The 115,092-nt window shown below is 60.6% G+C and carries 110 protein-coding genes (2 of these 110 running past the window's edge); 23 read left to right on the top strand and 87 right to left on the bottom strand.

What is annotated here, in order from left to right; genetic code table 11:
- From rfbD to mtnA, 13 genes are all read right to left on the bottom strand, one after another.
- On the bottom strand, positions 1-627 hold the 5' portion of the coding sequence (gene rfbD / locus VLA07_RS08360) for a dTDP-4-dehydrorhamnose reductase (RefSeq protein WP_247268180.1). It extends 267 nt beyond the left edge of the window; 627 of the gene's 894 nt are visible here — the first part of the coding sequence; the start codon lies at positions 625-627; the stop codon falls past the left edge of the window.
- Complete coding sequence (gene rfbB / locus VLA07_RS08355) at positions 627-1,700, bottom strand: dTDP-glucose 4,6-dehydratase (RefSeq protein WP_247268179.1); 1,074 nt, start codon at positions 1,698-1,700, stop codon at positions 627-629. Before rfbB ends, rfbD begins: the two co-directional genes overlap by 1 nt.
- 224 nt (positions 1,701-1,924) lie before the next feature.
- The gene (locus VLA07_RS08350; RefSeq protein ID WP_247268178.1) at positions 1,925-2,164 is read right to left on the bottom strand and encodes a LapA family protein; all 240 of its coding nucleotides are present in this window, start codon (positions 2,162-2,164) and stop codon (positions 1,925-1,927) included.
- 27 nt (positions 2,165-2,191) lie between these two features.
- Complete coding sequence (ihfB, locus tag VLA07_RS08345) at positions 2,192-2,488, bottom strand: integration host factor subunit beta (RefSeq protein WP_003189779.1); 297 nt, start codon at positions 2,486-2,488, stop codon at positions 2,192-2,194.
- Positions 2,489-2,640: 152 nt separating this feature from the next.
- Positions 2,641-2,919, bottom strand: coding sequence for a hypothetical protein (locus tag VLA07_RS08340; protein WP_027612423.1), 279 nt, complete (start codon positions 2,917-2,919; stop codon positions 2,641-2,643).
- 204 nt (positions 2,920-3,123) lie between these two features.
- Positions 3,124-4,809, bottom strand: coding sequence for a 30S ribosomal protein S1 (rpsA, locus tag VLA07_RS08335; protein ID WP_027612422.1), 1,686 nt, complete (start codon positions 4,807-4,809; stop codon positions 3,124-3,126).
- Positions 4,810-4,928: 119 nt separating this feature from the next.
- Complete coding sequence (gene cmk / locus VLA07_RS08330; protein WP_015093983.1) at positions 4,929-5,618, bottom strand: (d)CMP kinase; 690 nt, start codon at positions 5,616-5,618, stop codon at positions 4,929-4,931.
- Positions 5,615-7,822: a bifunctional prephenate dehydrogenase/3-phosphoshikimate 1-carboxyvinyltransferase gene (locus VLA07_RS08325; RefSeq protein WP_333989008.1), complete on the bottom strand. Its 2,208-nt coding sequence runs from the start codon at positions 7,820-7,822 to the stop codon at positions 5,615-5,617. Before VLA07_RS08325 ends, cmk begins: the two co-directional genes overlap by 4 nt.
- 28 nt (positions 7,823-7,850) lie before the next feature.
- Positions 7,851-8,963 (bottom strand): histidinol-phosphate transaminase, encoded by a 1,113-nt coding sequence (hisC, locus tag VLA07_RS08320; protein WP_333989007.1) that lies wholly within the window; start codon positions 8,961-8,963, stop codon positions 7,851-7,853.
- Between the two features lie 13 nt (positions 8,964-8,976).
- Positions 8,977-10,071, bottom strand: coding sequence for a prephenate dehydratase (gene pheA, locus VLA07_RS08315; RefSeq protein ID WP_003226907.1), 1,095 nt, complete (start codon positions 10,069-10,071; stop codon positions 8,977-8,979).
- On the bottom strand, positions 10,071-11,156 hold the full coding sequence (serC, locus tag VLA07_RS08310; RefSeq protein WP_333989006.1) for a 3-phosphoserine/phosphohydroxythreonine transaminase: 1,086 nt from the start codon (positions 11,154-11,156) through the stop codon (positions 10,071-10,073). The genes pheA and serC overlap by 1 nt, the downstream gene beginning before the upstream one ends.
- 232 nt (positions 11,157-11,388) lie before the next feature.
- On the bottom strand, positions 11,389-14,043 hold the full coding sequence (gene gyrA / locus VLA07_RS08305) for a DNA gyrase subunit A (RefSeq protein WP_247268174.1): 2,655 nt from the start codon (positions 14,041-14,043) through the stop codon (positions 11,389-11,391).
- Positions 14,044-14,470: 427 nt separating this feature from the next.
- Complete coding sequence (mtnA, locus tag VLA07_RS08300) at positions 14,471-15,547, bottom strand: S-methyl-5-thioribose-1-phosphate isomerase (protein WP_096794920.1); 1,077 nt, start codon at positions 15,545-15,547, stop codon at positions 14,471-14,473.
- Positions 15,548-15,655: 108 nt separating this feature from the next.
- On the opposite strand from mtnA, the gene VLA07_RS08295 reads away from it, so the two are divergent.
- The 5 genes from VLA07_RS08295 (at position 15,656) to VLA07_RS08275 (ending at position 20,634) form a co-directional block, all read left to right on the top strand.
- Entirely contained in the window at positions 15,656-16,990 is a 1,335-nt protein-coding gene (locus tag VLA07_RS08295) for a TRZ/ATZ family hydrolase (RefSeq protein WP_115989179.1), read from the top strand.
- Between the two features lie 58 nt (positions 16,991-17,048).
- Entirely contained in the window at positions 17,049-17,747 is a 699-nt protein-coding gene (gene ubiG / locus VLA07_RS08290; protein WP_027612415.1) for a bifunctional 2-polyprenyl-6-hydroxyphenol methylase/3-demethylubiquinol 3-O-methyltransferase UbiG, read from the top strand.
- A gap of 4 nt (positions 17,748-17,751) precedes the next feature.
- Positions 17,752-18,423, top strand: coding sequence for an N-acetylmuramic acid 6-phosphate phosphatase MupP (mupP, locus tag VLA07_RS08285; protein WP_003226921.1), 672 nt, complete (start codon positions 17,752-17,754; stop codon positions 18,421-18,423).
- Between the two features lie 181 nt (positions 18,424-18,604).
- Positions 18,605-19,345 (top strand): YciK family oxidoreductase, encoded by a 741-nt coding sequence (locus VLA07_RS08280; RefSeq protein WP_027612414.1) that lies wholly within the window; start codon positions 18,605-18,607, stop codon positions 19,343-19,345.
- Positions 19,346-19,707: 362 nt separating this feature from the next.
- On the top strand, positions 19,708-20,634 hold the full coding sequence (locus VLA07_RS08275; protein WP_333989005.1) for a GGDEF domain-containing protein: 927 nt from the start codon (positions 19,708-19,710) through the stop codon (positions 20,632-20,634).
- Between the two features lie 137 nt (positions 20,635-20,771).
- On the opposite strand, the gene VLA07_RS08270 is transcribed toward VLA07_RS08275, so the two are convergent.
- Both VLA07_RS08270 and VLA07_RS08265 read right to left on the bottom strand, forming a co-directional pair.
- Positions 20,772-21,533 (bottom strand): TenA family transcriptional regulator, encoded by a 762-nt coding sequence (locus VLA07_RS08270; RefSeq protein WP_442969537.1) that lies wholly within the window; start codon positions 21,531-21,533, stop codon positions 20,772-20,774.
- A 79-nt stretch (positions 21,534-21,612) separates the two neighbouring features.
- Complete coding sequence (locus VLA07_RS08265) at positions 21,613-24,072, bottom strand: EAL domain-containing protein (protein WP_333989003.1); 2,460 nt, start codon at positions 24,070-24,072, stop codon at positions 21,613-21,615.
- 172 nt (positions 24,073-24,244) lie between these two features.
- Between VLA07_RS08265 and VLA07_RS08260 the strand changes: the two genes are divergently transcribed.
- The gene (locus VLA07_RS08260) at positions 24,245-28,858 is read left to right on the top strand and encodes a deaminase domain-containing protein (protein WP_333989002.1); all 4,614 of its coding nucleotides are present in this window, start codon (positions 24,245-24,247) and stop codon (positions 28,856-28,858) included.
- On the opposite strand, the gene VLA07_RS08255 is transcribed toward VLA07_RS08260, so the two are convergent.
- From VLA07_RS08255 to VLA07_RS08235, 5 genes are all read right to left on the bottom strand, one after another.
- Positions 28,859-30,676 (bottom strand): ABC transporter ATP-binding protein, encoded by a 1,818-nt coding sequence (locus tag VLA07_RS08255; RefSeq protein ID WP_333989001.1) that lies wholly within the window; start codon positions 30,674-30,676, stop codon positions 28,859-28,861. It lies immediately after the preceding gene.
- Positions 30,669-31,271 (bottom strand): DsbA family protein, encoded by a 603-nt coding sequence (locus VLA07_RS08250; protein ID WP_247268254.1) that lies wholly within the window; start codon positions 31,269-31,271, stop codon positions 30,669-30,671. The genes VLA07_RS08255 and VLA07_RS08250 overlap by 8 nt, the downstream gene beginning before the upstream one ends.
- 35 nt (positions 31,272-31,306) lie before the next feature.
- Complete coding sequence (trhO, locus tag VLA07_RS08245; protein WP_247268169.1) at positions 31,307-32,248, bottom strand: oxygen-dependent tRNA uridine(34) hydroxylase TrhO; 942 nt, start codon at positions 32,246-32,248, stop codon at positions 31,307-31,309.
- Positions 32,249-32,487: 239 nt separating this feature from the next.
- Entirely contained in the window at positions 32,488-32,787 is a 300-nt protein-coding gene (locus VLA07_RS08240) for a BolA family protein (protein WP_003226935.1), read from the bottom strand.
- A gap of 12 nt (positions 32,788-32,799) precedes the next feature.
- A complete protein-coding gene (locus tag VLA07_RS08235) occupies positions 32,800-33,318 on the bottom strand; it encodes a DUF2059 domain-containing protein (protein WP_003226938.1) in 519 nt (172 codons plus the stop codon).
- A 193-nt stretch (positions 33,319-33,511) separates the two neighbouring features.
- Between VLA07_RS08235 and VLA07_RS08230 the strand changes: the two genes are divergently transcribed.
- A complete protein-coding gene (locus VLA07_RS08230) occupies positions 33,512-34,906 on the top strand; it encodes a class II fumarate hydratase (RefSeq protein ID WP_027612406.1) in 1,395 nt (464 codons plus the stop codon).
- A 113-nt stretch (positions 34,907-35,019) separates the two neighbouring features.
- On the opposite strand, the gene VLA07_RS08225 is transcribed toward VLA07_RS08230, so the two are convergent.
- Positions 35,020-35,979, bottom strand: coding sequence for a DMT family transporter (locus VLA07_RS08225; protein WP_096794912.1), 960 nt, complete (start codon positions 35,977-35,979; stop codon positions 35,020-35,022).
- 209 nt (positions 35,980-36,188) lie between these two features.
- On the opposite strand from VLA07_RS08225, the gene VLA07_RS08220 reads away from it, so the two are divergent.
- A complete protein-coding gene (locus VLA07_RS08220; protein ID WP_183785959.1) occupies positions 36,189-36,383 on the top strand; it encodes a DUF6316 family protein in 195 nt (64 codons plus the stop codon).
- Between the two features lie 110 nt (positions 36,384-36,493).
- On the opposite strand, the gene VLA07_RS08215 is transcribed toward VLA07_RS08220, so the two are convergent.
- A complete protein-coding gene (locus VLA07_RS08215; RefSeq protein ID WP_333989000.1) occupies positions 36,494-37,678 on the bottom strand; it encodes a thiolase family protein in 1,185 nt (394 codons plus the stop codon).
- A 103-nt stretch (positions 37,679-37,781) separates the two neighbouring features.
- A complete protein-coding gene (gene pap, locus VLA07_RS08210) occupies positions 37,782-39,296 on the bottom strand; it encodes a polyphosphate:AMP phosphotransferase (RefSeq protein WP_247268167.1) in 1,515 nt (504 codons plus the stop codon).
- A 342-nt stretch (positions 39,297-39,638) separates the two neighbouring features.
- On the opposite strand from pap, the gene mnmC reads away from it, so the two are divergent.
- The 5 genes from mnmC (at position 39,639) to VLA07_RS08185 (ending at position 47,045) form a co-directional block, all read left to right on the top strand.
- Complete coding sequence (gene mnmC / locus VLA07_RS08205) at positions 39,639-41,618, top strand: bifunctional tRNA (5-methylaminomethyl-2-thiouridine)(34)-methyltransferase MnmD/FAD-dependent 5-carboxymethylaminomethyl-2-thiouridine(34) oxidoreductase MnmC (RefSeq protein ID WP_333988999.1); 1,980 nt, start codon at positions 39,639-39,641, stop codon at positions 41,616-41,618.
- A gap of 149 nt (positions 41,619-41,767) precedes the next feature.
- Positions 41,768-43,540 carry an N-acetylglutaminylglutamine amidotransferase gene (locus VLA07_RS08200; RefSeq protein ID WP_333988998.1) on the top strand — a complete coding sequence of 591 codons (1,773 nt, stop codon included), beginning with the start codon at positions 41,768-41,770 and terminating at the stop codon, positions 43,538-43,540.
- 3 nt (positions 43,541-43,543) lie between these two features.
- Positions 43,544-45,292: an N-acetylglutaminylglutamine synthetase gene (ngg, locus tag VLA07_RS08195; RefSeq protein WP_135296320.1), complete on the top strand. Its 1,749-nt coding sequence runs from the start codon at positions 43,544-43,546 to the stop codon at positions 45,290-45,292.
- 164 nt (positions 45,293-45,456) lie between these two features.
- Complete coding sequence (locus VLA07_RS08190; protein ID WP_027612398.1) at positions 45,457-46,647, top strand: osmoprotectant NAGGN system M42 family peptidase; 1,191 nt, start codon at positions 45,457-45,459, stop codon at positions 46,645-46,647.
- 170 nt (positions 46,648-46,817) lie between these two features.
- The gene (locus tag VLA07_RS08185; protein ID WP_003192759.1) at positions 46,818-47,045 is read left to right on the top strand and encodes a YheU family protein; all 228 of its coding nucleotides are present in this window, start codon (positions 46,818-46,820) and stop codon (positions 47,043-47,045) included.
- Here the strand turns inward: VLA07_RS08185 and csrA are convergent.
- The 3 genes from csrA to VLA07_RS08170 form a co-directional block, all read right to left on the bottom strand.
- Positions 47,042-47,227, bottom strand: coding sequence for a carbon storage regulator CsrA (gene csrA, locus VLA07_RS08180; protein ID WP_027612397.1), 186 nt, complete (start codon positions 47,225-47,227; stop codon positions 47,042-47,044). The genes VLA07_RS08185 and csrA overlap by 4 nt on opposite strands.
- A 146-nt stretch (positions 47,228-47,373) precedes the next feature.
- Positions 47,374-47,706, bottom strand: a complete 333-nt coding sequence (locus tag VLA07_RS08175) for a YnfA family protein (RefSeq protein ID WP_003226957.1) — start codon at positions 47,704-47,706, stop codon at positions 47,374-47,376.
- A gap of 63 nt (positions 47,707-47,769) precedes the next feature.
- Positions 47,770-48,585 carry an SDR family oxidoreductase gene (locus VLA07_RS08170; RefSeq protein WP_027612396.1) on the bottom strand — a complete coding sequence of 272 codons (816 nt, stop codon included), beginning with the start codon at positions 48,583-48,585 and terminating at the stop codon, positions 47,770-47,772.
- A gap of 323 nt (positions 48,586-48,908) precedes the next feature.
- Here VLA07_RS08170 and VLA07_RS08165 point away from each other — a divergent pair, with 323 nt between their 5' ends.
- Complete coding sequence (locus tag VLA07_RS08165; protein ID WP_169432680.1) at positions 48,909-49,067, top strand: DUF3309 family protein; 159 nt, start codon at positions 48,909-48,911, stop codon at positions 49,065-49,067.
- Between the two features lie 55 nt (positions 49,068-49,122).
- On the opposite strand, the gene VLA07_RS08160 is transcribed toward VLA07_RS08165, so the two are convergent.
- The 10 genes from VLA07_RS08160 to VLA07_RS08115 all read right to left on the bottom strand — a co-directional run bounded on the left by VLA07_RS08160 (position 49,123) and on the right by VLA07_RS08115 (position 58,566).
- Positions 49,123-51,216, bottom strand: a complete 2,094-nt coding sequence (locus VLA07_RS08160; RefSeq protein ID WP_027612395.1) for an LTA synthase family protein — start codon at positions 51,214-51,216, stop codon at positions 49,123-49,125.
- Positions 51,217-51,529: 313 nt separating this feature from the next.
- On the bottom strand, positions 51,530-52,135 hold the full coding sequence (locus VLA07_RS08155; RefSeq protein ID WP_330206533.1) for an START domain-containing protein: 606 nt from the start codon (positions 52,133-52,135) through the stop codon (positions 51,530-51,532).
- 41 nt (positions 52,136-52,176) lie between these two features.
- Positions 52,177-52,431 (bottom strand): YkgJ family cysteine cluster protein, encoded by a 255-nt coding sequence (locus VLA07_RS08150; protein ID WP_027612393.1) that lies wholly within the window; start codon positions 52,429-52,431, stop codon positions 52,177-52,179.
- Positions 52,432-52,596: 165 nt separating this feature from the next.
- Positions 52,597-53,088: a hypothetical protein gene (locus tag VLA07_RS08145; protein ID WP_027612392.1), complete on the bottom strand. Its 492-nt coding sequence runs from the start codon at positions 53,086-53,088 to the stop codon at positions 52,597-52,599.
- A 78-nt stretch (positions 53,089-53,166) separates the two neighbouring features.
- A complete protein-coding gene (locus VLA07_RS08140; protein ID WP_003226969.1) occupies positions 53,167-54,606 on the bottom strand; it encodes an aminotransferase-like domain-containing protein in 1,440 nt (479 codons plus the stop codon).
- Between the two features lie 201 nt (positions 54,607-54,807).
- The gene (locus VLA07_RS08135; protein ID WP_333988997.1) at positions 54,808-55,620 is read right to left on the bottom strand and encodes an OmpA family protein; all 813 of its coding nucleotides are present in this window, start codon (positions 55,618-55,620) and stop codon (positions 54,808-54,810) included.
- Positions 55,617-55,973: a DUF4398 domain-containing protein gene (locus VLA07_RS08130; RefSeq protein ID WP_027612390.1), complete on the bottom strand. Its 357-nt coding sequence runs from the start codon at positions 55,971-55,973 to the stop codon at positions 55,617-55,619. The genes VLA07_RS08135 and VLA07_RS08130 overlap by 4 nt, the downstream gene beginning before the upstream one ends.
- A 9-nt stretch (positions 55,974-55,982) precedes the next feature.
- Complete coding sequence (locus tag VLA07_RS08125; protein ID WP_103369249.1) at positions 55,983-56,804, bottom strand: substrate-binding periplasmic protein; 822 nt, start codon at positions 56,802-56,804, stop codon at positions 55,983-55,985.
- A gap of 80 nt (positions 56,805-56,884) precedes the next feature.
- The gene (locus VLA07_RS08120; RefSeq protein WP_007961977.1) at positions 56,885-57,814 is read right to left on the bottom strand and encodes an electron transfer flavoprotein subunit alpha/FixB family protein; all 930 of its coding nucleotides are present in this window, start codon (positions 57,812-57,814) and stop codon (positions 56,885-56,887) included.
- A 2-nt stretch (positions 57,815-57,816) separates the two neighbouring features.
- The gene (locus tag VLA07_RS08115) at positions 57,817-58,566 is read right to left on the bottom strand and encodes an electron transfer flavoprotein subunit beta/FixA family protein (RefSeq protein ID WP_003226982.1); all 750 of its coding nucleotides are present in this window, start codon (positions 58,564-58,566) and stop codon (positions 57,817-57,819) included.
- A 525-nt stretch (positions 58,567-59,091) separates the two neighbouring features.
- Between VLA07_RS08115 and VLA07_RS08110 the strand changes: the two genes are divergently transcribed.
- A complete protein-coding gene (locus VLA07_RS08110) occupies positions 59,092-60,756 on the top strand; it encodes an electron transfer flavoprotein-ubiquinone oxidoreductase (RefSeq protein WP_047598758.1) in 1,665 nt (554 codons plus the stop codon).
- A gap of 185 nt (positions 60,757-60,941) precedes the next feature.
- Here VLA07_RS08110 and VLA07_RS08105 read toward each other — a convergent pair whose 3' ends face one another.
- The gene (locus tag VLA07_RS08105; protein ID WP_007961974.1) at positions 60,942-61,832 is read right to left on the bottom strand and encodes an AraC family transcriptional regulator; all 891 of its coding nucleotides are present in this window, start codon (positions 61,830-61,832) and stop codon (positions 60,942-60,944) included.
- 190 nt (positions 61,833-62,022) lie between these two features.
- Between VLA07_RS08105 and VLA07_RS08100 the strand changes: the two genes are divergently transcribed.
- Positions 62,023-63,075, top strand: coding sequence for an NAD(P)-dependent alcohol dehydrogenase (locus VLA07_RS08100; RefSeq protein ID WP_333988996.1), 1,053 nt, complete (start codon positions 62,023-62,025; stop codon positions 63,073-63,075).
- Here the strand turns inward: VLA07_RS08100 and VLA07_RS08095 are convergent.
- The 5 genes from VLA07_RS08095 to VLA07_RS08075 all read right to left on the bottom strand — a co-directional run bounded on the left by VLA07_RS08095 (position 63,072) and on the right by VLA07_RS08075 (position 68,248).
- Positions 63,072-63,875 carry an IclR family transcriptional regulator gene (locus VLA07_RS08095; protein ID WP_096794901.1) on the bottom strand — a complete coding sequence of 268 codons (804 nt, stop codon included), beginning with the start codon at positions 63,873-63,875 and terminating at the stop codon, positions 63,072-63,074. The two genes, VLA07_RS08100 and VLA07_RS08095, sit on opposite strands and share 4 nt — an antisense overlap.
- 60 nt (positions 63,876-63,935) lie before the next feature.
- Positions 63,936-65,240 carry an MFS transporter gene (locus VLA07_RS08090; protein WP_097088423.1) on the bottom strand — a complete coding sequence of 435 codons (1,305 nt, stop codon included), beginning with the start codon at positions 65,238-65,240 and terminating at the stop codon, positions 63,936-63,938.
- Positions 65,241-65,421: 181 nt separating this feature from the next.
- Positions 65,422-66,570 carry a galactonate dehydratase gene (dgoD, locus tag VLA07_RS08085; RefSeq protein WP_007961968.1) on the bottom strand — a complete coding sequence of 383 codons (1,149 nt, stop codon included), beginning with the start codon at positions 66,568-66,570 and terminating at the stop codon, positions 65,422-65,424.
- Positions 66,571-66,618: 48 nt separating this feature from the next.
- On the bottom strand, positions 66,619-67,239 hold the full coding sequence (locus VLA07_RS08080; protein ID WP_333988995.1) for a 2-dehydro-3-deoxy-6-phosphogalactonate aldolase: 621 nt from the start codon (positions 67,237-67,239) through the stop codon (positions 66,619-66,621).
- Between the two features lie 19 nt (positions 67,240-67,258).
- Positions 67,259-68,248 (bottom strand): 2-dehydro-3-deoxygalactonokinase, encoded by a 990-nt coding sequence (locus VLA07_RS08075; RefSeq protein WP_333988994.1) that lies wholly within the window; start codon positions 68,246-68,248, stop codon positions 67,259-67,261.
- Between the two features lie 190 nt (positions 68,249-68,438).
- On the opposite strand from VLA07_RS08075, the gene VLA07_RS08070 reads away from it, so the two are divergent.
- On the top strand, positions 68,439-68,885 hold the full coding sequence (locus VLA07_RS08070; RefSeq protein WP_333988993.1) for a hypothetical protein: 447 nt from the start codon (positions 68,439-68,441) through the stop codon (positions 68,883-68,885).
- Positions 68,886-68,928: 43 nt separating this feature from the next.
- Here VLA07_RS08070 and VLA07_RS08065 read toward each other — a convergent pair whose 3' ends face one another.
- The 3 genes from VLA07_RS08065 to VLA07_RS08055 all read right to left on the bottom strand — a co-directional run bounded on the left by VLA07_RS08065 (position 68,929) and on the right by VLA07_RS08055 (position 70,847).
- The gene (locus VLA07_RS08065) at positions 68,929-69,423 is read right to left on the bottom strand and encodes a hypothetical protein (protein ID WP_333988992.1); all 495 of its coding nucleotides are present in this window, start codon (positions 69,421-69,423) and stop codon (positions 68,929-68,931) included.
- On the bottom strand, positions 69,416-69,706 hold the full coding sequence (locus tag VLA07_RS08060) for a hypothetical protein (protein ID WP_027612380.1): 291 nt from the start codon (positions 69,704-69,706) through the stop codon (positions 69,416-69,418). The genes VLA07_RS08065 and VLA07_RS08060 overlap by 8 nt, the downstream gene beginning before the upstream one ends.
- A gap of 661 nt (positions 69,707-70,367) precedes the next feature.
- Positions 70,368-70,847 (bottom strand): GNAT family N-acetyltransferase, encoded by a 480-nt coding sequence (locus VLA07_RS08055; protein WP_007961964.1) that lies wholly within the window; start codon positions 70,845-70,847, stop codon positions 70,368-70,370.
- A 215-nt stretch (positions 70,848-71,062) separates the two neighbouring features.
- On the opposite strand from VLA07_RS08055, the gene VLA07_RS08050 reads away from it, so the two are divergent.
- The 4 genes from VLA07_RS08050 (at position 71,063) to VLA07_RS08035 (ending at position 72,904) form a co-directional block, all read left to right on the top strand.
- Complete coding sequence (locus VLA07_RS08050; protein ID WP_115989165.1) at positions 71,063-71,716, top strand: HD domain-containing protein; 654 nt, start codon at positions 71,063-71,065, stop codon at positions 71,714-71,716.
- Between the two features lie 97 nt (positions 71,717-71,813).
- Positions 71,814-72,158, top strand: a complete 345-nt coding sequence (locus VLA07_RS08045; protein ID WP_333988991.1) for a hypothetical protein — start codon at positions 71,814-71,816, stop codon at positions 72,156-72,158.
- 44 nt (positions 72,159-72,202) lie between these two features.
- The gene (locus VLA07_RS08040; protein WP_096794892.1) at positions 72,203-72,460 is read left to right on the top strand and encodes a hypothetical protein; all 258 of its coding nucleotides are present in this window, start codon (positions 72,203-72,205) and stop codon (positions 72,458-72,460) included.
- A gap of 63 nt (positions 72,461-72,523) precedes the next feature.
- A complete protein-coding gene (locus tag VLA07_RS08035) occupies positions 72,524-72,904 on the top strand; it encodes a Rho termination factor N-terminal domain-containing protein (protein ID WP_027612376.1) in 381 nt (126 codons plus the stop codon).
- A 116-nt stretch (positions 72,905-73,020) separates the two neighbouring features.
- Here the strand turns inward: VLA07_RS08035 and VLA07_RS08030 are convergent, their stop codons facing one another.
- The 27 genes from VLA07_RS08030 to VLA07_RS07900 form a co-directional block, all read right to left on the bottom strand.
- Positions 73,021-73,950 (bottom strand): PfkB family carbohydrate kinase, encoded by a 930-nt coding sequence (locus VLA07_RS08030; protein WP_333988990.1) that lies wholly within the window; start codon positions 73,948-73,950, stop codon positions 73,021-73,023.
- Entirely contained in the window at positions 73,943-75,409 is a 1,467-nt protein-coding gene (locus VLA07_RS08025) for a purine-cytosine permease family protein (RefSeq protein WP_333988989.1), read from the bottom strand. Before VLA07_RS08025 ends, VLA07_RS08030 begins: the two co-directional genes overlap by 8 nt.
- 215 nt (positions 75,410-75,624) lie before the next feature.
- Entirely contained in the window at positions 75,625-76,623 is a 999-nt protein-coding gene (locus VLA07_RS08020) for an ADP-ribosylglycohydrolase family protein (RefSeq protein ID WP_333988988.1), read from the bottom strand.
- The gene (locus tag VLA07_RS08015; protein ID WP_027612372.1) at positions 76,620-77,333 is read right to left on the bottom strand and encodes a GntR family transcriptional regulator; all 714 of its coding nucleotides are present in this window, start codon (positions 77,331-77,333) and stop codon (positions 76,620-76,622) included. The genes VLA07_RS08020 and VLA07_RS08015 overlap by 4 nt, the downstream gene beginning before the upstream one ends.
- Before the next feature lie 186 nt (positions 77,334-77,519).
- Positions 77,520-78,488, bottom strand: a complete 969-nt coding sequence (gene araH / locus VLA07_RS08010; RefSeq protein ID WP_027612371.1) for an L-arabinose ABC transporter permease AraH — start codon at positions 78,486-78,488, stop codon at positions 77,520-77,522.
- 12 nt (positions 78,489-78,500) lie between these two features.
- Positions 78,501-80,045: an L-arabinose ABC transporter ATP-binding protein AraG gene (araG, locus tag VLA07_RS08005; protein WP_333988987.1), complete on the bottom strand. Its 1,545-nt coding sequence runs from the start codon at positions 80,043-80,045 to the stop codon at positions 78,501-78,503.
- Between the two features lie 33 nt (positions 80,046-80,078).
- Complete coding sequence (locus tag VLA07_RS08000; RefSeq protein ID WP_027612369.1) at positions 80,079-81,083, bottom strand: substrate-binding domain-containing protein; 1,005 nt, start codon at positions 81,081-81,083, stop codon at positions 80,079-80,081.
- Positions 81,084-81,361: 278 nt separating this feature from the next.
- Positions 81,362-82,180: an SDR family oxidoreductase gene (locus tag VLA07_RS07995; RefSeq protein ID WP_027612368.1), complete on the bottom strand. Its 819-nt coding sequence runs from the start codon at positions 82,178-82,180 to the stop codon at positions 81,362-81,364.
- A 270-nt stretch (positions 82,181-82,450) separates the two neighbouring features.
- Positions 82,451-83,326 (bottom strand): SMP-30/gluconolactonase/LRE family protein, encoded by an 876-nt coding sequence (locus tag VLA07_RS07990; RefSeq protein ID WP_115989157.1) that lies wholly within the window; start codon positions 83,324-83,326, stop codon positions 82,451-82,453.
- 132 nt (positions 83,327-83,458) lie between these two features.
- A complete protein-coding gene (locus VLA07_RS07985; RefSeq protein ID WP_047598787.1) occupies positions 83,459-84,175 on the bottom strand; it encodes a FadR/GntR family transcriptional regulator in 717 nt (238 codons plus the stop codon).
- A gap of 193 nt (positions 84,176-84,368) precedes the next feature.
- Complete coding sequence (locus VLA07_RS07980; RefSeq protein ID WP_333988986.1) at positions 84,369-84,929, bottom strand: DUF1285 domain-containing protein; 561 nt, start codon at positions 84,927-84,929, stop codon at positions 84,369-84,371.
- A gap of 15 nt (positions 84,930-84,944) precedes the next feature.
- The gene (locus VLA07_RS07975) at positions 84,945-85,550 is read right to left on the bottom strand and encodes a DUF4823 domain-containing protein (RefSeq protein WP_007967613.1); all 606 of its coding nucleotides are present in this window, start codon (positions 85,548-85,550) and stop codon (positions 84,945-84,947) included.
- A gap of 169 nt (positions 85,551-85,719) precedes the next feature.
- Positions 85,720-86,688, bottom strand: coding sequence for a GTP 3',8-cyclase MoaA (locus VLA07_RS07970; protein WP_333988985.1), 969 nt, complete (start codon positions 86,686-86,688; stop codon positions 85,720-85,722).
- A gap of 137 nt (positions 86,689-86,825) precedes the next feature.
- The gene (locus VLA07_RS07965) at positions 86,826-87,464 is read right to left on the bottom strand and encodes a TetR/AcrR family transcriptional regulator (RefSeq protein WP_007950805.1); all 639 of its coding nucleotides are present in this window, start codon (positions 87,462-87,464) and stop codon (positions 86,826-86,828) included.
- Between the two features lie 352 nt (positions 87,465-87,816).
- Positions 87,817-88,608, bottom strand: a complete 792-nt coding sequence (locus VLA07_RS07960) for a TatD family hydrolase (protein ID WP_333988984.1) — start codon at positions 88,606-88,608, stop codon at positions 87,817-87,819.
- A 15-nt stretch (positions 88,609-88,623) separates the two neighbouring features.
- Positions 88,624-88,980 carry a PilZ domain-containing protein gene (locus VLA07_RS07955; protein ID WP_027612362.1) on the bottom strand — a complete coding sequence of 119 codons (357 nt, stop codon included), beginning with the start codon at positions 88,978-88,980 and terminating at the stop codon, positions 88,624-88,626.
- A 42-nt stretch (positions 88,981-89,022) separates the two neighbouring features.
- Positions 89,023-90,006, bottom strand: a complete 984-nt coding sequence (locus VLA07_RS07950) for a DNA polymerase III subunit delta' (RefSeq protein WP_333988983.1) — start codon at positions 90,004-90,006, stop codon at positions 89,023-89,025.
- A complete protein-coding gene (gene tmk / locus VLA07_RS07945) occupies positions 89,999-90,631 on the bottom strand; it encodes a dTMP kinase (RefSeq protein WP_285373294.1) in 633 nt (210 codons plus the stop codon). Before tmk ends, VLA07_RS07950 begins: the two co-directional genes overlap by 8 nt.
- 19 nt (positions 90,632-90,650) lie before the next feature.
- Complete coding sequence (mltG, locus tag VLA07_RS07940; protein WP_333988982.1) at positions 90,651-91,847, bottom strand: endolytic transglycosylase MltG; 1,197 nt, start codon at positions 91,845-91,847, stop codon at positions 90,651-90,653.
- Between the two features lie 3 nt (positions 91,848-91,850).
- Positions 91,851-92,666, bottom strand: coding sequence for an aminodeoxychorismate lyase (gene pabC / locus VLA07_RS07935; RefSeq protein ID WP_150368296.1), 816 nt, complete (start codon positions 92,664-92,666; stop codon positions 91,851-91,853).
- Positions 92,666-93,910 carry a beta-ketoacyl-ACP synthase II gene (gene fabF, locus VLA07_RS07930; RefSeq protein ID WP_027612357.1) on the bottom strand — a complete coding sequence of 415 codons (1,245 nt, stop codon included), beginning with the start codon at positions 93,908-93,910 and terminating at the stop codon, positions 92,666-92,668. The genes pabC and fabF overlap by 1 nt, the downstream gene beginning before the upstream one ends.
- 108 nt (positions 93,911-94,018) lie before the next feature.
- Positions 94,019-94,255: an acyl carrier protein gene (acpP, locus tag VLA07_RS07925; RefSeq protein ID WP_003175607.1), complete on the bottom strand. Its 237-nt coding sequence runs from the start codon at positions 94,253-94,255 to the stop codon at positions 94,019-94,021.
- Between the two features lie 196 nt (positions 94,256-94,451).
- Positions 94,452-95,192 carry a 3-oxoacyl-ACP reductase FabG gene (gene fabG / locus VLA07_RS07920; protein ID WP_027612356.1) on the bottom strand — a complete coding sequence of 247 codons (741 nt, stop codon included), beginning with the start codon at positions 95,190-95,192 and terminating at the stop codon, positions 94,452-94,454.
- Positions 95,193-95,208: 16 nt separating this feature from the next.
- Positions 95,209-96,147 (bottom strand): ACP S-malonyltransferase, encoded by a 939-nt coding sequence (gene fabD / locus VLA07_RS07915; protein ID WP_333988981.1) that lies wholly within the window; start codon positions 96,145-96,147, stop codon positions 95,209-95,211.
- 122 nt (positions 96,148-96,269) lie between these two features.
- The gene (plsX, locus tag VLA07_RS07910) at positions 96,270-97,280 is read right to left on the bottom strand and encodes a phosphate acyltransferase PlsX (protein WP_080963300.1); all 1,011 of its coding nucleotides are present in this window, start codon (positions 97,278-97,280) and stop codon (positions 96,270-96,272) included.
- 4 nt (positions 97,281-97,284) lie between these two features.
- A complete protein-coding gene (gene rpmF / locus VLA07_RS07905) occupies positions 97,285-97,467 on the bottom strand; it encodes a 50S ribosomal protein L32 (protein ID WP_003179396.1) in 183 nt (60 codons plus the stop codon).
- Positions 97,468-97,480: 13 nt separating this feature from the next.
- Positions 97,481-98,008 (bottom strand): YceD family protein, encoded by a 528-nt coding sequence (locus tag VLA07_RS07900; RefSeq protein ID WP_003204262.1) that lies wholly within the window; start codon positions 98,006-98,008, stop codon positions 97,481-97,483.
- Positions 98,009-98,113: 105 nt separating this feature from the next.
- Here VLA07_RS07900 and VLA07_RS07895 point away from each other — a divergent pair, with 105 nt between their 5' ends.
- Positions 98,114-98,692, top strand: coding sequence for a Maf family protein (locus VLA07_RS07895; protein WP_115989155.1), 579 nt, complete (start codon positions 98,114-98,116; stop codon positions 98,690-98,692).
- Positions 98,693-98,744: 52 nt separating this feature from the next.
- On the opposite strand, the gene sppA is transcribed toward VLA07_RS07895, so the two are convergent.
- The 3 genes from sppA to rluC are packed head-to-tail and all read right to left on the bottom strand — an operon-like array spanning position 98,745 to position 101,370.
- Positions 98,745-99,734: a signal peptide peptidase SppA gene (gene sppA, locus VLA07_RS07890; protein ID WP_027612352.1), complete on the bottom strand. Its 990-nt coding sequence runs from the start codon at positions 99,732-99,734 to the stop codon at positions 98,745-98,747.
- A 24-nt stretch (positions 99,735-99,758) separates the two neighbouring features.
- Complete coding sequence (locus VLA07_RS07885) at positions 99,759-100,421, bottom strand: HAD-IA family hydrolase (RefSeq protein WP_333988980.1); 663 nt, start codon at positions 100,419-100,421, stop codon at positions 99,759-99,761.
- Positions 100,408-101,370, bottom strand: a complete 963-nt coding sequence (gene rluC / locus VLA07_RS07880) for a 23S rRNA pseudouridine(955/2504/2580) synthase RluC (protein WP_007950779.1) — start codon at positions 101,368-101,370, stop codon at positions 100,408-100,410. The genes VLA07_RS07885 and rluC overlap by 14 nt, the downstream gene beginning before the upstream one ends.
- Before the next feature lie 699 nt (positions 101,371-102,069).
- Between rluC and rne the strand changes: the two genes are divergently transcribed.
- Positions 102,070-105,297 (top strand): ribonuclease E, encoded by a 3,228-nt coding sequence (rne, locus tag VLA07_RS07875; protein ID WP_333988979.1) that lies wholly within the window; start codon positions 102,070-102,072, stop codon positions 105,295-105,297.
- Between the two features lie 189 nt (positions 105,298-105,486).
- Here rne and VLA07_RS07870 read toward each other — a convergent pair whose 3' ends face one another.
- The 12 genes from VLA07_RS07870 to VLA07_RS07815 all read right to left on the bottom strand — a co-directional run.
- Entirely contained in the window at positions 105,487-106,083 is a 597-nt protein-coding gene (locus tag VLA07_RS07870; RefSeq protein ID WP_333988978.1) for a nucleotidyltransferase family protein, read from the bottom strand.
- On the bottom strand, positions 106,080-107,060 hold the full coding sequence (locus tag VLA07_RS07865) for an XdhC family protein (protein WP_333988977.1): 981 nt from the start codon (positions 107,058-107,060) through the stop codon (positions 106,080-106,082). The genes VLA07_RS07870 and VLA07_RS07865 overlap by 4 nt, the downstream gene beginning before the upstream one ends.
- Entirely contained in the window at positions 107,060-109,381 is a 2,322-nt protein-coding gene (locus VLA07_RS07860) for a xanthine dehydrogenase family protein molybdopterin-binding subunit (protein ID WP_333988976.1), read from the bottom strand. The genes VLA07_RS07865 and VLA07_RS07860 overlap by 1 nt, the downstream gene beginning before the upstream one ends.
- Entirely contained in the window at positions 109,378-109,848 is a 471-nt protein-coding gene (locus VLA07_RS07855) for a (2Fe-2S)-binding protein (protein ID WP_150368302.1), read from the bottom strand. The genes VLA07_RS07860 and VLA07_RS07855 overlap by 4 nt, the downstream gene beginning before the upstream one ends.
- Positions 109,849-110,243: 395 nt before the next feature.
- On the bottom strand, positions 110,244-111,263 hold the full coding sequence (gene murB / locus VLA07_RS07850) for a UDP-N-acetylmuramate dehydrogenase (RefSeq protein WP_333988975.1): 1,020 nt from the start codon (positions 111,261-111,263) through the stop codon (positions 110,244-110,246).
- Positions 111,260-111,724, bottom strand: a complete 465-nt coding sequence (locus VLA07_RS07845) for a low molecular weight protein-tyrosine-phosphatase (RefSeq protein WP_007967581.1) — start codon at positions 111,722-111,724, stop codon at positions 111,260-111,262. The genes murB and VLA07_RS07845 overlap by 4 nt, the downstream gene beginning before the upstream one ends.
- Complete coding sequence (kdsB, locus tag VLA07_RS07840; RefSeq protein WP_333988974.1) at positions 111,724-112,488, bottom strand: 3-deoxy-manno-octulosonate cytidylyltransferase; 765 nt, start codon at positions 112,486-112,488, stop codon at positions 111,724-111,726. The genes VLA07_RS07845 and kdsB overlap by 1 nt, the downstream gene beginning before the upstream one ends.
- Entirely contained in the window at positions 112,485-112,670 is a 186-nt protein-coding gene (locus VLA07_RS07835; protein WP_003174668.1) for a Trm112 family protein, read from the bottom strand. Before VLA07_RS07835 ends, kdsB begins: the two co-directional genes overlap by 4 nt.
- A 21-nt stretch (positions 112,671-112,691) precedes the next feature.
- On the bottom strand, positions 112,692-113,702 hold the full coding sequence (lpxK, locus tag VLA07_RS07830) for a tetraacyldisaccharide 4'-kinase (RefSeq protein WP_103369229.1): 1,011 nt from the start codon (positions 113,700-113,702) through the stop codon (positions 112,692-112,694).
- Positions 113,702-114,130, bottom strand: a complete 429-nt coding sequence (locus VLA07_RS07825; RefSeq protein ID WP_103369230.1) for an ExbD/TolR family protein — start codon at positions 114,128-114,130, stop codon at positions 113,702-113,704. The genes lpxK and VLA07_RS07825 overlap by 1 nt, the downstream gene beginning before the upstream one ends.
- Entirely contained in the window at positions 114,127-114,762 is a 636-nt protein-coding gene (locus tag VLA07_RS07820; RefSeq protein WP_003227083.1) for a MotA/TolQ/ExbB proton channel family protein, read from the bottom strand. The genes VLA07_RS07825 and VLA07_RS07820 overlap by 4 nt, the downstream gene beginning before the upstream one ends.
- A gap of 111 nt (positions 114,763-114,873) precedes the next feature.
- A protein-coding gene (locus VLA07_RS07815) for a DNA internalization-related competence protein ComEC/Rec2 (protein WP_333988973.1) crosses the window boundary here: on the bottom strand, positions 114,874-115,092 show its 3' portion. The gene runs 1,995 nt beyond the window's last position; 219 of the gene's 2,214 nt are visible here — the last part of the coding sequence; the start codon falls outside the window, past its right edge; its stop codon occupies positions 114,874-114,876.

Below are 115,092 nucleotides of genomic sequence, written 5' to 3'. Positions count from 1 at the left end.
CTCTGGAGCCAGCAAGACACGCCGAATAGCCAGCGCCGTGACATCGGCAATCAGGTCCGCTCCCGTGGGTGAACCGATCTGGTCCGCGATCACGTTCAGCGTGTCGCGCTCCCTGGCCAGCCTCATCATGGTCTTGGCGAAGTTGCTGCCACGGGCTCCATAACACCAACTGGTACGGAAGATCAGGTGCTTGCAACCCGAGTCGATAATCACCTGCTCACCGACAGCCTTGCTGACGCCATAGCGATTCAGCGGGGCAACCGCATCAGTCTCTACCCAGGGTGTCGATCCCTGCCCATTGAATACGTAGTCGGTCGAATAATGAATCAACCATGCATCCAGCGCCGCAGCTTCTTCGGCCATGACCTGGCAGGCCTGCGCGTTCACGCAATGCGCCAGTTCGATCTCGACTTCTGCCTTGTCCACAGCTGTGTATGCCGCCGCATTGACGATAATGTCCGGACGCACGCGACGAAGGGTGGCTCGCAGGCCAACAAGATCGGACAAATCGCCGCACAGCCCGTCTTCGCCATGACGATCCAGCGAGATCAGCTCTCCTAGTGGAGAAAGGGAGCGCTGCAGCTCCCATCCCACCTGACCGTTTTTCCCCAGCAAGAGAATTTTCATCACTGGCCTGAACGATCCGCGTAGTTCTGATCAATCCATTGCTGATAACTACCGTTTTTTACATGGGCGACCCAGTCGGCATTGTTCAAATACCACTCCACCGTCTTGCGAATGCCGGTTTCGAATGTTTCTTGCGGCGTCCAGCCAAGCTCACGCTGGATCTTGCTGGCATCGATCGCGTAGCGCTGGTCATGGCCAGGCCGATCCTGAACATAGGTGATCAGACTGGCATGAGGGCAATGGGCGGACTCAGGACGCAGCTCGTCAAGCAATGCACACAGCGTGTGCACCACTTCGATGTTTTGCTTTTCGTTATGACCACCGATGTTATAGGTCTCGCCAACCACACCTTCGGTTACAACTTTATAAAGTGCACGGGCATGATCTTCGACATAGAGCCAGTCACGGACCTGATCACCCTTGCCGTACACCGGCAACGGCTTGCCCTCCAGTGCATTGAGAATGATCAGCGGAATCAGCTTTTCGGGAAAATGGCACGGGCCGTAATTATTCGAGCAATTGGTCACCAGTGTCGGCAGCCCATAGGTTCTGGCCCAGGCGCGTACAAGATGATCGGAGCTGGCCTTGCTCGCCGAATAGGGAGAGCTCGGCTGATAAGGCGTTTCTTCGGTGAAAAGGTCTTCCGGCCCTTCAAGGTCGCCGTAAACTTCGTCCGTCGAGATGTGATGGAAGCGAAAAGCTGATTTGCGATCACCTTCCAGGCCCGTCCAGTAGTGCCGGGCAGCTTCAAGAAGAGTGTATGTACCAATGATATTGGTCTGAATAAATTCGGAGGGACCGGAGATCGAGCGGTCAACATGCGACTCTGCCGCCAGATGCATGATCGCATCCGGCTGATGCGCTTGCAGGACACGTTCAATCTCTGCGCGATCACAGATATCTACGTGCTCGAAAACATAACGCGGGTCGTGACTGACTTGCGCCAGCGATTCAAGGTTACCGGCATACGTCAACTTGTCGACGTTCACTACAGAGTCGGATGTATTGGAAATGATGTGACGGATAACTGCCGAGCCAATAAACCCGGCACCGCCGGTTACTAGAATTTTCACGCGAAACCATACCCTTGAGGTGCTGACAGGGCTGCCAACCGAGCACTGTCTGATCCATGAATGCAAAAGCCCAAGTCGCAAGGCTTCTTTAAAAGCGAATTTTCAGCGACAAGCAAATATGCCGCTGTCGAACAAACGCGGCATTTTACAGCTTAATGAACGTTTTACTAATGGATATGGACAGGCCGCGGTGCAAATTCATCACACCCCCACCCCACAGCATTTCACCCCGATAGCTTGCGGGAGGCACTGGAAGAACGCCCCAAAAACCAGCCCAGTACCGGCCCGATCAGCATCCCGACGAGCAAAGCAATTACCATGATCAGAGACACTGGAAGTTGCGGACCAGCCCAGCCAAGAAACATCAGCGAGATGGATTGCTGATTTTCCAGTACAAACGCCAGAATCACCAACACCAGCAGCAGAATAAAAACACCAAGAAGTATGCGCTTGAGGTTACGCATGAGTAACTCCTTGAAAAGTAGCGACTGTCAAACTCCCTCCTCCTCTTCCTCATTCACCCGGTCACGCAACTCCTTGCCCGGCTTGAAATGCGGAACGAATTTGCCGTCGAGACTAACCGACTGACCGGTCTTTGGATTGCGACCTACGCGCGGCGCACGATAGTGCAGGGAGAAGCTGCCAAACCCACGGATCTCGATGCGATCACCGGTGGCCAGGCACTGGGACATTTGTTCAAGCATGGTCTTGATGGCCAGCTCCACATCCTTGGATGAGAGTAGCCCTTGATGGGTGACAATTCGTTCGATCAACTCCGACTTCGTCATATTTTTCCCTTCTTTTTCAAGCAGCTAGATCAGCGCTTGAAAGGTTTTAGCACGCCCGGAAGATTTTGAACAGCCCAGGGATTGACATATCTTCCTTGGCGCCGAAACGCCTGTTTTCAGTGCACAAAAGCACAAGCCGAAGCAGTACACACTCAACGGCACATGACCAGCATGGTTCGAGTGACGTAGCCTGCGGGATTGAAGCCAAACGGATATTCATCTTCATCCTTGGCCTGATCAGATCGGGTGATTACCCTGTAACCCGCGCCCTTGCACTCCTTCGCTGCGCGCTTTTGGCATTTCTCCCACCCCGAACCCAGACCAGAGCAGTCGATCTCGATACCGCTGACGCCACGCACTGCATGCGTCTTGGCACTTGTGGTGCAGCCCGCCAATACCAACACCGCGATCAAGACAATAAATCTGTTCATCCACTTCCTTATGCCAGGCAACGCCCGACTACTGCACGACTAATACCCAGCTTAGTCGCGAATAGGCGATTGATCCGATTAAAGAAACAGACAACCCGTTGAAGGGATTGGTTTCACCAACACTCCACTCCCAACCGTAGCGCACCAAATCGCAGGCACAAAAAAGGGCGACCGAAGTCGCCCTTTTTCATGATCAAGCAGAACTTAGTTCTGTTTGGCCATTGCTTGACGCAGCAGTGCCGCCATAGTGGTGTCAGCTGCTTCACCTTCCGGAGCTGCTTTCAGGCTCTGGATGGCTTCTTTCTCTTCAGCATCGTCTTTCGACTTGATCGAGAGCTGGATTACGCGGCTCTTGCGATCAACGCTGATGATCTTGGCTTCAACTTCCTGGCCTTCTTTCAGAACGTTGCGCGCGTCTTCAACGCGATCACGGCTGATTTCAGAGGCTTTCAGGGTTGCTTCGATGTCATCGGCCAGAACGATGATGGCGCCTTTGGCGTCAACTTCTTTCACGGTACCGGTCACGATAGCGCCCTTGTCGTTAACCGAGACGTACTCGGAGAACGGATCGCTTTCCAGTTGTTTGATGCCCAGGGAGATGCGCTCGCGCTCTGGGTCAACCGACAGGATGACGGTGTCCAGCTCGTCGCCCTTCTTGAAACGACGTACGGCTTCTTCGCCCACTTCGTTCCAGGAGATGTCGGACAGGTGAACCAGACCGTCGATGCCGCCGTCCAGACCAATGAAGATACCGAAATCGGTGATCGACTTGATGGTGCCGGAGATCTTGTCGCCCTTGTTGAACTGGCCAGAGAAGTCTTCCCACGGGTTCGACTTGCACTGCTTGATGCCCAGGGAGATACGACGACGCTCTTCGTCGATGTCCAGAACCATGACTTCCACTTCGTCGCCGACTTGTACGACTTTCGAAGGGTGGATGTTCTTGTTGGTCCAGTCCATTTCCGAAACGTGTACCAGACCTTCAACGCCTTCTTCCAGCTCAGCGAAGCAGCCGTAGTCGGTCAGGTTGGTTACACGAGCGGTAACGCGAGTGCCTTCTGGGTAACGGGCTTTGATAGCAACCCATGGATCTTCGCCCAGTTGCTTCAGGCCCAGGGAAACACGGTTGCGTTCGCGATCGTATTTCAGAACCTTGACGTCGATTTCGTCACCAACGTTGACGATTTCGGAAGGATGCTTGATACGCTTCCACGCCATGTCGGTGATGTGCAGCAGGCCGTCCACGCCACCCAGATCGACGAATGCGCCGTAATCGGTGAGGTTTTTGACGATACCTTTGACTTGCTGGCCTTCCTGCAGGGATTCCAGCAGAGCTTCACGCTCGGCGGAGTTCTCGGCTTCCAGGACGCTGCGACGGGAAACGACAACGTTGTTGCGCTTCTGGTCCAGCTTGATGACCTTGAATTCCAGCTCTTTGCCTTCCAGGTGCGTGGTGTCGCGCACTGGACGGACGTCAACCAGGGAACCTGGCAGGAACGCACGGATGCCGTTAACGTCGACAGTGAAGCCGCCTTTAACCTTACCGTTGATAACGCCCTTGACCACTTCCTCAGCTGCGAAGGCTGCTTCCAGAACGATCCAGCATTCAGCGCGCTTGGCTTTTTCACGGGACAGCTTGGTTTCACCGAAACCGTCTTCAACCGAATCCAGAGCAACGTGAACTTCGTCACCGACATTGATAGTCAGGTCACCAGCATCGTTGTAGAACTGTTCCAGCGGGATGAGTGCTTCAGACTTCAGGCCAGCGTGAACGGTTACCCAGCGAGCCTGGTAATCGATATCAACGATAACACCGGTGATGATGGAGCCTGCCTGAAGGTTCAGGGTCTTTAGGCTTTCTTCAAAGAGTTCCGCAAAGCTTTCGCTCATTTTAATTCCTGTAGATGAGGGCGAAGAATACGCCCATCTCCACACCCCAGACGGTGTGGGTTAGTTTCATTTAAAAGAAGCGCCGCAGGACTATGACTGGTCCCCTGCGACCTTCTTGGTCACCCGGCGATATCGCGAATGGCGATCTCGCTCATGATGCGTTCAAGCACCTGATCGATGGACAACTCCGTGGAATCCAGCTGTATCGCATCAGCCGCCGGCTTGAGCGGGGCTACTGCGCGCTGGGTATCACGCTCGTCGCGTGCACGGATCTCATCTAGCAGACTCGACAGACTAACACCCTCGACTTTGCCCTTCAACTGCAAATATCGGCGGCGCGCCCGTTCCTCGGCACTGGCAGTGAGGAAAATCTTCAGCGGCGCATCCGGAAAAACCACCGTTCCCATGTCGCGACCGTCGGCCACCAGGCCCGGCGCTTCCTGGAAAGCACGCTGGCGCTGCAGCAGCGCCTCGCGTACCGCCGGCAATGCGGCCACCTGAGAAGCACCGGAACCGACGCTTTCGGTACGGATGACATCGCTGACTTCATCACCTTCCAGAATGATGCGCTGCAGTTGACCGTCGGTCGCCGCGATGAACTGAACATCCAGATGAGCGGCCAGTTTCTTCAGCAGCTCTTCATTGGTCAGGTCGACACCATGGTTATGCGCAGCGAACGCCAGCAGGCGATACAGCGCACCGGAGTCCAGCAGATTCCAGCCCAGACGCTTGGCCAGGATCCCGGCGACCGTGCCCTTGCCCGAACCGCTTGGCCCATCGATGGTGATGACCGGTGCAATGTTTTTCACGACTGAGCCTCTTGAGCCACGCGAATGCCGACTTGCGCGCACAGCGCGAGGAAGTTCGGGAACGACGTCGCGACGTTGGCGCAATCATGAATGCGGATCGGTGCAGTGGCGCGCAGCGAAGCGACGCTGAAAGCCATGGCGATACGGTGATCACCGTGACCATGCACTTCGCCGCCACCGATCTGGCCGCCATCAATGATGATGCCGTCCGGAGTCGGCTGGCACTTGACGCCCAGCGCCAGCAAGCCGTCCGCCATGACTTGAATGCGATCCGATTCCTTGACGCGCAGCTCTTCGGCACCGGTCAGCACGGTACGACCTTCGGCACACGCCGCCGCCACGAACAGCACCGGGAATTCGTCGATGGCCAGTGGCACCAGCGCTTCCGGAATCTCGATACCCTTGAGTTTAGCAGCGCGCACACGCAGGTCAGCCACTGGCTCGCCGCCAACTTCACGCTGGTTTTCCAGGGTGATGTCTGCGCCCATCAGACGCAGGATGTCGATGACGCCGGTACGGGTCGGGTTGATGCCAACGTGCTCCAGCACCAGCTCGGAACCTTCGGCGATCGACGCGGCCACCAGGAAGAACGCCGACGACGAGATGTCGCCCGGCACTTCGATATGGGTCGCAGTCAGCTTGCCGCCGGACTCGACCGACGCGGTGGCGCCATCGACGCTTACCGGGTAGCCAAAACCGCGCAGCATGCGCTCGGTGTGGTCACGGGTCGGCGCCGGCTCGGTCACGGTGGTCTTACCTTCGGCGTAAAGACCCGCCAGCAGCAGGCAGGACTTCACCTGAGCACTGGCCATCGGCATGGTGTAGGTCAGACCCTTGAGTTTGTGCCCGCCACGAATGGTCATCGGCGGACGACCTTCGGCGGCGGTTTCGATCACGGCGCCCATTTCACGCAGCGGATTGGCCACGCGATTCATCGGACGCTTGGACAGCGACGCATCGCCGGTCAGGGTGCTGTCGAAGTTCTGCGCCGCCAGCAGGCCGGACAGCAGACGCATCGAGGTGCCGGAGTTGCCCAGATAGATCGGACCCGGCGCTGGCTTCAGACCGTGCAGGCCGACGCCGTGAATGGTCACACGACCGTGGTGCGGGCCTTCGATGACCACGCCCATGTCACGAAATGCCTGCAAGGTCGCCAGGGCATCTTCGCCCTCGAGGAAACCTTCAACCTCGGTCACGCCTTCGGCCAGCGAGCCGAGCATGATCGAGCGGTGGGAAATCGATTTGTCACCTGGTACGCGAATCCGACCGGACAGGCGGCCACCAGGTTGAGCCAGGAAAATCAGATCGTTGGAATTCATAGCGTCCACATAGGCCCTGCGGGCCAGGATTTTACTGAAATGCTCGCGGGCAACCCGGGCGCGCGTGAAGACGCCCAACAATTGGTGCCCATCCCCTGCATCGACCGCGTCGCGCAAGGCGTCGAGGTCGCTGCGAAATGTATCGAGTGTGCGCAGGACAGCCTCGCGGTTGGCGAGGAAGATGTCGTGCCACATCACCGGGTCGCTTCCGGCGATTCTTGTGAAATCGCGGAAACCGCCCGCAGCGTAACGGAAGATCTCAAGGTTTTCATTGCGTTTGGCCAACGAGTCGACCAGACCGAAGGCCAGCAGGTGCGGCAGATGACTGGTCGCGGCCAGCACTTCATCGTGGCGCTCGACCTGCATGTGCTCGACGTCGGCACCCAGTTCGCACCACAAGCGATCAACCACCGCCAGTGCGGCCGGGTCGGTCTGCTCGAGCGGCGTCAGAATCACCTTGTGCCGACGGAACAGCTCAGAGTTGGAGGCTTCCACCCCGCTCTGCTCGGAGCCGGCAATCGGATGGCCCGGCACGAAGCGCGCTGGCATACCGCCAAACGCCTCGGTGGCCGCGCGCACCACATTGCCCTTGGCGCTGCCGACATCGGTCAGAATCGCCTGCCCCAGATCAACGCTCGCCAGACGAGCCAGGACTTTCTCCATGGCCAGAATCGGCACCGCCAGCTGAATCACGTCGGCGCCCTGACACGCAGCGATCAGATCATCTTCACAACGATCCACCACACCCAACTCGACCGCCAGCTTGCGCGATTGCGGGTCGAGATCGACCCCGACCACTTCGCGGCAGATACCGCTTTCACGCAAGCCTTTGGCAAACGAACCACCGATCAAGCCCAGACCGACCACTACAAGGCGACCGATCATAGGTGCAGCAGATTGCAGAGCAGTGACATCACCCACGAGCCAGAACCTTACGCAGCGCTTCGAGGAAGCGGCTGTTTTCCGCCGGCAGACCGATGGTCACCCGCAGGTGGTTCGGCATGCCGTAATTGGCCACCGGACGCACAATCACGCCTTCACGCAGCAAGCCCTGAAAGATCGGCGCTGCGACCTGACCGAGATCGACGCAGATGAAGTTGCCTTTGGACTCGATCCAGCTCAGACCCAACTCACGGAACCCCGCCTGCAACTGCTGCATGCCGGATTCGTTGAGCTGACGGCTTTGCGCCAGATACTCTTCGTCTTTCAGCGCCGCACAGGCCGCGGCCAAGGCCAGGCTGTTGACGTTGAACGGCTGGCGCACGCGGTTCAGCACGTCCGCTACTACCGCAGTGGACAGGCCATAACCGACGCGCAGCGCTGCAAGGCCATAGGCCTTGGAGAACGTGCGCGATACCAGCAGATTCGGGTACGCCGCGAGGAAATCCAGACCGTCCGGCAAATCACTGCCTTCGGCGTATTCGATGTATGCCTCGTCCAGCACCACCAGGACGTGCTCCGGCACGTCCTGCAAGAACTCGTCCAGCGCTTCGGCGCCGAACCAGGTACCGGTCGGGTTGTTCGGATTGGCGATGAATACCACGCGGGTATTGGCGTCGATGGCAGCAAGCATCGCAGGCAAGTCGTGCCCCCAATTCTTGGCCGGAACCACTTTGGCCTGCGCACCGACAGCCTGGGTGGCGATCGGGTAGACAGCGAACGCGTGCTCACTGAACACGGCGTTCAGGCCCGGCGCCAGATAGGCGCGCGCCACCAGCTCGAGAATGTCGTTGGAGCCGTTGCCCAAGGTCACCTGATTCAGCTCGACGCGGCACTGCTCGGCCAACAGCGATTTCAGCGCGAAGCCGTTACCGTCCGGATAACGGGTCAGCTCGGCCAGTTCTTCGCGGATCGCCGCCAAGGCTTTCGGACTGGCGCCCAGCGGGTTTTCATTGCTTGCCAGTTTGACGATCTTTGCCGGATCCAGATCCAGCTCGCGCGCCAGTTCGTCCACAGGCTTGCCCGGAACGTACGGCGAAAGTTGTTGCACGCCCGGCTGTGCCAGAGCGAGGAAGTTGCCACTCATTTGCTACCGCCCCTTAGAGAACTGCTTTCGGGTAGGAACCCAGCACTTTGAGTGCTACTGCTTCCTGGCTGATCTTTTCCAGCACACCTTTGATCAGCGGATCACGGTGGTGGCCGACGAAGTCGATGAAGAACACGTAGGTCCATTTGCCGCTGCGCGACGGACGGGTTTCGATCCGGGTCAGGTCGATCCCGTTGTCATGGAACGGCACCAGCAGCTCGTGAAGCGCGCCGGGCTTGTTGCTCATCGAGACGATGATCGAAGTCTTGTCGTCGCCGGTCGGCGGCACTTCCTGGTTACCGATCATCAGGAAGCGCGTCGAGTTGTCCGGACGGTCTTCGATCTTCTCGGCCAGACGCGTCAGGCCATACAAGCCTGCGGCCATGTCGCCGGCAATCGCCGCCGAATTCCACTCACCCTTGACCCGCTTCGCCGCTTCAGCGTTGCTCGACACCGCCACGCGCTCGACATTCGGATAATGCGCGTCCAGCCACTTGCGGCACTGGGCCAGCGACTGCGCGTGGGAGTAGATGCGGCTGATGCTGTCGGTCTTGGTGTTTTCACCGACCAACAGGTGATGGTGGATGCGCAGCTCGACTTCACCGCAGATCACCATGTCGTGCTCGAGGAAGCTGTCGAGGGTGTGGTTGACCGCGCCTTCGGTGGAGTTCTCCACCGGCACCACGCCAAAGTTCACCGCACCCGCCGCCACTTCACGGAACACTTCGTCGATTGCCGCCATCGGCTTGCTGATCACCGCGTGGCCGAAGTGCTTCATGGCCGCCGCCTGGGTGAAGGTGCCCTCAGGGCCGAGGTAAGCCACTTTCAACGGCTGCTCGAGCGCCAGGCACGAGGACATGATTTCGCGGAACAACCGCGCCATCTCTTCGTTGCCCAACGGCCCCTGATTGCGCTCCATCACCCGCTTGAGCACCTGAGCTTCACGCTCGGGACGATAGAACACCGGCACTTCGCCTTCGGCCAGCGAGGCCATCTTTACTCGCGCAACTTCCTGGGCGCAGCGGGCACGCTCGCTGATCAGCTCGAGAACCTTGCTGTCCAGAGCGTCGATGCGAACGCGCAGTGCCTTGAGTTCTTGCTCGGACATCAGCCGTGTTCCTTCTCGAATTCAGCCATGTACGCCACCAGCGCGTTGACGGCGTTGATGTCGACGGCGTTGTAGATGGAGGCGCGCATGCCGCCCACGGAGCGGTGGCCCTTGAGGTTGAGCAGGCCGCGCGCATCGGCACCGGCGAGGAACGGCTTGTCCAGGCGATCGTCAGCCAGACGGAATGGCACGTTCATCCACGAGCGGTCCGACTTGTTGATCGGGTTGCTGTAGAGACCGCTGGCATCGATGAAGTCATACAGCGTGCGCTGCTTGACGTCATTCAGTTTGGCGATCGCTTCAACGCCGCCATGCTCTTTCAGCCACTGGAACACCAGGCCGGACAGGTACCAGGCCAGGGTCGGCGGCGTGTTGTACATCGAGCCGTTATCGGCCGCGACCTTGTAGTCGAGCATGGTCGGGCACAGCGCACGCGCCTTGCCCAGCAGGTCTTCGCGGATGATGTTGACGACAATACCGCTCGGACCGATGTTCTTCTGTGCGCCGGCGTAGATCATGCCGAAACGCGAGATGTCGACCGGACGCGAGAGGATATCCGAAGACATGTCGGCGACCAGCGGCACATCACCGGTTTCCGGGATCCACTGGAATTCCAGACCGCCGATGGTTTCGTTCGGCGCGTAGTGAACGTAAGCGGCGTCTTTCGACAGATTCCACTCGTTCTGGCCCGGAATGGCGAAATAGTCGTAAGGCTTGGCGGTGGCGGCAACGTTGACGTGGCCGTAGCGCGAGGCTTCTTCGATGGCTTTCTGCGACCAGATACCGGTGTCGATATAGTCGGCGCTGCCGCCTTCAGGCAACAGGTTCAGCGGAATCTGCGCAAACTGCTGGCTGGCGCCGCCTTGCAGAAACAGCACTTTATAGTTCGACGGGATATTCAGCAGGTCACGCAGGTCCTGCTCGGCCTGGGTAGCAATGGACACGAACTCATCGCTGCGATGGCTCATTTCCATGACCGACAGACCCTTGCCATGCCAATCAAGGAGTTCACCCTGGGCACGTTGCAGGACAGCTTCAGGAAGCGCCGCAGGACCGGCACAGAAGTTATAGGCTCGCTTGCTCACATCCAATCTCGCTCTGATTTGGTGGTATCACGCATTACATCATCAGCCGACACAAATCGAATGTGGGAGCGGGCTTGCTCGCGAAAGCGGCTGGACTGGTGACATCGCCATTGAATGTCAGTCCCTCTTCGCGAGCAAGCCCGCTCCCACACTGGATCTTCATGGGTGTCGAAATTTCATACCAGACAAATAACAAGGGGGCGAATTTTCATCCGCCCCCTCGCTTGTCCGCTTATTCCTGCGGCTCTTCGTCAGCTGCGGCGTCGAGTTGCTGGTCCTCGGCAACGTCGTCGTTCACGACATCTCCCTCGAACCCGGCACCCTCTTCACCTTCAAGCTCATCGCCTTCGACTTCCGACGGCTCCTGAACCCGCTCCAGACCAACCAGGGTTTCATCCTTGGCCAGTTTGATCAGGGTCACGCCCTGGGTGTTACGGCCCAGGCTCGACACTTCGTCGACACGGGTACGTACCAACGTGCCCTGATCGGAGATCAGCATGATTTCTTCGCCGTCGAGCACCTGAACCGCACCGACCAGACGGCCGTTACGCTCGTTGCTGACCATGGCGATCACGCCTTGGCCGCCACGCTTGTACTCAGGGAACTCGGTGATCGCGGTACGCTTGCCATAACCACGCTCGGAAGCGGTGAGGATCTGGCTACCTTCTTCCGGGATCAGCATCGAAATCAGCTTCTGCCCTTCCGGCAGACGCATGCCGCGTACACCGCGGGCGGTACGGCCCATGGCACGCACGTCAGACTCTTTGAAGCGCGTGACTTTGCCGCCGTCGGAGAACAGCATCACTTCGCGCTCGCCATCGGTGATGGCCGCAGAGATCAGCACGTCGCCTTCGTCCAGCTCCAGCGCGATCAGACCGACGCTGCGCTGACGGCTGAAGGATTCCAGCGGGGTCTTCTTGACGGTGCCGTTGGCGGTCGCCATGAAGATGTAGTGACCTTCGGTGTATTCCTCGACCGGCAGCATGGTGGTGATGTATTCACCATCATCCAGCGGCAGCAGGTTGACCAGCGGGCGACCACGGGCGGCACGGGACGCTTCCGGAATTTCGTAAGTCTTCAGCCAGTACACCTTGCCTTTGCTGGAGAACAACAGCAGCGTGGTGTGACTGTTGGCCACCAGCAGGTGAGCGATGTAGTCCTCATCCTTGACGCCGGTCGCCGATTTGCCTTTGCCGCCACGGCGCTGAGCCTGGTACGCAGCCAGCGGCTGAGTCTTGGCGTAGCCACCGTGGGAGATGGTCACGACGCGCTCTTCTTCCGGGATCATGTCGCCCAGGGTCAGGTCGAGACGCGCATCGAGAATCTCGGTGCGACGCACGTCGCCGTATTCGGCGCGGATCACTTCCAGCTCTTCGCGGATCACTTCCATCAGGCGCACGGCGCTGTTGAGGATGCGGATCAGCTCGCCGATCTGGTTGAGGATCTCTTGATACTCGGCCAGCAGCTTCTCGTGCTCCAGACCGGTCAGACGGTGCAGGCGCAGTTCGAGAATGGCTTGCGCCTGCTCTGGCGACAGGAAGTACTTGCCTTCGCGCAGACCGTATTGCGGATCGAGGTTTTCCGGACGGCACGAATCGGCACCGGCACGTTCCACCATCGCCACCACCGCCGAGGATTCCCAAGGGGTGCTGACCAGCGCTTCCTTGGCTTCCGACGGAGTCGGCGACGCCTTGATCAGAGCGATCACCGGGTCGATGTTCGACAGGGCAACGGCCTGACCCTCGAGGATGTGACCACGCTCGCGGGCCTTGCGCAGTTCGAACACGGTACGGCGGGTAACCACTTCGCGACGGTGACGGACGAAGGCTTCCAGCAGATCCTTGAGGTTCAGAATCCGCGGGCGGCCGTCGATCAGCGCGACGATGTTGATGCCGAATACCGATTGCAGCTGGGTCTGGGCGTAGAGGTTGTTGAGGATCACCTCAGGCACTTCGCCGCGACGCAGCTCGATCACGACGCGCATACCGTCCTTGTCGGACTCGTCGCGCAGCTCGGTGATGCCTTCAAGCTTCTTCTCTTTGACCAGCTCGGCGATCTTCTCGATCAGACGCGCCTTGTTCAGCTGATACGGGAGTTCGGTGATGACGATCTGCTGACGGCCGCCGACCTTGTCGATGTCTTCGATGATCGAACGCGCACGCATGTAAATGCGGCCGCGACCGGTACGGTAGGCTTCGATGATGCCGGCACGACCGTTGATGATCGCGGCCGTCGGGAAGTCCGGACCGGGGATGTATTGCATCAGCTCATCGACGGTCAGCTCGGGGTTGTCGATGAGGGCCAGGCAACCGTCGATGACTTCACCGAGGTTGTGCGGCGGAATGTTGGTCGCCATGCCCACGGCGATACCGCTGGAACCGTTGACCAGCAGGTTGGGGATGCGCGTCGGCATCACCGCCGGGATCATTTCGGTGCCGTCGTAGTTCGGCACCCAGTCCACGGTTTCTTTATGCAGGTCAGCCAGCAGCTCGTGCGCCAGCTTGGTCATGCGCACTTCGGTGTATCGCATGGCCGCGGCGTTGTCGCCGTCCACCGAACCGAAGTTGCCCTGACCGTCAACCAGCAGGTAGCGCAGGGAGAAAGGCTGAGCCATGCGGACGATGGTGTCGTACACCGCGGTATCACCGTGCGGGTGATACTTACCGATCACGTCACCGACAACACGGGCAGATTTCTTGTACGGCTTGTTGAAGTCGTTGCCCAGCTCGCTCATCGCGAACAGTACGCGACGGTGCACGGGCTTGAGGCCATCGCGCGCATCCGGCAGTGCACGGCCGACGATTACGCTCATCGCGTAGTCGAGGTAGGACTGTTTCAGCTCGTCTTCGATATTGACCGGGAGGATTTCTTTGGCCAGTTCGCCCATGAGAAGCCTGATTCCTTTTTCTGGTGAAACTTCGTCATATCCATATGGGATGTACGAAGCTCGTCGGGGCAGGCTGAGTGCCATGCGCCGACTTACGACAAATCAACAAATCGAACCGTGGATTTGCGCAGTAAAGACAGCTCCATGAAGCTGCCTCGGAAAACGCCGGATGTTATCACAAGAGCCGCCACGCACCTATCCCCCAGATGCGCATGGAGCATAGTTAGTTGACCGATGACAGGCGTAAAGGGGACGAGAGAGGCTCAGAGCCTCTTTGAATACAGTTTTGAGGTCAGGTTTTGCGATGTTTATTGACTTTGATGACCTCATCGCGAGCAGGCTCGCTCCTACAGGGTTTGCGTTCGACACAAAACCTTGTAGGAGTGAGCCTGCTCGCGATGGCGTCCTTGCAGACGCCAAAGCCAAATCAATGCAGGCGCTTGCGGCACATCAACTGGGCCATTTTCGCCGTATCCGGCCGCTCGACGATGCCCTTTTCAGTGACGATCGCATCGATCAGATCCGCCGGCGTCACGTCAAACACCGGGTTGAACGCCTCGACATCCGCCCCCACGCGCTTGCCACCCACCTCCAGCAACTCGGCGCCGTCACGTTCCTCGATCGGGATGTCGTCGCCACTGGCCAGATGCATGTCGATGGTCGAACTCGGCGCCACCACCATGAAACGCACGCCGTGGTGCATGGCGTTGACCGCCAGTTGATAGGTGCCGATCTTGTTCGCCACGTCGCCATTGGCAGTGATGCGGTCAGCGCCGACGATCACCCAGGTCACGCCTTTGGTTTTCATGATGTGCGCAGCCGCCGAATCGGCATTCAGCGTCACCGGGATGCCTTCGTTCGCCAGCTCCCACGCGGTCAGGCGCGAACCCTGCAGCCATGGCCGGGTTTCATCGGCATACACCCGCTCGACCATGCCTTCCAGATACGCCGCACGAATCACCCCCAGCGCGGTACCGAAACCGCCGGTGGCCAGAGCACCAGTGTTGCAGTGGGTCAGGATCGCCTGGGCATTGCCCTGATGTTTGCGGATGAGATCGACGCCGAGCTGGGCCATGGTCAGGTTGGCTTCGCGGTCGCTTTCATGAATGGCAATGGCTTCGGCCTCCAGCGCCACCAGCGGATCGGCATTGTCCTTCAGGCGATCGAGCCGATCGTGCATGCGATTCAACGCCCAGAACAGGTTGACCGCCGTCGGGCGGGAATCCGCCAGCAGGGCGAAATCCTCTTCCAGCGCCGCGTACCAGTCGCCGCCTTCAGCCACGCGGGCGCGGGCCGCCAGCACAATGCCATAGGCCGCGCTGATGCCGATGGCCGGTGCGCCACGCACCACCATCGAACGAATCGCCTCAGCCACACCGGCAGCGCTGGTGTAGGCAATCCACGTTTCCTCGAACGGCAAAATACGCTGATCCAGCAGGTGGAGCGCGCCATCTCGCCAATCGATGGCCTTTACTTTCTCCGCAGCCAACAGTCGATCGCGCATCCCTCACCCCGCACTCATGAACAAAAGCCGCCGATTATAGCGATCCCCCCGCGAAGACGCTCGGGTATACTTCGCCATCCTTTACAAAAGCACTGGAACCGACCCTCGATGCCGAAACCTGCCATTGCGCTCGACTTATTATTGCTGCCGACCTGGCTGGTACCCGTCGAACCCGCAGGCGTTGTGCTCAAGGAGCATGGCCTGGGCATTCGCGACGGTCGCATCGTGTTTATCGGCCCGCGCGCCGAAGCATTGAAGTGTAACGCCACTGAAGTCCGCGAATTGCCGGACGTGCTGCTCAGCCCGGGCCTGATCAACGCTCACGGGCATGCGGCGATGACCCTGTTCCGCGGTCTGGCCGACGATCTGCCGCTGATGACCTGGCTGGAAAACCACATCTGGCCGGCCGAAGCCAAATGGGTCGATGAAGATTTCGTCCGTGATGGCACTGACTTGGCGATTGCCGAGCAGATCAAGGGTGGCATCAGCTGTTTCTCGGATATGTATTTCTTCCCGAAAGTCGCCAGTGAGCGCGTGCACAACAGCGGCATTCGCGCGCAGATCGCGATTCCGATCCTCGATTTCCCGATCCCCGGCGCCAGCAGCGCCGATGAGGCCATTCGTCAGGGCGTCGAGCTGTTCGGCGATCTGAAGCATCACGAACGGATCAAGATCACCTTCGGCCCACATGCACCCTACACCGTGGGCGACGAGAACCTGGAAAAAATCCGCGTGATCGCCGAAGAGCTGGACGCGTCGATCCACATGCACGTCCACGAGACCGCCTTCGAAGTCCAGCAATCGCTGGAGCATCGCGGCGAGCGGCCACTGGCCCGCCTCGGTCGTCTCGGCCTGCTCGGCCCGCGCTTCCAGGCGGTGCACATGACCCAGATCAGCGATGACGATCTGGCATTGCTGGTAGAAAGCAACACCAGCGTGATCCACTGCCCGGAATCGAATCTGAAGCTGGCCAGCGGGTTCTGCCCGGTGGAGCGCCTGTGGCAGGCTGGCGTGAACGTCGCCGTCGGCACCGATGGCGCCGCCAGCAACAACGACCTCGACCTGCTCGGCGAAACCCGCACCGCCGCGTTGCTGGCCAAAGCCGTCGCTGGCTCGGCCACCGCGCTGGACGCCCATCGTGCGCTGCGCATGGCCACGCTCAACGGCGCACGGGCCTTGGGCATCGAGGCGCAGGTCGGTTCGCTGGAGATCGGCAAGGCTGCGGACATCGTCGCTTTCGACCTGTCCGGCCTGGCTCAGCAACCGGTCTACGACCCGGTGTCGCAGCTTATTTATGCCACCGGCCGCGACTGCGTGAAACACCTGTGGGTCGCCGGTAAACAGTTACTCGACGACCGGCGCCTGACCCGTCTGGACGAACAACAGCTGGGCGCCACCGCCCGGGCCTGGGGCCAGCGCATCAGCGGCCACACCGAATCGTAAACACCGCGGAGCAGACTCCGCGGCTACAGCCCTTTTCAAGTTTTTCGAGGAATACATCATGAGCAACGTCGACCACGCCGAAATCGCCAAATTCGAAGCCCTGGCCCATCGCTGGTGGGACCGTGAAAGCGAATTCAAACCGCTGCACGACATCAACCCGCTGCGCGTCAACTGGATTGACGAGCGAGTCAATCTGGCCGGCAAGAAAGTTCTCGACGTCGGTTGCGGCGGCGGCATCCTCAGCGAAGCCATGGCCCAGCGCGGCGCCACTGTCACGGGCATCGACATGGGCGAAGCGCCACTGGCGGTCGCGCAACTGCACCAGCTGGAGTCCGGGGTCAGCGTCGAATACCGGCAGATCACCGCCGAAGCCCTGGCTGAAGAGATGCCCGAGCAGTTCGACGTCGTGACCTGCCTGGAAATGCTTGAGCACGTACCGGACCCGTCGTCGGTGATCCGCGCCTGCTACCGCATGGTCAAGCCCGGCGGCCAGGTGTTCTTTTCGACCATCAACCGCAACCCGAAGGCGTACCTGTTCGCCATCATCGGCGCCGAATACATCATGAAGCTGCTGCCGCGTGGCACCCACGACTTCAAGAAATTCATCCGCCCGTCCGAGCTGGGCGCCTGGAGCCGCATCGCCGGCCTGACCGTCAAGGACATCATCGGCCTGACCTACAACCCGCTGACCAAGCACTACAAGCTGGCCAGCGACGTTGACGTCAACTACATGATCCAGACCCTGCGCGAGGAGTAAGCCGATGGCCATCAGAGCAGTCCTTTTCGACATGGACGGCACCCTGCTCGACACCGCGCCGGACTTCATCGCCATCTGTCAGGCGATGCGCGCGGATCGCGGCTTGCCGCCAATGAACGACAAGCACATCCGCGACGAAATCTCCGGCGGCGCCAAAGCGATGGTCGCGGTGACGTTCTCGATGGACCCGGAATCGCCGGGCTTCGAGGAGCTGCGTCAGGAATTCCTCGAGCGTTATCTGGCCGGTTGCGCTGTGCACAGCAAGCTGTTCGACGGCATGGGCGAGCTGCTGGCCGACATAGAGCGGGCCAACCTGATCTGGGGCGTGGTCACCAACAAACCGGTACGGTTTGCCGAGCCGATCATGCAACAGCTGGGGCTGGCCGAGCGCTCGGCGCTGCTGATCTGCCCGGATCACGTGAAAAACAGCAAGCCGGACCCGGAGCCGCTGATCCTCGCGTGCAAAATGCTTGATCTGGATCCGTCGACGGTTTTGTTTGTGGGCGATGATCTGCGCGATATCGAGTCGGGCCGCGATGCCGGCACCAAGACCTGCGCCGTGACCTACGGCTATATTCACCCGGACGACAACCCGCGGCACTGGGGCGCGGATGTGGTGGTGGATCATCCGCTGGAGTTGCGCAAGGTGCTCGACAGCGCGCTGTGCAGCTGCTGACCCGCCCCCATCCTGTGGCGAGGGAGCTTGCTCCCGCTGGGTCGCGCAGCGGCCCCATTTTTACCTGAGTCCGCATTTTCTCAGGCACACCGCACTGGCTGGCACTACGACTGCTCCGCAGCCGAGCGGGAGCAAGCTCCCTCGCCACAGAGTTCAGCATTCGCCTTATGGAGAGGTTCTTATGTTCGATTACACCGCCCGTCCCGAATTGCTCAAGGATCGGGTCATTCTGGTCACCGGTGCCGGCCGTGGCATCGGTGCAGCTGCCGCGAAAACCTACGCCGCCCACGGCGCCACCGTGCTGCTGCTGGGCAAGACCGAAGCCAATCTGACCCAGGTCTACGACGAGATCGAGGCCGCGGGTCATCCGCAACCGGCGGTGATCCCGTTCAACCTCGAGACCGCCTTGCCCCATCAATACGATGAGCTGGCGGCGATGATCGAGAGCGAGTTCGGCCACCTCGACGGCTTGCTGCACAACGCCTCGATCATCGGGCCGCGCACGCCGATCGAGCAGTTGTCGGGCGAAAACTTCATGCGTGTCATGCAAGTCAACGTCAATGCCATGTTCATGCTGACCAGCACCCTGCTGCCGTTGCTCAAGCTGTCGCAGGATGCCTCGGTGGTGTTCACCTCCAGCAGCGTCGGGCGCAAGGGCCGGGCCTACTGGGGCGCTTACGGAGTGTCGAAGTTCGCCACCGAAGGCTTGATGCAAACCCTGGCCGATGAAGTCGATGGCGTGGCACCCGTGCGCTCCAACAGCATCAACCCGGGCGGCACGCGTACCAGCATGCGTGCACAGGCCTATCCGGGAGAAAACCCGCTGAACAATCCGACCCCGGAAGAGATCATGCCGGTGTACCTGTACCTGATGGGTCCTGACAGCGCAGGCATCAATGGCCAGGCATTCAACGCGCAATAACTGCCATACGTCGCTTTTGTTGCCGTGGCGGATTACCGTCGCGGCACGCAATTGCCGCTTCCCACCGTCACACCTCAGTCAAATATCCGCCACCCGCCCTCAAAGCAAAAAGCCATCCTGTTGATTCATAAAGGTTTTAATAAACCTGAACCGAATGGCACGACTTTCGCTCTAATTTTCCTCAAAGCATGCCGTGTGAAGGCACTGGGGCAAGGCCGATTTCGATAGCTGACTAATCGTCATCAGGCAGACTAAACTTACGCCAAATGTCCTACGGGACTGATGGATCAGTATGACGCGCAGCCCATAGCCGCTCTCACCCAGCCTGTAAGACAGACTTACTGCTTAGGGGCTCACGCCATATGAAATCACCTTCCCAGACCAATGCAATTGACTTTGACAGTGCCAAATTGCAACGCCTGGGCTTTGGTCAGCTGCCTCCGCTTCTGGAACGCCCGGCCAGCCTGGCGCAATTGCGCCAGCAAATGAGCCTGCAACTGCAAACCAGTCTTGAGCCGCAACGAATCCTCGGTCTGTTTTTCCGCGAAGTTCAGCGTCTTGTGCCGCTGGATGCCTTGAGCTACGTGCATTCGGGCAGCGACTTGCGCCTGGAGTTCGGTGCCCGCGGTCACCATTCGGTCAGCTACAGCCTCAGCCACGAAGGCGAGCACCTGGGTGAACTGGTCTTCCGCCGCAACCAGCGCTTCAGCGAGCAGGATCAGGGCAACCTCGAATCGCTGCTGTCGTCGCTGTTGTTCCCGATGCGCAATGCCCTGCTCTACCGCGCGGCAACACAAAGTGCGCTGCGCGACCCGTTGACCGGAACCGGCAACCGGATCGCCATGGAGCAGACCCTGCAACGCGAGATCGACATGTCCCGCCGGCACCTGCAACCGTTGTCGGTGCTGATGCTCGACATCGACCACTTCAAACGGGTCAACGACAGTCATGGCCACAGCGCCGGGGATGACGTACTCAAAGGGGTGGCAGCGTCAATCAAGGGCCAGCTGCGCAACGTCGACATGGTGTTTCGCTATGGCGGGGAAGAGTTTCTGATCTTGCTGTGCAACACCGGCCGAGAAGCGGCGGCGATGGTCGGCGAGCGTCTGCGCCATGCCGCGCAGACTGCGGAATACTTTGCGGACGGTCAATTGATCGACCTGACTGTCAGCCTTGGCTGTTCGACGCTGTTGCCGGGGGAATCGGCCGACAGCCTGCTGCGCCGGGCCGACAGTGCGCTGTATGTGGCCAAGCGTGAAGGGCGTAATCGGCTGGCGATGGCGGGCTGAGTCCTTCCAGACACCCAAAAACCACTGTAGGAGTGAGCCTGCTCGCGATCACGGTGTGTCAGTCACCGTCGATGTTGACTGACACACCGTGATCGCGAGCAGGCTCACTCCTACATTTTTTACGGCGTTATTGGCTATCAGCTCTCTACGAGTGTCCGACGTTCACGACCGTGGATCGCGCGCTCGGCAGTTTCCAGTTGCATGCAACGCTCCAGGAACAGGTACATGTAGTCGTAACTCTTGCACACCGCCTGACGCAACTCGGTCTGCAGCGCCTGGCTCGGATTCATACCCGCCAGCGTGCAGATGATTTCCAGCGCTTCCCATGGGTGAGCGTCGTCGTACTGGGCATGCATCTTCAGCCACTTCATTGCACGCTTGCGCTCTTCTTCCGGGAACGCTGCCGCGTACACGCCAGTTGAGCAGACCAGCGCCGACCACTCCCCGGTCGCGCCCTCGATGGCGTAGTTGGTCGCAGCGATGGCGACGATCAGCGAATCCGCCGAACTCGTATGCCAGCACCAGTGACTCAGCGCATGCAGTTCCGGCGGTACTTGCTGGGCCTGCAGATCCTCCAGGCTGACGCCATGCGCGCGACTCCAGTTCAGCCAGTAGTCGGCATGATTGAGTTCGACGCGGATGTTGCGCATCAGCCAGCGGCGCGCCATGTCCTCCCCAGGATGGCGGGCAAACTTGGTTTTGGTCAGGTTCTGCGCCATATACAACGCGAATTGTTCAACTACTGGCCAGCCCCCGATCAAGTACTGGCGCATGGTTTTGGCGATGAGCTTGTTATCGCGCATGCGCAGGTACAGTTCATGTTCGACAACCCGGCGCTTGCTCTCGCTGCAATCTGCAATGAGCTGTTGTGCCCAGGCAGGATAACTTGCAGCTTCCATGAGTGGTCCGGTTCGGTTGAATGTGTCGATCACTGTTCGGCTCCTTTTGATTTGTGATTGTAAGGATCGGCAAGAGATTTCAACGGAACGTGCCAGGCGCCTTGAACAACAGCGGCTGCGGTCTGGCGGGCCGACTTTGCAAACTGTCGCAGGTAAACAACTGCGGGCGTTCGATGACATAACCCTGAGCGTAATCCACCCCGATTTCAAGCAATGCCTGCTCGATCTGGGTTGTTTCAACAAACTCGGCAATTGTCTGCTTACCCATGACATGCCCGATGTGATTGATCACCTCGACCATTGCACGGTTAATCGGGTCGTCCAGCATATCCTTTACGAAACTCCCGTCGATCTTCAGGAAGTCTACAGGCAAATGTTTCAGATAAGCGAATGAAGACATTCCGGCACAAAAGTCATCAAGTGAGAAGTAACAACCTAAGCCTTTGAGTTCATTAATAAATCGAATTGCACTGCCAAGATTGGCAATGGCGCTGGTTTCAGTAATTTCAAAACAAATCATTTCAGGGGGTATGGCGTAATTAACAAACTGTTCACGCAGAAAGTGCAAGAACGCGTCATCTCCGATAGTAATGCCTGAAAGATTAATCGCACACATTGCCAACGGACCTTCATGTTGTTCGGCAATACATTGGGCAATGACTTTAAAAACATTCTCGACGACCCAACGATCCAGTTGACTCATCAGGCCATAACGTTCGGCCGCCGGGATGAAACTGTCCGGCAGGATCATCCGTCCGGCTTCGTCATGCAGACGCAAGAGTATTTCGATGTGCCCCCCGCCATGGGCTGTAGCGCCCAGCGGAGCAATTTCCTGGGCATAGAGGCAGAAGCGGTTTTCCTCCAGCGCCATGTGCAGGCGCTGCACCCAGGCCATTTCGCCGAAGCGCAGCGACAGTTCGGAGTCCTCGGCATGATAGACCTGGACCCGGTTGCGGCCCTTTTCCTTGGCCATGTAGCAAGCCATGTCGGCGGCGCGCAATGATGCTTCGAGGGTGGTCGGGGTCTGGGCGATGTGCACCAGGCCGATACTCACGGTGGTCAGGAACGGCCGCCCCTTCCACACAAAGTGCAGGTTCTGCACGGTCTGGCGCAGGCTCTCGGCAATTTTCTCGGCGGCATCCGGGGCGCAGTTCTCCAGCAGAATGCCGAACTCGTCGCCGCCCAGCCGCGCGAGGGTGTCGCTCTCGCGCAAGCCCGACTGCAACAGTGTGCAGATGTGCCGCAGCAACTCATCGCCGGCGGCATGACCGCAGGTGTCGTTGACCAGTTTGAACTGGTCCAGATCGAGGAACATCAGCGCATGCCGACCGGGCTGGCGCGTCAGATTGTGCAGGGCCTGCTCCAGGCGATATTCGAACTCGCGGCGGTTGGCCAGACCGGTCAGGGCATCGTGGGTCGCCTGCCACGAAAGGTTGGCGATGTATTGCCGTTCCTGAGTCATGTCATGCAGCACCAGCACCGTACCGATAACCTTCTCGGCGTTGCGGATCGGCGCGCCCACCAGCGTCACCGAGACCGTACTGCCATCCAGGCGCTGAATCAGTTTGGAGTGCTCGCTGCCACCGATCAGTTGCCCGCTGAGAATGTGCTCGATCAGTGTCAGCCCTTCGGTCTGCGCATTGTCATCGAGCAGATTGAACAGCGCTGCCAATGGCAACCCCGCCGCGTGCTCGGACTTCCAGTGCGTCATCGCCTCCGCCGCCGGGTTCATGTAATCGATCGCACCGTTGACGTCGGTGGTGATCACCCCGTCGCCAATCGATTGCAGGGTGATGTGTGCCCGATCCTTCTCCAGCTGCAGCGCCTGGGCAAAGGCATGCCGCTGCTTGAGCAGTTTGTGGGTGCGCAACAGGGCCAGCACGATCAACCCCAGCGCCGTAGCCAGGTTGGTGAACAGCAGCAGGCGCAGGATCATCCGTGAACCTTCGCCCAAGGCATCGCTGAACGCCTTGGCCGCCGGCGTCACACCGTCGTTGATGGCAAAGATCTGCGCTTTCCAGTGCTGGATATCAGCCGGCGTCGCAATGTTTTCGCTGATGCCCTGATGCATCTCGCGCGCAACATTGTCCAGTTGCACCAGATAGGCGTCACCGATGGTCCATCGGTCGATCGCGGTTTCCAGATAGCTGAAATGACGGAAATTGAGGTACAGCCAGATCAGGCTCGACACATCATCGGGATGGTTGCCACCCTTGAGGATCCCCTCCCGTGCCGCCTGCAGATCCGGCGGTTGACGATCCAGCGCCAGGCGCAACTGGTGACCGCCCTGAGGCACGGCAATCGCTTCCTTGTATTTAAGGAAGATCGCCTCGTCGCGGCTGTCGGCATACAGGTTCAGGTAATAGATGGCGTCCTTCTGGCCCTTGGACCAGAGACTCTCGCCGGCGACATAGCCGCGAACGGCCGACAGGACGTAAAGACTCACGCCCCCCAGTAAAGCCTGAAATAACACGACGGCAATAAATGGCCAGACGATGCCCAACAACCGTGGCGTTCCGAGAGTCCTTTTTTGCTTCATGAGGTCCTTTGCGCACGCACTGTCATCTTCAAGGGGAGACCGCCAGAGCCAGACCAGGGGGCGACCCCTTCCAGCAAGCCAGGACATTTTCAACCGGCGATACGTATGTACCGCACCCACTGTTCGCCATGCTTCGACACTGACGGCTTTCAATCATTCCAGAGCCGTTTCCATGCAGTCACCTTCCGCCACACTGCAACGCCATACTGCCCAACAGAGCGAATACCGCGCAATGATCACCGCCCTGCGCGCGGTGCTCGGCGCATCGACCTCACTGCAGACCTACTACCTCACCCCCCAGACACATTCACGCCTGGGTGCAGCACATGACCATGCGCAAAACCTTCTGCAAGCGCTGTTCGAAGACAGCGGCGAGCCACAATTGGCGGCGCATCTGCAGGCGTCCCGAGGAACGCTGCTGCAAGTCGACGCCGCAGCCGGTCACTGCAGGTTTTCCTTCAACCGTCCCGATGGCAGTTCCGCCCGCTACGCCATCGAAGATGTCACCCGGGCCTCCAGCCGCATTCAAGAGTTTCAGCGAGCGTTGCTGAGTATAGGCGCACACCTGCGTTCCGACAGGCTGCTGCCGCTATCTCAGTTGCTGCGTGAGTCCGGGTTCACATTCCCGGACACACCGGACGCCAAGACGCTGGCCCGCCTGATTGGCAAGGTCGAAGAACAAAGCGCCAGCCATCGACTGAATCTGCGACACCATGCGGCGCTGACGGTACTGATGAGCGACGATGACAAAGCCGCGATTCACGACCTGATTGGCGACTGGCTCACCGGCAAAACTCTGTCAGCCATCGACAGCCTGGCCAGCGAAGTAACGCCTCCATTCACCCGCCAGCAACTGGAACAGCAGCCCGCCGCCTGCCTGGAACGCTTGCTCGACACGCCCAAGGCGCGTGACCTGGGCCAGCGCCTGCTGCAGAAACTGCAATGGTATGGCGCGCGGCCCGATGAACTGACCGTCCCCGATATCGGCCTGCGTTTACTGCTCGAAGCGTTGTGCCTGTGGTACGAACTGCCCGGCGAAGGCAGCTCGACCGAAGTGGCCGGTTTTGCGCTGGAACAACGCGCTCACTACGGCGCCAGCTACGCCAGCATTCGCCGCGATTTTTTACAGCACCTGGAGGATTCTCACCGAACCTCGACCCCGACCGAAAAACATCTGCTGGGATGGGTATGCCTGGCGCAGTTCGGACTGGATTTTCAAGTGCGCGACATTCCTGACGACCTGCCGTACGCCAGCTCGGTGGTCTGGGTCAATTTCGTGCATGGCGTGCACCTCGCCCATGCCCTTGATCCACAGTTGCTGGAACATCTGAGCTTTCAGCAACTGGTCGATCTGCCGCTGCACAAAAGCGAAAACGCCAGCACCGACCTGCAAACCCTGATCGCCATGACCCGAGTGACTGCCGCACAGACCTGGACGCTGGCCACCGGAGCCCAGGCTGCGAACGAGACATCCGGCGATGACGCTGCCCTGCAAGCGCTGGAAGACCACAAGAAGCAAATGAACGCAGCGATCCTGCAACTGGACGTCGAGCCGCCACGGCGACTCGCATTGGCAAAACAGCAATTGGACAAGGCGCTGGCCGACGAGCTGTACGATCACACGACGGTTCGCCTCAAACGCCACCATCATTCAACGTCCAGCCGTAGCCGACGCAGCATTATCGACACCCCGGATGTGGCATTGCCCACTTGGCCGCTACTGGAGGTTTATGCCTCTGGCGGCCTGAGCGCCGACACACGCTGGTACGTCAGCAACGATGGCCGCAGCGCCAGCGAATGGATCAGCCTCAACGCAGCAGGCAAACTGCAAAGCGGTTTTGTCGACATCGGACCTCCAGGCCGACGTCTTTCACGGTTCCCGAGCAACCGCACCCTGCCCGACATCAAGACATTGTTTGAGCGGCAGTTCGACGACTATCTGAGCAAGACCCGCAAAGCCTATGAATATCTGATCAAGTCGCTATTAGTCACGCTGCCGTGGGCTGACCGCCGGGCACTGGAGCACGGTGAAGTGCGGATTCTCAGCCTCAGAGATCCGACACGGCTTATCGAGTCTCACCTGGAAACACTGGAAAACACCCTGCCGCACAGGGCACGCATGGGTTTCGTGCTGCACGTGAATGATCGAAGTGAACCGCGCTTCTACGAGTGCCTGCCGCGCGCCGGTATCATTCGCAAACGCCCCGACTTGACGCCGTTCCATATCGGTGGGTTTACGTTGCCACCACTATCACCCAGACCTGGACGGACCAAGGCACAGAGCATCTCTCGCATCGTCGCCGGCCGCCTGCCATTCCATCGAGAAGCACACTGGGACGGCAAGATACTCGACCTCAAAGCCAAGTGCGTCGCCATCCTCGATTCACTGGGCGCCCCCCTCCCCGCTTCGATGATCCCGGCAGCCCATCACGACAGCTCGCCGAACCTGACCTTCACTTCGCCACGCACTGCGCAAATCGCCTCTTTCATCGCGAACCAGTTGTTCTATGTCGATGAGCAGGCGCTGCGCAGTGAAGCCTGGGGAAGCACCCGCTTCGAACGCGACATCAACAAAAAACACTGGATTCATGCCGTCAGGGGCTTTATCCCGTTCTGGGGCAGCCTCGAAGACCTGCAATCGGACAAACTGTGGAAACGCGCACTGGGCGTGCTCGGCCTGTTTCTCGATATCGTCTCGTTCGCGATTCCCTTGGGCAAATTCGTCGCCGGCAGCATCCGCCTCGCCGCAGTGGCAGGAAAAATGTCGATTCGCGTCGCCCTGCCTCGCATGGCGAGACTGTCGGAAAACCTGCTGGTTTCGACCTTGAGAAACTTCAATCCACTGGCCGCTGTACCCATCCTGCTCAAGCTTGGTGGCCGAGGCGCGCTCGGCGCACTGCGGGCTGTGGCGCATCTGGAACACCGCGCCGTAGTACGCCTGAAAAGGCTGGCTGGCAGAAGCGCTGATTATGACCTGACGCACAGTCTGCCCCAGGCACTGGATGCCGGACGCTGGAAAGCGCTGAACCCTGCCGATCATCTGGCCGTGGTGAGGGGCATTGACGATGTGCCGGTGCGCAACATCGGCGGCTCGCGGTATCACTTGCTCGATCCGCTGTCCGACCGCCCTTACGGGCCACAGTTGCTCGCACACGAGCATGATTTTTCGCTGGGGCGTTCGCACTACCGCACCGTGAAAAAAACCGACGATCAGATCGATATCGAAGTAGCGCCGAACACCCGCGTCGAGCTTGTCCCCGAGGCTGGGGGACGCACCACGGTATTGATCGATGACGTACCTTATCGACTCGACGGCGATGAACTGCGCCGGGTCGATCTGCTCGATGACAGCCAGCACTGGACGCTGCTGCCGTGCCGGATACGTCGTGCACCGGGCGCGGGCGACTGCCGCGTCAGCTACATCACCGCAGAACCCGCCCCGACCCCCGCCCTCGGCACCATCGACAGGGAAAAGGGTTACGCACCGTGGTTTGGCGAGCGGGTTTCGGAGCCGGCCACTCTTCCCCGGCAAAGCGGAACGTTCCTGGCGGTCGATGCCACGCTTTATCAGATCATCGCCAACCGCCCGAGGCTGTTCACCGGCGATCTGCGTCGGCTGGGCTTCCATCAGGGCATGCTGGTGCCGAGGCAGCAGATTCAAGCCACGTTGCAGTTTCGCAAAGGCATTTATGCGCGGATAAAAACCGGCGGTACCTATGACGGAATCAACGATTCACATCAGGTCGGTGCAGTGCTGATGCCGGCCATCGACGACTCGGCCACCCATGTGTTTTTCCGGGTCAACAACCACGAGTACTACCTGGCAACCTTCGCCAGAGGCGAAATCCCCGGCAAACAGCTGACGTTCAAGCGCCTGGCCCCCGCCGAACTGGCCGACGGCACCCTCGGTGCTGAACTGCTGACCGTCTACACCGGCTCGCTGCATGCCAACAACATGGTGCGCATCCATGGCCTGGAATCGGTGCAGCGCGCGATGCAGACCATGGAGCAGATCGCGATCCCCATCGGCACCACGGCCATTCCTGCAAAAAACATGAAATGGCTGAAGGTCGACACCAGCCCGGGCGAAGCACTGATGTTCGATCACTCGACACGGATGATCGTCACCCGCCTGCCCGAAGGCGCCGCCACCTGGACGCGCAGCAAGGAAGCGCCCGAAGCCTTTCGGCAAAAAACCGCAGAGATTTTCGACACATTGTTTCTGTCGCCAACAATCAATCCGGCCAACACCAACGCGGCCCTGCGCATCGACAGTGCCATGCAGAAACTGCACAAACTGTTGCCCGTGCGTGAGCGGCCAGTCAATCCGCGCAACATTGCCTTTGCCGAAGTCACCACGGCCAGCGGTAAACGGGAGATCTACGTCAGTGTCTCCGGCTCCCAGGGCAGCACCCAGCGCCTGCCGTTGTTTCGCGACATTGACGCCAATCAAGTGCGGATCAGCGACACCACCTATATCAATGTCGACTACAACCCGGCCTTCCCGCGAACCTCTCTGGAAGTCACCGAGCAGGGCAAGATTCTGGCCGTGCCGCTAACCATCAAGGATCTGCAAAAATACAAACCGGCGGACACCCTCCGCCCGACCTCGCTGGACAGCGAAAGCAAACTGATCAGAGTGATCCGCGAGAAATACCCCGATCCGAACGAGATCCGCGCGGTCGACATCGCCACGACCATGCGCCCGTGCGAATCCTGTTCGGTGGTGATGAAGCAGTTCGGACACGACGGCGGCGAGGCGGCGTTGCAGGTGCTGTGGGGCTGATTACAGGCGCTGCAGGTGGCCGTAGAGCTTGGCGTAGAGGCCGCCATCGGCGATCAGTTGCTGGTGGTCGCCGTCCTCGGCCACTTGCCCGCCATCGAACACGAGCACCCGATCCGCCTGCTTCACCGCCGACAGGCGATGGGCAATGATCAGCGTGGTACGGCCATTGAGGAAGCGCGCCATGGCCTGATGCAGGTTGTATTCGGTGGCGGCATCCAGGGCTGAAGTGGCTTCGTCGAGAATCACCACTTTCGGCTCGGCGAGGATCATCCGCGCAATCGCCAGACGCTGGCGCTGACCGCCGGACAGACGCACGCCGGAACGTCCAACGATACTGTCGAGGCCGTCCGGCAGCGCCCGAATCGTCGCCTCCAGCTGGGCGATTTCCAGTGCCTGCCAGCAGGCTTCGTCACTGCGGGTGCGGCCCATGGTCAGGTTGGCCCGTACCGTGTCGTTGAACAGCGCCGGATGCTGCAGCACCACCGCGACGTTTTCACGAATCAGCTCCAGACCGATTTCCTGCTGGGTCGAACCGCCGAAACGAATGGTCCCCGCCGACGGCGTGTAAAGCCCCAGCAGCAACTGCACCAAAGTACTTTTGCCGCCGCCACTGGCACCGACAATCGCGACTTTCTCTCCGGGGGCGATCGACAGGTTCATCTGATCCACCACCAACTCATCGCCGTAACCGAAGCTCAGCCCCTGCACCTCGATACCCACGGTTTCCCGGCCTTTGAACGGATCGACGCCACCGGGGTACTGCGGCTCGTCGGCCCGCGCCAACAGTTCGTTGATCCGCGCCAGCGCGCCGCCCGCCGCGTAGTAGGCGTATTGCAGATTGAGCAGTTGTTCGACCGGGCCGATCATGAACCACAGGTAGCTGAACACCGCGAGCATCTGCCCGATCGACAGGTCGGAGAACAGTACCGTGAGCATCGCCGCCGCGCGGAAGATGTCGATGCCGAACTGAAACAGCAGACCACTGGCGCGGTTCGAGGCATCGGTCTTCCACTGCGAGTTGACCGCGTAATTGCGCACTTCCTGCGCACGCAAGCCAAGCCGGCCAAGGAAGAAGCCCTGGCGGTTGCCGGCGCGCACTTCCTGAATGGCATCGAGGGTTTCACTCAAGGCCTGAGTGAAACGCGAGGTGCTGTCGTTCTCCAGTTTCTTCAGGTGCTTGACCCGCTTGCCCAATTGCACCGTGGCGTAGATCACCAGCGGGTTGAACAGCAGGATCAGCAGCGCCAGTTTCCAGTGCATCCACATCAGGATGCTGGCGGTGCCGACCAGGGTCAGCATCGCCACCAGAAACCGGCTCAGGGTTTCGCCGACAAATTTGTCGAGAGTGTCCAGATCGGTGACCAGGTGCGTGGTCACAGTGCCGCTGCCGAGGCTTTCGTATTCGCCGAGGGAAATCCTTTTCAGGCGTTCGATCAGGCGCACACGGATACGGTAAACGATGTCTTTCGCCAGCCGCGCAAACAGCCGCGCCTGCAACACGCCAAAACACAGGGCGCTGCAACGCAGGGTCAGGGTGACCAGCAGCATCAGGCCGATGTAACCCGCCGCTTGTTGCCACATCGACGGCAGCACGTGATTCATGACTTTCAGCGCGGCATCGCCATGCCCGAGCAGGACCTCGTCCACCAGCAAGGGCAGCAGCAACGGAATCGGCACGCTGCACAGCGTCGCCAGCACGGCCACGCCGTTGGCGATCCACAGGGATTTTTTGTGATGCAGTGCCAGGCGCCGGACTTCTGCCCAGCTCAGCCGGTCGACACGCTTTACGGCTGGCGTGTCATCGGCTCGGTCAGGCACAGGCTGCGCGCTCCAGCCAGCGGCCGAGCAATGGCGAGAGTTCACTGAGCGGTTGATAGCCGTTGGTCAACAGCGCCAGTTGGCCGTTGCGCTCGGCGAGCAGGGTCGGAAACCCGGCGATGCCCAGATCCTGTACCCAGCTGAAATCAGCCTGAGTCGCCTTGTGCTGATCGGCATGATCGAACAGCGCGGCAAACTCGATACGTGGCACGCCGGCCTGCTCGGCCAGCTCGACCAACACGCTGGCCTGGGTGACATCGCGGCCCTCAGCGTAAAACGCCTGCTGGATCAGGCCGACCAGTTTCCAGGCGCAATCCGGCGCCAGACTGCGCGCGGTGACAATTGCCCGGCAGGCCGGCTCGGTGTCGTAGACGAAACCATCGGGTAGCGCGCCTTCGAACCTGAATGGCTGACCGGTGGCCTCGGTGACCGCCTGCCAATGCTCAAGGATGTAGCGCCGCGTGGTCGGTTCCAGCGCCGCACCGCTGCCGGTGCGCAAGCCCCCGACCACCAGATGCAGCTCCACTCCGGCTGCCTGCGCCTGCTCGACCAAGGCCTTGGCGACTGGAGCGAACCCCCAGCACCAGGAACACATCGGATCCATCACATAGAGCAGGCGCGCAGTCATGATCAGGCCTCGGTGGATGCTTGTTTATAGTTGTAGCCGATCGGGTGCGGCATGTTGCGCGCCTTGGCCAGTTCGATCTGCTTCTGCCGATCGATGGCGCTGCGGCGGGTTTTCTCGCTCAGCTTGTCCCAGCAATGCGGGCAGCTGATGCCGGCCACGTAGTGCTCGGAGGCGCGATCTTCAACGCTGACCGGTGTGCGACAGGCATGACATTGATCGTAGTCGCCTTCGCTGAGGTCGTGACGCACGGTCACCCGGTTGTCGAACACGAAGCAGTCGCCCTGCCACTTGGTTTCGTCCTGCGGCACTTCTTCGAGGTACTTCAGGATGCCGCCCTTGAGGTGGTAAACCTCTTCGAAACCCTCGCCCAGCATGTAGCTGGAGGCTTTCTCGCAGCGAATGCCGCCGGTGCAGAACATCGCGACCTTTTTGTGCACGGCCGGGTCGAAGTGTTCTTTGATGTAGTCGGGGAATTCGCGAAAACTGGTGGTTTTCGGATCGATGGCGCCTTCGAAGGTGCCGATCGCCACTTCGTAGTCGTTGCGGGTGTCGATCAGCAGCACTTCCGGGTCGCTGATCAGCGCGTTCCAGTCCTGCGGCTCAACGTAGGTGCCGACCTTTTTGTTCGGGTCCACGCCTTCGACGCCGAGGGTGACGATCTCTTTTTTCAGTTTGACCTTGGTGCGGTAGAACGGCTGCTCGTCGCAGTACGACTCTTTGTGGTCGATGTCGATCATGCGCGGGTCGTTCTTCAGCCAGGCGAGCAGGCCGTCGATGCCTTCGCGACTGCCGGACACGGTGCCGTTGATGCCTTCTTCGGCGATCAGCAGAGTGCCTTTGATGCCATTGTCGACCATCGCTTGCAGCAGGGGCTCGCGCAGGTCAACGTAATCTTCGAGGGTGACGAACTTATACAGTGCCGCCACGACAATCGGTTGTGTCATGGGTATTTCTCCAGGTGGCTACCCTCGCAAAGGGTGAACCGGATTCAAAAAAAACGCGCCGGGTGAGCGGCGCGTTGCGGATTCTAGCAAAAACACGGTGGATTTAGGATCTGTCAAAACTACTGTGGTGAGGGAGCTTGCTCCCGCTCGGCTGCGAAGCAGTCGCAAAACTCGGATCTTGGGAGTGCTGCGCACTCCAGCGGGAGCAAGCTCCCTCGCCACAGCAGCCCTCACAATCCTCAGTGTTTGCTACCGCCGGCACAGGTCGGCGACGCCGGGGCGGCGCCCACTTCTGCCCATTCCTGCGGGGTGTAGGTGTGCAGCGCCAACGCATGGAACTCGCCCATCAGCTCGCCAAGCGTGCCGTAGACTTTCTGGTGGCGCTTGACCCGGTTCAGGCCTTCGAACTGCGCGCTGACCACCACCGCCTTGAAGTGCGTCTGTAACCCGCGACTGTGCATGTGGCTTTCGTCCAGCACTTGCAGATGCTCAGGCTGCAGCAGGCCCAGCGTCGATTCGATGCGTTGTTGCATGGTCATCACGAACTCCGCTTACTTCTTCTTGGCCGGCGCAGCGCCTTTCGGTGCCAGCTCGTTGGTCATGTCGTCGAGCAGTTTGTTGACGACAGGCACGGCGCTTTCCAGCTTGGCCTGAGTCATCTGGGCCGATTGCTGGGTCAGCTGCGGCATTTTCTCCAGGACTTTCTTGCCCAGTGGCGACTGGTAGAACGCGACCAGGTCTTTGAGCTCCGATTCGCTGAAGTTGCTGGTGTAGAGCTTGACCATGTCAGGCTTGAGCTTGTTCCAGCCGATGGCCTGGTCCAGGGCGGCGTTGGCCTTGGCCTGGTAGGTTTCCAGTACGGCTTTCTTGGATTCCGGGGCTTTGGTCTGTTCAAAACGCTGAGCGAACATTTGCTGCACTTGCATGTACACCGGAGTGCCCAGCTTGTCAGCGTGCGCCAGGGTCAGGAAAGCTTCAGCACTGGCGTTGTGGCTGGCGGTATCGGCAAGCACCTGGCCGCTGGCGCAAACCAGTGCAACCGCGGTGCAGATGGCACGAAGACGAGTCATCGAGTTTCCTTTTCAGCTAGGCGAGGTAAAACCCCAAGGGCGACCATTCTGCGCCTAAAAAACCTCGTGGCTCAACCCCCGAGCCTTGCCGCGCTTGATTGCCCGGGTTTTACCGGTCAACAATCGGTTCGAGGGAACCACCTGGGCCTGACCGGGCCTAAACTGCGCAAACAGACCAACAGGAGTGTGCACGATGAGCCGTATCGAAACCGACAGCCTGGGCCAGATCGAAGTCCCGGACGACGCCTACTGGGGTGCTCAGACGCAACGCTCGCTGATCAACTTCGCCATTGGCCAGGAACGCATGCCGCTGCCGGTACTGCACGCCCTGGCCCTGATCAAGAAAGCCGCCGCCCGGGTCAACGACCGCAACGGCGACCTGCCCGCCGACATTGCTCGCCTGATCGAACAGGCCGCCGACGAAGTCCTCGACGGCCAGCACGACGACCAGTTTCCGCTGGTGGTCTGGCAGACCGGCAGCGGCACCCAGAGCAACATGAACGTCAACGAAGTGATCGCCGGTCGCGCCAACGAACTGGCCGGCAACCCGCGCGGCGGCAAGACGCCGGTGCACCCCAACGATCACGTCAACCGCTCGCAAAGCTCCAACGACTGCTTCCCCACCGCCATGAGCATCGCCACTGCCAAAGCCGTGCAGGAGCAATTGCTGCCGGCGATCGCCGAGTTGTCCGGCGGTCTGGCCGAACTGGCCGCACGCCATATGAAACTGGTGAAGACCGGTCGCACGCACATGATGGACGCGACGCCGATCACCTTCGGTCAGGAGCTGTCGGGCTTTATAGCGCAGCTGGATTACGCCGAACGAGCGATCCGCGCCGCGCTGCCGGCGGTGTGTGAGCTGGCGCAGGGCGGCACCGCGGTGGGCACCGGTCTGAATTCGCCGCACGGCTTTGGCGAAGCGATTGCCGCCGAACTCGCTGCCCTGTCCGGCCTGCCCTTCGTCACCGCGCCGAACAAGTTTGCCGCACTGGCCGGGCATGAGCCGCTGACCAGCCTGTCCGGCGCCCTGAAGACGCTCGCCGTGGCGCTGATGAAAATCGCCAACGACCTGCGCCTGCTCGGCTCCGGCCCTCGCGCAGGCTTTGCCGAAGTCAAGCTGCCGGCCAACGAACCGGGCAGCTCGATCATGCCCGGCAAGGTCAACCCGACTCAGTGCGAAGCGCTGTCGATGCTCGCCTGCCAGGTGTTGGGCAACGACGTCACCATCGGCATCGCCGCCAGTCAGGGCCACCTGCAACTGAACGTGTACAAACCGGTGATCATCCACAACGTGTTGCAATCGATCCGCCTTCTCGCCGACGGCTGCAGCAACTTCCAGCAGCACTGCATTGCAGGCCTTGAGCCGGACGCCGAAGTCATGGCCAAACACCTGGAACGCGGCCTGATGCTGGTGACAGCGCTGAACCCGCACATCGGTTACGACAAGTCGGCGGAAATCGCCAAGAAGGCTTACGGCGAAGGCTTGACCTTGCGTGAGGCGGCGCTGCAACTGGGCTATCTGACTGATGAAGAGTTCGATGCCTGGGTGCGGCCGGAGAACATGATTGAGGCTGGCGCCAAGGGCTGATTACTGTAGCGCCTGACAGGCCGCCTTCGCGAGCAAGCCCGCTCCCACATTTTGATCGGTGTACGCCGTACCCATGTGGGAGCGGGCTTGCTCGCGAAGAACGATAACGCGGTCTAACTGGCTGCAATGCGCATCCGCCGCGCCTTCAGCCCGGCAATCAACGACGGCCCCAACGCCACCAGCGCCGACCCCAGCACCACCAGCACCGCCCCGCCATAACCCAGCCCGTTGATCTGCTCGGCATGCACATATTCCGGCCACACCCCGGCGGCAATCGCCACCGCGCCAAAGGTCACCAACGGCGTGATCGCCAGCGTCGCACTGACCCGCGAGGCCTCCCAGTGCGCCAGTGCTTCAGCAAAGGCACCGTAGGCAATCAGCGTGTTCATGCAGCACGCCAGCAACAGCCAACCCTGCACCGGGCTCAGTTCCAGTGCTTCGAGCGGATGCACCCACGGTGTCAGCAACAGCGCGCAGAACAGGTAGATCACCATCATCACCTGCAACGAATTCCACACCGTGAGCAATTGCTTCTGCCCCAGTGCGTAGAAGGTCCAGACCGTCGAGGCCAGCAGCACCAGCAACACGCCGGCGGTGTAGTCCGACAATGAGGTGAGCAGTTCAGCCAGACGCTGATTGAAGAACAGCACAAAGCCGATCAGCAGCACCGCCAGGCCAATGCCCTGACCGATGCTGAAGCGCTCCTTGAACACAAACAGGCTGGCGATCAGCAACATGATCGGCCCCATCTGCACCACCAACTGCGCGGTGCCGGGGCTGAGCAGGTTAAGACCCATCAGGTACAGCACGTAGTTGCCCACCAGCCCGAGCACCGCCATCAGCACCAGCCAGCCACCCCTGGGGCCGAGCACCTTGCGGCTCGGCAGGCGTCGCGTGGCTGCCAGGTAGATGAACAGGCAGCCGCCGGAGACCAACAGGCGAAACCAAGTCACAGTGATCGGGTCCATCACCTGCAGCACCTGCTTGAGTTTGATTGGCAGGATGCCCCACAAAAACGCCGTCAGCAGCGCCAGGAACAGACCGTAAACCCAGCGACCGGATGAAATGTGCATGCGAACCCCAATGCCTGCTGACAAGAGCGGTCATTCTAGGCCCGCCGACAGACGCAACACAGGGACAGTTCGGGCCAGGCCGCGAATGAAACTGTGCAGGTCGCAGCATTAAATTGACGCTTTGCCGTTGATCGGCTGACGAGGCGCGCCAAGTGCTTCAGGCATAAGCTGATTGGATCCCTGCAACGGATTAATCAAGGAGCCGGATCATGTACGGAATGCGCGCCGATGACAGCGCCCCCGCCACGCACTTTCGCAGCGACCGGTTGTGTCGGGTCAATGGCGAACTGTTTTTCAGCACGCGGGAGAACACCCTTGAGGGGCCGTTCGACTCCCCGGAGAAGGCAGAGCAGGAAATTCAGGCGTATATCGCGCGGATGCAGCTTCTGGATTCCAACCGGTAAATCCGGTGGATCTCATCGCGAGCAGGCTCGCTCCCACAGGTTAATGCATTCCAATGTGGGAGCGAGCCTGCTCGCGAAAGCGGTAGATCAACCACCCCACCTTCCAGGGTTCAGCGCACCGCCTCAAACAACCCCGTCGCCCCCATCCCGCCTCCCACGCACATGGTCACGATGCCGTAACGCAAATTACGCCGCTGCAACTCGCGCACCAGATGCCCGACCTGCCGCGAACCGGTCATGCCGAACGGGTGGCCGATGGAAATCGAGCCGCCGTTGACGTTGTATTTGTCGTTGTCGATCTCCAGCCGATCGCGGGCATACAGGCATTGCGAGGCAAAAGCCTCGTTGAGCTCCCACAGATCGATATCCGCCACCTGCAAGCCTTTGGCCTTGAGCAGTTTCGGCACCGAGAACACCGGGCCGATGCCCATTTCGTCCGGCTCGCAACCGGCGACGGTGAAACCGCGGAAAAACGCCTTCGGCTTGAGCCCCAGTTGCAGGGCTTTTTCCAGGCTCATCACCAGCGTCATCGAGGCGCCGTCGGACAGCTGCGACGAGTTGCCGGCGGTGACCGAACCGTCCTCGGCAAACACCGGTTTCAGTCCGGCGAGACTTTCGTAAGTGGTGTCCGGGCGATTGCAGTCGTCGTGATCGACAAGGCCGTCGAGGATCTGCACTTCGCCACTGTTCTTGTCTTCGACACGGTACTTGACCGCCATCGGCACAATTTCATCATTGAACAGCCCGGCCGCCTGCGCCTGGGCAGTGCGCAGCTGGCTTTGCAGCGCGTAACGATCCTGGGCCTCGCGGCTCACGTCATAACGCCGCGCAACCACTTCGGCGGTCTGGCCCATGGTGTAGTAGATGCCCGGCACCTGCTGCTTGAGCAACGGGTTGATCAGGTGATCGGTGTTGACGCTTTTCAGGGTCAGGCTGATTGATTCGACGCCGCCAGCGACAATGATGTCGCTGCAACCGGAGGCGATCTGGTTGGCGGCAATCGCAATCGCCTGCAACCCCGACGAGCAGAAACGGTTGAGGGTCATGCCGGCCACGCCGGTGCCCAGCCGCGACAGCACCGCCACGTTGCGGCCGATGTTGTAACCCTGCGCGCCCTCGTTGGATCCGGCGCCGACAATGCAGTCCTCGACGCTGGCCGGGTCGATGTCATTGCGCGACAGCAGCGCGTTGACGCAATGGGCCGCCATGTCGTCGGGACGGGTCTGGTTGAACTTGCCGCGAAAGGACTTGGCCAGGCCGGTCCGCACGCTGTCGACGATCACCACTTCACGCATGGCATACCTCAATTGTTGTTGTCGGAGGAGAGTGTACCGAGCATAAGTCCACCCTGCCGCCGACCGCGACAATCATTCACCTCGCGTATGCGGGTCCATTGGCTCAGTCCTTGTGTTTTTTCGCGCGTTTGTCGGACTTCGCGAACGCCTCTTCGAGGGCACGGTTGATCGTACGCAGCACCTTGACCCGGGCCCAGCGTTTGTCATTGGCCTCGACCAGCGTCCACGGCGAAATCTCGGTGCTGGTGCGGTCGACCATGTCGCCCACGGCTGCGCGGTAGGCGTCCCACTTGTCGCGGTTGCGCCAGTCGTCCTCGGTAATCTTGAAGCGCTTGAATGGAATCTGCTCGCGGGCCTGGAAGCGCTCCATCTGCGTGTCCTTGTCGATCGCCAGCCAGAACTTGACGACGATGACCCCGGCGTCGGCGATCTGCTCTTCGAAATCGTTGATCTCGCTGTAAGCCCGCAGCCAGTCGGCCGGGCTGCAAAAGCCCTCGACCCGTTCCACCAGCACCCGGCCGTACCAGGAGCGGTCGAACACGGTGAACTTGCCCCGCGCCGGCAAATGCCGCCAGAAGCGCCACAGATACGGCTGCGCGCGCTCCTCTTCAGTGGGCGCGGCAATCGGCACGATGCTGTACTGACGCGGATCGAGCGCCGCCGCCACCCGGCGAATCGCCCCGCCCTTGCCCGCCGCATCGTTGCCTTCGAACACCGCCACCAGTGCGTGGCGGCGCATGCGTTTATCGCGCATCAGCCCGGACAGCCGCGCCTGCTCGGTGATCAGTTGTTCTTCGTAGTCTTTCTTTTCCAGCCGCTGGTTCAGGTCGAGGCTGTCGAGCAGGTTGAGTTGATCGACCGCCGTGCCCAACGGCGCCGCGTTGACCTCTTCGGTATGCACCTCGGGGCGCTTGAGCGCATTCTGCAGGCCTTCGAGCAGGATCTTGCCGACCGCCAGACTGCGGTAATTGGCGTCCATGCCTTCGATGACATGCCACGGCGCGTAGTCGCGGCTGGTGCGGCGCAACACGCGCTCGCCGTATTTGACGAACTTGTCGTAGGTCTGCGATTGCTGCCAGTCCAGCGGACTGATGCGCCAGCTGTGCAACGGGTCATCGGCCAGCGCCTTGAGGCGGGCCTTCATCTGCTTCTTGGACAGGTGAAACCAGAACTTGAAGATCAGCGCGCCTTCATCGCAGAGCATTTTTTCCAGACGCTCGGCGGCGTTGATCGCCTGGTCCAGGCGTGGATCCTTGAACAGACCGTGGACCCGCCCTTGAAGCATCTGGCTGTACCAGTTGCCGAAGAACACGCCCATCCGCCCCTTGGCCGGGAGCATCCGCCAGTAACGCCAGGCCGGTGGATGCGCCAGCTCTTCATCGGTCTGCTGATCGAAGGTGCGCACCTCGATCAGGCGCGGATCCATCCACTCGTTGAGCAACTTGACGGTCTCGCCCTTGCCTGCGCCCTCGATGCCGTTGATCAGAATGATCACCGGAAAACGCTTCTGCTGTTGCAACTCGAACTGAGCTTCCAGCAGTGCTTCACGCAAGGCAGGTACAGCCGCGTCGTAAGTCTCTTTGTCGATGGCATGGCCGATTTCGGCGGATTCAAACATGGGGACGGCTCCTTCCAGGATTCAGCAAGACTAGCGGATTGGGCATGGGCGCGGCGGAGAAATTCCGCTCCTTTTGGCTTCAAGAAAAACTCTGTGGTGAGGGGATTTATCCCCGGGTGGGCAGCGCGGCGGCCCCAAAGCCATTCAACGCCATATGCACGCTGTTAGCGGGATTGCGACTGCTACGCAGCCGATCGGGGATAAATCCCCTCACCACAGGTTGCTCTGATCCGCGCCCAAATCGTTGATTGTCTTCGAGGCTGCACAGCCAGGCCTTGCCATGGATCAAGCACGCTCCGCACGATCGGCTAGAATGGCCGCCTTGTCGTTGCCGAGCCTGCCATGAAACCTGTATTGCCCCACGCCCAACTCGACTGGGATGACCAGGGACGCCCACGTTCGCGGGTGTTCGATGATGTGTATTTTTCCGACCAGTCGGGGCTGGATGAAACCCGTTACGTGTTCCTCGAACAGAACCGTCTGGCCGAGCGCTTTGCCGCGCTGCCGGCGCACGGGCGACTGGTGATCGGCGAAACCGGCTTCGGCACCGGGCTGAATTTCCTTTGCGCCTGGCAGTTGTTCGAACAGCATGCGGTGGCCGGTGCGCGGCTGCATTTCGTCAGCGTCGAAAAATACCCGTTGAGCCCGGCCGATCTGCAACGGGCGCTGGCCTTGTGGCCGCAGCTCAGGCCACTGGCCGATCAACTGCTGACACATTACGTGGCGATCCATCAGGGCTTTCAGCGGATCATTCTCGGCAACGGTCGGGTCACGCTGACCCTGTTGATCGGCGATGCGCTGGAGCAACTGCCGCAACTCGATGCGCGGATTGATGCATGGTTTCTCGACGGTTTCGCCCCGGCGAAAAACCCCGACATGTGGACCGCTGAACTGTTCGTCGAACTGGCTCGACTGGCCGCGCCGGGTTCGACCATCAGCACCTTCACCAGCACCGGTTGGGTGCGGCGTCTGCTCAACGCCGCCGGGTTCAAGATGAAACGCACGCCGGGCATCGGCCACAAGTGGGAGATCCTGCGCGGCGAGTTTCTCGGCTGGCCGCAGGACGTCGCGCCACCACTGCCGGACAAACCGTGGTTCGCCCGCCCTGCCCCGCTGACTGGCGAGCGGCGCGCGCTGGTGATCGGCGCCGGGCTGGCCGGCTGTGCGACCGCTGCCAGCCTCGCCGCGCGCGGTTGGCAAGTCAGTCTGCTGGAGCGTCACGAGGCGGTGGCGCAGGAGGCGTCGGGCAATCCGCAGGGTGTGCTGTACCTGAAGTTGTCGGCCCACGGCACCGCGTTGTCGCAACTGATCGTCAGCGGCTTCGGCTACACCCGCCGTCTGCTGGAAACCTTGCAACGCGGCACCGACTGGGACGATTGCGGCGTGCTGCAATTGGCTTTCAACACCAAGGAAGCCGAGCGTCAGGCGCAACTGGCCGCGGCGTTCCCGGAAGATCTGGTGCACTGGCTCAATCAACCGCAAGCCGCAACTCAGGCCGGAATCGCTGTGGCCCACGGCGGGCTGTTCTACCCCGAAGGCGGCTGGGTGCATCCACCCGCGCTGTGCCAGGCGCAAGCCGCGCAAGCAAACATCGAACTGCTCAAGCATCACGATGCGCTGGAACTGCGCAAGGTCGAAGGTCAGTGGCAAGCCCTCGACGGCGAGCGCGTGCTCGCCAGCGCGCCGGTGGTGATATTGGCCGGCGCGGCGGAGATCAAACGCTTTGCGCAAAGTGCCGAGTTGCCGCTCAAGCGCATTCGCGGGCAGATCACGCGCCTGCCGCAAACCACCGAGAGCCAGACACTGCGCACCGTGGTCTGCGCCGAAGGTTATGTCGCGCCGGCACGCTTGGGCGAACACACGCTGGGTGCGAGTTTCGACTTCAACAGCGACGACCTGAACCCGACCACCGCCGAACACCTGGGCAATCTGGCGATGCTCGAAGAGATCTCCAGCGATCTGGTGGCGCGCCTGCACATCAATCAACTGCCCCCGGAAACACTGGAGGGACGCGCCGCATTCCGCTGCACCAGTCCCGACTATCTGCCGATCGTCGGCCCCCTCGCCGACCGCACAGCCTTCGCTCAGGCCTACGCCGCGTTGAGCAAGGACGCGCGACAAGTGCCGGACATCGCCTGCCCGTGGCTCGATGGCCTGTACGTCAACAGTGGCCACGGTTCACGCGGGCTGATCACCGCGCCGCTGTCTGGCGAACTGCTCGCGGCGTGGCTGGACAACGAGCCGCTGCCACTGCCCAGAAGCGTCGCCGAGGCCTGCCACCCCAATCGTTTTGCACTGCGCACGTTGATTCGCGGCAAATGAAAAATCGCGACTGGCCGCTGGTCAGTCGCCCCCTCTTATAACTCATCGTTCTAAAACTCCCACATCTGCAGCGGGTCAGTTTCTGAGTACCGGCCATTTTGGCCTGACTTGAATCACCCCTCCCCAACGGAAAAACCGGTAAGGACTTTATGTGCGGATTAGCTGGCGAGTTACGTTTTGATCATCAACCTGCAGACCTTGCAGCGGTAGAGCGAATCACCCATCACTTGGCCCCTCGCGGCCCCGACGCGTGGGGCTTCCATGCCCAAGGGCCGATTGCCCTCGGCCATCGTCGCCTGAAAATCATGGACCTGTCGGACGGCTCGGCGCAGCCGATGATCGACAGCCAACTGGGCTTGTCCCTGGCCTTCAATGGCGCGATCTACAACTTCCCGGAACTGCGTACCGAACTCGAAGCGCTGGGCTACGCCTTCTATTCCGGTGGCGACACCGAAGTGCTGCTCAAGGGCTACCACGCCTGGGGCGAAGCGCTGCTGCCCAAGCTCAACGGCATGTTCGCGTTCGCTATCTGGGAGCGTGATGCCCAGCGCCTGTTCATCGCTCGCGACCGTCTCGGCGTGAAGCCTTTGTACCTGTCGCGCACCGGCCAGCGTTTGCGCTTTGCCTCGGCCCTGCCGGCACTGCTCAAGGGCGGCGACATCAACCCGATCCTCGATCCGGTGGCGCTCAATCACTACCTGAATTTCCATGCGGTGGTGCCGGCTCCACGCACCTTGCTCGCGGGCATCGAAAAGCTGCCGCCAGCGACCTGGATGCGCGTCGAAGCCGATGGCCGCACCGAGCAGAAAACCTGGTGGACCCTGCCCTACGGCCCACACGACGACGAGAAAAACCTGACCCTCGAAGACTGGCGCGACCGTGTGCTCGACAGCACCCGTGAGGCGGTGGCAATCCGTCAACGCGCAGCGGTGGATGTCGGCGTGCTGCTTTCCGGCGGTGTCGATTCGAGCATGTTGGTTGGCTTGCTGCGTGAAGTCGGCGTCGAGAACCTATCGACCTTTTCCATCGGTTTCCAGGATGCTGGCGGCGAGCGTGGTGATGAATTCCAGTATTCCGATCTGATCGCCAAACACTACGGCACTCAGCATCATCAATTGCGCATCGATGAAAAAGAGATCATCGAACAACTGCCTGCTGCGTTCCGAGCGATGAGCGAGCCGATGGTCAGCCACGACTGCATCGCCTTCTACCTGTTGTCGCGCGAAGTGGCCAAGCATTGCAAAGTGGTGCAGAGCGGCCAGGGCGCGGATGAGCTGTTCGCCGGTTATCACTGGTATCCGCAAGTCGACGGCGCAGCGGATCCGTATGCAGCCTATCGCGCGGCGTTCTTCGACCGCAGCTACGACGACTACGCCGCCACCGTGCAACCGAAATGGTTGACCGCGAATGACGCGGCAGGCGACTTCGTCAAGCAACACTTCGCCCAACCCGGCGCCGAGGCTGCGGTCGATAAGGCCCTGCGTCTTGACAGCACGGTGATGCTGGTGGACGACCCGGTCAAACGTGTCGACAACATGACCATGGCCTGGGGCCTGGAGGCTCGCACGCCGTTTCTCGACTATCGTCTGGTGGAACTCTCGGCGCGGATTCCCGGCCAGTTCAAGCTGCCGGACGGCGGCAAACAGGTACTCAAAGAAGCTGCACGTCTGGTGATTCCAAGCGAAGTGATCGACCGCAAGAAAGGTTACTTTCCGGTGCCGGGCCTCAAGCACTTGCAAGGCGACACCCTGAACTGGGTGCGTGAACTGCTGCTGGATCCGAGCCAGGATCGCGGCCTGTTCAACCCGGCCATGCTCGACAAACTGCTGACTGATCCGCAAGGCCAACTGACGCCGTTGCGCGGCTCGAAACTGTGGCAACTGGCGGCCCTGAACCTGTGGCTCAGTGAACAAGGAATCTGATTGATGAAACCTCACGCCACAGCGATCAATCAGCGCCTGTTACGCGGTCAGACACCGTCGTATGAACGCTTGCAGGCGCGTCTGGCCGAAGACGGCAGCGAACTCGGCGCCGACCCCATCGCCGTACATTGCGGTTGGGGTCGGCTGCTGATCGGCCACACTTTCCCTGACCCGGCGACGCTGGCGCAGGAACTGCTCAACGAGCAGCCCGGCGAACGCGATATCGCCCTTTATGTCGCCGCACCGCAGCAGATTCTCGGGCTGGAACCGACGCAACTGTTTCTCGACCCATCCGATACTCTGCGCCTGTGGTTCAGCGATTACCGCCAGGCCACCCGCGTGTTTCGCGGCTTCCGCATTCGTCGGGCGCAAAGCGAAGCGGACTGGCAAGCGATCAATCTGCTGTATCAGGCACGCGGCATGTTGCCGATCGATGCCACGCGCCTGACCCCGCATCATCAGGGCGGTCCGGTGTACTGGCTGGCCGAAGATGAAGACAGCGGCGCGGTGATCGGCAGCGTCATGGGCCTCAATCACCAGAAAGCCTTCAACGATCCGGAACATGGCAGCAGCCTGTGGTGCCTGGCGGTGGATCCGCAGTGCTCGCGGCCCGGTGTCGGTGAAGTGCTGGTGCGGCACTTGATCGAGCACTTCATGAGTCGCGGCCTGAGTTATCTGGATCTGTCGGTGCTGCATGACAACCGTCAGGCCAAGAACCTCTACGCCAAACTCGGTTTTCGCAACCTCTCGACCTTCGCCATCAAACGCAAGAACGGTATCAATCAGACGCTGTTCCTCGGGCCCGGGCCGGAGGCCAATTTCAACCCTTACGCGCGGATCATCGTCGAGGAAGCGCATCGGCGCGGCATCGACGTGCAAGTGGATGATGCCGAAGCCGGGCTGTTCACCCTTAGCCATGGCGGGCGTCGGGTACGTTGCCGCGAATCGCTGAGCGACCTGACCAGCGCGATCAGCATGAGTCTGTGTCAGGACAAAAGCCTGACTCACAAAGTGTTGAAAGGCGCCGGCCTGAAGCTGCCTTCACAGCAACTGGCAGGCAACGCCGACGACAACCTCGCCTTTCTCGATGAGCATCAACGGGTGGTGGTCAAACCGCTCGATGGCGAACAGGGCCAGGGGGTGGCGGTGGATCTGCAGAGCATCGAAGAGGTGCAGCAGGCCATCGAAGCCGCCAAGCGTTTCGACAGCCGCGTACTGCTGGAAAGCTTCCACGAAGGCCTCGACCTGCGGATTCTGGTGATCGGTTTTGAAGTGGTGGCGGCAGCGATTCGTCGTCCCGCCGAGGTGGTCGGTGACGGCCATCATTCGATCGGTGCATTGATCGAGGCGCAGAGTAGGCGTCGGCAAGCCGCTACCAGTGGCGAGAGCAAGATCCCGCTGGATCACGAAACCCAACGCACCCTGCACGCGGCCGGGTATGACTACAGCAGCATCCTGCCGGCGGGCGAGCACCTGTTCGTCCGTCGCACGGCCAATCTGCACACCGGTGGCACGCTGGAAGATGTCACGGCGATTCTGCACCCGACCCTGGTCGATGCCGCCGTCCGTGCAGCGCGGGCGCTGGACATTCCGATGGTTGGCCTCGACTTGATGGTGCCGGCGGCGGATCAGCCGGAGTACGTGTTTATCGAAGCCAACGAACGCGCCGGCCTGGCCAATCACGAGCCGCAGCCGACGGCGGAGCGGTTTGTCGATCTGTTGTTTCCGCACAGTCAGCCGGCTGTTTCTTGATTCCGAGGCGTCTGGACTGACGCCTTCGCGAGCAAGCCCGCTCCCACAGGTTGAACGCATTCCAAATGTGGGAGCGGGCTTGCTCGCGAAGGGGCCGGATCAGGCACTACAAATCCTTCCCCTCATCGAAACCATCGATGCGCCTCAACTCATCAGGAGTTTCCATGACCACTCAAATCCCCGAACCGGATCTGAACTACCTGCAAAAAGTCCTGCTGGAAATGCTCGCCATTCCCAGCCCTACCGGGTTCACCGACACCATCGTGCGCTACGTCGCCGAGCGTCTGGAAGAACTTGGCATCCCTTTCGAAATGACCCGTCGCGGCACCATTCGCGCCACCCTCAAGGGCAAGAAAAACAGCCCTGACCGCGCTGTCTCCGCGCACCTGGATACCATCGGCGCCGCCGTGCGTGCAGTGAAAGACAACGGCCGTCTGACCCTGGCCCCGGTCGGTTGCTGGTCGAGCCGCTTTGCCGAGGGCAGCAGGGTCAGCCTGTTCACCGACAACGGCGTGATTCGTGGCAGCGTGCTACCGCTGATGGCGTCCGGGCACGCGTTTAACACTGCCGTGGACGAGATGCCGATCAGCTGGGATCACGTCGAGCTGCGTCTGGATGCCTACTGCGCGACCAAGGCCGATTGCGACTCGCTGGGCATCAGCGTCGGCGACGTGGTGGCGTTCGACCCGCTGCCGGAGTTCACCGACAGCGGTCACATCAGCGCCCGTCACCTCGACGACAAGGCCGGGGTTGCGGCATTGCTCGCTGCGCTCAAAGCCATCGTCGAGAGCGGTCAGGAATTGATGATCGACTGTCACCCGCTGTTCACCATCACCGAGGAAACCGGCAGCGGTGCGGCGGCAGCCTTGCCGTGGGATGTCAGCGAGTTCGTCGGCATCGACATCGCGCCGGTCGCGCCGGGCCAGCACTCCAGCGAACACGCGGTGAGCGTGGCGATGCAGGACTCCGGTGGCCCTTACGACTATCACCTGTCGCGGCATTTGCTGCGTCTGGCCGGTGAAAACGAACTGCCGGTGCGGCGCGACCTGTTCCGCTATTACTTCAGCGACGCGCATTCGGCAGTCACTGCCGGGCACGACATCCGTACTGCCCTGCTGGCCTTCGGCTGTGATGCGACTCATGGTTATGAACGTACGCACATCGACAGTCTGGCGGCGCTCAGTCGTTTGCTCGGGGCGTACATTCTGAGTCCGCCGGTATTTGCCAGCGATGCGGCGCCGGCCAATGCTTCGCTGGATCGCTTCAGTCACCAGATCGAACATGAGACACAGATGGAGAGCGATACGCGAGTACCGTCAGTGGACAGTCTGGTGGGGCAGCGTTCCGACAGTTGAATCCTTGTTGTCTGAACTATGGCTATCGCGAGCAGGCTCACTCCTACAGTTGAAATGCATTTCCCTGTAGGAGTGAGCCTGCTCGCGATGAGGCCGATACTGCCCACACAAAACTGGCAGCCAGCCACCAATCGCCGTAGCATCCCGTCATTGATTTAGCCGAGGTGCCCATGCTGATTCCCTACGACGCTCTTGAAGTCGACACCCTCACCCGCCTGATCGAGGACTTCGTCACCCGCGACGGCACCGACAACGGTGATGACACACCGCTGGAAACCCGCGTGCTGCGCGTGCGCCAGGCGCTGACCAAAGGCCAGGCGCTGATCGTCTTCGACCCGGAAAGCGAACAATGCCAGTTGATGCTCAAACACGATGTGCCCAAGCATCTGTTCGACTAGCGGACCTTTTCGGTGACCTGTTTGCGCTGGATCCGCTGATAGACTTCAGAACGGTGCACATTGACCTTCTGCGGCGCCTCGACACCAAAGCGCACACTGGAGCCGTTGACTGACAACACGCGCACGGATATGTCGTCACCGATGGAAATCAACTCGCCCACTACACGGCTGAGTACAAGCATGGAATTTATCCTTCAGGGTTAGCCAGCCCTGAAGATGCGCGGTGGGCGCGCGCTCGACAATGCACGCAGAGCAATTCAGTCTTGCCCTACACCCACAAGCGCCGCGCCCGTCAGACGTTTCCTGCAAATCGCTAAACAGCCTCGCCTCACGCCGCGGAAAATCGCGGCCCGAACAGAATCACGCTCGCGCCGATCACGCACAGCGCCACGCCGATCCAGTCCGAACCCAAAGGGCGAACGCGCTCGACCACCGCCAGCCAGCCGATCGACGCGACGATGTAGATCCCGCCATAGGCGGCATAGGCGCGCCCGGCATAAGCCGCTTCGACGCGGGTCAACAACAGCGCGAACAGGGTCAGGCTGAGCAGCGCCGGGATCACCCACAAGGCACTTTTGCCCTGACGCAGCCACATGAAAAAGGCGAAACAACCGGCGATTTCAAACAGCGCCGCGAGGAAGAACCACAGGTAATTGAGCATTGATGCGTCTCGACAGGGTGACCATTGCGGCCACCCTAACGACGCAACATCCTCGGGGCAAGTTCAGCCGTTGGTTTGTCTGGCCTTGGCGCGCATTTTATCGGCCATGGTGGTCATTTCGTTGTAGATCAGTTGCGGGTTCTTCTGTTTGATCGCCCAGGCCATGCGCCCCTGCTCGTGCGGCAGGATCATGAATTCGCCGGCGGCCACTTGCTGGTAGATATAGTCTGCAATGTCGGCAGCCGTAATCGGCGAACTTTCAAGCAACTTGCCGACCTGGGCTTTCATGGCCGGGGTCGGACCACGGAACGAGTCGAGCAAGTTGGTCTGGAAGAACGACGGGCAGACCACATGCACGCTGACTTCCTGCTGCGCCAGTTCGATCAGCAAACTTTCCGACAGCGCCACTACACCGGCCTTGGCCACGTTGTAGTTGCTCATCGCCGGGCCCTGCATCAGTGCAGCCATCGAAGCGATGTTGATGATCTTGCCTCTGCTCTGCTCCAGCAGCGGCAGGAACGCCTTGCAGCCCTTGACCACCCCCATCAGGTTGATCGCGATCTGCCAGTCCCAATCCTCCAGCGACAATTCGCTGAAGAACCCGCCGGACGCCACACCGGCGTTGTTGACGATGACATCGATACCGCCGAGCTTCACTTCGCAAGCCTGGGCAAACGCGGTGAGCTGGCTGTAGTCACGCACATCGCAACGTTGGGTGAAACCGTCACCACCGGCCTCGCGCACCCGCTTCAGGGTTTCCTGCAGGCCAGGTTCGCTGACGTCGGACAAGGCCAGCTGCCAGCCTTCACGCGCCCAGCGCAGCGCGATTTCGCGACCCAAACCTGAGCCCGCACCCGTGATCATCATGCGATTTTGCATAGCAGACAGCCTTGTTGTTCCGTAGGAGATGCGCGGAGTGTAGCGAAGGAACACTGGCCACCCACGCTCCATCAGATTGCTGAATACAGGATCAAAAGATCGCAGCCTTCGGCAGCGCCTACATCAGTTCCCTGTAGGAGCTGCCGAAGGCTGCGATCTTTTGATCTCGCGCTTTAAAGGAAATAAACGAATAATCCAAATACATTAAAAAAACATTGAATTTTCTTTCATTCGCACCAGTCGGAATTTGTAAGCCGTCTGGAATTAGTTAGCCTCCAGTCGCCCTTGAACACCAAGTCTTCTCGAACGCTATAAACAAGGAAATCGACATGGGCACAATTCTTATCATTATCCTGATCCTGTTGCTGATCGGTGGTCTGCCGGTCTTCCCGCACTCCAGAAGTTGGGGTTATGGTCCTTCGGGCATTATCGGCGTGGTGTTGGTGGTGCTGTTGGTCTTGCTGTTACTTGGCAGGATATAAAACCCCAAGACAAAAAAAGAGGCCCTCAGGGGCCTCTTTTTTATGCAGCGGTTTTTCAGTCCGGCTTGCCGTTGATCACACCGGCGGTGTTGTCCATCAGGCTCTTGGTCGCCGTTTGCAGGAACGCTTCCAGCTTGAGCTTCAATTCGGCGGTACGCGGTGCGTCCGGAATGATCTCGGCAGAAGGGTTCGCGCCCAGTTGGTACTGGTAGATCTTCGGCGCCATTTCCTTCTCTTTCGGCAGCACCAGGATCTGGTCGGCAGTGACGATGGCGGTGGTCTGCTCGCTGCCCGACGGCTTGATCACACCGAAACCGGTGTCGCCGGCCGGGAGATTCAGCAGGTCGCGACCCCAGCACTGATGACGCACTTCGCCACCCAGACGACCCATGATGGTCGGCACGATGTCGATCTGCGTACCCACGGTGTGGTCACGGGTGCCGAATTTTTCCTGAATGCCCGGGGCGATCATCAGCATCGGCACGTTGAAGCGGCCCAGGTCCATTTCGGTGATCTGGCGTTCGTTGCCGAAACCGTGGTCGCCGACGATCACGAACAGGGTTTCCTTGAAGTACGGCTCTTTGCGTGCCTTCTCGAAGAACTGACCCAGCGCCCAGTCGGCGTAACGCATGGCGGTCAGGTGCTCGTTGAGGCTGCCACGATCGGTCACGCGCTCGACCGGCAATGGCGTCGGCAAGGCGTACGGCGTGTGGTTGGAAAGGGTTTGCAGCAGCGCGTAGAACGGCTTGCCGTTTTCCCGTGCCTTCAGCTCCTGCAGACCACGGTCGAACATGTCCTGGTCGGACACGCCCCAGGTCGGATCGGAGAACACCGGATTGACGAAGTCGTTACGGCCAACGAAGTTGGTCATGCCCTGGTTACTGAAGAAGCCCGACTGGTTGTCCCAGGCGAAGTCGCCGTTGTAGACATACACGTCGTCATACTTGCGCGCGCTGAGCAGCTGCGGCAGACCGGAGAGCTTGTGGCTGCCTTCCGGGGTCTGCATCAGGTATTCGAAACCTGGCAGGTTCGGGAAGCACGCCATGGTCGCAAACATGCCCTGGTGGGTATGGGTGCCGTTGGAGAAGAAGCGGTCGAACAGCAGGCCTTCCTTCGACAGTTTGTCGAGGTAAGGTGTGATGTTGCCCGGTGCGCCCAGGGCGCCGACCGAGTGACCGGCCATGCTTTCCATCAGGATCACGACTACGTTCTTGATCGGCAGGGTCTTGTCGGCCGGCGGCGTGTAGTCACGACGCACGGCAGCGATGTCGGCATCGACCAGTTTGTCGTCCGGCATCACCAGCATCTCGCGCACCACTTTCTGCGCCTGTTCCTGCGGCAGGGTGGCTTTCCAGATGTTATCGCGGTCCTCGCCCATGCGGTCCTTGGCGGCGGCGATCAGCGACAGCGTGCCGTTGAGGCCGAGCTGGTTGGCGAAGTTCGATTCGGTGGTGTACACGTCACCCCAACGCAGCGGCGGGCCCTGACGCAGGGTGCCACGGGCCGCCACGACGCAGATCAGCAGGCAGACCACGAACACTGCCAGGCGGGTGTACCACGGCGCCACCTGACGGGTGCCGACGTTGCCGCCGCTGAACGGGCCGCGTGGACGGGTCGCACGGTCGGCGCCCTTGAAGGCCAGAGTCAGGATCACGGTGCCGATGACCCACGCCAGCAGGTAACGCACTACCGGGAAACCGTACCAGAGCATGCTCATCACGGTTTTCGGGTCTTCCTTCACGTACTGGAACACCAGGCCGTTGAGGCGCTGGTGGAACTCGCGGTAGAAGTCCATTTCCATCAGGCCGAGGAACAGCGCGATGCTCGACGCCACGGTCAGCCACAGGCGGAAGAAGCCACGCGCAGCCATCGCCCGGGCACTGAACAGCGCCAGCACCAGCGGAACGCAGACGTAGACCACCAGGCGCAGGTCGAAACGCAGGCCGTTGGCGAAGGCTTCGAGGAAGGTCGAAGCCGGGGTATCGAGGATCATCTCGCGGTTGTAGACCAGCAGCGCGAGGCGCAGCACGGAAAACATCACCATCATGACCAGGGCACACAGCAGCGTGTAGGCCAGATGCGATTTGACGGTCGGTTGCAGCAGGCGAGTGGAAGATCGCTGCTGATTCAGGGCGTCCGGGTTTGCCATGTCGTTTTAGGACCCATTGGAAGTTGAAGTTGCAAAATACAGCGGCGCCATGCCCTCTATTGGCCATTCCAGGCCCCGGGGCGTGCGCGGTGCGCAAATGTTGCACGATCAACGGCAGCATTGCCATTGATTACTGCCCGATTGCCCGACTCTTTCATACAAGCATTCGGACGGGGGGACAAACCGAGTTGCGCGGGCGAATTGTCTGGAACACTTTGTGAAAATTTCGTCCAACGCATATCTGGAAACACAATATAACGACAAAACAAAACGCCCCGATTCGGTCGGGGCGTTTTGCTGTCAGCGCGAAGAATTACTTCTCGGCGCGTTCTTTCAGGGCTTTCAGCGTATTGAACGGCGCATCGACCACGAACTTGTTGGCGATCATGCTCGGCACGCTGCCGCCGGGCTCAGTGTGCACCTGATAGGTCACTTCGACTTGATCACCTTTGGGTACGAACTTCCAGAACCCTTTGACCTGAGCGACACGGACAAAGCCTTTCTCTTCGGGAAGGTACTTCGGCACGCCTTCGAGGTTGCGGGTCAGGCTGCCATCGGCGCCCTCAACGGTGGTGATGTGCAACACCGAATCACGTGGGGTCACTGGCCACGGCGTATTGAACTGGGTGTAGGTCCAGCTCTGATCGCCCTCGTGCTTGAGCAGTTTCTGGGTTTTGCATTCGTGAATCCAGGCGCAGGCTCCGGCCACGTCTTCCTGCAAGGCACGCAGTTTGGCAATGGTGGTCTTCATCAGGGCAACACCCTGATAGGACTTGTAATCAGAACCCGGCACTTCGGCCAGCGAGACCTTGATCCCGTCCTGTTCCTTGGCGACCTTCCAGTCCTCAGCCTGAGCAACCGAAGTGGCCAGCACAGCGGTCAAACCACACAACACAGCGATACGATGCAGCGACCCCATAGTCTTATTCCTTATTGTTGAAGTTCCGTTCGTTTGACACATCACGCCGCCGTCATCTGCTCCCACCAGCCGATCAACCTGATCGCTTCTTCCGAGCTGCTGCCGCAGACTTCGACATCGGCGGCGAATCCTGAACAGACCGCCGGACGCTCCGGCTGGCCGAAAATGCTGCACAGGTTTTCGACCGAGAGTTGCACGCAACGTTCGCCGGCAGGTTTGCCGTTGGGCATGCCCGGAATGGCAGAGCTGATGGACGGGGCAATGCAGCAAGCGCCACAGCCTTCACGGCATTTCATGACGAGCAAGTCCTCGCGACGGGCAATGTGTTAAAGAGACACGGACAGAGTAACCGCTAAAACGGTTGTTTCAAATTCCCTGGACCGGGGTTTTTACCGATAACTGAATGTGACTGACCAGTCTCCGACAAAGCGTCTGGTTCGCGGGTCACGGCTCGATTGAATTTATTGCTTGAACTCGAAATCCAGCGCTGCGCCTTCGACTTCGCGGCGCTCTTCGTTGCGCAGCTGCAACTGCATTTCATTGCTGAGCAGGCGGCCATTGAGCTGGAAGCCGCTGTTCTTCTCGCCAAACATCTGCGGCAGGATCGCGTCGTGTTTGGGCATCGGCACGGTACCGGCAGGTTTGAGCTGCTGGACCATGTCTTTGGGCAGGCTCAGGTCCAGTTTGGCCGGCGGCAGTCTGGTTTTAGCCACTTCACTGGCCGGTTTTGACTTGGAGGCAATCGGGGGCCGCTTCTTCACCGGGGCCGCTTTCTTCTGCGGGGCTTTCTTCGTCTGAGCTTTCTTGTCCGCAACGGCTTTGTTGCTGGCCGTTTTACTCGCCGGAGCTGACGCCGCAGGCTTTTCCTGAACGGCGGCTGCCATGACACCGGGCGCATGGCCCATCGTCAACACACCAAGCAAAATCCAGGCAGCAGGCAAAATCGCTTTCATGAGCCCCACAACACTAACGGCAGAGGGCCATATGCTCGCCTGTTGAGCGTCACAAGACAAGCGCGGTGCGCCACTCGTTCAGAAACCGCCTGCGGTTTCCTGACACAGTTGAGTCGCCAGCAAACCGAGGGTCATCAGCGCCCTTTCCGCCTCGCGATTCCACGGCGTGCCGCAGTTCAGGCGGATGCAGTGGTTGAACTGCTCGGTATTACTGAAGATCAGCCCCGGCGCAATACTGATGCCCTGCTGCAAGGCGCGGACGTGCAATTCCTGGGTATTGACCCTGCCCGGCAGACTCACCCAGAGGATAAAACCGCCCGTGGGCCGGGTCATTTGCGTGCCTTCGGGGAAGTACTGCTGCACCGCCAGCTGAAATGCGCTGAGGTTTTTTCGGTATTCCTGACGGATGTACCGTAAATGCCGGTCATAACCGCCATTTTCCAGATAAGCGGCAATCGCCATTTGCGTGACGCTGCACGCCGAATGCGTGGTGAAGGTCTGCAGACGCTGAATTTCCTGCTGATACTTGCCGGCGATCATCCAGCCGACGCGCACACCCGGCGACAAGGTCTTGGAAAAGCTCGAGCAGTAGATCACCCGATCCAGTCGATCGTAGGCCTTGAGGGCTTTGGTGCGGCCCTGTTCGAACATCAACTCGCCATAGATGTCGTCTTCGACGATCTGGATATCGAAGTCCGAAGCCAGGCGCAGCAGTTGTTTCTGCCGCTCTTCCGGCATGGTGCCGCCCAGTGGATTGCTCAGGCGAGTGGTCAGAACCAACGCCTTGATTGACCATTGGTTCGCCGCCAGTTGCAAGGCTTCGAGGCTCATGCCGGTGGCCGGATCGCTGGGGATCTCGATCACTTTCAGGCCCAGCAGGTCGGCCAGTTGCAGCAGACCGTAATAGGTTGGCGATTCGGCGGCGATCAGGTCGCCCGGACGAGTCAGCACCCGCAGCGACATCTGCAGCGCATCGACACATCCGTGGGTGATCACCACTTCTGACGGATCGACGACGACCCCGGCATCGCGCATGCGGATCGCCACTTGCCGGCGCAGCGGTTCGAAACCCGGGCTGAACATGTAACTGAACGCGCGCGGACTATGGAATCGGGTGACCTTGGCCAGTTGTTGATGCAGCGCGCGCACCGGGAGGTAATCGACACTCGGCACCGCAGCGCCCAACGGGAACACCCCTTCGCGCCGCGATTCGACCAACACTTGCTGAATGATGCTGGCGCGGGTGACCAGTCCTGGCCGCTCGACCCGGGCGATGTCCGGGGTCGGCGCTGTCAGTGCCGGGGTCTGGTGCACGTAGTAACCGGACTGCGGCCGTGCACGGATCAGGCCCTGATCTTCGAGATTGGCGTAAGCCTGCAACACCGTTGCATGGCTGACATTGAGCTGCGAACTCATCTTGCGCACCGACGGCACGCGTTCTCCGGGCTGATAGACACCGCGCCGGATGTCTTCCGCCAATTGTTGAGCAATACGTTGGTAGAGCAAGAGGTTGGTCATGACGCAGCACTCGATTTCACGGGCATTTTATTCTTGTGTGAAACAATACCGGAACAGTTTAGAAGTGTACTGGGACAGTTGCCACCATAGTCGACCGTACAGTGCAGTGTCAGCTACAACTGTACGGATTTGCGTGCTATTCGACAGACGTAAAAAAGCCCGGCGCTGCATGACAGGCCGGGCTTTCCAGAGACGCAGCCCTCAGCGGGCGGCGCCGAGCTGGCCTTTTTCGTCGGAGAACACAATTTCCACCCGACGATTCTGTGCCCGCCCGCGCTCGGAAGCGTTGGCGTCCACCGGGTACTCATCGCCGTAACCTTCGACTTGAATCCGCTTGTCCTCAATCCCGAGGTCCATCAGCACATCGGCCACCGCCTGCGCACGATCACGCGACAGCTTGAGGTTTTCCTGCTTGCCGCCGGTGCTGTCGGTGTAGCCCTCGATGCGCACCACGCGTTTCGGGTTGAGCTGCAGAAACTGCACGATCTTCAGCACTACACGGTTGGCCGAGTTCTTCAGCTCCGCTTCGCCGGTGTCGAACAGCACGTCGCCCAAGGTCATGACCAGGCCGCGATCGGTTTGCGTGGTGGCCAGCGCAACGATCTGCTCCTCAAGCCACTTGCCCTGCTGCTGCACGCTCAGCAGTTTGGACTCGCGCAGGGCCAGTTGCAGGCGTTGACGCTCCAGCTCAAGCTTAGCCGCGCGCTCTTCGTTGAGCACCAGATTGGTGTGTTCGCGGGCGATTTCGCTGTAGCGCTGACTCAGGTAGGCGTAATGCGCCACGTCCGAGCCACTGCCCCAATAGGTCGACAGGCGATCGGCACGGGCCAGGGACTCACCGGCACGGATCACGTCCTTGGGAGCGATGCGCAGCACGTTGGAGTCTTCCTTGACCTTCTGGAAGTCGCTGCTGGCTTGTTGCAATGCGCTTTCACTGTGCTGACCGGCGCAACCGTAGAGGCTTGCACAACCGGCCAGAATCAACCCGCCGAGGGCTTTGGACTTGAGGCTCATTGGGCATCTCCCAGTTGCTTGCGCAGACGGATGATGCGGGTGTTGAGCACGTTCAGTTGCTCTTCGCTCTTTTGTGTCAGCACTTTGGCTTCGGCCAGACGTGCATCCAGCTCGGCCTGTTCGGCACGCATGCGGGCGTTCTTGAAGGACTCGTCGGTCATGTTGCCCTTGGCCCGGTTGAACTTGTCTTCGGCCAGTTTCATTTCCGGCATTTCATCGGCGGTCGCACCGACAGCCTTGGCCTGGGTGATGGCCTGCTCGGTCAGGCGCATTTGCTCATTGGGTGCCGGATCGTTGGCGCAGCCGGCCAGGGCCAGAACGGCCATGGCCGCGAAAAGAGGTCGAATACTCACTAAGAATCCCTACTGTTTTGGGGCACTGACAGGTGGCTGCGGCTGTTGCTGCTGAGCCTTCCAGCGCTCGATGTTGCGTTGCAGCGCGGCTTCGGTCAGTCCGGACGCGGGCAATTCTGTCATCTTTTTAGCGAGCTGTCCGCGCAACCACGGATCGTTGCAGGCCGAGTTGTGCGAAACCGCGAGGAACAGTCCCGGTCGGTCGATCGGTTGCTCGAAGGCCAGGAGATCATTGGCCATGCCCAATGCCTGCGCGGCGGCCATGCCCGAGTAGCGCCCGGCGAGTACATATTCGACTTCGCCCAGCAGAAGTTTCTGAAAGGCCTGAGTGAGGTTTGCCGTCCGGGTCAGGGTCAGATTCTGCTCGGCGAAAGTGCCGAATGCCTGGGTCATTCGAGACTTTTCCGACAGCCCGCCGGTGTGCCCGTGCAGGTCCCTGGCTTCGCTGTAGACCAGCGTCGAGCCTTTGCGCGTCCACACCAGATAGTCGTTTTCCAGCAACGGCGGATAGATGTAGTCGAGGTTTTCCAGCTCGTTGAACATCAGCGGCGTGTCGGCCAGCATGTCCATGCGCCCGCTGCGTACTTCATCAAGGGCCTGCGCGCGTTTGCCGGCGTAGAGCAGCTCGACCTTGATCCCCAGATCCTTGGCCACTTGCTGCAACAGGTCGGCACTGGCGCCGATCAAGTGCTTGGGATTCTGTGGATCCTGCCACAGGTACGGCGGTGCATCCGGGCTGCCGGTGACGACAAGGCGCTCGCATTTGCCGGCGGCCGCAGCCATCCCCGGTAACAGGATCAATCCCAATAACAACCCGCGGCGCAGATCCATGGCAAAACACTCCCACGCAAATTCGAGACAAAAAAAAGCCCGACCATAAGGCCGGGCTCTTTATAAGTGAAGCTGCCGGATTAGACCAGCTTCTCCAGCTCAGGTACCGCTTCGAACAGATCCGCCACCAGACCGTAATCGGCCACCTGGAAGATTGGCGCTTCTTCGTCCTTGTTGATCGCGACGATCACTTTGGAATCTTTCATGCCGGCCAAGTGCTGGATCGCGCCGGAGATACCGACCGCGATATACAGCTGTGGTGCAACGATCTTGCCGGTCTGACCGACCTGCATGTCGTTCGGTACGAAACCTGCGTCGACCGCGGCGCGCGAAGCACCGACGGCTGCGCCCAGCTTGTCGGCCAGGGCGTACAGGTGTTTGAAGTTGTCACCGTTCTGCATGCCGCGGCCGCCGGAAACGACGATCTTGGCAGCGGTCAGCTCTGGACGATCGGACTTGGCCAGTTCTTCGCTGACGAAGCTGGAAGTGCCGGCGTCGTGCGCAGCCGCTACGGCTTCAACAGCCGCCGAACCACCTTCAGCGGCAACCGGGTCGAAACCGGTGGCACGCACGGTGATCACTTTGATCGCAGCGGTCGATTGCACGGTAGCGATAGCGTTACCGGCGTAGATCGGACGCTTGAAAGTATCGGCGCTTTCTACCGAGATGATCTCGGAGATCTGGTCAACGTCCAGTGCAGCGGCAACGCGCGGCAGGATGTTTTTGCCGTTGGACGTGGCGGCAGCCAGGATGTGGCTGTAGCCCTTACCCAGCTCTGCAACCAGCGGCGCAACGTTTTCCGGCAACTGATGCGCGTAAGCGGCATTGTCAGCGTTCAGGACTTTGCTTACGCCAGCGATTTTCGCAGCGGCCTCGGCCACGGCGCCAGCGCCCTGACCGGCAACCAGCACGTGAATGTCGCCGCCGATTTTGGCAGCAGCAGCCACGGTGTTCAGTGTGGCCGGGGCCAGCACTTTGTTGTCGTGTTCAGCGATTACCAAGATAGTCATTTTTAGATTACCTTCGCTTCGTTTTTCAGTTTCTCGACCAGTTCAGCCACCGACTTGACCTTGATGCCTGCGCTGCGTGCAGCCGGCGCTTCGACTTTCAGGGTCTTGTTGGTGGAGGCGGTGGAAACGCCCAAAGCGTCCGGAGTCAGCACTTCGAGAGGCTTCTTCTTGGCTTTCATGATGTTTGGCAGAGACGCGTAGCGCGGCTCGTTCAAACGCAGGTCGGTGGTGACGATCGCTGGCAGTTTCAGGGAAACGGTCTGCGCGCCGCCGTCGATTTCGCGGGTCACGGCAACGCTGTCGCCGGAGACTTCGACTTTCGAGGCGAAAGTGCCCTGACCGTAACCGCTCAGTGCAGCGAGCATCTGGCCGGTCTGGTTGTTGTCGCTGTCGATGGCCTGTTTGCCCAGGATCACCAGTTGAGGCTGTTCCTTGTCGACCACAGCCTTGAGCAGCTTGGCCACGGCCAGCGAAGTCAGGTCTTCAGCGGATTCGACGAGGATGGCGCGGTCGGCACCCAGAGCCAGTGCGGTACGCAGCTGTTCCTGAGCGGTGGACGGGCCGATGGAGACGACGACGATTTCAGTCGCAACACCTTTCTCTTTCAGGCGTACGGCTTCTTCCACTGCGATTTCGCAGAAAGGGTTCATCGACATCTTGACGTTGGCGAGGTCTACGCCGGAATTGTCCGCCTTGACGCGGACCTTGACGTTGTAATCCACAACGCGTTTGACAGCTACAAGAACCTTCATGGATTCCTCGTTACTCTCCGGTGAAAAGAAAGTCGCCTAGGCGAACCTGGCGGTTGATGCTCATCGGGCACAAGGGCACCTCTAAAAACGCCGGCTGGGGGCGATGACCGTTCGTCAGTGGTGACCAACGGGTCATTGAATCGCACGGTGTGTAAACTGCGCGCCGGACTTGCGCTGCGCATCACCCTGTACTGCCTGTGCCTTGTCTTTAGAGGTGCTCTTGAAACCGCCAGTCTGCCTACGGCGAGCGCAAAACCGCCCGTATCTTGACCGGAACGCCTATTCCGGTCAATACGGCAAAATGGCCGTTCATAAGCCGCGCTTCTTTGATTTCTCTGGGCTGGAGCCGATTCAAACAAACGTTTGTATTGGACGCTCGGAGTGGTGTAGATATAATGCGCCGCCTAGAGAGAAAGGTGGTTTGCCCATTATTACCCTTGACGTTAACGTAAAGGCAATAACGGATATGACACCGAACCTCCAAATTAGAAAAAAAACTGTTGAGCCTTGAGTAGGAGATAGCCTGTGGAACGCGAATACATGGAATTCGACGTGGTCATCGTCGGTGCCGGCCCCGCTGGCCTGTCCGCCGCCTGCCGTCTGAAGCAGAAGGCCGCCGAAGCCGGTAAGGAAATCAGCGTCTGCGTGGTCGAAAAAGGCTCCGAAGTCGGCGCACACATCCTTTCCGGTGCCGTGTTCGAACCACGTGCTCTGAACGAACTGTTCCCGGACTGGAAAGAACTCGGCGCCCCGCTGAACACGCCGGTCACCCGCGATGACATTTTCGTGCTGAAAAACGCCGACAGTGCGCAGAAAATTCCGGACTTCTTTGTGCCCAAGACCATGCACAACGAAGGCAACTATATTATTTCCCTCGGCAACCTGTGCCGCTGGCTGGCCCAGCAGGCCGAGAACCTCGGCGTGGAAATCTACCCGGGCTTCGCTGCTCAGGAAGCGCTGATCGACGAAAACGGCATCGTGCGCGGGATCATCACCGGTGATCTGGGCGTCGACCGCGAAGGCAACCCGAAAGAAGGCCTGTACACCCCGGGCATGGAACTGCGTGGCAAGTACACGCTGTTCGCCGAGGGCTGCCGTGGCCACATCGGCAAGCAACTGATCAAGCGTTACAACCTCGACAGCGATGCCGACGCTCAGCACTATGGCATCGGCCTGAAGGAAATCTGGGAAATCGACCCGGCCAAACACCAGCCAGGCCTGGTGGTGCACACCGCCGGTTGGCCGCTGGACATCATGGGCACCGAAAACACCGGCGGCTCGTTCCTCTATCACTTGGAAAACAACCAGGTAGTGGTCGGTCTGATCGTTGACCTGTCTTACAGCAACACTTACCTGTCGCCGTTCGACGAGTTCCAGCGCCTCAAGCATCACCCGGTGCTGGCCCAGTACCTGGAAGGCGGCAAGCGCGTCAGCTACGGCGCCCGTGCGATCTGCAAAGGTGGCCTGAACTCGCTGCCGAAAATGGTCTTCAAGGGCGGCGCGCTGATCGGTTGCGACCTCGGCACCCTGAACTTCGCCAAGATCAAAGGCAGCCACACCGCGATGAAGTCCGGCATGCTCGCCGCGGAATCGGTGGCCGACGCACTGTTCGCCGAAAAGGATGGCACCGAAGAGCTGACCTCCTACGTCGACGCGTTCAAGAAGAGCTGGCTCTACGACGAACTGTTCGCCAGCCGTAACTTCGGCCCGGCGATCCACAAGTTCGGCGCGATCGTCGGCGGTGGTTTCAACTGGCTGGACCAGAACATCTTCGGCGGCAAACTGCCGTTCACCCTGCACGACACCAAGCCGGACTACGCTTGCCTGAAACTGGCGGCCGACTGCAAGAAGATCGACTATCCGAAGCCGGACGGCAAACTCAGCTTCGACAAACTGAGCTCGGTGTTCATCTCCGGTACCAACCACGAAGAAGAACAGCCGTGCCACTTGAAGCTGACCGACCCGAGCATCCCGATCAGCAAGAACCTGCCGCTGTACGACGAACCGGCGCAGCGCTACTGCCCGGCCGGCGTCTACGAAGTGATCACCAAGGAAGACGGCGAAAAACGCTTCCAGATCAACGCCCAGAACTGCGTGCACTGCAAGACCTGTGACATCAAGGACCCTTCGCAGAACATCACCTGGGTCACGCCGGAAGGCGCTGGCGGCCCGACTTACCCGAACATGTAAGCCGTATCGCTGAACAACGAGGCTCCCGAAACGGGGGCCTTTTTGTTGCCCAGGATTCCTTGTTGCACCACAAAATCACTGTAGGAGTGAGCCTGCTCGCGATAGCGGTGTATCAGTCAGCATCATCGTTGACTGACACACCGCTATCGCGAGCAGGCTCACTCCTACAAAGGATTTGCGCAGACTCAGGCAACGCGTTCGTCGCCAGGACTACGCTCGAAGTAGCGCTTGTACTCACGACTGAACTGCGACGTACTCTGATACCCCACCCGATGCGCCACCTGCGCCACGCCCAGCCCCTCGGCGACCAGTAAGGTCTGCGCCTTGAGCAGGCGCAAGCGCTTCAGATACTGCACCGGCGACAACAGCGTGCTGCGCTTGAAGTGCTCGTGGAAGGACGACACGCTCATATTCGCGCAACTGGCCAGAGTCTCGACATTCAGCGGCTCGGTGTAATGCGCATGCAGATGACTGATCGACGCCGCCACCCGGGCGAACTGCCCCTGCTGTTCGACCAGCGCGCGCAACACATCGGCCTGTGGCCCGCGCAGCGCGGTGAACAGCAATTCACGCACCCGCGCCGGCCCGAGAATCTGCCGCTCCAGCGGATCGTGCAGGCAGCGTAACAAGCGTTCGACGCAGCCGCGCATGTCATCGTCGAGCACGACCGAGGTCATCGACTCCGGCGTTTGCGCCGGGATATGCCGCCCCGGCGCCAGCCCCATGGCCAGCACCAGCTCGCCGAGCAGCACCCGGTCGATAGCCACCGACACACCCAGCAACGGCGCATCCGGCAAGGCAAAGGTTTCGCACTCGAACGGCACCGGCAACGCCTGAATCAGGTAATGCCCGGCGCCATATTCCATGGTGCGCGGGCCGAGAAACGCCAGTTTGCTGCCCTGGGCGATGATCATCAGGCTCGGCTCATAAATGTGCGGGCCACGCGCCACGTCGCAACTGGCGCGCAACACCTGCACACCGGGCAACCCGGTCTGGCTGTAACCATCGCAGAGCGCCAGCGGTTCGATCAGCGAAACCAGTGTGGCATTGGCATCAAGGTGACGGGTCAACTGCATCGGAGGGGTCTTCAAAAAAGTCACGGAAAAAGGCATGCAAGCATCATCGCAGATCCTTTTGCCAATGCGCTTGCCCAGACCTGCATGCCGGAGGATTAGGCATGAGACCCGGAGGAATCGTCATGGCCGCAGCGGCAGACGGCGCCCAAAATGCGCCACCTCACCAGTCACTGCTTCTGCGAGGTTTCTCATGTACACCGCTATCGGTTATGCCGCCCAATCGGCCTCCACTCCCCTCGCCCCGATGAAATTCGAACGCCGCAGCCCACGCGCTGACGATGTGGCGATCGAGATCCTCTACTGCGGCGTCTGCCACTCAGATATCCACCAGGCCCGCAACGAATGGGGCATCGCCGTTTATCCGTTGATGCCCGGCCATGAGATCGTCGGCAAAGTCACCGCCGTTGGTGCGAACGTCACTCAACATAAAGTCGGCGATCTGGTCGGTGTCGGCTGCATGGTCGACTCGTGCCGCACCTGCGCTGCCTGCCAGCAGAACCTCGAGCAATACTGCCTCGAAGGCCCGACCATGACCTACGCCACCCCGGACCGGGTCGATGGCAGTAACACCATGGGCGGCTATTCGGACAGCATCGTGGTCAGCGAACATTTTGTGGTGCGCATCCCGGAGAAGCTCGACCTGGCCAGCGCCGCGCCGATCCTCTGCGCCGGCATCACCACCTATTCGCCGCTCAAGCACTATGGGGTCAAGGCCGGCGACAAGGTCGGGATTCTCGGCATGGGCGGCCTCGGCCACATGGGCATCAAGTTCGCCAAGGCGATGGGCGCGGAAGTGACGCTGTTCACCCGTTCGGCGAGCAAGGCCGAGGAAGGTCGTCGGCAGGGTGCCGATCATGTGATCGTCTCCACCGATGCCGAGCAGATGGCTGCCGCTGCAGGCCGTTTCGATTTCCTGCTGGACACCATTCCGGTGCAGCATGATCTCAACCCGTACCTGCAAACCCTGCACTTTGATGGCGTGCATATCCTGGTCGGCCTGATCGAACCGATCGACCCGCCCGTGCACGCCGCCAACCTGGTGCTGGGGCGCCGCGTACTGGCCGGTTCGTTGATCGGCGGCATTGCCGAAACCCAGGAAGTGCTGGATTTCTGCGCCGAGCACAACATCACCTGCGACATCGAAATGCTCGACATCCGCCAGATCAACGAGGCTTACGCGCGGATGATCGCCGGTGACGTGAAGTATCGCTTCGTGATCGACATGGCGACGCTGAAGCTTTAAACCTTCAGACCGAGTTCTGCCGAGAGCCGGGCTGTGACCCCTTTGATCAGGGGAATCAGCTCGGCCATTTTTTCCAGCGGCATGTACGGCACGGTGCTGGCGATACTGATCGCCGCCACAATGCGCTTGCTCGCATCACGAATCGGCGCCGCCACACAGCGGATCGACGGTTCGTTGTCTTCCAGATCGAAGGCGTAGCCACCGGCTACGTACTCGGTCATGCGCTGTTCGAGCTGTTCCCACGACTGCTGCGGATGCTGCGGCCAGAACTGACTTTTCCCACCCGCCGGCAGGCTGATGTCGTACAGGCGCTGCCAATCCTGCGGCGCATCATCGAGCATCAACGCCTTGCCGATCCCGGTGCGCGCCAATGGCATCCGGTGGCCGACCCGCGAGCGCATTTCCGGGCCGTTACGCCCCGGATTCTTCAGCAGATACAAGACCTCGTCGCCCTCACGAATGCCCAGGTGCACGGTGTCGCCGGTCAGCGCCGACAACTCGTCCAGATACGGCCCGGCCAGACTCACCAGCGGCAACTCTTCGCGCGCCTGAAACCCCAGCTCGATCAGCTTCGGCCCCAGCAGATAGCCGATTTGTGGCACCACGCGCAGGTAACGCTCGTCCACCAGGCAACTGGCCAGACGATGGGTGGTGCTGCGCGTGGTGCCGATCAGCCGGGCGATCTCTTTCAGATCGCGGGCGCCACTGGCCACCGCCTGCACCACACCCAGGCCGCGAAGCAGCGTCTGAGTGCCGGTGGGTGCGGCGTCCTTGGTTTTTTCCGGGGCGTCTTCCTGCATATCCAGCCTTTACCGTTGAGCGAGGGAACGGGCGGCATTATGGTCGCCCGACGCAGACCACTACAACTCGATACGTTCGACCTTGCCCACCAGCAGCACGTAGGACAATGCACCGATCAGCGCCAGCACCGCGATGTAGGTGATCGCCGGGGCGAACGAATCACCACTGGCGAGGAAACCGATGACAATCGGCGTGGCAATTGCCGACAGGTTGCCGATGAAGTTGAACACCCCGCCGGTCAGCCCCAGCAAACGCGCCGGAGCCAGGGTCGAGACCAGCGACCAGGTGATCGAGGCCAGACCGTTGCCGAAAAAGGCCAACGCCAGGAAGGCAATCACCAGCGGTGTCGATTCAACGAAATTGGCGCCGATGATCGAGGTGGAAATCAGCAGCCCGCCAATGATCGGCAACTTGCGCGCGAAGCCCACGCTGCAGCCACGGCGGATCAACAGGTCGGAAAAGAATCCCGAGCACAGCACGCCGACAAAGGCCGCGAGAAACGGCAGCGATGCCAACAGGCCGGACTTGATGAAGTCCATGCCGCGATATTTCACCAGGTAGGTCGGGAACCACGTCAGGAAGAACCACAGCGTCGAATTCAGGCAGAACTGGCCGAGGTAGATGCCCCACAACTTGCGTTTGCTCAGGACAATGCCGAGGTCGGTCCAGCTAAACGAGGCCTTGGCCGTTTGCGCTTGAATATCCACCAGTCCGCCACCCTCGCGGATCAGGTCGATCTCCGCGTCGTTGGCGCCCTTGAAATCCCGCGGTTCGCGATACACCGCGTACCAGATTGCCGCCCAGATGATGCCCGCCGCACCGGTCGCGACAAACACCATGTGCCAACCAAATTCATGTTGCAGCCAGGCCAGCACCGGGGTCAGAAAGGCCAGGCCGACAAACTGCCCGGAGGTGTAGAAACCAATCGCCGTGGCCCGCTCGCGCTCGGGAAACCAGGTGGTCACCACGCGGCTGTTGATCGGATAGGCCGGTGCTTCCAGCGCGCCGACCGCCATGCGCAGCACAAACAGCGCAATGAAACTCGCAGCGAAACCGAGCAGCACCGTGGCCAGCGACCACAGCAGCAGCGCGACACTGTAGAGGATGCGCGGCGGCACCCGATCCACCAGCCAGCCGCCGGGAATCTGCATCGCGGCGTAGGTCCAGCCGAATGCGGAGAAAATCAGCCCGACGTGAACCGGGTCGATGCCCAGTTCACTGGTCAGCGCGGGCGCGGCAATCGACAGGTTGCTGCGGTCGAGGTAGTTGATGACCACGGTGATGAACAGCAACACCATGATGAAAAACCGCTTGCGGCTAGGCGTGACTAAAGACGCCTGCCCGGTGAGGGTTTGCGTTGGCATGGGGGGTGCCTCTTCTTATGATTATTTGAGGTCATTGACGCAAATCTCCCATCCATGGAGATCAATTGTGGGAGGGGGCTTGCTCCCGAATGCGGAGTGTCAGTCGACATCTCTTTAGCTGACATGCCGCATTCGGGAGCAAGCCCCCTCCCACAAGGATTTGTGGTGGGTCAGAAGGGACTCACCACTCGGCAAAACTGCCATCGGCATGGCGCCAGATCGGGTTGCGCCAGCGGTGGCCGACCGCCGCACGTTCGATCACGTATTCCTCGTTGATCTCGATGCCCAGCCCTGGCCCGTTCGGAATCTTCACGAAGCCCTGGTCGTAGTCGAACACTCGCGGATCTTTCACGTAGTCGAGCAGATCGTTGCTCTCGTTGTAATGGATACCCAGGCTCTGCTCCTGGATAAACGCGTTGTAACAAGCCGCGTCCAGTTGCAGGCACGCCGCCAGCGCAATCGGCCCCAGCGGACAATGCAGCGCCAGCGCCACGTCGTAGGCTTCGGCCATGTTGGCGATCTTGCGGGTTTCGGTGATACCGCCGGCATGCGAGGCATCGGGCTGGATGATGTCGACATAGCCTTCGCTCAGCACCCGCTTGAAATCCCAGCGCGAGAACAGCCGCTCGCCAAGGGCGATCGGCGTGCTGGTCAACGGTGCCAGCTCTTTCAGCGCTTCGTAGTTTTCACTGAGCACCGGCTCTTCGATGAACATCAGTTTGTACGGGTCGAGCTCCTTCATCAGCACCTTGGCCATCGGCTTGTGTACCCGACCGTGGAAGTCGACGCCGATACCGACGTTCGGCCCGACGGCATCGCGCACGGCGGCAACGTTGGCCAGGGCCAGATCGACTTTCTCGAAGGAGTCGAGGAACTGCAGCTCTTCAGTGCCATTCATTTTCACCGCAGTAAAACCCCGGCTCACCGCCTCTTTCGCAGCGCGTGCGGTGTCGGCCGGACGGTCGCCACCGATCCACGAATACACACGAATCTTGTCGCGCACCTGACCGCCGAGCAGATCGCTGACCGACACGCCGAGGGCCTTGCCCTTGATGTCCCACAGCGCCTGATCGATGCCGGCCAGCGCACTCATGTGGATCGCGCCGCCGCGGTAGAAGCCGCCGCGGTACAACACGGTCCAGATGTCCTCGATGTTGCGTGGGTCTTTGCCGATCAGGTAGTCGGACAATTCCTCAACGGCGGCGGCGACGGTGTGGGCGCGGCCTTCGACCACAGGCTCGCCCCAACCGGTCACGCCCTCATCAGTTTCGACCTTGAGGAAGCACCAGCGCGGCGGGACGATGAAGGTGGTGAGTTTGGTGATTTTCATCTGTTTGTCTCTCTTGTTAGATGCAGCGCACGCAGCGCCGGATAAATCTCAGCGAAGGGCCTTCCAGGCAGCCACGTAGGCCTTGGCATTGGCCGCCACTTGCTCAACCGTCATGCCCGGTTTGAACAGGCCGGAACCGAGGCCGAAACCTTTCACGCCAACGTCGATGAATGCTTGCATGTTGTCCGGGGTGATCCCGCCGACCGGCGCCAGCACCGTCCCGGAAGGCAACACCGCGAGCCATGCCTTGACCACCGCCGGGCTCATCTGCTCGGCCGGGAACAGCTTGAGAATGTCCGCGCCCTCCTCCAGCGCCGCGAACGCTTCGGTCGGCGTCGCTACTCCCGGCGACAGGTACAGCCCCGCCGCTTTCGCTGCGCGCAGCACCTTGGCGTCGCTGTGTGGCATCACGATCACCTGGCCGCCGGCCTCTTTCACCAGCCCGACCTGCTCCGGGGTCAACACCGTGCCGGCACCGATCAGGCAATCAGCGGGCAAGGTCTGACGCAGGATGCGGATACTTTCGTACGGAGACGGGGAATTGAGCGGTACTTCGATGACGCGAAATCCGGCGGCATACAGGACTTCTCCGACAGCAGCGGCTTCCTGCGGATGCAGGCCACGCAGGATTGCGATCAGACCGTTTTGTGCCAATGCTTGCTTGAGCATGTCAGGCCTCCAGTCAGGGTTAACGGGATAAGGAATCGAGCAGCCCGGCGGCCAGCGCCAGTTGCCACAGACCACGCTCGGTGGCCTGCTCGGCCAGCGTGACGCGCGCGAAACCGCAGGCATCGAGGGCTCGGCCGTAACGGGCGCAGAGTTGCGCGTTGCCGATGAGGATGATCGACGGCAGATGCGCACTATTGCGTCGGCGCCGCTGGGCTGCGGCAAGCGCCACCAGTTCATGGCCAATCATCAGGCCAGAGAGGTAATCCGCTTGCGCCGTCGGCGCCAGTTCGCCGGTCAGGCCCAGGGTGCGGGCACTGAATAATGTGGAGAGCACGCCCAGTTCGCCGTCCGCCGACAGCGCCACTTGCACGCCACGGTCGAACGCCAACCCGTCGAACGCCGCACCCTGTTGCTGGGTACGCCCGAGAATGCTGTGCTCACTGAGCACGGCGAACACTTCGCCGGTCATGAAGGTGTCAAAATGAGTGATGCGGCCCTCGACCACCTTCACCCACTTGGAGTGGCTACCCGGCAGACCGATCAACAGATCGCCGCCCGCCTCGGCCGGCAGGTTCTGCAGTACGCCGAGGACCTGAGTTTCTTCGCCGCGCATCACATTGGGCAGACGCGAACGCTGGATCACCCCCGGCACGATATGTACCCGTGTGCCGCGCAGACTGACCAGTGTTTGTAGGGAATTTCCGAGATTGGCGACGTTCGCCGGCGTCTCGCAGTAGGCCGCTTCGCGCCAGCCCTGGGCGCTGCCGACCATCCCGCAGGCAATCACTGGCAGATCCGGCTGCGCCTCGAGCCAGTCGCCACACGCCTCTTCGAAGGCCAGTTCAAAGCCGTCGGCGCATTCACCACCGTGGATGACTCGCGGCGTCTTCGGTAACTGCATGATCCCGGACGACAGCGCACGCTGCTCCAGCACCACCCCGCCCGCCGCGAGTTTGTAAGCACGTAATGAGGTCGTCCCCCAGTCGAGCGCGATCAATTGCGCCTGCATCGCTTCACCTGTTTTGTTTTTGGCAGTGAGTGCGACGGACTATAAACCTTGGCGCAGGAAAATCTCAATATATAAATATCATTCCCATATTATGGGATTTACAAGTGTAACAGCCGTTTCTTCGCCAAATCTCTAAAATGCCGATCCCATTCACGCGACGACCGCTCTCGACAGGTTCAAGGAAGAAAAAATGAAAACCGCTTTAAAGGCGTTACTCCTCTGCAGCGCACTCTGCTTCGCGGCGATTGCCAGCGCCTTGCCCGCTATCAAGGAGGGTGATATCTGGGCTTACAACACCCGGCCGGGTGAAGAAGCCTCGACCTTGACCATCCTCAAAATCGAAAGCTATCCGCACTACGGCACCGTCGTGCATATCCGCGTTGATGGCATTCGGATGATCAACCCGGTCACCGTAGGCCAGTTCACCGCAATGCCCCACCTGCCTTTCCAGGCCGAGGCTTTGCAGCGCAGCCTGACTCGTCGCGTGGGAGAGACGGCGCAGATTCCGGATTTCAGTCAGGGCTACACCTACTGGAAAGCGGCCTTCGATGAAGAGAAGGCCGGGGCTTTCAAGATTTCCGTGCGAAAGACACTTGATGGGTTGCTCAGCGGTCATTGGGAATCCGCAGAGAAATGAGCATCAGAACAAGGCTTCCTGTGATCAGGCAAGAAGCCCGATCTCAGTACTTGTCAATTTCCTTTAGCAGCTCAGCAACAGGAATATTCATCGTTTCTGAATAGTAGATTTTGTAGGAGTAGGAGTTGATTCTGACTTTGCATGCGATTGTTTTTCGCCCCGCTAATACAGTGCTTAAGTCCTTGCTGCTCATCAGCGTTTCACTCGTTGAGTCTTTCACACGATAAAACATGAGATCCGCTTTGAAAGTGGATCCGTCTGCAGGCTTCAGAGGCTCAATCCATCCTTCACCATATTCATTCAGATTGCGCGACTGCGAAAAATCTCTACTCTCCTCCAAAGCACAAAGCAGGGACTGACTTATCTTGGACTTGAAGAGTTTGTCTACATCGACGTCGGACGAAAAACTGACTTGGTAAATGTTTCGATCCAAGTAGCGCTCCACCCCCAAATACTCGATTTTTGCAGTAGGTTTTCCGTGGCTGATCGCACATGAAGCACACATCGAAAACATCAAAATCAGAATTAACTTACGCACATTTCCTTCCTTTAAAATGCAACACCACCGATTCCATCAGAACATCTCTGGCTGACAGCCCGGCGCCAAGATCGGCAATATAAATGGCCCATGCATCAGCGTGGTTAACGTCAACCCTGCCATTCATGTTCGGACCGCTCTTCATATCCCACTGTTCTCCGAAATCAGCCACCAGGTCGGAAAAATTCCAGTCCTTGGCATCGGCTCTCACATTCACCCAATATTCAGCCTTAGGCGCGGGCTCTTTTTGATGCTCGCTCGCCCATCCCGTCGTCGTACCCACGTTCTGTCCTCCAAGCGTGAAACCGTCGAGCCGTCGCTTTGGCTGCTCAAGCCGTTGGCACACGCGGTGGCGTTGTGTCTGGTGGCGGGCAGTGCGCAGTCACTACGAAATCCTTTTTGAAATGGCGGTCCCATAAAGAGCCCGCCATTGAGTTTCAAGATTTTTAGTTCAGAGGACGGCCAATGCCGTTGCAAACGCTGGGGTTGTTGATATCGAGGTTATTGCTTGCCACACTTTGGTTGCCAAAGATGCCGCAGGCCTGCAAAAACCTGCTGTTACGTCATAGGCAGTTGGCGGAGGGCGCGACCGAACGGATGTCACGGCTGCAGCCGTTGCGGGGTGGTTGCAGATGACAGAAAGGAGAACCCGAGGATGGTGCTTTTGAGGGTCGGGTGATGCTGACGTCCTGGTAAAAAAGTCTGAATTATTTGTTGTTCTGACGGGCGCCTTCGCGAGCAAGCCCGCTCCCACAGGTTCTTGCGGTGTGACATATATTGCATTAACAACTCTGTCCCCTGTGGGAGCGGGCTTGCTCGCGAAGAGGCCAGACCAGACGACCTCGGAATCAGCTACTGCACCAACTGGTTGATCTCAATGATCGGCAACAACACCGCCATCCCGGTGGCGGCAATCACTTCAGCATCGGATTGCCATCATCTCATCAGCCTTCGGCAAACTCACGCAACACCTTGCCATCCATGCGGTAGCGCACCCACTCTTCCTGCGGTTGCGCGCCGAGGGATTTGTAGAATTCGATGGCCGGGGTGTTCCAGTCCAGCACGCTCCATTCGAAGCGCCCGCAGTCGTTGTCGCAGGCGATTTTCGCCAGATGCCGCAACAGGGTTTTGCCGGCCCCACCGCCGCGTTGTTCGGGGGTGATGTAGAGGTCTTCGAGGTACAGGCAATTGCTGCCGAGCCACGTCGAATAGCTGAAGAAGAACACCGCAAAACCGATCGGCACACCGTCACGCAGGCAGATCAGGCCGTGGGCGGTCGCGCCTTCGCTGAACAGGCTGCGCTCGATGTCGGTGACGCTGGCGATCACTTCGTGGCGAGCTTTTTCGAAATCTGCCAGTTCGGTGATGAAGGCGAGGATTTGCGGTGCATCGCTGGGGGTCGCCGGGCGGATTTCGATCGTCATGAACGGGCCTTGTCGGAAAAGGGAAAGCGCCATACTAAGGCCGGATGCGGCGCTCGTCACATGGCAACACAGAGAATATCCTGCGCCGATATTGCAATGTGGGAGCGGGCTTGCTCGCGCAAGCGGTCTGACAGACAACAATGATGGTGACTGGATTGACGCCTTCGCGAGCAAGCCCGCTCCCACAGGAACTTCGCCAGTCTGAAAGGATGCTCATGAACACTGAGATTTTTATGCCCGTGGAGGCGCTTGCAGCAGCACTGCTGCCCCACGCCCTCGAACCCGGCGACGACGGTGCCCACGACCTCGCCCACCTGCAACGGGTCTGGCACAACGCGCGCACCTTGCAGGCCGAGGAAGGTGGCGACCTGGAAGTGTTGCTCGCTGCCGTGCTGCTGCACGATTGCGTGTCCGTGGAAAAAAACTCGCCGCTGCGCTCGCAGGCTTCGCGTCTCGCCGCAGAAAAAGCCGCCAGCGTGCTGGCCGATCTGGATTGGCCCGAAAGCAAAATCAGCGGCGTCACCCACGCCATCGAAGCCCACAGTTTTTCCGCCAACATCACCCCGCTGACCCTCGAAGCGAAACTGGTTCAGGACGCCGACCGGCTCGACTCGCTGGGCATGCTCGGCGTTGCCCGCACTTTCTACGTCGCCGGGCGCATGGGCAGTGCGTTGTATGACCCGCTGGACCCTGAAGCCAAGGAGCGCGACTACGACGACACCCGCTTCTGCCTCGACCACTTCCAGACCAAGCTGCTGCACCTCGCCGATGGTTTCCAGACTGGCGCCGGTCAGCGTCTGGCGCAGATCCGCCATCAGCGCCTTAAGGGCTTCATGGAGCAGTTCAAGGAAGAAATCGGCCTCGACTGACAGTCCTGTGTCTCGACCGTTCGTCGTTCATCAGGCACCAATCCGATTCGAGGGCAGACCAAATACAGGTAAGGATTCCAATCACTGGAGAAGCCCTATGATCCCGTCAAGGTTGACTGCCCTCGTTTTCGCCGCCCTGCTGAGTCCTACGGTGTTCGCCGCCTCCACCACCGCAGCGGGCACAGGCCCCACCGACCCGGTTCCACCGCCACGCGCGCCCGCCATCAACAGTGCCCCCGGCATGAACACCGATGGCTCCGGCGTACCCTTGATCAACCAGCCACCTGCCACTGGCACCGACCCACGCACCCAAGGCAGTGACCCCGGTCGCCAGGGTGGCATGAACACCCCTGACTCCCCCGCCACACCCGATAACGCCGGCCCCGGCATCGGCTCGAAAACCACCACCGGTGGCTCGGGCTCCGAGGGCGGCAGCCAGTAGTTCGCCGACGCGAGCGTCCTATTCACATCCATGAAGAGGTAACCATGAACGTCGATAAAAACCTGGAAAAAGAAGTCCTCACCCGCCTGCTGCATGCTCATCCAAGCGGACTGGGCAAAGAGGTGCTGGACAATTATCGCGGCGAGAAAGTGGTGGCCAGCGCCCTCGCCTCCCTGCAGGATCGCGGTTTGATTCACCATGGTCATGTGACCTGCAACGAGGCCGGCGAACACTCGTTGAATCTGCCGATCAAGCTCAGTGCGGCGGGCGTCGAAGCGGCGCGCAAGCTGGATCTGCAGTAGTCCTCAGGCCGCTCGCTGCCGGTGCGGCGAGCGGCCGAATCTGCACAAAAGAGGAGAAATCCCATGCCTCGTGGAAGCAAAGACAAATACACCGCCGAACAGAAGCGCAAGGCCGAACACATCGAAGACAGCTATGAGAAAAAAGGCTTGTCGAAGGATGCAGCCGAGGCGCGTGCCTGGGCGACGGTCAACAAACAGTCGGGCGGCGGCGAAAAGGCTGGCGGTTCCGGACGCAAGAAACCGGCGAGTGCCAAGTCCGAAGACCGCAAGGAGTCGTCACGACGCGCAGTGGCCAGTCGCGAGGGACATGCGCGTGACAGCAAGGCCTCCCGGGATACTCAGACCGTAGACAGTCTGCGCAAGGAGGCGCGGGCGAAGAACATCGCCGGGCGCTCTTCGATGCGCAAGGATGAGTTGATTGCGGCGTTGCGCAAGGCCGGCTGATCCATATTTTGTGCTGAGCCGTATGGCCCCTTCGCGAGCAAGCCCGCTCCCACAAAGGGAACTGTGAACGACGCAAATCTCCCTGTGGGAGCGGGCTTGCTCGCGAAGGCGGTTGATCAGTCGCCGCAGGACTCGTGGATAAACGCATCCACCTCAGCAACTCCCGGCGAAGTCGCCGGCCCCCATCGTGTCACTGCCAAAGCCGCCGCCGCATTCGCCCGCCGCGCCGCCTCATGGGCGGGCAAACCCTGCGCCAACCCGGCAACGAACACCCCGGCATGGGCATCACCCGCCCCATTGCTGTCCACGGCCTTCACAGCAAACCCCGGCACATGCCGACGCTCGCCACGCTGCTGAATCCAGCAACCCTGTGGCCCATCGCGCACCACTATCAGCACATCCTTGGGCAGATAATCCGCCAGCCGATTCAGCGCTTGAGCAATGTCTGCAGCCTCGGTAAAGCGCAACGCCTCGACGCTATTGCTGGTCCACACGTCGATGCGCGGCAGCAGCGCCTGCATCAACGCCGAGTCCGGCGACTCCACCAACGGCCCCGGATCGAACACCACGTTGATCACCTCCGGCAGCGCCAGCGTCCAGTCCAGCAAAGCTTGCGCCTTGCCTGCGTGCAGCAGGCTGTAACCGCTTACATAAACGTAGTCGCCCGCCTCGGCCGCCACGCTGTTCAGGTCGTCTTGCGTCACCTCACCTTCAGCGCCGATGTAGGAAATGAAACTGCGCTCGGCCGATGAGTCGGTCAGCGCCACACACAATCCAGTGTCGCGCTGTGCGGGTTGTTCGATACCGATTTGAATGCCTTCATCCTTCATCGCCTGACGCGCCAGATCGCCGAAACGCCCGGTGCCGTGGCGACCGAGATAGACCACCGGCAAACCGTTGCGCACGGCTGCGGCCATCACGTTGAAGCCGCCGCCAGCCTCGAAAGCGGCAGACTGCGCCAGCACATCGCCGCCGATTTGCGGCAGCTGATCCACGGCCATGACCAGGTCGATGATGACCTGGCCGGTGTGCAACATCTTAGGCATGAGCATTCTCGACTTGCGCGGCACGGCGATCTTTCGCCCCGCCAAGGACGAAGTAAATGCCACCGGCCACCACGAAGGTCACGATCCAGCCCAGACCGTTGTGGCCCAGCCACGAGTCGGACAAAAAGCCCTTAAACCAGACGTTCTCAGCGGTGGTGCCGATGGTGGTGAAACTGAAGCCGAGCACGATGGCAATCGCCCACGCGCCGAACGCGCGCCACTCGATGCCGCCGCGATACCAATAGGCGCTGCTCGGGCTGACATCGAGCAGGTCTTTGGGGCTGTAGTAGTGGCGATGAAGCAGGTCGACGACAAAGATCCCGACCCACGCAGTGATCGGCACCGCCAGCAGCGAAATGAAGGTAATGAACGGGCCATAGAAGCTGTCGGCGATCAGCATAAAGTAGATCGAGCCGGCGAAGATCGCCACGATGTCGACCACCACCGCGTACACGCGTTTGACCTTCAGACCGAGGGTCAGCGTGGTCAGACCGGCGGAGTACACCGACAGGTTGTTCGACAGCAGCAAGCCACCGAACGCGGTGATCAGGTACGGCACGGCCATCCAGGTCGGCAGCATGTCGCGGATCGCCACGATCGGGTCAGTCGCCGATGCCAGATCGTTGTTGCCCACCGACAGCAGGCCGCCGAGGGTGATCAGCAGCACCAGCGGAATCCCCGCACCGAACGCCGCCGAAGCGACCAGCCGTACAGCCTTGACGCTGCGGTGCTGATAGCGCGACATGTCCGCACCGGCGTTGGCCCAGCCGATCCCGGTACCGGCAGCCATGGTGCCGATGCCGATGATCATCGCGCTCAACGGCGCCGGCGTGGCGTTGAACACCGCGCTCCAGTCGATGGTCGCGCAGAGGAAGCCGCCGACCAGAATATTCAGCGCGCCGAACACGTAGGTCGCCCACTTCTGGATCACCAGCAAGGTGGCGTGACCGAGGCCGGAAACCGACAGAGTCAGCAGGACGAAAATGGCGATGAAGATCAGCGTCAGCACTGGCGCACTTTTCGCTTCAACCGGCGAGCCGAACAGGATCGAACACAGCGATAGCAGCACGAACGCCGCGGTGGTGGTGTTGACCGTTTCCCAGCCCAGACGCGACATCAGCGAGACCAGCGTCGGGCCGATATTGCCACGCACGCCGAAGATCGCCCGCGACAGGGTCAGACTCGGCGCGCGGCCACGGCGGCCGGCAATCGAGATGATCCCGACCACGGCGAACGAACCGGCGGCGCCGACGATGGCAACGATGATCGCCTGCCAGATTGCCAGCCCGCGAAACGCCACCAGCGTGGCGCCCAATGGCAGGCCGAGAATGGAAATGTTGGCGGCGAACCAGACCCAGAACAGTTGCAGCGGATGACCGTTGCACTCGGCTTCCGGCACCGGCTCAATGCCGCGGGTTTCCAGTTGCCCGGCGCTTTGCCCGGCGTTTGTTGAACTCATGAACAGTGCTCCTGTTTGCCTTTATTGTGGTTGTGGCAATGACGCAAAACGACAAGACATCCCGGCCATCCTCGGCCTGTCTGTGCGATCCATTGCGGGGGAAAAATCCGTAATCCGCAGCGCGCCATTCGCGAGCAAGCCCGCTCCCACAGGAGATTTGTGAACGGCTCAAATCCCCTGTGGGAGCGGGCTTGCTCGCGAAGGCGTCAGCTCAGTCAACGCAGGGTCAACAGCCCCTGCACCAACGGTTCAAGCTCCAGATGATTGACCGCTTTGACCGTGGCAATCATAGGCGCCGGCCAGCTCTCAAGGCCCAGGCAGGCCCCGAGCATGGCGCCAAGAATCGCCGCGATGGTGTCAGTGTCGCCGCCAAGACTGGCGGCCATGCACAACGCATCGAATGCGCTCATCTCGCCAACGGCTACTTGCTGCGCCAGGGCGAACGACACCACGACCGATTCCTGCGAGGCCACCGAAGTGCCGATCACGTCGTACAGCAGATCCGCCAGCAGCGCCTTGTCGCTGTCGACGCTGATGGTTCTCGCCCAACTGATGCGCGAAGCGATGCGCCCGCCGGCCACCCAGTAACCATGTGCCTCGGCCTGTTGCGCAATCTGCTGGCCAAGGTTCAATGCCTCGCCCAGATCCATGCCGTTGATCCCGGCCGAGACCACCGCCGCCACCGCCGCCGCGCTGGAAATCCCCAGCGTGGTGTTGTGGGTGACCTGACAGGCCTGCACCACGGCCGTAATGAAACGCTCGGGATCAGCGACGTCTGCCGCAATGCCCACCGGAGTGATGCGCATCGCCGCGCCGTTGGTGGTGCCGTAACGCCCGGCCTCCTCCGGCGAGTGGCCGGCGAGGATCATTTCAATGGCGCGTTTGGTCGATGGGCCGAGCAGGTCCTGTGAACCCTTGGCCTGCATCTCGGCTTCCCATTCGATGAGCCGTTGGGCGAGGACTGCCGGCTCGATCTGACCCTTGCCTTCGACCAGCAACTGACCGACCAGAATCGCCTGTTCGGTGTCATCGGTGATCGAACCTTTGGGCATGTTGGCGGCAATCGGTTGCAGAGGACCGGCGTCCTGCAGATCGGTGATGTGGCCGAAGCGGGTCTTGATCGTTTCGCGATTCAGCGACTGCGTCGGCATGCCCAGCGCGTCACCGAGGGCCAGGCCATAAAACGCACCGAGGGCACGGTTGAGCGCGGTCATTTCGATTCTCCAAATTGCAGGTGCAGGCGGAAATGCACCGGGTCGAGCAGGCTTTCGACCTGCTCCATGAAACGGTTCTGCCGGTCGTAGGTGGTACGCAGGGCCTTGAGGAACACGGTGCCGACCGGGCGCCCGAGCAGTTCGGCGTCTTCGGCATTGAGTGGTTCGGCGCCGATCCACTGATCGCCGCGCTCGCCGATGTAGCCGTAGGCAGCGAGGGTGATGGTCAGCGAGTTGTCGATCAGACCGACCCGCGGCAGGCTTTCCAGGCCGCCGGTGGCCGGCATCAAAGAACGTTCAAGGGACACCAGCGTGCCGTCGTTGGAACGACGACGGCGATCGAGGGTGATGAATTGGTCGGTGCCGAAGCGCGAAAGCAAATCAGGCCGCGTCACCGCTTCCAGGCGCAGCACTTCGGTGTTGATCAGGGCCCCGCTGTCGGCCAAGGCCTGCGCCCAGCCGCTACGCTGATCGAGCGCCACACCGTCGAAGGTGACGATTGAGCCGACCCCGCTTTGCGTGGCGATGTAATTGCGCCGCTTCAGTTCGGCCAGCGCTTCGCGCAACGTGCCACGGCTGACGTTGAATTCCTGAGCCAACTGATGCTCGCCGGGCAACAGAAAGCCGTCCTCCATGAGGCCGCTTTCAATGCGCCGGACAAGTTCGTCGACCACCCGTTGTTTCTTGTCAAATCGTACCTGTCTAATCATGTACAAATTGATACCCGAAACCGGCGCAGACGGGCAAGGAATATTTGGGGAAGGTGACGAGAGGCGGGAGAACGGCGCGATCTACTGTAGGAGTGAGCCTGCTCGCGATGACGTCGGCACATCCAGCAACGATGTGACTGAAAGGACGCTATCGCGAGCAGGCTCACTCCTACATGGGAGTGCGGTTTACCGTTGTTTGAGGCGGTCGATGACCACGGCCAGCAACAGAATCGAACCACGAATCACATACTGATAAAACGTATCAATATTCTTCAGGTTCATCGCGTTCTCGATGATCGCCAGAATCAGCACCCCGGCAATCACGTGGCGGATCATGCCGATCCCGCCGCTCAGCGACACGCCGCCGAGCACACACGCCGAAATCACCGTCAGCTCGAAACCCTGGCCAATCATTGGCTGCCCGGAGGTCATGCGCGACGCGAGAATCACCCCGGCCAGCGCACCGATCACGCCGTGCACGGCGAAGATGATGATCTTGGTTCGATCGACATTCACCCCGGCGAGCAACGCTGCTTCCTGGTTGCCGCCGATGGCCATGGTGTTGCGCCCGTAGGTGGTGTAGTTCAGCAGCCAGCCGAAGAACAGGAAGCAGACGATGGTGATCAGAATCGGCACCGGCACGCCGAACAACTGGCCGTTGCCGAAGACGAAGAACGATTCCTGCGACACGCCCACCGCTTTGCCGTTGGCAAAAATGTACGCCAGGCCGCGAACGATCTGCATGGTCGCCAGCGTGGTGATCAACGCGTTGACCCGCAACTTGGCGATCACGATGCCGTTGATCAGCCCGACAATCAGGCCCATCACCAGCGCTGCGCTGACGCCGAGGAACACGCTGTTGGTGTCGCGCATCACCACCGCCGCCACCACCCCGGCGCAGGCGATCACCGAGCCCACCGACAAGTCGAAGTGACCTGACGCCAGGCAATACAGCATGGTGCACGCGGCAATGCCGGTGGTGGAAATCGCCAAGCCCAGCCCGCGCATGTTCAATGGCGAGAGGAAGTTATCGATCAGCAGCGTGCAGGCGACGAAGATACCGATCGCCGCCAGCAGCATGACCCAGTCGTCGAGGAAGCGCCGCAGGTCCAGCGGTTTGCGGGGAGTCGGCAGCGCCTTGTTTTGGATGGTCATCATAGTCACCTCTCAGTTCGCCACGCCGTCAGCGCGATGGCGCGGCAAAGCCAGTTGCAGCAGGTTGGATTCATTGGCCTGGTCGCGGCTGACTTCGCCGCGCAGCGCGCCTTCGCAGAGCACCAGAATGCGGTCGGAAATGCCCATCACCTCCATGAGGTCGCTGGACACCACGATCACCGAAATACCGTCGGCGGCCAGGTTATGGATGATCTGGTAGATCTCGGCCTTGGCGCCGATGTCGATGCCGCGAGTCGGCTCGTCGAGCAGCAGCACCTTCATCGGCATCGACAGCCAGCGCCCGAGAATCGCCTTCTGCTGATTGCCGCCGGACAGGAATTTGATCTGCTGACCGGCGTGCGGGGTTTTGACTTTCAGCGCCTTGATCTGCTTGTCGGCGTTGCCCTTCTCCCACAGCCCGCGTAGCAGGCAGCCGAGGCTGGCATTGGCGCCGCGCGCGCTGATGTTGATGTTCTCGGCAACGCTGGCCAGCGGGATGATCCCCTCTTTTTTCCGGTCCTCGGGGCACAGCAGGATCCCGGCGGCAATCGCATCGCGCGGCGAGCGCAACTTCAATTCATGCCCGCGCAATTCGAGGCGTCCGGCGGTGTTGCGTTCAAGCCCGCTGAGCAAGCGGAACAGCTCGGTGCGACCTGCCCCGACCAGGCCGAACAGCCCGAGAATCTCGCCCTTGTGCGCCTCGAAACTCACCGGCTCACGCAGCCCCGGGCCAAGTAGACCGTCGACCTTCAATGCCACCGCGCCGCGTGGACGGCTGCGGTAATCGTAGATGTCCTGAATGTCGCGGCCGACCATGCAGGTCACCAGTTGATCGTGGGTCAACTGGCTCATGTCATCGAAGGTGCGCACGTAACGGCCGTCCTTGAACACCGTCACCGCATCGCAGATGCGGAACACTTCTTCCATGCGATGCGAGACGTAGAGCACCACTTTGCCCTCATCGCGCAGGCGACTGATGATCGCCATCAAACGGTCGATTTCGCGCGCCGAGAGGCTGCTGGTCGGCTCATCGAAGGCGATCACATGCGCGCCACGGGACAGCGCCTTGGCGATTTCCACCAATTGCCGCTGACCGAGCGACAGGCGCCCGACCTTGGTCTGCGGATCGATTTCATCGGCCAGGCCCTTGAGGCAGGCCAGGGCATTCTGGCGCAGCAGGCCGCGATTGATCAGGCCGAAACTGGCCGGCAGATGACCGAGAAACAGGTTCTCGGCCACGCTCATTTCCGGCACCAGATGCAGCTCCTGGTGAATCACCGCGACGCCGCTGCCGATGCTGTCGGCGGTCGACTTGAATGCCATGGTCTGCTCGCCGATCTGCAACTCGCCGCTGCTCGGAATGTAGGCGCCACCGAGGATTTTCAGCAGGGTCGATTTGCCGGCGCCGTTCTCGCCCATCAAGGCGTGCACCTGCCCTGGATGGGCGACGAAGCTGATGGCGTCCAGCGCCTTGACCCCGGGGAAGGTCTTGCCGATCCCGTTGAAGCGCAGGCTGCCGCCGGCGCTGCTTGAGTGTGTCTGTACTTGCGCGTGCATCTGAGTCACCTCTTCACACCGATCGAGCAGCCATCAATTCCACAGGCCGATTTTTTCCAGCTCTTGCTTGAAGTTCTCACGGGTGATCAGGGTGACGTCGTCCATCGCTGTGTACTTCGGCGGTTCTTTGCCGGTGGTGACCCACTCGTACATCATCTCGGCAGTCTTGTAGCCTTCGATGTGCGGGCTTGGCAGCATCGAACCGAAGAAACCGCTGTTGGGCTTTTTCAGCTCGCCGATGGCGTCGGTGCCGTTGATGCCGATACCAATCACATTGGCCGCAGCGAACCCGGCGGCTTCCGTGGCGCGGACGCCGCCGAGTACGGTGTTGTCGTTCATGCCGCCGATGATCAGGTTCTTTGCTGCGCTGGGCAGCTTGACCAGCGCCGAGTTGGTGGCGTCCATGCTGCCCGGCACGTCGAGGGTTTTCAGTGCGGCGGTCAGGATGTGGTCTTTCGGCAGACCGGCGTCTTCGAGCGCCTTCATCGAACCGTCGGTGCGCTTCTTGCCGGTGTCGAGTTCGTTGTAGGTGTTGACCACCGCGTAGGTGTCTTTCCAGTCCCAGTTGCGTTTCTTCGCCTCGGCGACCATCGCGTTGCCCTGCTTCTGGCCGACTTCGAACGCGGCCATGCCGAGGTACGGCACGTCTTCCATGAACTTGCCGTTGGCGTCGACGAAACGATCGTCCACGGCAATCACTTTGAGGTCATTGAGTTTGGCTTTGGCCATGATCGCCGGGCCGAGCGAGACGTCCGGCGGGCAGATCACGAAGCCTTTGGCGCCGTTGGCGGCGAGGCTGTCGATGGCCGAGAGGGTTTTCTCGCCGTCTGGCACGGCGATCTTGATCAGTTCGAAGCCCTTGTCCTTGGCGGCTTTTTCGGCGAAAGCCCACTCGGTCTGGAACCATGGCTCTTCAGCCTGTTTGACCAGGAAACCGATTTTCACGGCATCGGCAGCCAGCAGCGTACTGCTCAGACTGAACGCGGTGACCGCCAGGGCGGCACTGCACAGGGTACGAATCCCGAAACGACGTTTCATAAGCTGACTCCTTGTTATTTTTTTTGAGCAAATTAAACAGCTTGTGGCGAGGGAGCTTGCTCCCGCTGGGCTGCGAAGCGGCCCTAAAACCGGTTACCTCGGTCAATCAAACACACCGCGCAGCCCGAATTTACGACTGCTGCGCAGCCGAGCGGGAGCGAGCTCCCTCGCCACAGGTGTGGTGGCGTGACACGTACTGCTGCAAAGCCTGTTGAAAATAGTCATATCGTATGATGATTGGATTTCACGCGGATTTCACCGCCTGAAACACGATCCTCTCAGTCGTGGTACATCACCGAGCGCCCACCATCGATGGTGATGCACGAGGCGTTGATGAACGGCGCTTCATCACTGGCCAGAAACACCGCGGTCATCGCCACTTCGAGCGGCTGGCCGATGCGTTTCGGCGGGTGCAGATCGAATGCTCGCTGACGCTCGGCGTGCGGATCGGCAAAACCGTTCCAGTAATCGACGTTGAGTTGCGTCTCGATGTACCCCGGGGCGATGGCGTTGACCCGAACGCCCTTCGCCGCATATTCGATGCCCAGCGCTCGGGTCAGCCCAAGCAGGCCGTGCTTGGCCACCGGATACGGGAAACAGCCGGGAATGATGTGGCTGGAATGGGTCGAGGCGATGTTGATGATGCTGCCGACACCCTGCTCGATCATCTGCGGCAGCACGGCTTTGCAACCGTACCAGGCACCGTCCAGATCGATGGCGAAGCAACGACGCCAGTCTTCTTCGGTCATTTGCAGCGGGTCGCGGAACACGTTGACTCCGGCGCAGTTGACCAGCACGTCGATGCGCCCGTGCAGCTCGATCGCCCGTCTGGCCATGGCATGCAGGTCTTGCTGGCGCGAGACGTCAGCCTTGATCGCCTGCACGTCGTAGCCCTTGTCGCGCCACTGGGCGGCAACCTTCTCGACCTTCTCTGCCTGAATATCGCTGATCACCAGTCTGGCCTGCTGCGAGGCGAAGGTGGCAACGATGGCTTCGCCGATGCCCTGAGCGGCACCGGTCAGCAGCACCACTTTGTTTTTCAAACGCTCACCCTTCGGCGGCGCGGGCACCGGCGGCAAGGAAAGAGGTTCAGCCATGGATCAGGACTCCTGTTCGTCAGCACAAAAAAACCGGGCATCTGCCGATGTCCGGTCTGGAAGACTGTGAAAACGAAACAGGCAGGCGCGGCGAGCGACGCCGGGCCGTTGCGAGACGCTGACTCCGCTGAGGAGTGCGATAGAGGTTCGCTGCATCACTTCACCTGTTTTGTTCTTTTTAAGTGTGAGTGCGTGTTACTGCTGGAGCCGACTATAAACCCGACCGACAAATAATCTCAATATATAATTTTGCATCCCATATTTTGGGATTTAGCCAGCGAAGCGTGTGCAGAGTTTGCCCGGCACATCGACCCTCATCGACAGGACTGCGCCATCCAGTGGATGGTTGTGCGGACTCTGGGCGCTGGTGATGTACAGGGTTTTCAGGTCTTCGCCGCCGAATACGCAACTGGTTGGACGGCTGACAGGCAGATCGATTTTGCGGTCGACCTTGCCGTCCGGCGTCAGGCGCAACAGGCAGCTGCCGTCCCAACGCGCGTTCCACACATACCCTTCGGCGTCGACTGCCGAACCATCCGGGCCACCGTTCTGGTCGGGGCCGTACCAGATTTCGGCGTTGCCGAGATTACCGTCGGTGTGAATGAAATAGCGATTGAGCGCCCCGTCGAGGCTGTCGCCGAACAGCAGCGTGGTGCCGTCATCACTCCACAGCAGTGTGTTGGGAATGCCGAGACCGAGCAGCAATGGCGTGACACGCTGGTCGGGATCAATGCGAAACAAGCCGCCGGAACGACGCTCGATCGGCAGGTCTTCGCCGTTGTCACCGATGTTGTTCTGCATGGTGCCGAGCCACAGTCGGCCTTGGGCGTCGCAGCGTGCTTCGTTGGGTCGATTGCCGGGTTGCGGGTCGGCGATGCAGAACAGCGTGAGGCGTGGTTCGAGGCCCGGGGAATCGAGATCCAGTCGATACACGCCGCTGCTCAATGTCACCAACGCGTCGCCACTGGCACAGGGGATGAACGCGGAAACGTGCTCGGGCATCTGCCAGATCTGCACGTTGTTGCCGATCAGCCGCAGCGCCTGCTTGCCGGCGATATCGACCCAGTACAGCGCCTGGGTCGGGGCGTCCCAGAATGGCCCTTCACCGAGCCTGGCGCGGTGTTGGGTTACGGCGGTCAACGGCATATCGAATCCTTCATGTTGTTGTTTTAACTGTAGGAGTGAGCCTGCTCGCGATAGCGGTGGGTCAGTGACGACGATTGTGACTGACCCACCGCCATCGCGAGCAGGCTCACTCCTACACGGGGATTTGTGTTTTCAACTGGCTTTTTTGTCGGCCATCACCTGCGGGTAAAAGCGTTTGATCGCCAGGTCGGCGTTGTCGATCAAGGTCATGCAGGCCCAGACCCCGCGTGCTGAATCACGGGCAGCAATGGCGTCGGCCATGTCTTTGTGGATCGGCAAGGTGCGACGCAGTTCATCGGGGTCGGCAGCGGAGACTTCAAACGACACGGCGAGCAAGGCGCCGAGGGCCGGGACCATTTGCTCGATGAACTGGTTGTGGCTGGCGGCCAGAATGCATTCGTGGAAGGCCTGGTCGGCACGGTTGTAATCAATGCCGCTGTCGACCGCCCGTTCCAGCGCGTTGTAGGCCAGTTGCACCGCGTGAATCTGCTCCAGGCTGGCGCGCTCGCAGGCCCAGCGCACGGCCATCGGTTCGATGGTGCGGCGCAGGTCGAGCAGGTCATCAACAAAGTTTTCCGGCAGGCCGTTGCGCGACAGCCAGCCAACCACTTGCGGATCGAACAGGTTCCAGCGCCGTACCGGTAACACGCGAGTGCCAACCTTAGGCCCGACTTCGAGCATGCCTTTGGCGACCAGGGTCTTGATCGCTTCGCGAATCACCGTGCGGCTGACACCTAACTGCTCGCCCAGATCCGCCTCGACCTTGATCGCCTGCCCCGGCTTGACCTGGCCAGCGGCAATCCAGCTGCCCAGCCAATCGACCGTTGATGCATGAAAGCTGCTGGACATGGACACCTCAAAGCAGTTGGCGATGGGTGTCCACGCTAATGATCATATGATTAACAGTCAATCGGGATTTTCTAATGAAACACAATCCCCCTGTAGGAGTGAGCCTGCTCGCGATAGCGTTGGATCAGTCAATGTTGCTGGTGACTGACACACCGCTATCGCGAGCAGGCTCACTCCTACAGGGGGATTGTGTTTAAGGTTCGAGGCCGATGCGGAAGAACTCGCCGCCGCTCCACACGCCCAACCAGCGCTGCCCATCGATCTCACGACTGACCGCCAGCTCCACCAGTTGGTAAAACACATTGCGGTGAATCAACGCTTCGAGGTTGGTGCGCACGTGCACGTAAGGCGCGGGCTCTTGGGTTGTCGGGTCGATCTCGACGCGGATCGGATGTTCCGGCCCGGCCTCGGCGGTCTCTTCAACGTTGGTGGTGAAACGCAGGACCTGCGCCTCGCCCTCGCCTTCGACCTCAACGGCAATTGCCACGAACGGCGCATCGTCGACTTTGATCCCGACCTTTTCGACCGGGGTAATCAGGAAGTAATCATTGCCGTCGCGGCGGATGATGGTGGAGAACAGCTTGACCATCGGCTTGCGCCCGATCGGCGTACCCAGGTAATACCAGGTGCCGTCGCGGGCGATGCGCATGTCGATGTCACCGCAGAAGTCCGGGTTCCACAAGTGCACCGGCGGCAGGCCTTTGGTTTTGGGGATCTGTCCCAACAGGTCATTGGCTTTTTGCGGTCCACTCATGGCGTACTCCTTGGTTTATTGGTCGCCGACTCCCAGCAGGCTGCGCGCGTATTGCGCCAGCGGCGGGCCGATCAGGTCTTCCGGCTTGTTATCGTGGAACGTCAGTAAACCGCCACGACTCTTGATCCGTGCAGTATCAATCAAATACTGGGTGCTGGTCTCGATCAACATGATCTGAATCACCCCGCCATCGATGCCGAGGCGATCCACGGCTTCCTGATCGAGCCACTCATCGGAGTTGCCGATGCGGTCGTCAGCCTTGGCGAAACGGGTGTACAGCAGGTAGTGGGCGCCGGCATCGCGGGCTTCGCCCATCGCCTGATCGAGGCCTTCAGGGGCACGGGCGCGGCGGACCATCGGGAAGTATTCGACAAAACCCTTGAACGCTTCTTCTGCCACCACGTTCGGGCGCGGATAGGAGCCACCCGGCGGTGCAAATGCGCCCTGAGCGATGTAGATGAACGAATCCGGCTGAATGCGGAAGTTGTTCACCCGACGGCTGTCGCTGTGATCCAGCAGCCCCGCGTCGCTCATCTGATAGCGAGTGCCTTCGGCCATATCGCTGACAGTCATACAGCCGCCAAGCGCCAAAACGGCCAGCAGCAAAACCAGGCTACGCATCCTCATCCTCCAGAAGCCGGTGACGGAAAACCGGCGAATGGCCGTTGGATGCAGCTTTTGCGCCAGCTAAGGATCTTCGTCGAATGATGAATCGATTTCGCGAGCAGGCTCGCTCCCACAGGATTGCGCAAAACCCTGTGGGAGCGAGGCTGCTCGCGAAAAAGAGGGATCAGCCGCCGATAATCTTCATGACGGTCGCACCACCGGAGAACGCCATTTCCTGCTTGTCGCCCAACGCCTTGACCAACAGACGCTGCAACGCCGGCAACGCCTGATGGCGCGGCTTGTCGAGCAGATCACCGACATAGTGACGATTGCTCGACGACAGGCAGCCGTGCAGCCAGCCGGTCGACGACAGACGCAAGCGCGAACAGGTGCGGCAGAACGGCACGCTTTCGTTGGCGATCACGCCGAAATGGCCGCGGCCCGGGATCGCATAGCGCACGGCTGTGGCATCCACCGGCGCATCAGCCTGGGCGTACTCGTAGCGCTCGCCGATCAGGCTCAGCAGTTGCTGCAGGCTGACGAACTGTTGCAGGAAGGCGTTGGAGTCGGTGGCGAGGTGGCCCATGCGCATCAACTCGATGAAACGCAACTCATAGCCCCGTTCCAGGCAGTAATCGAGCAGCGGCATCACCTGATCCAGGTTCTGCCCACGCAACGGCACCATGTTGACCTTGATCTTCAGTCCCGCCGCTTTCGCCTGGTCCATGCCATCGAGCACGGTCGCCAGATCGCCGCCACGGGCGATGCTGCGAAACGCCCCGGCATCCAGGGTATCGAGAGAAACGTTGATCCGGCGCAGACCGGCGTCCACCAGCAGCGGCAGCTTCTTCGCCAGGAGTTGACCATTGGTGGTCAGGCTGATGTCTTCCAGGCCCATCTTGCCGACGGCACTCATGAAAGATTCGAGTTTGGGGCTGACCAGCGGCTCGCCACCAGTGATGCGCAAGCGCTCGATGCCGGCGGCTTCGATCAGATAAGCCACGCCACGGGCCATGGCCTCGGCCGACAGTTCATCCTGCGCAGCCACCAGCCGCTTGCCGTTGGGCACGCAGTAGGTACAGGCGTAATTGCAGGCTGAAGTCAGGCTGATGCGCAAATTGCGAAAACGCCTGCCTTGACGGTCAACGATCATGATCACTCCGGCGATAGAATTTCGAGCCGCTAAAACTTGACTCACAAATCAAGTTTTAGCAAGCCCTATGCCTGAGTATATTCCTGCGGTACTGCGTCATGTAGCGAAATCATGGCGCAATAAGGCCGCTGAATGATTCAGCTGCTCGGTGTTTCCGGGTCGCGCTTGCGCTTGTTGCCCATGCGCACGCCGATGTCCATCAGGAACTGGAAGAAACCTTCCTGATCTTCCAGCACATTGCTCCAGAACGGCGAGTGATACAGCGCCACCGCGCCGTGCACCAGCGCCCAGGACGCGCAGTAGTGGAAGTACGGCGGCACGTCTTCGAGCTTGCCTTCGCTGATCCGGCCCTTGATGAGCAAGGTCAGGCGTTCGAAGTTCGAGGCACGGATCTTGTGCAGCTCCTCGACCATTTCCGGCACCTGATTGCCTTTTACCACCTTCTCTTCGAGACGGTCGAACAGGCGGTAGCGCTGCGGGTCGCGCATGCGGAATTCGAAGTAGGCACGGGACAGCGCTTCCTTGTCCTTGTCGACATCGGCCGAATGCAGCAACTCATTCAAATCACGCTCGTAATCGAGCATCAGCCGCAGATAGATCTCGGCCTTGGATTTGAAATGCTTGTAGATCGTGCCTTTGCCGATACCCACGGCATCAGCAATCATCTCGACGGTGACACTGTCTTCACCTTGTTCGAGGAACAGCTTGAGCGCGGTATCGAGAATTTCTTGCTCGCGGCGACGAAACTCACGGACCTTACGAGGTTCTTTGTGCATAAGAAAAGGTCTGTAGGGGTCAAAATTCGAAGCCGCGTATTATGCCTAACTTGCACAAAAATGCACGGATCATCCGACCATATCTGCGTTTCTTGTTCATTTTGCGAACGCCAGGGGTGCAATGAGAACTCAACTGAAGCGCACGTATTCCAAATTTGTTTAAAAACCCCGACCGGCTAACTGGACTGAACGCCAGACTGATCAATACTTGAACTGTCGGGCGGCATCTCCCCCAAGTGCCGTGCCGGTAAAGGTACCAAGGGACCGTGTGCCTTTGTTTTACTCCTAATGGTCTTAACCCGGATTCACCCCCCAGAACCCGGGTTTTTTTTGCCTGCGATTTGCCGATGACCTACATGACAGATTTGACAGAGGCCAGCGGAAACAGCCGCTTGAAGTTGTCGGTGGTCTGCTCGGCAAACCGCTCGTAGCTCTCCCCACGCAGCATCGCCAGAAACTCAGCCACCTCACGCACGTACTGCGGCAGGTTCGGTTTGCCACGATAAGGGATCGGCGCCAGATACGGCGAGTCGGTCTCCACCAGCAAGCGATCGGCCGGCACCTTGCTCGCCACGTCGCGTAGGGCGTCGGCGTTGCGGAAGGTGACGATGCCGGACAGGGAAATGTAGTAGCCCATGTCCAGCGCGGCTTTGGCCATGTCCCAGTCTTCGGTGAAGCAATGCAGCACACCGGCCTGGGGCAATGCCGCTTCTCGCAGCAGCTCAAGGGTATCGGCACGGGCGCCGCGGGTGTGGATGATCACCGGCTTACCAGTCTGCTGTGCGGCTTGCAGGTGCAGGCGGAAGGATGCCTGCTGCAGCTCGGCGGCTTCCGGTTCGTAGTGATAATCCAGACCGGTTTCGCCGATCGCCACCACTTTCGGGTGATTGAGTTCGTGCAGCAGCCAGTCAAGTGCAGGCGCCGCGCCCGGTTGCACATCCAATGGGTGCACACCAACCGAGCAATCGACGTCGTCGTAGCGCTCGGCGAGGGCTTTGACGTCGGCGGCGTTATCGGCACTCACGCCGATACACAGGAAGTGTCCTACCCCTCGCTGGCGAGCCGCATCGAGTGCAGCATCCAGCGAACCGTCATGGGCGGCGAGGTCGAGGCGATCAAGGTGACAATGGGAATCTACGAGCATAAAAAAGACGGCTACTTACATCGTATGAGTGGGACGGTCGGATTTCAGTGCTCCGGCCAGATGGGTTTCAATGCGACTGCGGGCGGTGTTGTCGCCTTCATTGAATTGCACGCCGACACCGGCGGCACGATTGCCTTGCGCGCCTTTGGGGGTAATCCAGGCGACCTTGCCGGCCACCGGAATCTTCTCCGCCTCGTCCATCAGGTTCAGCAGCATGAACACCTCGTCGCCCAACTTGTAGCTCTTGTTGGTCGGGATGAACAGGCCACCGTTCTTGATGAACGGCATGTAGGCGGCGTAAAGCACCGATTTGTCCTTGATCGTCAGGGACAGGATGCCGTTGCGCGGCCCCGGGCTGATGGCTTCATTCATGTTGACCTCCACTGCTGATGTTCAGAGTCTAGGTACACATTCTTATCTTTGACCAGGCAATCCCGCCCATTGCACCAACAACGCTTCCAGCAGCAGTGCCGGATTGAGGTTGGCTTTGCTCAGGACTTTCTGCCGCTGGGCGAGAATCCAGTCCTGAATATCGAGGACTTTGCCCTGGGCGCTTTTCTGCGCCAGGTACTGCACGACTTTACGCATATCGGTCATGCCGAGGCCGTTTTCATCCTGGGTCAGTTGATAACGCAGGATCAGGCTCGACCAGTCGCAGAACCAATCAAACAAACGCAGCATCGGAATGTTTTTCCATTCTTCGGCCAATTGCGTTGGCGACTGCTGTTGCTTGAGCAGCTTCTTCACCCCTTCGACCACCTGCGCCCGCTGTTCGCGCACTCCCTGGGACTGCAGGCTGACCGCAGCCAATGGCGAACCGGCCGCCAGCGTCAGCAATTCGACACGTTCCTCTTCGGAACACTCCGGCAGCGCTTGCGCCAGCCACTGCAGGCTCATGGCCTCGCCCGGCAGCGGACATGCCTGCTGCACGCAGCGGCTCTTGATTGTCGGCAGCAAACGGCTCGGCTGGTGGCTGACCAGCAACAACACGGTATCGCCGGACGGCTCTTCGAGACTCTTGAGCAAGGCGTTGGCGGCGTTGATGTTCATCGACTCCACCGGCTCGATCAGCACCACCTTGCGCCCGCCCAGCTGCGCGGTCTGCACCACGAAACTGACCAGATCACGGACCTGATCGACCTTGATCGCCTTGTCGGCTTCTTCCGGCTCAAGGATGTAATTGTCCGGATGGCTGCCGGCCTTGAGCAACAGGCAGGATTTGCACTCACCGCACGCTTCCGGCGTAGGACGCTGACAGAGCAGGCTGGCCATCAGGCGCTCGGCCAACGCGCGCTTGCCGATCCCGGCCGGGCCGTGCAGCAAGTACGCGTGGGCGTGCTGGCTACGTCCGGCCAGTTGCTGCCAGAGGCTGTCCTGCCATGGATAGGCCTCAGCCACGAATCAGCTCCAGCAAGTTCGGAATCAAGGTATCCAGCGCTTGCTGAACCTTGACCAATGACTGACCGGCATCGATGCGCACATAGCGCGCCGGATCAGCCTCGGCGCGTTGCAGAAACGCATTGCGTACCGCTTCGAAAAACGCCCGTCCTTCCAGTTCAAATCGATCCAGACGACCACGGGCAGTGGCGCGAGCCAGGCCGATTTCCACCGGCAGATCGAAAATCAGCGTCAGATCCGGACGCAGGTCGCCCTGAACGAACGTCTCCAGCGCAGCAATGCGTTCCAGCGACAAACCACGACCGCCGCCCTGATAGGCGTAAGTCGAGTCGGTGAAACGATCGCACAGCACCACCGCGCCGCGAGCCAGCGCCGGACGGATCACTTCGGCCAGATGCTGGGCGCGCGCGGCGAACACCAGCAACAGCTCGGTATCGGGGTTCATGACTTCATCGGCCGGGGCCAGCAGCACATCGCGAATGCGCTCGGCGAGTGGCGTACCCCCGGGTTCGCGGGTCAGCACTACTTCGACACCTTCGGCGCGCAGGCGCTCGGCGAGGTATTCGCGGTTGGTGCTCTTGCCGGCGCCTTCCGGGCCTTCCAGGGTAATAAACAAGCCAGTCACAGGCAGTCCTTAATCAAAGTCATTGCGCGTTCTGCGGTGCGGTCGTCGCGGGTTCGGCAGCAGGAGCCGGCGTCGGCGCGGGTTCCTGAGCAGGAAGCTGTGGCAGCGCTTCAGGCGCGGTATCAGGAGATGCCGCAGGAGTCGCCTCCTCGGTCGTAGTAGCCGGAGCGGCCGGCGTATTTGCCGGGGCCGGGCTGGAGCGGTAATCGGCGCGGCGCTTGAGCTGGAACTCGCGCACCGCGCTGTTGTGCGCATCCAGATCATCGGAGAACACATGGCTACCGTCGCCACGGGCGACGAAATACAGGCTGTTGCCTTCCACCGGATTGAGCGCGGCGTGAATCGCCTCGCGACCGACCATGGCAATCGGCGTCGGCGGCAATCCGGGGATCACATAGGTGTTGTAGGGCGTCGGCTCCTTGAGATGAGCTCGGGTCAACTTGCCGGTGTAGCGATCGCCCAGGCCGTAGATCACGGTCGGGTCGGTCTGCAACTGCATGCCCAGCGCCATGCGACGCACGAACACGCCGGCAATCTGCCCACGCTCCTGCGGCACACCGGTTTCCTTTTCCACCAGCGAGGCCATGATCAGCGCCTGATATGGCTCGCTGTACGGCGCATCAGCCGAGCGGTTCTCCCACTCCTTGGCCAACACCTCGTCGAGGCGGTCGAAGGCTTTCTTCAGCAATTCGACGTCGGAAACACCGCGCACAAAGCGGTAGGTATCCGGGAAGAATCGCCCTTCCGGGAACAGCCCGCGATGGCCGATTTTCTCCATCACTTCGCTGTCGCTCAAGCCCTTGAGGGTCTGCTCGATCTTTTCGTCTTTTGCCAGCGCGGCACGGACCTGGTGGAAATTCCAGCCCTCGACCAGTGTCAGGCTGTACTGCACCACTTCGCCGCGCTTCCACAGGTCGATCAGACCGTTGACAGTCATGCCCGGCTGCATGCGGTATTCGCCGGTATGGATCGGTGTGCCGGCCAGATTGAAGCGCCAGTAGATGCGCAACCAGAATGCGTCCTTGATGACCCCATCGGTTTCAAGTTCAAGAAAGGTACGGGTCGGCGTCGAGCCCTTCGGCACATCCAGCAGTTCTTCCTGCGTGATATTCAGGGGCTGTTCCAGCGCCGAATGAATTTTCCAGGCGCTGGCGCCCATCAGCAGCCCTGCCAGAACCAGTCCGGTTTCCAGCAGCAGCAAGAGTTTACGTCTCACGAATCAGGCATCCAGTAGCGCACGGGCAATGGTTTGCAGTTTACGGGTGAGCGGGCCAACCGGCCAGCTCAGTGCAGCGTAGGCGCGTACCGGCCAGACGCCATACACGCTGTTGCACATGAAGACTTCATCAGCCCATTGCAGCTGTTCGAGGCTGATGTCGGTGATTTGGATGGGGATGGCCAATGACTCGGCCTGAAACAATATTTCAGCACGCATCACACCGGCCACGCCACAGCGCTTCAGATCCGGGGTGATCAGTACGCCGTCGCGCACCAGAAACAGGTTGCTGAACACGCCTTCGATGACGCGCCCGGCCTGATCGAGCATCAAGCCTTCGGCGTGTTCGCTGTCGCACCACTCGGCCCGGGCAAGCACTTGTTCCAGACGATTCAGATGCTTGAGCCCGGCCAGCAACGGCTGATTCGACAACCGTGTGACGCAGGGAAACAGACGCACGCCCTGCTCGCCATGCACGGCAGGATAAGCCGCAGGCGGGTTGCCTTGCAAAATGCGTCGGCCCTGCGCCGCAGGATCGGGCGCGTAGCCACGCAAGCCGTCACCACGAGTGAGAATGAGCTTGAGCACGCCCTCGCCCATTGCCGCGGCATAAGCCAGTAGCTCGCTGCGAACCCGCTCGATATCCGCGGCGATGGCCAGACGCGAGCAGCCCTCGGCCAAACGCGTCAGGTGACGATCCAGCAATATCGGCTGGCCGCCGTGCACGGCAATGGTCTCGAACAGCCCATCGCCATAAGCCAGGCCGCGATCTTTCAGCGACAGAGCGTCAGCCGGCTGACCGTCGACCCAGCTGTCCATCACCCGGCGAACCGACGGAATGCCAATGTGCCGTTGGTGCCGCCAAACCCGAAGGAGTTGGACAGTACGACGTCGATGTCCATGTTGCGCGCAGTGTGCGGCACGAAATCGAGATCGCAGCCTTCATCCGGCTCATCGAGGTTGATCGTCGGCGGTGCCACCTGACTGTTGATCGCCAGTACGCTGAAGATCGCCTCGACCGCGCCCGCCGCACCCAACAGGTGACCGGTCATGGACTTGGTGGAGCTGACCGCCAGGTTGTAGGCGTGCTCACCGAACACGGTCTTGATCGCGTTGGCTTCGGCAAGGTCGCCGGCCGGGGTCGAAGTACCGTGGGCGTTAATGTACTGCACCTGGTCGATGTTGATCTTCGCATCGCGCAGCGCATTGGTGATGCAGCGCGCTGCACCAGCGCCATCAGCGGGTGGCGACGTCATGTGGAACGCATCGCCACTGGTGCCGAAGCCGATCAGCTCGGCGTAGATCGTGGCGCCACGGGCCTTGGCGTGCTCGAGTTCTTCGAGTACCAGCGCACCGGCACCGTCAGACAGCACGAAGCCATCACGGCCCTTGTCCCATGGACGACTGGCGCGAGTCGGCTCGTCGTTGCGGGTCGACAGCGCACGGGACGCGCCGAAGCCGCCCATGCCCAGACCGCACGCGGCCATCTCGGCACCGCCGGCGATCATTACGTCGGCCTCGTCGTACATGATGTTGCGCGCCGCCATGCCAATGCAGTGCGTACCGGTGGTACAGGCAGTGGAAATGGCGTAGTTCGGCCCCTGTGCACCCAGGTGGATGGACAGAAAACCGGAAATCATATTGATGATCGAGCCTGGCACGAAGAATGGCGAAATTCGACGCGGGCCCGTCTCATGCAGGGTACGGCTGGTTTCTTCGATGTTGGTCAGACCGCCGATGCCCGAGCCCATGGCCACGCCAATGCGCTCACGGTTGGCGTCGGTGACTTCCAGACCGGCGTTGCGAACAGCCTGAAAACCCGCGGCCAGACCGTACTGAATGAACAGGTCGAGCTTGCGTGCTTCCTTGACCGACAGGTATTCCTCGACATTGAAGCCCTTTACCGAGCCGCCAAAACGGGTGGAATAGGCAGAAAGGTCGGTGTGTTCGATCAGACCAATGCCACTGCGGCCAGCCAGAATGCCCTGCCAACTGCTCGGCACATCCGTGCCCAGTGGCGACAACATACCCATACCGGTGACTACGACGCGTCTACGCGACACAGCACTCTCCTTTTTCAAATGACGACTTTGCATCAGGCCTAAAGAAAAAACCGCACGCCATGATGGCAGTGCGGTTTTTCCATGACAGCAGACAACGATTACAAACTATTACGCCTGGTGGCTAGTAACGTAGTCGATTGCAGCTTGTACAGTAGTGATCTTCTCAGCTTCTTCGTCAGGGATTTCGGTCTCGAATTCCTCTTCCAGAGCCATCACCAGCTCAACGGTGTCAAGGGAGTCGGCACCCAGGTCTTCAACGAAGGAAGCAGTGTTGACCACTTCTTCTTCTTTAACGCCCAGTTGCTCGGCAACGATTTTCTTGACGCGCTCTTCGATGGTGCTCATACCTTGTTTTCACTCCTAATGGACAAATTCAGGCAGCTGGCCAGTGGGTAAGTGTATAGAAAGGCTTTTCAGCTTTTCAACTGAAAGCTTCACTCCTCAAACCCTGCGGCCCTCTGCCTATAAATAGATTGCAGCTTTATAACGGATTTTAGACAGCTCGTATGACATTTTTTTGAAGCAATCCGTCACATTTTACTTACATGTACATCCCACCGTTCACCGGGATTGTAGCCCCAGTGACGTATGCCGCACCGTCGGATGCAAGAAAAGCGACCACCGAGGCGATCTCTTGAGCTTGTCCCAGACGGCCCAGCGGAATCTGCGTCTGCAAGGCTTCACGCTGTGCTTCCGGCAGTTCGCGGGTCATATCGGTGTCGATGAACCCAGGGGTTACCGAGTTGACCGTAATCGAACGCGAACCGACTTCACGCGCCATCGCACGGCTGAAACCTTCCAGACCGGCCTTGGCGGCTGCATAGTTTACTTGGCCTGCGTTGCCCATGGCACCCACCACCGAGCCAATACTGATAATTCGGCCCCAGCGCGCCTTGGTCATGCCACGCAAAACGCCCTTGGACAGGCGATACAGACTGTTCAGGTTGGTATCGATCACGTCGTACCATTCATCGTCTTTCATGCGCATCATCAGGTTATCGCGGGTGATGCCGGCATTATTGACCAGAATCGCCGGCGCGCCGAACTGCTCCTGAATGCTCGCGATCACGGCGGCAACGGATTCGTCGCTGGTGACGTTCAGCTCCAGGCCGGTACCTTGAATGCCGTGCTCCTTGAGCGTGGCAGCGATCGCCTCGGCACCCTTGGCGGAGGTCGCGGTGCCAACGACGATGGCGCCCTGACGACCCAGTTCCAGTGCGATAGCCTGGCCGATACCGCGGCTTGCACCGGTGACCAGTGCAACTTTACCTTGCAGACTCATGCAAGTTTCTCCTGATTCAGGCCAGCGCTGCACGGGCGGCAGCGAAAGCGTCTGGGGTGTTGAGATTGGAAGTCGAAACGCCTTCGGCGCAACGTTTGTTCAGACCGGCCAGCACTTTGCCCGGGCCGCACTCGACCAGACTGGTAGCGCCTTTGGCAGCCAGGGTCTGAACCGATTCAACCCAGCGAACGGGCTTGTACAGCTGTTCGAGCAGATCACGCTTGAGGGCTTCCAGATCGGCCGGCACTTGCGCGCTGACGTTCTGTACGACCGGGATCTGCGGCGCCTGCCAGTCGATGGCGGCGATGGACTCGGCAAAGCGCTCGGCAGCCGGACGCATCAGTTCGCAATGCGACGGCACGCTCACCGGCAACGGCATGGCACGCTTGGCGCCACGGGCCTTGCAGCCCTCGATGGCACGCTCAACCGCAGCCTTGGCGCCGGCAATCACTACCTGACCCGGCGAGTTGAAGTTCACCGCGCTGACCACTTCGCCCTGCGCCGCTTCGGCACAGGCTGCCAGCACGTCGGCATCTTCCAGACCGAGGATCGCAGCCATGCCGCCCTGCCCGGCCGGAACGGCTTCCTGCATCAACTGGCCACGGCGCTCAACGAGCTTCACCGCGTCAGCCAGGCTCAGGCTGCCGGCAGCAACCAGCGCGCTGTATTCACCCAGGCTGTGACCGGCAACAAATGCCGGACGCGCGCCACCTTCAGCCAGCCACAGACGCCACAGGGCGATCGAAGCGGTCAGAATGGCCGGTTGGGTTTTGTCGGTTTGATTGAGCAGCTCTTCCGGGCCCTGCTGGGTCAGTGCCCACAGGTCATAGCCCAGAGCAGCGGAGGCTTCTTTGAAGGTTTCGAGGATCAACGGATATTCCGCGCCCAGCTCGGCCAGCATGCCGAGGGACTGCGAACCCTGTCCTGGAAAGACGAATGCGAGGGAAGCAGACATGTAACAAGCCCCTAATGATCTTGTCGTCGAAAATGACGCCCCACTGGGGGACGCAAGAAACTGACAGTTGGATGGCCCTTTGAACCGGGCGGTCACATTTAAGCATTGTCCGACGAAAACGCCTAAGACAACAGATCCTCCAGTCGGCCGTGGAGGCGTTCGGGCAGGTTCTCCTGAATCTCGATCAGCGCGCGCTGAATTGCACTCTGAAAACCCTGAACCCCGGCCGAACCGTGACTTTTCACCACGATACCCTGCAAGCCGAGGAAGCTTGCGCCGTTATGTCGCGCCGGTGCGAGATCCGCCTGCAGGCGCTTCATCAATGGCAGGGCCAAAGCACCTACCACGCGGGAAGCAAAGTTTTTCCTGAACAAGGCCTCAATGCGCGCGGCGATCATCGTCGCCAGGCCTTCGCTGGACTTGAGCAGGATATTGCCGACAAAACCGTCACAGACCACCACATCCGCCTCGCCGCGATACAGGCCATCGCCCTCGACAAAACCGATGTAGTTAATGCCGCGCGCCGCCTGCAACAAGGTCGCCGCCAGCTTGACCTGCTGATTGCCCTTGATGTCCTCGGTGCCGATATTCAGCAACGCGACACGCGGCCGGGCGATGCCCAGCGTCTGCGCCGCCACCGAGCCCATCACCGCGAACTGCAATAGATGCTCGGCGCTGCAATCGACGTTGGCGCCCAGGTCGAGCAACTGGCAATACCCCTTCTGCGTCGGAATCGCCGCCACCATCGCCGGCCGATCAATCCCCGGCAAGGTCTTGAGCACAAATCGCGACAGCGCCATCAACGCCCCGGTATTGCCAGCACTGACACAGGCCTGAGCCTTGCCGTCACGCACCAGTTCAAGGGCGACACGCATCGACGAGTCCGGCTTGCCACGCAAGGCCTGGGTCGGCTTTTCGTCCATGGTGATGACTTCAGACGCCGGGACAATTGTCAGGCGCGCGCGATCGGCAGCCGATTGGCCGTTGATCAGTTCTTCAAGTAGGGAGGGTTGACCGACGAGGGTCAGGTGCAGCGAGGGCGTAGCAGAAAGGCAAGCAAGGCTGGCCTGAACAATGCTGCGGGGACCGAAGTCCCCGCCCATTGCGTCAATCGCGATGACTTGAGCGGACAAGTGATTACTCGTCAGCGCCCTTGTCGATCACTTTACGGCCACGGTATACGCCTTCTGGCGATACGTGGTGACGCAGGTGAACTTCACCAGTGGTTTTTTCTACAGACAGGGTGCTAGCCTCGAGAGCGTCGTGCGAACGGCGCATGTCACGGGCAGAGCGGGATTTTTTGTTCTGCTGAACAGCCATAATTGATTAACTCCTAAACGTTTGGGTCACGCTTTAACTGCGCCAATACACTGAACGGGTTGGACCGCGTTACCTCGTCCTCGCTCGGTTCGGGTTCATCTGCTCCCGCCGGCTGCTGGCATTCTTCCGGATGATGAGCAGGCACAATGGGCAAGGCGAGCAGAAGCTCCTCCTCGATCAGTGACTGCAGATCCAATGGATCTTCGCCCAGTTCCAGCACGTCATAACCTTTCGGTAACGACTGGGTATTCGCACCCTCCTTCACTACAGCGTAACTGCATTCGCTGTGGATCGGCAGGGTGACCAGCTCAAGACAACGCTGGCAAACCATTTTGACTTCGGTGTCGATAAAGCTGTGGATCACCACAGATTTACGTTCATCTCGTTCAAAAACGAATTTGGCCTGCACCGTACCGACATCGTCGGAAAGCGGGTCGCAGAGTCTCTTCAAATCGGCCAGCAGCAGTTCACCTTGAAGGGTGGTGCCACGGTCAGCCAATTTGCGCGGGTCAACGTGAGGTGGAATCGGGTCATTCAACATAGGCGCAGCATTATAGGGATGCACCCACCCATGTCAAAGGAAATTGTGCCCTGTCCGTCACTTGCGTGCCTCCGCTAGAATTCGCACCTGCCTCAGGAGACGCCAATGCTGCCTTTATTACTCGCCTCAAGCTCGACTTATCGCCGGGAATTGCTCGCCCGCCTGCACCTGCCGTTCGTCTGCAGCTCGCCGGATATCGACGAAAGCCACCGACCGGGCGAATCCGCCATCGAACTGGTCAAGCGCCTCGCCGAACAGAAAGCCCGCGCACTCGCCGCGAGCCATCCCGCTCATCTGATTATTGGCTCGGACCAGGTCGCAGTGCTCGGCGATCAGATCATCGGCAAGCCACACACCTTCGACAAGGCTCGCGAGCAACTACTCGCCGCCAGCGGCGCCAGCGTGACCTTCCTCACCGGCCTGGCGCTGCTCAACAGCCAGACCGGCCACTGCCAGGTCGACTGCGTGCCGTTTACCGTGCACATGCGTCAGCTCGACGAGGCGCGAATTGAACGCTACCTGCGCCTGGAGCAGCCCTACGACTGCGCCGGCAGCTTCAAGGCCGAAGGATTGGGCGTGAGCCTGTTCCAATCCACCGAAGGGCCTGACGCCACCAGCCTCATCGGCCTGCCGCTGATTCGCCTGATCGACATGCTGCTGGCCGAAGGCGTGCAAATCCCTTAACGCACAGAAAACCGGCCATTGAGGCCGGTTTCTTTTCAACCCTGCACCAGGCTTAACGCAACGAAGGCCCGTGGAACCCCATCCACATCGCCAACTGCTCAGCCACACTGGCGCCAAGTTTCTTCGAGAAGCGGTCGAACGGCGATTCCTGCACAGTGAAATCCACCAGCTCTTTCTCGCCAATTACGTCGCGCGCCACCGAACTGGCATTGCCCAGGCCATCGATCAAGCCCAACGGCAGCGCCTGCTCGCCGGACCAGACCAGCCCGGAGAACAGCTCCGGATGCTCCTTGTCCTTCAAGCGATCGCCACGACCCTGCTTGACGCTATTGATGAACTGCTTGTGCGTGGTATCCAGCACGGTCTGCCAGAATGCGGTTTCGTCAGGCTTCTGCGGTTGGAACGGATCCAGAAACGATTTGTGCTCGCCCGAGGTATAAGTGCGACGCTCGACGCCGAGCTTGTCCATGGTGCCGACAAACCCGTAACCGGCCGCCGTTACACCAATGGAGCCGACCAGACTGGCCTTGTCGGCATAGATCTGATCCGCCGCACTGGCGATGTAATAGGCACCGGACGCACCGAGATCGGAAATCACCGCGTACACCTTGGTATCCGGGTGCAGACCGCGCAGACGCTTGATCTCGTCATACACATACCCCGACTGCACCGGACTGCCGCCAGGACTGTTGATCCGCAGGATGACACCCTTGACCTTCTTGTCTTCGAAGGCAGCACGCAAGCTGCCGACGATGTTATCGGCACTGGCAGGCTCCTTGTCGGCAATCATGCCGGTGACGTCGATCAGCGCGGTGTAGTTCGGGCCACGGGTGGCGCTCTTCTCCATGTCCATCAGCGGCGTGAACAGGATCAGCGCAACAAACAGATAAACAAACGTCAGCAGCTTGAAGAAAATCCCCCAACGCCGCGAGCGACGCTGCTCCTGCACACTGGCCAGCAAAGTCTTTTCCAGCAGCTTCCAGCTTTTCTCGTCACCGTCGTCGGCACTTGCCTTGGCCGGTGCTTTCCATTCGTCGGTCATGCGCTGTACCCCAGCAAAAACGTATTAAGCCTGCTGCCCCAGCCAGGCGTGCAATTCACTAAAACGGTCGATCGACAGGCGCGGTTCGAACTGCTGCAACGACTCGATCGACTGCGCGCCGTAACTGACCGCCACCGACGCCATACCCGCATTGCGTGCCATCAGCAGATCGAAGGACGAATCCCCGACCATCAGCGCCTGCTCGGGCCGCACGCGACAACGCGCGAGAATCTGCTCGAGCATCAGCGGATGCGGCTTGCTCGCGGTCTCGTCGGCGGCACGGGTGATATCGAAATAATCTTCCCAGCCATTGGCCTTGAGCACCCGATCCAGTCCACGACGATTCTTGCCGGTCGCGACCGCCAGGTGGTAGCCCTGCTCGCGAAACGACGCCATCGACTCCACTACGCCTTCGAACAACGGCGAAGGCACGGCTTCTGCCGCGATGTAGTGGTCGGCGTAATACTCGCGAAACAGGGTCATCTCGGCATCGCTGATGTCCGGGTACAAGGTGCGGATCGCCTCGGGCAAGCCCAGGCCGATGATGCCCTTGACGGCAAAATCATCACGCAACTCGAAACCGGAACGCGCGGACGCAGAATGCATCGCTTCGACAATCCGACCAATGGAATCAGCGAGGGTGCCGTCCCAATCGAAAATCAGCAGTTTGTAATCAGATGGGCGCACTCAATCGCTCCACGGTCTTGGCCCACATTTCATCCACCGGCGCCTGCAACTTGAGCTCGCCGCCATCGGGCAGCGGCACGGTCAGCATGTAGGCGTGCAGGAACAGACGCTTGCCGCCCAGATCACGGATCTCCTTGCTGAAACCGTCATCGCCGTACTTGGTGTCGCCGGCAATGCAGTGCCCGGCGTGCAACGTATGGACGCGGATCTGATGGGTGCGACCGGTGATCGGCTTGGCTTCGATCAGAGTGGCAAAGTCGCCGAAACGACGCAGGACCTTGAACACGGTCACCGACTCCTTGCCCTCCTCCTCGTCGACCTCGACCATGCGCTCGCCGGAGCGCAGATTGCTCTTGCCCAGCGCCGCACGGACTTGCTTGATCGAGGTCGCCCAATTGCCGCGCACCAGCGCCATGTAACGCTTGTCGACACCGTCACCGCGCAAGGCGGCGTGCAAGTGCCGCAACATGCTGCGCTTCTTGGCGATCATCAGCAGGCCGGAGGTGTCACGGTCGAGACGGTGAACCAGCTCCAGCTCTTTGGCATCGGGGCGCAACTGACGAAAGGCTTCGATGACGCCGTAATTCAAGCCACTGCCGCCGTGAACCGCAATGCCGGCGGGCTTGTTGATCACGATCAGGGCTTTGTCTTCGTAGACAATCGAGGCTTCCAGGCGCTGTAACAGACCCTGGGCCAAGGGCACCGGTTCGTCGCGTTCAGGCACGCGAACGGGCGGCACGCGCACGATATCGCCGGCCTGCAGCTTGTATTCGGGCTTGATCCGCCCCTTGTTCACGCGCACTTCGCCTTTACGCAAAATGCGGTAAATCAAGGTCTTGGGCACGCCTTTGAGCCGGGCAAGGAGGAAATTGTCGATTCGTTGGCCGGCATACTCCGGCGAGACTTCAAGCAGTTGAACGCCTGGAGTCGAAGGGGCAGTAGTTGTCATGCCGCGGATGATAACAATTTTTATGGAATTGAAGCACTTAATCATTGCTGCTATAGTCGCGAACGCCGCCAAAAGCGGCCTGGACAGCGGAACCACGGTCAAAAACCGGCCCTGACCAACGCAATTCACCAGGACGCGAGGCCGTCCTACGGGGCTTTCGCTACGTAACGGTGGAGTTTGCAGTTGTAACAAGCGCAGGTGACATGAGGCCTGAATTACACCGTCGAGCAGAGTTTTCACTCGCCTGACAGGCAAATATTCGAGGCCAGTTCACAAAGTGCAGTCAGCTGCAGATGACCCCGAGCGAAGGCTTCGGAAACATCGCCTGAATTAGCCATGATGCGTGACCTCCCCTTTCGGAGCTCACGGTAAATGCCAACCCGCTGCGGATTCTGCGCGCGGCAGCACCCGAATTATCAGGGATACGTGTAGGGTGGAGATGCACAACCGCCGGACTGTGTAGCAATAGGCTTTATCAAGACGCTTCATCTCGTCCACAGCCGCTGGTTGATTCCTCCTCCTGACTGAGTGCTTAAGTAGCCACAGCAAGCAGGACGCGTACGTCGCGATATCGGCCCAATTGGCCTGACATCGCTGGACACGGGAATGGCCAACCACTCCCGACGCACCTGACACCGACCGTGAGAAGTCGTGTGTGCCGAACGCCGTTTCCGGCAGCCCGGAAACCGACGGTACTACATGAAAAGAATGCTGATTAACGCAACTCAACCCGAAGAGTTGCGTGTTGCACTGGTAGATGGCCAACGCCTCTACGACCTGGACATCGAATCCGGTGCACGCGAGCAGAAAAAGGCCAACATCTACAAAGGCCGTATCACTCGCATCGAACCAAGCCTTGAGGCTGCCTTTGTCGATTTCGGCTCCGAGCGCCACGGCTTCCTGCCCCTCAAAGAAATCTCCCGCGAATACTTCAAGAAAGCCCCTGAAGGCCGCGTCAACATCAAGGACGTCCTGAGCGAAGGCCAGGAAGTCATCGTTCAGGTCGAAAAAGAAGAACGTGGCAACAAGGGCGCCGCCCTGACCACCTTCATCAGCCTGGCCGGTCGTTACCTCGTGCTGATGCCGAACAACCCGCGTGCCGGCGGTATCTCCCGTCGCATCGAAGGCGAAGAGCGCAACGAACTGCGTGAAGCGCTGAACGGTCTGGTTGCTCCAGCCGACATGGGTCTGATCGTGCGCACTGCCGGCCTGGGCCGCAGCAGCGAAGAAATGCAGTGGGACCTCGACTACCTGCTGCAACTGTGGACTGCCATCAAAGAAGCCTCGCTGGATCGCTCCGCGCCATTCCTGATCTATCAGGAAAGCAACGTGATCATCCGCGCCATCCGCGATTACCTGCGCCAGGACATCGGCGAAGTGCTGATCGACAGCGTTGAAGCCCAGGACGAAGCCCTGACCTTCATCCGCCAGGTGATGCCGCAGTACGCCAGCAAGATCAAGCTGTACGAAGACAGCGTGCCGCTGTTCAACCGTTTCCAGATCGAAAGCCAGATCGAGACCGCTTTCCAGCGTGTCGTCGAACTGCCTTCCGGCGGCTCCATCGTCATCGATCCGACCGAAGCCCTGGTGTCCATCGACATCAACTCGGCGCGCGCCACCAAAGGCAGCGACATCGAAGAAACCGCGCTGCAGACCAACCTTGAAGCCGCCGAAGAAATCGCCCGTCAGTTGCGCCTGCGCGACATCGGCGGCCTGATCGTCATCGACTTCATCGACATGACCCCGGCCAAGAACCAGCGCGCCGTGGAAGAGAAAGTCCGCGAATGCCTGGAAGCCGACCGCGCTCGCGTGCAGATCGGCCGCATCTCGCGCTTCGGCCTGCTGGAAATGTCCCGTCAGCGCCTGCGTCCATCGCTGGGCGAAAGCAGCGGCATCGTCTGCCCGCGCTGCAACGGCACCGGCATCATCCGTGACGTCGAATCGCTGTCGCTGGCGATCCTGCGCCTGATCGAAGAAGAAGCCCTGAAAGACCGCACTGCCGAAGTGCGCGCTCAGGTGCCGATCCCGGTCGCCGCGTTCCTGCTCAACGAAAAACGCAACTCGATCACCAAGATCGAACTGCGCACCCGTGCCCGTATCGTCATTCTGCCGAACGATCACCTGGAAACCCCGCACTTCGAAGTTCAGCGTCTGCGTGACGACAGCCCGGAAGCTGCGACCAACCAGTCCAGCTACGAAATCGCTGCTGCCGCTGCCGAAGTCGAAGAAGTCCAGCCAGCCGCTGCGACCCGCACCCTGGTTCGCCAGGAAGCCGCGGTCAAGACTGCGCCGGCCCGTGCCAATGCGCCGGTGCCGACCGAAGTCGCCGCGCCTGTCGCTGCTGCACCGGCTCCGGTTGCCGCGCCAGAGCCAAGCCTGTTCAAGGGCCTGGTGAAATCGCTGGTCAGCCTGTTCGCGACCAAAGAAGAGCCAGCCGCTCCGGTCGTCGTTGAAAAACCGGCCACCGAGCGTCCAGCCCGCAACGAAGAGCGTCGCAACGGTCGTCAGCAGAGCCGCAACCGTAACGGTCGCCGCGATGAAGAGCGCAAGCCGCGCGAAGAACGTGCGCCGCGTGAAGAGCGCGCCCCACGCGAGCCGCGTGAAGAGCGTCAGCCACGTGAAGCCCGTGAAGTCCGCGAGCCGCGTGAAGCCCGCAGCGAAGCACCGGCCGCTCGCGAAGAACGCGCACCCCGCGCTCCGCGTGAAGAACGTGCACCACGTGCGCCGCGCGAAGACCGCAAGCCACGTGGCGAGCGTGAAGAGCGTGTACGTGAACTGCGCGAACCACTGGACGCCGCTCCGGCTGCACCCGTAGCGGCTGCCGCTGCCGCTGTGGTCGCAGAAGAACGTCCGGCCCGTCAGCCCCGCGAAGAGCGCGCTCCACGCCCACCGCGTGAAGAGCGTCAACCGCGTGCCGAGCAGGCTGCTGCCGCCGTTGCTGAAGAAGAAGTGAACAGCAACGAAGAGCAACTGCCGGAAGACGGTCAGGACAACGCCGAAGGCGATCGTCCACGTCGTCGCTCCCGTGGTCAGCGTCGTCGCAGCAACCGTCGCGAGCGTCAGCGTGATGCCAACGGCAACGTGATCGAAGGTTCGGAAGAGTCCGAGTCCGGCGAACACGCTGAAACAGCACCAAGCGCTGCCGGCCTGGCCGTCACTGCCGCTGTTGCCAGCAGCGTGATCAGCGCTCCGGCCGAAGCACAGGCTCACGAGCAAGCCGAACGCGCCACCGCCGCTGTTCAGGAAACCGCTCCAGTGGAAGCGCCGGTTGTTGAGGCCACTACCCCAGTGGAAGTGGTTGCTGCTCCGGAAGTCGAAGTGGCACCGGTTCAAGAAACACTGCCTCAGGTTGAAGCCGCTGCACAACCTGCCGTTGAGGCGCCAGTCGTGGCCGCAGAGCCGGTTGCTGAAACCGTCGCTGAAACCGTGACCGAAACCGTGCGTGAAGTACGCGAAGAACAGACCGCGTTCAACTGGGTTGCCGAGCCTGCCGTCGCTGAAACGCCAGCGCCAGTCGTTGAAGCCCCAGTGGTTGAAGAAGCCAAGGCTGCCGCGCCAGTGGTCGAAGCCGCTGAACCTGCTCCAGCGCCAGTGGTTGAAACACCGGTGGTCGAAGCGCCAGTGGTTGCCGAAGCCCCTACCCCAGTGGTTGAAGCCGCTCCGGTCAGCGCCCTGACGCCAAACGGCCGTGCGCCAAACGACCCACGTGAAGTGCGTCGCCGCAAGCGTGAAGCCGAGCGTCTGCAGAAGGAAGCCGAACTGGCTGCCGCTGCTGCTCCGGCGGCTGAAGTGGTCGAGGTTGCTGCGGTGACTGAAGAGGCCGTGGTTGAGTCGGTGATCGCCGAAGCACCACGCTCCGTTCAGGACGCGGTCGAGCATCACCAGGCGACCGAGGAAAAACAGCACGAGCCTAAACCGCTCGTCTGATTCCGCAAGCCAATAAAAAGCCCCGCCTGAGCAATCAGGCGGGGCTTTTTCATGCCTCCAGTTCAAGCATCGCCCCGACTCCTTGTAGGAGTGAGCCTGCTCGCGATAGCGGTGTATCAGCCACCACAAATGACACTGACCCAACGCTATCGCGAGCAGGCTCACTCCTACAGAGGATTTATGCAGGGCTCAGGATTGAGGGAATACAAGAGAATCGGGCACATCGATATCCCACAACACCCCGGGATCATCCACCGCTACCTCAATCACCCTGCCCTGCTTGAACAGAGGCCTGGCGCCGCGATCACCACTCAATGCCTGCAAGCCCGGCCCGAACGAACGCCCGAACCCCACCGGATGCCCAAATTCGCCCTCCTGCACCGGCACACTAACCGCGTCATCGGCCATTGCCGCCACCACCCGCTCAATACTCGACGGCAGGATAAACGGCATGTCCCCCAACACGATCAGCCAGCCTTCTGCATCCGGACAAACCGCAACGCCAGCCGCAATACTGTCACCCATCCCGGTCGATTCAATCGAGACCACGTCACAGCCATAAGCCTGAGCCATGCGCATCGCCTGCGGCCGCGCTTCAGTGGTCACCAGCACCCGCTTGTCGAGGTTGGCCGGCAGATTCAGCAACACTTGCTCGATCACCGAGCGCACCGCGCCATCACGCCCGGTGCAATCGGCCAGCAACTTGTCTTTATCGGCACCGGCAACCTGGCGAAAGCGACTGCCCTCGCCCGCCGCCAGTACGATTACAGCGATGGATCGACTCATGCGCCCTCCACGACATTCTTCTGCTTCAACTCGACGCCGTTCTTGATCGCCACAATCTCCGCCAACAACGACAGGGCAATCTCCGCTGGCGAATGACTGCCGATGTGCAGACCGATCGGCCCGTGCAATCGCGCAATGGCTGATTCAGACAAGCCTAGCTGAGCCAGATTGTCCCGGCGCTTCTGGCTGTTGACTCGCGAACCCAGTGCACCGACATAAAAGGCTGGCGAATCGAGTGCGGTGAGCAGCGCCATATCGTCCAGGCGTGGATCGTGGGTCAGCGCCACAATCGCCGTGCGTTCGTCCGTCTGAATGCTCAACACCGCGTCATCCGGCATACCCGGGACGAACCGTCCGTGGTGCTCTTCCCAGCCATAAACGAACTCGGTACGCGGATCGCAGATCAGCACTTCGAAATCCAGCAACCGGGCCATATCGGCCACATACCGCGAAAGCTGTCCGGCGCCGATCAGCAGCAGGCGCCAGCGCGGGCCATAAATGGCGCGCAGGGTCTTGCCGTCGAATGCCAGTACATCGGATTTGCACGCCGCTGACAGCACAACTTCACCGGTTTCGATGTTCAGCTCACGGGCGACAATCTCATGGTTTTCACAACGCGCCAGCAACTCGGCGACCCACGCCGGATCAGCGACCCGCTCCTCGGTCAGGCGCAGCGTGCCGCCACAGGGCAAGCCGAACCGCGCCGCCTCCTCGCGGGTGACGCCATAGGTAATCAGCTGCACCGGCGGGCCGTCACTGGTGATGCGCCCGTCGTGCAGACGGGCGATCAGGTCATCCTCGACACAGCCGCCGGACACCGAGCCGATCACCACGCCGTCCTCGCGCAACGCGAGCATCGCGCCGGGTGCCCGGGGCGCAGTGCCCCAGGTCTGCACCACGCTGAACAGCACCACCCGCTGCCCGGCGCGGCGCCATTCAAGCACGCTGCGCAGGACGTTGAGATCGGCGCTGTCCATTACGCCTGCGCCTTCTGCCAACCCTGCAACTGATAACGCACCGGCAAGTTACGGATGCGCTGGCCGGTGGCGGCGAAGATCGCATTGCACAGTGCCGGCGCAATCGGCGGCACGCCGGGTTCACCGACACCACCCAACGGCACGTCACCCGGCGGCGTCACCAAATGCACCGCGATTTCCTTCGGCGCCAGCGACATGCGCGCCACTTCGTACATATGGAAGTTGTCCTGCTGGACCTTGCCATCCTTGAAGCTGATTTCACCCAGCACCGCGTTGCCCAGGCCCATCACGCACGCGCCCTCGAACTGCGAACGGATACGTTCAGGGTTGATCTGCGGCCCGCAATCAACAGCGATGTCAGCCTTGTGCACGATCAGCGTACCGTCGTCCTTGACCTCGACTTCGATCACCGCCGCCACATAGGTGACGAAGCTGTAATGCACCGCCAGACCGAGGCCTCGGCCCTTGGGCAATTGGCGCCCCCAGCCGGCAGCCTTGGCCGCGGTTTCCAGTACCGTGCGCATGCGCCCGGTGTCGATCGGGTAGCGCTCGGGGGATTCGCCGTAATTCCACTCCTCGCTCAGGGTGCGCGGGTCGATCTGCCGATCCGGGCCCAGCAACTTGATCTGGTACTTGAGCGGATCGACGCCAGCCTTGTGCGCCAGTTCGTCGACGAAACTCTGAATCGCAAAACCGTGAGGAATGTTCGACACCGAGCGATACCAGCCGACGCGGGTATGCACCGTGGCTTCGGGGTTTTCCAGGCGCACGCTGGGAATCGCGTAAGCCATATTGGTGAAACCCATGCCCAGTTCGAACGCCGCTTCATGGTTCATGCCCGGGGCGAACAGCGCCGTAATGCTCGGCGCCACTGTGCGATGCAGCCAGCCGGAGGGCATGCCGTCCTTGCCGACAGCGGCTTTCAAATACTCGGCGGACACCGTGTGGAAATACGAGTTGTGGATGTCATCCTCGCGGGTCCATTGCACCCGCACGGCTTTACCGGGGAACTCCTTGGCAAGGATCGCTGCTTCGACGACGAAATCCGGCTTCGATTTACGGCCGAAACCGCCGCCCAGCAGCGTGACGTTGAAGGTGACATTGTCGAACGGCAGCCCGAGGCGCTCGGCGATGCGTTCGCGAGTCACCTGCGGCGCCTGACTCGGCGCCCACGCTTCACACACACCTTTGTCGTAGCGCGCGATGGCGACCATCGGCTCCATCGGTGCCTGGGCCAGATGCGGCAGATAATAGGACGCTTCGAGGCTGCTGGCGGCGCCGCTCAAGGCTTTGTCGATATCGCCAGTGTTGCGCACCACTTTGCCGGGTTTGCGCGACGCCGCTTCCAGTTCCTTGCGATAAGCGATCGAGTCATAACTGGCATTGGGGCCGTCGTCCCATTCGATCTTCAGCGCCTCGCGGCCCTTGATCGCCGCCCAGGTATTGCTGGCAATCACCGCTACGCCGCCCAGCGGCTGGAATTCCGAAGGCAGCGGATGGCTCTCGATCTGCATGACCTTCAGCACACCCGGAACCTTCAGCGCAGCGCTGTCATCCAGCGACTTGACCTTGCCGCCGTACACCGCCGGACGGGCGATGGTGGCGTAGAGCATGCCGTCGAAATGCACGTCCGCGCCGTACACCGCGCGCCCGTTGACGATATCGGCACCGTCGATGGCTTTGGTGCCTTCCTTGCCGATGTAGCGGAACTCTGACGGCTGCTTGAGGCGCAGGCTGTCACGGGCCGGCACTGTCAGCGCACTGGCGGCAGCGGCAAGTTCGCCGTAACCCAGCTCGCGACCGGACGGTTTATGCAGGACTTTGTGCAACTGCGCCTGGCACTCGCCCACCGGCACCTGCCATTGCGCGGCGGCGGCTTGTTCCAGCATGGTCCGGGCCGCCGCGCCGCAACGACGCATCGGCTCATACCAGTGACGCATGCTGCGCGAACCATCAGTGTCCTGGTTGCCGAAACGTACTTCGTCACCCGGCGCTTGCCGGACTTTGACCTTGGCCCAATCGGCGTCCAGTTCATCAGCGACCACCATGGTCAGGCTGGTGCGCACACCCTGGCCCATTTCCGAGCGGTTGCAGACCACGGTGACCGTGCCATCCGCTGCGATGCTGACGTAGACCTTGGGATCGTCGATCCAGCCGTTGGGCATGCCGTCGGCACCGAACTTCTTCGGCGCGTCTTCAGCCAGTGCATCCTGCCAGCCCCAACTCGCGGCCAGTACCAACGCGCCAGTCGCGCCAACGCCTTTGAGAAAACCGCGACGGCTGAGATTGCTCAGGGCGAAATCATTCGGCAAGCGGCTCATGCCTTGGCCTCCTTCAGGTGAGTGGAGGCCTGACGGATCGCGGTCTTGATCCGGTTGTAGGTGCCGCAACGGCAAATGTTGCCGACCATGGCCTCTTCAATCTGTTCGTCGCTCGGGTTCGGATTGGTTTTAAGCAACGCCGTGGCAGACATGATCTGCCCACCCTGACAGAAACCACACTGCGCCACCGCGCTGTCGAGCCAGGCTTGCTGCACCACTTGCCCGACCGGATCGGCGTGCAGATTGTCGATGGTGCTGACGTTCTGCCCGACCACCGAGCCGATCGGCGTGATGCAACTGCGCGCCGGCAAGCCGTCGATATGAATGGTGCAGGCACCGCACAGGCCCATGCCGCAGCCGAATTTGGTGCCGTTGTATCCGGCGACATCACGGATTGCCCACAGTAGCGGCATGTCTTCGGTGACATCCAGTGGGTGATCCTGGCCATTGAGTTTCAGGGTAATCATGGGCACGCCCGCATATTCTTGGTGGTTATGGGGTCGAGCAGAACTGGCGGTGGTTCACGCAGATCGACTCAGGCTAATGGGCCAATACACATCAGTGAAGCCGAACACTGAGCCTGTGGCGAGGGTGCTTGCTCCCGCTGGACTGCGGAGCAGGCCCTTCTTGAAAGCGGGGCCGCTACGCGCCCCAGCGGGAGCAAGCTCCCTCGCCACAGGATCATCGCTGACTTATATGTGGTTGGCACAGGCTCTCTTGTGCCGACGCGAACGTCTGCACCGGGCCTTTGGTGGAGCAAATGACGGTTATCGTTAGCTGGCTAAGTTAACCCACCGTTAACAAAAAAGCCCTGCACTTTTTGTTCAGTGCAGGGCTTTGGATACCGACCTGAAGCGTAGCCTCAATAGCGGTTCGGCTCCATTTCCAGTTCGACATTGAAACGTTCGGCAATATCTTTCTGGATGCGTTGCGCCAGCTCCAGCAATTGCAGACCGGTCGCGGTGCCGTAGTTGACCAGCACCAGCGCCTGCAATTTATGCACGCCGGCATCGGCCTCGCGGAAACCTTTCCAGCCAGCGCGCTCGATCAGCCAGCCGGCGGCCAGTTTCATCTGCCCGTCTGCTTGCGCATAGGCCACCAGATCCGGGTGTTGCGCCTTGATCTGTTCGACCAGCGCCGCTGATACCAGCGGATTCTTGAAGAAACTGCCAGCATTGCCGAGCACCGCCGGATCCGGCAGTTTTTCGCTGCGAATACTGCAGATCGCGCGGCTGACGTCGCTGGGTGTCGGGTGATCAATGCCTTGCTCGGTCAGGCGCTGACGCACCGGGCCGTACTCCAGATGCAGATGGGCGACCCGATCAAGCTTGAAGCGCACCCGCAGGATCAGCCAACGCCCCGGCTGCTGCTTGAACAGGCTGTCGCGGTAGGCGAAGTTGCATTCTTCCAGGCTGAAGTCGCGCAGCTCGCCGGTCTGGCGATCCAGCGCGGTCAGCCCGGCGAACACATCCTTGATCTCGACGCCGTAGGCGCCGATGTTCTGCATCGGTGCCGCGCCCACGGTGCCGGGGATCAGGCTGAGGTTTTCCAGACCGGAAAAACCCAGCGCCAGCGTGTGCTGCACGAACGGGTGCCATGGCTCACCGGCTTCAGCCTCGATCACCACGCGGCTGCCGTCATCGCTGATCAGCCGAATGCCACGGCTGGCCATGCGCAGCACCAGCGCGGGGATATCAGCAGTCAGCAGCAGGTTGCTGCCGCCGCCGATCACCAGCAATGGCAGGTCATGGGCAGTTGCATAGGCCAAGGCTTCGCGCACGTCGGCATCGCTGTGGGCCTCGGCGAACAACTGCGCGCGAACGTCGACGCCGAAACTGTTGAACGGTTTCAGCGAAACCTGTGATTGAAGCTGCAAACTCATAACCGGCCCTTCACTTCGATCAACAGTTGGTCACAGGCTGCTTCAATCAGATCCAGTACCTGCTCGAAACCCTGATCGCCGTCGTAGTACGGATCCGGCACTTCATCGACCACACCGGCATAACGGCGCAGGAACAGGTCCAGCTCGGCCTTGCCGGTGGACGGTTGCAGCGCCTTGAGGTTGCGCAGGTTGCTGTTGTCCATGGCCAGAATCAGGTCGTAACTGGCGAAATCGGCACGACTGACCTGCTGCGCGCGTTGCGCCGACAGGTCATAACCACGCACTTTGGCTGCAGCCTGGCTGCGCTTGTCCGGCGGATTGCCGACGTGCCAGTCACCGGTGCCGGCGGAGGCCACTTCGACCTGATCCGCCAGCCCCGCTGCGCGCAGTTTGTGACGCAACACGCCTTCAGCGGTGGGCGAACGGCAGATGTTGCCCAGGCACACGAACAGAACGCGCATCAGGCCTCCAGCAGGCGACGAACGCGCTCGAGGTCTTCAACGGTGTCGACCCCGGTCGGCGGCGCGATCAACGCATCGGCGACATGAATCCGCACGCCATGCCACAGGGCACGCAGTTGTTCGAGGGATTCAGTGTTTTCCAGCCAGCACGGGCCCCAGCTCACGAAGTCCTGAAGGAACCCGGCGCGGTAGGCGTAAATGCCAATGTGGCGACGGTACGGCACGCCTTCCGGCAACACGTCGCGGCTCTTGGCGAAGGCATCGCGGGCCCACGGCAAGGTGGCGCGGCTGAAGGTCAGCGCCAGACCATTGAGGTCGCTGACGACCTTGACCACGTTCGGATTGAACAGGGTTTCGACGTCTTCGATCGGCTCGGCCAGGGTGGCCATGCGCGCTTCGGTGTGGGCGGCGAGGTTGGCCGCGACCTGATCGATCACGCTCGGCGGGATCAACGGCTCATCACCCTGCACGTTAACCACGATCGCGTCCGGCGCAAGACCCAGCTTCGCCGCGACTTCCGCCAGGCGGTCAGTCCCGGAATTGTGATCTTCACGGGTCAGCACTACTTCCGCGCCGAACACTTTGCAGGCCTCGACGATGCGCGCATCGTCGGTCGCGACCACCACACGGCTGGCGCTGCTTTTGCTCGCCTGCTCCCAGACATGCTGGATCATCGGCTTGCCGGCGATATCCAGCAGCGGTTTGCCTGGCAGGCGGGTCGAGGCGTAACGCGACGGGATGACAACGGTGAAAGCAGTGGTCATTTATCCAGACGCTCGTCAGTGGTCAGGGTGCGCGCTTCGCTTTCGAGCATCACCGGGATGCCGTCGCGGATCGGATAGGCCAGGCCGGCGCCCTTGCTGATCAGTTCGGTCTTGTCGGCGCTGAGCTTGAGCGGGCCTTTGCAGATCGGGCACGCGAGGATGTCGAGCAATTTGGTGTCCATGAACATTCCCTGGATAAAGAGTTAAGGCAAAAGACGATCGGGCAACAGGCGCATCAATTGGGTGTCGAACCAGGCCACGAAGGCCGGTGACGGCACGGCATCGACCGCCAGATACCACCAGTCGTCTGCTGCGAAGGCACGGCACTTCACCGCGTCCTTTTCGGTCATCACCAACGGCAATGACGGTGTGAAATTCAAGGCCTGCACGCTGTATTCTGCGTGGTCGGCAAACGCATGGGGGACTGCTCGCCAGTCTAGCGCTTCGAGGGTATTGAAAAAACGTTGCGGATTGCCGATCCCGGCCACCGCGTGCACCGATTGACCGGGCGCAAAATGACCGAGCGGCTTACGCTCGCCGCTGCGCAGATTGACTAGTGCGGTCGGTTGCAGGTGAAAGGCGAAGCCGTCTTCACGATCCGCAGTGGCACCGTTGAACAGCACGCCATCGACGCTTTGCAGGCGCTCGATCGGCTCGCGCAACGGACCGGCCGGCAGGCAGCGCTTGTTGCCCAAACCACGGGCGGCGTCGATCAGCACCAGCTCCAGATCTCGCGCCAAGCGGTAATGCTGCATGCCATCATCGGAGAGGATCAGGTCCAGCGGCTCACTGGCGAGCAAGGCTTTGACCGCTGCGCTGCGATCAGGGTCGATCATCAGCGGTACGCCGGTGCGCTGCACGATCAACAGCGGTTCATCGCCGGCGACGTCGGCGCTCTGCTCGGCGGTGACCCGCCACGGCAGTTGCGGCGGTTTGGCGCCATATCCACGACTGACCACACCAACCCGCAGACCGGCGCGTCGGCAATGCTCGATCAGCCACAGGATCATCGGTGTCTTGCCGGTGCCGCCGACGGTGATGTTGCCGACCACGATCAACGGCACCGGTGGCTGATAGATCTGGCCGTCACCGTCGAGAAAGCGCTGACGCTTGTTGACCACCACGCGGCGGTAGAGCATTTCCAGCGGCCGCAGCAGCGTCAGGGCCGGATGCCCCTGATACCACGCGGCGAGCAAACGATCGGACAGGCTCATCAGGATTTGGGCGCCGCCTCGACCGTGGTCATGCGCAGATGGCTGAAACCGAGCTTGCCGGCCGCGTCCATGGCGGTGATCACCGATTGGTGTTGGGTCTTGCCGTCGGCGCTGATCGACAACGGCATGTTGGTGTCACCGTTGGCTTCTTTCTGCATGGCTTCCATCAGCGTCGCCAGGTCATTCTTCGGCAAAACCTTGTTGTTCACCGAAAACACGCCTTCGGCGCTGATCGCGACGTCCAGTTGCTTAAGCTGCTGGTCTTCGGCGGGGGATCCGCTGACCGATTCCGGCAGATCGACGCGCAACTGGGTTTCGCGGGTGAAGGTGGTGGTCACGACGAAAAACAGCAACAGGATGAACACCACGTCGATCAGCGACGCGAGGTTGATGTCGATCGTTTCCCGGGGTTTGCGACGGAATTTCACGCTTTGTCCCCGGCCAGATCGACGTCACGGTCGCCCTGCACCACTTCGACCAGTTTGATCGCTTCCTGCTCCATGCCCACCACCAGCTCATCGATGCGGCGTTGCAGGAAACGGTGGAAGAACACCGACGGAATACCGACCATCAGGCCCGCCGCAGTGGTGATCAGTGCCTTGGAAATACCGCCGGCCAGGACCGAGGCGTTGGTGGTCATGCCGGAACCGGTGAAGGCGCTGAAAATGTCGATCATGCCCAGTACCGTGCCCAACAGGCCCAGCAACGGCGACATGGCGGCAATCGTGCCCAGCGCGTTGACGTAGCGTTCGAGCTCGTGAATCACCCGCGCGGCGGCTTCTTCGATGCATTCCTTCATGATCTCGCGACCATGCTTGGAGTTGGCCAGGCCCGCGGCGAGGATTTCACCCAGCGGCGAGTTGGCGCGCAATTCCTTGAGCTTTTCTTTATTGAGCTGCTTGTCCTTGATCCAGACCCAGACCTGACCGAGCAGATGCTCGGGGGTGACGCGGCTGGCGCGCAGGGTCCACAGGCGCTCGGCGACAATCGCCATGGCCGCGATGGAACTCAGAATGATCGGCAACATCATCCAGCCGCCGGATTTGACCAATTCCCACACAGTGACAGTCCCCTCGAAAAAGTGCGCCACTTTACCATACCGGTTCGCGATTAAGACCCGCTGCCCCGACGACCTGATGCCACATTCGGCGATCCCGCGATCAATGGTGTTTCAACGCCAGAAACGCCGTTGTTGACGCATCAGCCTCGGTGCCTGAAAGCTGCCCAGGCGCAGTTGAATGGCGCCGTGCTGCGCGCTGTCGTAGATGCGCAGCCCTTGCTGGCGATAACGCGCGAGCACCAGCGGGTGCGGATGACCGAACGAATTGCCCTGCCCCCGGGAGATCAGCACCGAATGCGGACGTAATGCCCGCAGCAAAGCCATCGAAGA

Origin of the sequence: Pseudomonas sp. S3(2024) (genome assembly GCF_036861315.1) — a bacterium.
Lineage (GTDB): Bacteria > Pseudomonadota > Gammaproteobacteria > Pseudomonadales > Pseudomonadaceae > Aquipseudomonas > Aquipseudomonas putida_A.
Note: the sequence above shows the minus strand (reverse complement) of the source record. Positions and strands in the feature narration are given on the sequence as shown.

Excerpts from the sequence above, each read along its gene's own strand:
- VLA07_RS08120 (WP_007961977.1), bottom strand. The coding sequence starts at position 57,814 with ATGACTATCTTGGTAATCGCTGAACACGACAACAAAGTGCTGGCCCCG.
- VLA07_RS08075 (WP_333988994.1), bottom strand. The coding sequence starts at position 68,248 with ATGCAGGCGCAATTGATCGCGCTCGACTGGGGGACGACCTCATTACGT.
- VLA07_RS07980 (WP_333988986.1), bottom strand. The coding sequence starts at position 84,929 with ATGAGTGGACCGCAAAAAGCCAATGACCTGTTGGGACAGATCCCCAAA.
- VLA07_RS07845 (WP_007967581.1), bottom strand. The coding sequence starts at position 111,724 with ATGCGCGTTCTGTTCGTGTGCCTGGGCAACATCTGCCGTTCGCCCACC.
- rluC (WP_007950779.1), bottom strand. The coding sequence starts at position 101,370 with ATGACAACTACTGCCCCTTCGACTCCAGGCGTTCAACTGCTTGAAGTC.
- VLA07_RS08340 (WP_027612423.1), bottom strand. The coding sequence starts at position 2,919 with ATGAACAGATTTATTGTCTTGATCGCGGTGTTGGTATTGGCGGGCTGC.
- fabG (WP_027612356.1), bottom strand. The coding sequence starts at position 95,192 with ATGAGTCTGCAAGGTAAAGTTGCACTGGTCACCGGTGCAAGCCGCGGT.
- VLA07_RS08265 (WP_333989003.1), bottom strand. The coding sequence starts at position 24,072 with ATGAAGCAAAAAAGGACTCTCGGAACGCCACGGTTGTTGGGCATCGTC.
- VLA07_RS08015 (WP_027612372.1), bottom strand. The coding sequence starts at position 77,333 with ATGATTAGACAGGTACGATTTGACAAGAAACAACGGGTGGTCGACGAA.
- VLA07_RS08000 (WP_027612369.1), bottom strand. The coding sequence starts at position 81,083 with ATGAAACGTCGTTTCGGGATTCGTACCCTGTGCAGTGCCGCCCTGGCG.
- VLA07_RS08025 (WP_333988989.1), bottom strand. The coding sequence starts at position 75,409 with ATGAGTTCAACAAACGCCGGGCAAAGCGCCGGGCAACTGGAAACCCGC.
- VLA07_RS08150 (WP_027612393.1), bottom strand. The coding sequence starts at position 52,431 with ATGAAATGCCGTGAAGGCTGTGGCGCTTGCTGCATTGCCCCGTCCATC.
- VLA07_RS07895 (WP_115989155.1), top strand. The coding sequence starts at position 98,114 with ATGCTGCCTTTATTACTCGCCTCAAGCTCGACTTATCGCCGGGAATTG.
- VLA07_RS08260 (WP_333989002.1), top strand. The coding sequence starts at position 24,245 with ATGCAGTCACCTTCCGCCACACTGCAACGCCATACTGCCCAACAGAGC.
- VLA07_RS08240 (WP_003226935.1), bottom strand. The coding sequence starts at position 32,787 with ATGACCATGCAACAACGCATCGAATCGACGCTGGGCCTGCTGCAGCCT.
- VLA07_RS08170 (WP_027612396.1), bottom strand. The coding sequence starts at position 48,585 with ATGCAAAATCGCATGATGATCACGGGTGCGGGCTCAGGTTTGGGTCGC.
- VLA07_RS08270 (WP_442969537.1), bottom strand. The coding sequence starts at position 21,533 with ATGGAAGCTGCAAGTTATCCTGCCTGGGCACAACAGCTCATTGCAGAT.
- ngg (WP_135296320.1), top strand. The coding sequence starts at position 43,544 with ATGAAACCTCACGCCACAGCGATCAATCAGCGCCTGTTACGCGGTCAG.
- ubiG (WP_027612415.1), top strand. The coding sequence starts at position 17,049 with ATGAGCAACGTCGACCACGCCGAAATCGCCAAATTCGAAGCCCTGGCC.
- VLA07_RS08280 (WP_027612414.1), top strand. The coding sequence starts at position 18,605 with ATGTTCGATTACACCGCCCGTCCCGAATTGCTCAAGGATCGGGTCATT.
- acpP (WP_003175607.1), bottom strand. The coding sequence starts at position 94,255 with ATGAGCACCATCGAAGAGCGCGTCAAGAAAATCGTTGCCGAGCAACTG.
- dgoD (WP_007961968.1), bottom strand. The coding sequence starts at position 66,570 with ATGAAAATCACCAAACTCACCACCTTCATCGTCCCGCCGCGCTGGTGC.
- VLA07_RS08295 (WP_115989179.1), top strand. The coding sequence starts at position 15,656 with ATGCCGAAACCTGCCATTGCGCTCGACTTATTATTGCTGCCGACCTGG.
- VLA07_RS08220 (WP_183785959.1), top strand. The coding sequence starts at position 36,189 with ATGTACGGAATGCGCGCCGATGACAGCGCCCCCGCCACGCACTTTCGC.
- VLA07_RS08215 (WP_333989000.1), bottom strand. The coding sequence starts at position 37,678 with ATGCGTGAAGTGGTGATCGTCGACAGCGTGCGGACCGGCCTGGCCAAG.
- VLA07_RS08125 (WP_103369249.1), bottom strand. The coding sequence starts at position 56,804 with ATGGATCTGCGCCGCGGGTTGTTATTGGGATTGATCCTGTTACCGGGG.
- pheA (WP_003226907.1), bottom strand. The coding sequence starts at position 10,071 with ATGTCCGAGCAAGAACTCAAGGCACTGCGCGTTCGCATCGACGCTCTG.
- VLA07_RS08350 (WP_247268178.1), bottom strand. The coding sequence starts at position 2,164 with ATGCGTAACCTCAAGCGCATACTTCTTGGTGTTTTTATTCTGCTGCTG.
- mnmC (WP_333988999.1), top strand. The coding sequence starts at position 39,639 with ATGAAACCTGTATTGCCCCACGCCCAACTCGACTGGGATGACCAGGGA.
- VLA07_RS07860 (WP_333988976.1), bottom strand. The coding sequence starts at position 109,381 with ATGAGCCGCTTGCCGAATGATTTCGCCCTGAGCAATCTCAGCCGTCGC.
- VLA07_RS07990 (WP_115989157.1), bottom strand. The coding sequence starts at position 83,326 with ATGCCGTTGACCGCCGTAACCCAACACCGCGCCAGGCTCGGTGAAGGG.
- VLA07_RS08200 (WP_333988998.1), top strand. The coding sequence starts at position 41,768 with ATGTGCGGATTAGCTGGCGAGTTACGTTTTGATCATCAACCTGCAGAC.
- VLA07_RS07870 (WP_333988978.1), bottom strand. The coding sequence starts at position 106,083 with ATGAGTCGATCCATCGCTGTAATCGTACTGGCGGCGGGCGAGGGCAGT.
- VLA07_RS08095 (WP_096794901.1), bottom strand. The coding sequence starts at position 63,875 with ATGCAGGAAGACGCCCCGGAAAAAACCAAGGACGCCGCACCCACCGGC.
- VLA07_RS08040 (WP_096794892.1), top strand. The coding sequence starts at position 72,203 with ATGAACGTCGATAAAAACCTGGAAAAAGAAGTCCTCACCCGCCTGCTG.
- hisC (WP_333989007.1), bottom strand. The coding sequence starts at position 8,963 with ATGAGTGGCAACTTCCTCGCTCTGGCACAGCCGGGCGTGCAACAACTT.
- csrA (WP_027612397.1), bottom strand. The coding sequence starts at position 47,227 with ATGCTTGTACTCAGCCGTGTAGTGGGCGAGTTGATTTCCATCGGTGAC.
- VLA07_RS08160 (WP_027612395.1), bottom strand. The coding sequence starts at position 51,216 with ATGGCAAACCCGGACGCCCTGAATCAGCAGCGATCTTCCACTCGCCTG.
- VLA07_RS08100 (WP_333988996.1), top strand. The coding sequence starts at position 62,023 with ATGTACACCGCTATCGGTTATGCCGCCCAATCGGCCTCCACTCCCCTC.
- VLA07_RS08250 (WP_247268254.1), bottom strand. The coding sequence starts at position 31,271 with ATGTGTTCCTGGTGCTGGGGGTTCGCTCCAGTCGCCAAGGCCTTGGTC.
- rpsA (WP_027612422.1), bottom strand. The coding sequence starts at position 4,809 with ATGAGCGAAAGCTTTGCGGAACTCTTTGAAGAAAGCCTAAAGACCCTG.
- VLA07_RS07995 (WP_027612368.1), bottom strand. The coding sequence starts at position 82,180 with ATGGCTGAACCTCTTTCCTTGCCGCCGGTGCCCGCGCCGCCGAAGGGT.
- VLA07_RS08080 (WP_333988995.1), bottom strand. The coding sequence starts at position 67,239 with ATGCTCAAGCAAGCATTGGCACAAAACGGTCTGATCGCAATCCTGCGT.
- gyrA (WP_247268174.1), bottom strand. The coding sequence starts at position 14,043 with ATGGGCGAACTGGCCAAAGAAATCCTCCCGGTCAATATCGAAGACGAG.
- VLA07_RS08225 (WP_096794912.1), bottom strand. The coding sequence starts at position 35,979 with ATGCACATTTCATCCGGTCGCTGGGTTTACGGTCTGTTCCTGGCGCTG.
- VLA07_RS08090 (WP_097088423.1), bottom strand. The coding sequence starts at position 65,240 with ATGCCAACGCAAACCCTCACCGGGCAGGCGTCTTTAGTCACGCCTAGC.
- VLA07_RS08050 (WP_115989165.1), top strand. The coding sequence starts at position 71,063 with ATGAACACTGAGATTTTTATGCCCGTGGAGGCGCTTGCAGCAGCACTG.
- mtnA (WP_096794920.1), bottom strand. The coding sequence starts at position 15,547 with ATGCGCGATCGACTGTTGGCTGCGGAGAAAGTAAAGGCCATCGATTGG.
- VLA07_RS08030 (WP_333988990.1), bottom strand. The coding sequence starts at position 73,950 with ATGCCTAAGATGTTGCACACCGGCCAGGTCATCATCGACCTGGTCATG.
- VLA07_RS08105 (WP_007961974.1), bottom strand. The coding sequence starts at position 61,832 with ATGCAGTTGACCCGTCACCTTGATGCCAATGCCACACTGGTTTCGCTG.
- araH (WP_027612371.1), bottom strand. The coding sequence starts at position 78,488 with ATGACCATCCAAAACAAGGCGCTGCCGACTCCCCGCAAACCGCTGGAC.
- VLA07_RS07835 (WP_003174668.1), bottom strand. The coding sequence starts at position 112,670 with ATGGACACCAAATTGCTCGACATCCTCGCGTGCCCGATCTGCAAAGGC.
- sppA (WP_027612352.1), bottom strand. The coding sequence starts at position 99,734 with ATGACCGACGAATGGAAAGCACCGGCCAAGGCAAGTGCCGACGACGGT.
- ihfB (WP_003189779.1), bottom strand. The coding sequence starts at position 2,488 with ATGACGAAGTCGGAGTTGATCGAACGAATTGTCACCCATCAAGGGCTA.
- pap (WP_247268167.1), bottom strand. The coding sequence starts at position 39,296 with ATGTTTGAATCCGCCGAAATCGGCCATGCCATCGACAAAGAGACTTAC.
- VLA07_RS08020 (WP_333988988.1), bottom strand. The coding sequence starts at position 76,623 with ATGACCGCGCTCAACCGTGCCCTCGGTGCGTTTTATGGCCTGGCCCTC.
- VLA07_RS08140 (WP_003226969.1), bottom strand. The coding sequence starts at position 54,606 with ATGACCAACCTCTTGCTCTACCAACGTATTGCTCAACAATTGGCGGAA.
- VLA07_RS08115 (WP_003226982.1), bottom strand. The coding sequence starts at position 58,566 with ATGAAGGTTCTTGTAGCTGTCAAACGCGTTGTGGATTACAACGTCAAG.
- VLA07_RS07855 (WP_150368302.1), bottom strand. The coding sequence starts at position 109,848 with ATGATTACCCTGAAACTCAATGGCCAGGATCACCCACTGGATGTCACC.
- VLA07_RS08185 (WP_003192759.1), top strand. The coding sequence starts at position 46,818 with ATGCTGATTCCCTACGACGCTCTTGAAGTCGACACCCTCACCCGCCTG.
- VLA07_RS08055 (WP_007961964.1), bottom strand. The coding sequence starts at position 70,847 with ATGACGATCGAAATCCGCCCGGCGACCCCCAGCGATGCACCGCAAATC.
- VLA07_RS08070 (WP_333988993.1), top strand. The coding sequence starts at position 68,439 with ATGAAAACCGCTTTAAAGGCGTTACTCCTCTGCAGCGCACTCTGCTTC.
- VLA07_RS07975 (WP_007967613.1), bottom strand. The coding sequence starts at position 85,550 with ATGCGTAGCCTGGTTTTGCTGCTGGCCGTTTTGGCGCTTGGCGGCTGT.
- VLA07_RS08325 (WP_333989008.1), bottom strand. The coding sequence starts at position 7,822 with ATGATCGGTCGCCTTGTAGTGGTCGGTCTGGGCTTGATCGGTGGTTCG.
- VLA07_RS07960 (WP_333988984.1), bottom strand. The coding sequence starts at position 88,608 with ATGCTCGTAGATTCCCATTGTCACCTTGATCGCCTCGACCTCGCCGCC.
- VLA07_RS07865 (WP_333988977.1), bottom strand. The coding sequence starts at position 107,060 with ATGGACAGCGCCGATCTCAACGTCCTGCGCAGCGTGCTTGAATGGCGC.
- rne (WP_333988979.1), top strand. The coding sequence starts at position 102,070 with ATGAAAAGAATGCTGATTAACGCAACTCAACCCGAAGAGTTGCGTGTT.
- VLA07_RS08275 (WP_333989005.1), top strand. The coding sequence starts at position 19,708 with ATGAAATCACCTTCCCAGACCAATGCAATTGACTTTGACAGTGCCAAA.
- araG (WP_333988987.1), bottom strand. The coding sequence starts at position 80,045 with ATGCACGCGCAAGTACAGACACACTCAAGCAGCGCCGGCGGCAGCCTG.
- VLA07_RS08045 (WP_333988991.1), top strand. The coding sequence starts at position 71,814 with ATGATCCCGTCAAGGTTGACTGCCCTCGTTTTCGCCGCCCTGCTGAGT.
- VLA07_RS07900 (WP_003204262.1), bottom strand. The coding sequence starts at position 98,008 with ATGTTGAATGACCCGATTCCACCTCACGTTGACCCGCGCAAATTGGCT.
- trhO (WP_247268169.1), bottom strand. The coding sequence starts at position 32,248 with ATGACACAACCGATTGTCGTGGCGGCACTGTATAAGTTCGTCACCCTC.
- VLA07_RS08145 (WP_027612392.1), bottom strand. The coding sequence starts at position 53,088 with ATGAAAGCGATTTTGCCTGCTGCCTGGATTTTGCTTGGTGTGTTGACG.
- mupP (WP_003226921.1), top strand. The coding sequence starts at position 17,752 with ATGGCCATCAGAGCAGTCCTTTTCGACATGGACGGCACCCTGCTCGAC.
- fabD (WP_333988981.1), bottom strand. The coding sequence starts at position 96,147 with ATGTCTGCTTCCCTCGCATTCGTCTTTCCAGGACAGGGTTCGCAGTCC.
- pabC (WP_150368296.1), bottom strand. The coding sequence starts at position 92,666 with ATGGACAGCTGGGTCGACGGTCAGCCGGCTGACGCTCTGTCGCTGAAA.
- VLA07_RS07965 (WP_007950805.1), bottom strand. The coding sequence starts at position 87,464 with ATGCACAAAGAACCTCGTAAGGTCCGTGAGTTTCGTCGCCGCGAGCAA.
- VLA07_RS08190 (WP_027612398.1), top strand. The coding sequence starts at position 45,457 with ATGACCACTCAAATCCCCGAACCGGATCTGAACTACCTGCAAAAAGTC.
- VLA07_RS08135 (WP_333988997.1), bottom strand. The coding sequence starts at position 55,620 with ATGAGCCTCAAGTCCAAAGCCCTCGGCGGGTTGATTCTGGCCGGTTGT.
- kdsB (WP_333988974.1), bottom strand. The coding sequence starts at position 112,488 with ATGACCACTGCTTTCACCGTTGTCATCCCGTCGCGTTACGCCTCGACC.
- VLA07_RS08230 (WP_027612406.1), top strand. The coding sequence starts at position 33,512 with ATGAGCCGTATCGAAACCGACAGCCTGGGCCAGATCGAAGTCCCGGAC.
- lpxK (WP_103369229.1), bottom strand. The coding sequence starts at position 113,702 with ATGAGCCTGTCCGATCGTTTGCTCGCCGCGTGGTATCAGGGGCATCCG.
- VLA07_RS07970 (WP_333988985.1), bottom strand. The coding sequence starts at position 86,688 with ATGATCGTTGACCGTCAAGGCAGGCGTTTTCGCAATTTGCGCATCAGC.
- VLA07_RS07985 (WP_047598787.1), bottom strand. The coding sequence starts at position 84,175 with ATGTCCAGCAGCTTTCATGCATCAACGGTCGATTGGCTGGGCAGCTGG.
- VLA07_RS07955 (WP_027612362.1), bottom strand. The coding sequence starts at position 88,980 with ATGAATGAAGCCATCAGCCCGGGGCCGCGCAACGGCATCCTGTCCCTG.
- murB (WP_333988975.1), bottom strand. The coding sequence starts at position 111,263 with ATGAGTTTGCAGCTTCAATCACAGGTTTCGCTGAAACCGTTCAACAGT.
- VLA07_RS08235 (WP_003226938.1), bottom strand. The coding sequence starts at position 33,318 with ATGACTCGTCTTCGTGCCATCTGCACCGCGGTTGCACTGGTTTGCGCC.
- VLA07_RS08155 (WP_330206533.1), bottom strand. The coding sequence starts at position 52,135 with ATGGGGTCGCTGCATCGTATCGCTGTGTTGTGTGGTTTGACCGCTGTG.
- VLA07_RS08175 (WP_003226957.1), bottom strand. The coding sequence starts at position 47,706 with ATGCTCAATTACCTGTGGTTCTTCCTCGCGGCGCTGTTTGAAATCGCC.
- VLA07_RS08035 (WP_027612376.1), top strand. The coding sequence starts at position 72,524 with ATGCCTCGTGGAAGCAAAGACAAATACACCGCCGAACAGAAGCGCAAG.
- rpmF (WP_003179396.1), bottom strand. The coding sequence starts at position 97,467 with ATGGCTGTTCAGCAGAACAAAAAATCCCGCTCTGCCCGTGACATGCGC.